Source organism: Bacillus infantis, assembly GCF_020171945.1.
Lineage (GTDB): Bacteria > Bacillota > Bacilli > Bacillales > Cytobacillaceae > Bacillus_AB > Bacillus_AB infantis_A.
This window is the reverse complement of sequence record NZ_JAIVAP010000012.1, coordinates 1-114,994: the sequence shown is the minus strand read 5'-3', so window position 1 is coordinate 114,994 and position 114,994 is coordinate 1. Positions and strand designations below refer to the sequence as shown.

At 45.5% G+C, this 114,994-nt stretch carries 122 protein-coding genes (1 of these 122 cut by a window edge); 36 read left to right on the top strand and 86 right to left on the bottom strand.

All coding sequences use genetic code 11. From position 1 onward, the window contains the following. The 16 genes from murD to LCM00_RS16310 form a co-directional block, all read right to left on the bottom strand. A protein-coding gene (murD, locus tag LCM00_RS16385) for a UDP-N-acetylmuramoyl-L-alanine--D-glutamate ligase (protein ID WP_224904077.1) crosses the window boundary here: on the bottom strand, positions 1–759 show its 5' portion. Its footprint begins 594 nt before the window's first position; only the first 759 of its 1,353 coding nucleotides appear in the window; it begins with the start codon at positions 757–759; its stop codon lies off the left edge, out of view. After that, a complete protein-coding gene (gene mraY, locus LCM00_RS16380; protein ID WP_224904075.1) occupies positions 760–1,734 on the bottom strand; it encodes a phospho-N-acetylmuramoyl-pentapeptide-transferase in 975 nt (324 codons plus the stop codon). Position 1,735: 1 nt separating this feature from the next. After that, the gene (locus LCM00_RS16375; RefSeq protein WP_224904073.1) at positions 1,736–1,882 is read right to left on the bottom strand and encodes a hypothetical protein; all 147 of its coding nucleotides are present in this window, start codon (positions 1,880–1,882) and stop codon (positions 1,736–1,738) included. An 85-nt stretch (positions 1,883–1,967) separates the two neighbouring features. Continuing rightward, entirely contained in the window at positions 1,968–3,428 is a 1,461-nt protein-coding gene (locus tag LCM00_RS16370; RefSeq protein WP_224904071.1) for a UDP-N-acetylmuramoyl-L-alanyl-D-glutamate--2,6-diaminopimelate ligase, read from the bottom strand. 323 nt (positions 3,429–3,751) lie between these two features. Then, positions 3,752–5,668, bottom strand: a complete 1,917-nt coding sequence (locus LCM00_RS16365) for a stage V sporulation protein D (protein ID WP_224904069.1) — start codon at positions 5,666–5,668, stop codon at positions 3,752–3,754. Positions 5,669–5,762: 94 nt separating this feature from the next. Continuing rightward, positions 5,763–8,006, bottom strand: a complete 2,244-nt coding sequence (locus tag LCM00_RS16360; RefSeq protein ID WP_224904067.1) for a penicillin-binding protein — start codon at positions 8,004–8,006, stop codon at positions 5,763–5,765. Beyond that, positions 8,003–8,362, bottom strand: coding sequence for a cell division protein FtsL (gene ftsL / locus LCM00_RS16355; protein WP_224904065.1), 360 nt, complete (start codon positions 8,360–8,362; stop codon positions 8,003–8,005). Before ftsL ends, LCM00_RS16360 begins: the two co-directional genes overlap by 4 nt. Positions 8,363–8,454: 92 nt before the next feature. Next, entirely contained in the window at positions 8,455–9,387 is a 933-nt protein-coding gene (gene rsmH / locus LCM00_RS16350) for a 16S rRNA (cytosine(1402)-N(4))-methyltransferase RsmH (RefSeq protein WP_224904063.1), read from the bottom strand. A 58-nt stretch (positions 9,388–9,445) separates the two neighbouring features. Further along, positions 9,446–9,877, bottom strand: a complete 432-nt coding sequence (gene mraZ / locus LCM00_RS16345; RefSeq protein ID WP_224904061.1) for a division/cell wall cluster transcriptional repressor MraZ — start codon at positions 9,875–9,877, stop codon at positions 9,446–9,448. A gap of 3 nt (positions 9,878–9,880) precedes the next feature. Next, entirely contained in the window at positions 9,881–10,171 is a 291-nt protein-coding gene (locus LCM00_RS16340) for a hypothetical protein (protein WP_224904059.1), read from the bottom strand. 24 nt (positions 10,172–10,195) lie between these two features. Next, positions 10,196–11,830, bottom strand: coding sequence for a bacillithiol biosynthesis cysteine-adding enzyme BshC (bshC, locus tag LCM00_RS16335; RefSeq protein ID WP_224904057.1), 1,635 nt, complete (start codon positions 11,828–11,830; stop codon positions 10,196–10,198). Positions 11,831–11,954: 124 nt separating this feature from the next. Beyond that, positions 11,955–12,350, bottom strand: a complete 396-nt coding sequence (locus LCM00_RS16330) for a DUF3397 domain-containing protein (RefSeq protein WP_224904056.1) — start codon at positions 12,348–12,350, stop codon at positions 11,955–11,957. A gap of 12 nt (positions 12,351–12,362) precedes the next feature. Further along, positions 12,363–13,256 carry a 2-dehydropantoate 2-reductase gene (locus tag LCM00_RS16325; RefSeq protein ID WP_224904055.1) on the bottom strand — a complete coding sequence of 298 codons (894 nt, stop codon included), beginning with the start codon at positions 13,254–13,256 and terminating at the stop codon, positions 12,363–12,365. Between the two features lie 477 nt (positions 13,257–13,733). Continuing rightward, positions 13,734–15,275 carry an acyl-CoA carboxylase subunit beta gene (locus LCM00_RS16320; RefSeq protein WP_224904054.1) on the bottom strand — a complete coding sequence of 514 codons (1,542 nt, stop codon included), beginning with the start codon at positions 15,273–15,275 and terminating at the stop codon, positions 13,734–13,736. Positions 15,276–15,307: 32 nt separating this feature from the next. After that, positions 15,308–15,520: a biotin/lipoyl-containing protein gene (locus LCM00_RS16315; RefSeq protein ID WP_224904053.1), complete on the bottom strand. Its 213-nt coding sequence runs from the start codon at positions 15,518–15,520 to the stop codon at positions 15,308–15,310. Between the two features lie 14 nt (positions 15,521–15,534). After that, positions 15,535–16,878, bottom strand: a complete 1,344-nt coding sequence (locus tag LCM00_RS16310; RefSeq protein WP_224904052.1) for an acetyl-CoA carboxylase biotin carboxylase subunit — start codon at positions 16,876–16,878, stop codon at positions 15,535–15,537. Positions 16,879–17,221: 343 nt separating this feature from the next. Here LCM00_RS16310 and LCM00_RS16305 point away from each other — a divergent pair, with 343 nt between their 5' ends. Continuing rightward, positions 17,222–17,704 carry an N-acetyltransferase gene (locus tag LCM00_RS16305; protein WP_224904051.1) on the top strand — a complete coding sequence of 161 codons (483 nt, stop codon included), beginning with the start codon at positions 17,222–17,224 and terminating at the stop codon, positions 17,702–17,704. Between the two features lie 53 nt (positions 17,705–17,757). Here the strand turns inward: LCM00_RS16305 and LCM00_RS16300 are convergent, their stop codons facing one another. The 4 genes from LCM00_RS16300 to LCM00_RS16285 form a co-directional block, all read right to left on the bottom strand. Then, the gene (locus tag LCM00_RS16300) at positions 17,758–18,354 is read right to left on the bottom strand and encodes an RsfA family transcriptional regulator (protein WP_224904050.1); all 597 of its coding nucleotides are present in this window, start codon (positions 18,352–18,354) and stop codon (positions 17,758–17,760) included. Between the two features lie 77 nt (positions 18,355–18,431). Next, a complete protein-coding gene (locus LCM00_RS16295; RefSeq protein WP_224904116.1) occupies positions 18,432–19,190 on the bottom strand; it encodes an enoyl-CoA hydratase/isomerase family protein in 759 nt (252 codons plus the stop codon). A 136-nt stretch (positions 19,191–19,326) separates the two neighbouring features. Further along, complete coding sequence (gene rpmF / locus LCM00_RS16290) at positions 19,327–19,500, bottom strand: 50S ribosomal protein L32 (protein WP_009791160.1); 174 nt, start codon at positions 19,498–19,500, stop codon at positions 19,327–19,329. Between the two features lie 128 nt (positions 19,501–19,628). Further along, on the bottom strand, positions 19,629–20,150 hold the full coding sequence (locus LCM00_RS16285) for a YceD family protein (protein WP_009791159.1): 522 nt from the start codon (positions 20,148–20,150) through the stop codon (positions 19,629–19,631). A gap of 224 nt (positions 20,151–20,374) precedes the next feature. Here LCM00_RS16285 and LCM00_RS16280 point away from each other — a divergent pair, with 224 nt between their 5' ends. After that, positions 20,375–21,601: a nucleotidyltransferase gene (locus LCM00_RS16280; protein WP_224904049.1), complete on the top strand. Its 1,227-nt coding sequence runs from the start codon at positions 20,375–20,377 to the stop codon at positions 21,599–21,601. Between the two features lie 36 nt (positions 21,602–21,637). On the opposite strand, the gene LCM00_RS16275 is transcribed toward LCM00_RS16280, so the two are convergent. Both LCM00_RS16275 and LCM00_RS16270 read right to left on the bottom strand, forming a co-directional pair. Continuing rightward, on the bottom strand, positions 21,638–22,660 hold the full coding sequence (locus LCM00_RS16275; RefSeq protein WP_224904047.1) for a SepM family pheromone-processing serine protease: 1,023 nt from the start codon (positions 22,658–22,660) through the stop codon (positions 21,638–21,640). Further along, on the bottom strand, positions 22,647–23,447 hold the full coding sequence (locus LCM00_RS16270) for a patatin-like phospholipase family protein (RefSeq protein WP_224904045.1): 801 nt from the start codon (positions 23,445–23,447) through the stop codon (positions 22,647–22,649). The genes LCM00_RS16275 and LCM00_RS16270 overlap by 14 nt, the downstream gene beginning before the upstream one ends. A gap of 330 nt (positions 23,448–23,777) precedes the next feature. Here LCM00_RS16270 and ylbJ point away from each other — a divergent pair, with 330 nt between their 5' ends. Continuing rightward, a complete protein-coding gene (gene ylbJ / locus LCM00_RS16265; protein ID WP_224904043.1) occupies positions 23,778–25,004 on the top strand; it encodes a sporulation integral membrane protein YlbJ in 1,227 nt (408 codons plus the stop codon). Positions 25,005–25,025: 21 nt separating this feature from the next. Here the strand turns inward: ylbJ and coaD are convergent, their stop codons facing one another. The 3 genes from coaD to LCM00_RS16250 all read right to left on the bottom strand — a co-directional run bounded on the left by coaD (position 25,026) and on the right by LCM00_RS16250 (position 28,016). Continuing rightward, on the bottom strand, positions 25,026–25,514 hold the full coding sequence (gene coaD / locus LCM00_RS16260; RefSeq protein WP_224904041.1) for a pantetheine-phosphate adenylyltransferase: 489 nt from the start codon (positions 25,512–25,514) through the stop codon (positions 25,026–25,028). A gap of 2 nt (positions 25,515–25,516) precedes the next feature. Beyond that, positions 25,517–26,086, bottom strand: coding sequence for a 16S rRNA (guanine(966)-N(2))-methyltransferase RsmD (gene rsmD, locus LCM00_RS16255; protein WP_224904039.1), 570 nt, complete (start codon positions 26,084–26,086; stop codon positions 25,517–25,519). Positions 26,087–26,624: 538 nt separating this feature from the next. Beyond that, positions 26,625–28,016 (bottom strand): hypothetical protein, encoded by a 1,392-nt coding sequence (locus tag LCM00_RS16250; RefSeq protein ID WP_224904037.1) that lies wholly within the window; start codon positions 28,014–28,016, stop codon positions 26,625–26,627. 279 nt (positions 28,017–28,295) lie between these two features. On the opposite strand from LCM00_RS16250, the gene LCM00_RS16245 reads away from it, so the two are divergent. Continuing rightward, complete coding sequence (locus LCM00_RS16245) at positions 28,296–28,685, top strand: DUF7147 family protein (protein ID WP_224904035.1); 390 nt, start codon at positions 28,296–28,298, stop codon at positions 28,683–28,685. Positions 28,686–28,815: 130 nt separating this feature from the next. On the opposite strand, the gene LCM00_RS16240 is transcribed toward LCM00_RS16245, so the two are convergent. The 5 genes from LCM00_RS16240 to LCM00_RS16220 all read right to left on the bottom strand — a co-directional run bounded on the left by LCM00_RS16240 (position 28,816) and on the right by LCM00_RS16220 (position 30,932). Next, positions 28,816–29,091: a YlbG family protein gene (locus LCM00_RS16240; RefSeq protein WP_009791147.1), complete on the bottom strand. Its 276-nt coding sequence runs from the start codon at positions 29,089–29,091 to the stop codon at positions 28,816–28,818. A 136-nt stretch (positions 29,092–29,227) separates the two neighbouring features. Continuing rightward, positions 29,228–29,668, bottom strand: a complete 441-nt coding sequence (locus LCM00_RS16235) for a YlbF family regulator (protein WP_224904033.1) — start codon at positions 29,666–29,668, stop codon at positions 29,228–29,230. A 59-nt stretch (positions 29,669–29,727) separates the two neighbouring features. Then, positions 29,728–30,138 (bottom strand): hypothetical protein, encoded by a 411-nt coding sequence (locus LCM00_RS16230; protein WP_224904031.1) that lies wholly within the window; start codon positions 30,136–30,138, stop codon positions 29,728–29,730. A gap of 135 nt (positions 30,139–30,273) precedes the next feature. Then, positions 30,274–30,516 (bottom strand): YlbE-like family protein, encoded by a 243-nt coding sequence (locus LCM00_RS16225; protein ID WP_224904029.1) that lies wholly within the window; start codon positions 30,514–30,516, stop codon positions 30,274–30,276. Between the two features lie 17 nt (positions 30,517–30,533). After that, on the bottom strand, positions 30,534–30,932 hold the full coding sequence (locus tag LCM00_RS16220; protein ID WP_224904027.1) for a YlbD family protein: 399 nt from the start codon (positions 30,930–30,932) through the stop codon (positions 30,534–30,536). A gap of 143 nt (positions 30,933–31,075) precedes the next feature. On the opposite strand from LCM00_RS16220, the gene LCM00_RS16215 reads away from it, so the two are divergent. Both LCM00_RS16215 and LCM00_RS16210 read left to right on the top strand, forming a co-directional pair. Then, entirely contained in the window at positions 31,076–31,561 is a 486-nt protein-coding gene (locus LCM00_RS16215) for a PaaI family thioesterase (RefSeq protein ID WP_224904025.1), read from the top strand. A 10-nt stretch (positions 31,562–31,571) separates the two neighbouring features. Beyond that, the gene (locus tag LCM00_RS16210; protein WP_224904023.1) at positions 31,572–31,931 is read left to right on the top strand and encodes a hypothetical protein; all 360 of its coding nucleotides are present in this window, start codon (positions 31,572–31,574) and stop codon (positions 31,929–31,931) included. 75 nt (positions 31,932–32,006) lie between these two features. On the opposite strand, the gene LCM00_RS16205 is transcribed toward LCM00_RS16210, so the two are convergent. Both LCM00_RS16205 and LCM00_RS16200 read right to left on the bottom strand, forming a co-directional pair. Next, positions 32,007–33,032: a CAP domain-containing protein gene (locus LCM00_RS16205; RefSeq protein WP_404802168.1), complete on the bottom strand. Its 1,026-nt coding sequence runs from the start codon at positions 33,030–33,032 to the stop codon at positions 32,007–32,009. A gap of 488 nt (positions 33,033–33,520) precedes the next feature. After that, a complete protein-coding gene (locus LCM00_RS16200; RefSeq protein WP_224904019.1) occupies positions 33,521–33,952 on the bottom strand; it encodes a CBS domain-containing protein in 432 nt (143 codons plus the stop codon). A 338-nt stretch (positions 33,953–34,290) separates the two neighbouring features. Between LCM00_RS16200 and LCM00_RS16195 the strand changes: the two genes are divergently transcribed. Beyond that, positions 34,291–34,650, top strand: coding sequence for a YugN family protein (locus tag LCM00_RS16195; protein WP_224904017.1), 360 nt, complete (start codon positions 34,291–34,293; stop codon positions 34,648–34,650). 192 nt (positions 34,651–34,842) lie between these two features. Then, positions 34,843–35,901 (top strand): sporulation integral membrane protein YtvI, encoded by a 1,059-nt coding sequence (gene ytvI, locus LCM00_RS16190; protein ID WP_224904015.1) that lies wholly within the window; start codon positions 34,843–34,845, stop codon positions 35,899–35,901. 109 nt (positions 35,902–36,010) lie between these two features. Here the strand turns inward: ytvI and LCM00_RS16185 are convergent, their stop codons facing one another. The 8 genes from LCM00_RS16185 to cyoE all read right to left on the bottom strand — a co-directional run bounded on the left by LCM00_RS16185 (position 36,011) and on the right by cyoE (position 44,038). Further along, positions 36,011–37,216, bottom strand: coding sequence for a GNAT family N-acetyltransferase (locus tag LCM00_RS16185; RefSeq protein WP_224904012.1), 1,206 nt, complete (start codon positions 37,214–37,216; stop codon positions 36,011–36,013). A gap of 109 nt (positions 37,217–37,325) precedes the next feature. After that, positions 37,326–37,793 carry a DUF420 domain-containing protein gene (locus LCM00_RS16180; RefSeq protein ID WP_224904010.1) on the bottom strand — a complete coding sequence of 156 codons (468 nt, stop codon included), beginning with the start codon at positions 37,791–37,793 and terminating at the stop codon, positions 37,326–37,328. A gap of 159 nt (positions 37,794–37,952) precedes the next feature. Further along, the gene (gene ctaG / locus LCM00_RS16175; protein ID WP_224904008.1) at positions 37,953–38,864 is read right to left on the bottom strand and encodes a cytochrome c oxidase assembly factor CtaG; all 912 of its coding nucleotides are present in this window, start codon (positions 38,862–38,864) and stop codon (positions 37,953–37,955) included. Positions 38,865–39,049: 185 nt separating this feature from the next. Next, positions 39,050–39,385, bottom strand: a complete 336-nt coding sequence (ctaF, locus tag LCM00_RS16170) for a cytochrome c oxidase subunit IVB (protein ID WP_035401058.1) — start codon at positions 39,383–39,385, stop codon at positions 39,050–39,052. 4 nt (positions 39,386–39,389) lie between these two features. Then, positions 39,390–40,019, bottom strand: a complete 630-nt coding sequence (locus tag LCM00_RS16165; protein WP_224904006.1) for a cytochrome (ubi)quinol oxidase subunit III — start codon at positions 40,017–40,019, stop codon at positions 39,390–39,392. Continuing rightward, positions 40,019–41,896, bottom strand: coding sequence for a cytochrome c oxidase subunit I (gene ctaD, locus LCM00_RS16160; RefSeq protein ID WP_224904004.1), 1,878 nt, complete (start codon positions 41,894–41,896; stop codon positions 40,019–40,021). The genes LCM00_RS16165 and ctaD overlap by 1 nt, the downstream gene beginning before the upstream one ends. Positions 41,897–41,921: 25 nt before the next feature. Then, positions 41,922–42,989: a cytochrome c oxidase subunit II gene (gene coxB / locus LCM00_RS16155; RefSeq protein WP_224904002.1), complete on the bottom strand. Its 1,068-nt coding sequence runs from the start codon at positions 42,987–42,989 to the stop codon at positions 41,922–41,924. Positions 42,990–43,099: 110 nt separating this feature from the next. After that, positions 43,100–44,038, bottom strand: a complete 939-nt coding sequence (gene cyoE, locus LCM00_RS16150) for a heme o synthase (protein ID WP_224904000.1) — start codon at positions 44,036–44,038, stop codon at positions 43,100–43,102. Between the two features lie 533 nt (positions 44,039–44,571). Here cyoE and LCM00_RS16145 point away from each other — a divergent pair. Beyond that, the gene (locus LCM00_RS16145; RefSeq protein WP_224903998.1) at positions 44,572–45,549 is read left to right on the top strand and encodes a COX15/CtaA family protein; all 978 of its coding nucleotides are present in this window, start codon (positions 44,572–44,574) and stop codon (positions 45,547–45,549) included. 111 nt (positions 45,550–45,660) lie between these two features. On the opposite strand, the gene pyc is transcribed toward LCM00_RS16145, so the two are convergent. The 3 genes from pyc to LCM00_RS16130 form a co-directional block, all read right to left on the bottom strand. Beyond that, a complete protein-coding gene (gene pyc, locus LCM00_RS16140; protein ID WP_224903996.1) occupies positions 45,661–49,101 on the bottom strand; it encodes a pyruvate carboxylase in 3,441 nt (1,146 codons plus the stop codon). A 226-nt stretch (positions 49,102–49,327) separates the two neighbouring features. Then, entirely contained in the window at positions 49,328–50,536 is a 1,209-nt protein-coding gene (locus LCM00_RS16135; protein ID WP_224903994.1) for an FtsW/RodA/SpoVE family cell cycle protein, read from the bottom strand. 223 nt (positions 50,537–50,759) lie between these two features. Next, positions 50,760–51,041 (bottom strand): YlaN family protein, encoded by a 282-nt coding sequence (locus LCM00_RS16130; RefSeq protein WP_094768883.1) that lies wholly within the window; start codon positions 51,039–51,041, stop codon positions 50,760–50,762. A gap of 210 nt (positions 51,042–51,251) precedes the next feature. Between LCM00_RS16130 and LCM00_RS16125 the strand changes: the two genes are divergently transcribed. Further along, a complete protein-coding gene (locus tag LCM00_RS16125; protein ID WP_224903992.1) occupies positions 51,252–51,749 on the top strand; it encodes a molybdopterin-binding protein in 498 nt (165 codons plus the stop codon). A 231-nt stretch (positions 51,750–51,980) separates the two neighbouring features. Here LCM00_RS16125 and LCM00_RS16120 read toward each other — a convergent pair whose 3' ends face one another. Beyond that, positions 51,981–53,309: a PhoH family protein gene (locus LCM00_RS16120; protein ID WP_224903990.1), complete on the bottom strand. Its 1,329-nt coding sequence runs from the start codon at positions 53,307–53,309 to the stop codon at positions 51,981–51,983. A 239-nt stretch (positions 53,310–53,548) separates the two neighbouring features. On the opposite strand from LCM00_RS16120, the gene LCM00_RS16115 reads away from it, so the two are divergent. After that, positions 53,549–54,151, top strand: coding sequence for a YhcN/YlaJ family sporulation lipoprotein (locus LCM00_RS16115; RefSeq protein WP_224903987.1), 603 nt, complete (start codon positions 53,549–53,551; stop codon positions 54,149–54,151). Positions 54,152–54,193: 42 nt separating this feature from the next. On the opposite strand, the gene LCM00_RS16110 is transcribed toward LCM00_RS16115, so the two are convergent. Further along, positions 54,194–54,649: a pyridoxamine 5'-phosphate oxidase family protein gene (locus tag LCM00_RS16110; protein WP_224903985.1), complete on the bottom strand. Its 456-nt coding sequence runs from the start codon at positions 54,647–54,649 to the stop codon at positions 54,194–54,196. A 246-nt stretch (positions 54,650–54,895) separates the two neighbouring features. Between LCM00_RS16110 and LCM00_RS16105 the strand changes: the two genes are divergently transcribed. Then, entirely contained in the window at positions 54,896–55,096 is a 201-nt protein-coding gene (locus tag LCM00_RS16105; RefSeq protein WP_009791115.1) for a YlaI family protein, read from the top strand. Then, positions 55,090–55,533 carry a hypothetical protein gene (locus LCM00_RS16100; RefSeq protein ID WP_224903983.1) on the top strand — a complete coding sequence of 148 codons (444 nt, stop codon included), beginning with the start codon at positions 55,090–55,092 and terminating at the stop codon, positions 55,531–55,533. Before LCM00_RS16105 ends, LCM00_RS16100 begins: the two co-directional genes overlap by 7 nt. 17 nt (positions 55,534–55,550) lie before the next feature. Here the strand turns inward: LCM00_RS16100 and LCM00_RS16095 are convergent, their stop codons facing one another. From LCM00_RS16095 to typA, 3 genes are read right to left on the bottom strand one after another with little or no spacing between them, the layout of a single operon-like run. Continuing rightward, complete coding sequence (locus tag LCM00_RS16095) at positions 55,551–55,838, bottom strand: hypothetical protein (protein WP_224904114.1); 288 nt, start codon at positions 55,836–55,838, stop codon at positions 55,551–55,553. A gap of 23 nt (positions 55,839–55,861) precedes the next feature. Next, positions 55,862–56,173, bottom strand: a complete 312-nt coding sequence (locus tag LCM00_RS16090) for a YlaH-like family protein (protein ID WP_224903981.1) — start codon at positions 56,171–56,173, stop codon at positions 55,862–55,864. 23 nt (positions 56,174–56,196) lie between these two features. After that, positions 56,197–58,035, bottom strand: a complete 1,839-nt coding sequence (gene typA, locus LCM00_RS16085) for a translational GTPase TypA (protein WP_224903979.1) — start codon at positions 58,033–58,035, stop codon at positions 56,197–56,199. Between the two features lie 262 nt (positions 58,036–58,297). Between typA and LCM00_RS16080 the strand changes: the two genes are divergently transcribed. Continuing rightward, entirely contained in the window at positions 58,298–58,483 is a 186-nt protein-coding gene (locus LCM00_RS16080) for a YlaF family protein (RefSeq protein ID WP_224903977.1), read from the top strand. A 214-nt stretch (positions 58,484–58,697) separates the two neighbouring features. Here the strand turns inward: LCM00_RS16080 and LCM00_RS16075 are convergent, their stop codons facing one another. The 3 genes from LCM00_RS16075 to LCM00_RS16065 form a co-directional block, all read right to left on the bottom strand. Next, a complete protein-coding gene (locus LCM00_RS16075) occupies positions 58,698–59,168 on the bottom strand; it encodes a GNAT family N-acetyltransferase (protein ID WP_224903975.1) in 471 nt (156 codons plus the stop codon). Further along, positions 59,155–59,955, bottom strand: coding sequence for an inositol monophosphatase family protein (locus LCM00_RS16070; RefSeq protein ID WP_224903973.1), 801 nt, complete (start codon positions 59,953–59,955; stop codon positions 59,155–59,157). Before LCM00_RS16070 ends, LCM00_RS16075 begins: the two co-directional genes overlap by 14 nt. Before the next feature lie 299 nt (positions 59,956–60,254). Next, positions 60,255–60,449 carry a hypothetical protein gene (locus tag LCM00_RS16065; RefSeq protein WP_224903971.1) on the bottom strand — a complete coding sequence of 65 codons (195 nt, stop codon included), beginning with the start codon at positions 60,447–60,449 and terminating at the stop codon, positions 60,255–60,257. A 193-nt stretch (positions 60,450–60,642) separates the two neighbouring features. On the opposite strand from LCM00_RS16065, the gene LCM00_RS16060 reads away from it, so the two are divergent. Continuing rightward, complete coding sequence (locus LCM00_RS16060) at positions 60,643–61,263, top strand: YktB family protein (protein WP_224903969.1); 621 nt, start codon at positions 60,643–60,645, stop codon at positions 61,261–61,263. Between the two features lie 61 nt (positions 61,264–61,324). Here the strand turns inward: LCM00_RS16060 and LCM00_RS16055 are convergent, their stop codons facing one another. Both LCM00_RS16055 and LCM00_RS16050 read right to left on the bottom strand, forming a co-directional pair. Next, on the bottom strand, positions 61,325–61,597 hold the full coding sequence (locus tag LCM00_RS16055; protein WP_224903967.1) for a UPF0223 family protein: 273 nt from the start codon (positions 61,595–61,597) through the stop codon (positions 61,325–61,327). A 63-nt stretch (positions 61,598–61,660) separates the two neighbouring features. Continuing rightward, positions 61,661–62,626 carry an NAD(P)H-dependent flavin oxidoreductase gene (locus tag LCM00_RS16050; RefSeq protein WP_224903965.1) on the bottom strand — a complete coding sequence of 322 codons (966 nt, stop codon included), beginning with the start codon at positions 62,624–62,626 and terminating at the stop codon, positions 61,661–61,663. A 283-nt stretch (positions 62,627–62,909) separates the two neighbouring features. Between LCM00_RS16050 and LCM00_RS16045 the strand changes: the two genes are divergently transcribed. Beyond that, positions 62,910–64,379, top strand: a complete 1,470-nt coding sequence (locus LCM00_RS16045) for an aminotransferase class I/II-fold pyridoxal phosphate-dependent enzyme (protein WP_224903962.1) — start codon at positions 62,910–62,912, stop codon at positions 64,377–64,379. Positions 64,380–64,678: 299 nt separating this feature from the next. Here the strand turns inward: LCM00_RS16045 and LCM00_RS16040 are convergent, their stop codons facing one another. Further along, positions 64,679–64,801 (bottom strand): GapA-binding peptide SR1P, encoded by a 123-nt coding sequence (locus tag LCM00_RS16040; RefSeq protein ID WP_224903960.1) that lies wholly within the window; start codon positions 64,799–64,801, stop codon positions 64,679–64,681. A 252-nt stretch (positions 64,802–65,053) separates the two neighbouring features. Between LCM00_RS16040 and LCM00_RS16035 the strand changes: the two genes are divergently transcribed. Beyond that, entirely contained in the window at positions 65,054–65,488 is a 435-nt protein-coding gene (locus tag LCM00_RS16035; protein WP_224903958.1) for a DUF1885 family protein, read from the top strand. Positions 65,489–65,548: 60 nt separating this feature from the next. Further along, on the top strand, positions 65,549–65,878 hold the full coding sequence (locus LCM00_RS16030; protein WP_224903956.1) for a hypothetical protein: 330 nt from the start codon (positions 65,549–65,551) through the stop codon (positions 65,876–65,878). A gap of 39 nt (positions 65,879–65,917) precedes the next feature. Here the strand turns inward: LCM00_RS16030 and LCM00_RS16025 are convergent, their stop codons facing one another. Next, positions 65,918–66,787 carry a polysaccharide deacetylase family protein gene (locus LCM00_RS16025; RefSeq protein WP_224903954.1) on the bottom strand — a complete coding sequence of 290 codons (870 nt, stop codon included), beginning with the start codon at positions 66,785–66,787 and terminating at the stop codon, positions 65,918–65,920. Between the two features lie 239 nt (positions 66,788–67,026). Between LCM00_RS16025 and LCM00_RS16020 the strand changes: the two genes are divergently transcribed. Next, positions 67,027–68,559, top strand: a complete 1,533-nt coding sequence (locus LCM00_RS16020; protein ID WP_224903952.1) for a glycine betaine uptake BCCT transporter — start codon at positions 67,027–67,029, stop codon at positions 68,557–68,559. Positions 68,560–68,691: 132 nt separating this feature from the next. Here LCM00_RS16020 and LCM00_RS16015 read toward each other — a convergent pair whose 3' ends face one another. Further along, positions 68,692–68,934 (bottom strand): hypothetical protein, encoded by a 243-nt coding sequence (locus LCM00_RS16015; RefSeq protein WP_094768895.1) that lies wholly within the window; start codon positions 68,932–68,934, stop codon positions 68,692–68,694. Between the two features lie 217 nt (positions 68,935–69,151). Between LCM00_RS16015 and LCM00_RS16010 the strand changes: the two genes are divergently transcribed. Then, the gene (locus LCM00_RS16010) at positions 69,152–69,532 is read left to right on the top strand and encodes a small peptidoglycan-associated lipoprotein (protein ID WP_224903950.1); all 381 of its coding nucleotides are present in this window, start codon (positions 69,152–69,154) and stop codon (positions 69,530–69,532) included. Positions 69,533–69,615: 83 nt separating this feature from the next. Here LCM00_RS16010 and lpdA read toward each other — a convergent pair whose 3' ends face one another. The 5 genes from lpdA to LCM00_RS15985 form a co-directional block, all read right to left on the bottom strand. Further along, the gene (lpdA, locus tag LCM00_RS16005; protein ID WP_224903948.1) at positions 69,616–71,025 is read right to left on the bottom strand and encodes a dihydrolipoyl dehydrogenase; all 1,410 of its coding nucleotides are present in this window, start codon (positions 71,023–71,025) and stop codon (positions 69,616–69,618) included. A 4-nt stretch (positions 71,026–71,029) separates the two neighbouring features. After that, entirely contained in the window at positions 71,030–72,370 is a 1,341-nt protein-coding gene (locus tag LCM00_RS16000; protein ID WP_224903946.1) for a dihydrolipoamide acetyltransferase family protein, read from the bottom strand. An 83-nt stretch (positions 72,371–72,453) separates the two neighbouring features. Continuing rightward, positions 72,454–73,431, bottom strand: coding sequence for an alpha-ketoacid dehydrogenase subunit beta (locus tag LCM00_RS15995; protein WP_148973762.1), 978 nt, complete (start codon positions 73,429–73,431; stop codon positions 72,454–72,456). 3 nt (positions 73,432–73,434) lie between these two features. Further along, complete coding sequence (gene pdhA, locus LCM00_RS15990; protein ID WP_224903944.1) at positions 73,435–74,550, bottom strand: pyruvate dehydrogenase (acetyl-transferring) E1 component subunit alpha; 1,116 nt, start codon at positions 74,548–74,550, stop codon at positions 73,435–73,437. 575 nt (positions 74,551–75,125) lie between these two features. After that, entirely contained in the window at positions 75,126–75,791 is a 666-nt protein-coding gene (locus LCM00_RS15985; protein WP_224903942.1) for a YkyA family protein, read from the bottom strand. 273 nt (positions 75,792–76,064) lie between these two features. On the opposite strand from LCM00_RS15985, the gene LCM00_RS15980 reads away from it, so the two are divergent. After that, positions 76,065–76,199 carry a YjcZ family sporulation protein gene (locus LCM00_RS15980; protein WP_009791087.1) on the top strand — a complete coding sequence of 45 codons (135 nt, stop codon included), beginning with the start codon at positions 76,065–76,067 and terminating at the stop codon, positions 76,197–76,199. Between the two features lie 181 nt (positions 76,200–76,380). Then, a complete protein-coding gene (gene def / locus LCM00_RS15975; protein ID WP_224903940.1) occupies positions 76,381–76,935 on the top strand; it encodes a peptide deformylase in 555 nt (184 codons plus the stop codon). A gap of 46 nt (positions 76,936–76,981) precedes the next feature. Here the strand turns inward: def and LCM00_RS15970 are convergent, their stop codons facing one another. Together LCM00_RS15970 and LCM00_RS15965 are read right to left on the bottom strand one after the other, a co-directional pair. Further along, complete coding sequence (locus tag LCM00_RS15970) at positions 76,982–77,752, bottom strand: Cof-type HAD-IIB family hydrolase (RefSeq protein WP_224903938.1); 771 nt, start codon at positions 77,750–77,752, stop codon at positions 76,982–76,984. Between the two features lie 35 nt (positions 77,753–77,787). Continuing rightward, the gene (locus LCM00_RS15965) at positions 77,788–78,684 is read right to left on the bottom strand and encodes a DMT family transporter (RefSeq protein WP_224903936.1); all 897 of its coding nucleotides are present in this window, start codon (positions 78,682–78,684) and stop codon (positions 77,788–77,790) included. Positions 78,685–79,590: 906 nt separating this feature from the next. Between LCM00_RS15965 and LCM00_RS15960 the strand changes: the two genes are divergently transcribed. Both LCM00_RS15960 and rnjA read left to right on the top strand, forming a co-directional pair. Beyond that, positions 79,591–79,800 (top strand): DNA-dependent RNA polymerase subunit epsilon, encoded by a 210-nt coding sequence (locus LCM00_RS15960; protein WP_148974234.1) that lies wholly within the window; start codon positions 79,591–79,593, stop codon positions 79,798–79,800. Positions 79,801–79,806: 6 nt separating this feature from the next. Beyond that, positions 79,807–81,474 (top strand): ribonuclease J1, encoded by a 1,668-nt coding sequence (rnjA, locus tag LCM00_RS15955; protein WP_224903934.1) that lies wholly within the window; start codon positions 79,807–79,809, stop codon positions 81,472–81,474. A gap of 98 nt (positions 81,475–81,572) precedes the next feature. Here the strand turns inward: rnjA and LCM00_RS15950 are convergent, their stop codons facing one another. From LCM00_RS15950 to LCM00_RS15925, 6 genes are all read right to left on the bottom strand, one after another. Further along, complete coding sequence (locus LCM00_RS15950) at positions 81,573–82,232, bottom strand: potassium channel family protein (protein WP_224903932.1); 660 nt, start codon at positions 82,230–82,232, stop codon at positions 81,573–81,575. A 64-nt stretch (positions 82,233–82,296) separates the two neighbouring features. Further along, a complete protein-coding gene (locus LCM00_RS15945) occupies positions 82,297–83,310 on the bottom strand; it encodes a cytochrome d ubiquinol oxidase subunit II (protein ID WP_224903930.1) in 1,014 nt (337 codons plus the stop codon). A gap of 21 nt (positions 83,311–83,331) precedes the next feature. Beyond that, a complete protein-coding gene (locus tag LCM00_RS15940; RefSeq protein ID WP_224903928.1) occupies positions 83,332–84,678 on the bottom strand; it encodes a cytochrome ubiquinol oxidase subunit I in 1,347 nt (448 codons plus the stop codon). A gap of 231 nt (positions 84,679–84,909) precedes the next feature. Continuing rightward, positions 84,910–85,812, bottom strand: coding sequence for a DUF4349 domain-containing protein (locus tag LCM00_RS15935; RefSeq protein WP_224903926.1), 903 nt, complete (start codon positions 85,810–85,812; stop codon positions 84,910–84,912). A gap of 379 nt (positions 85,813–86,191) precedes the next feature. Beyond that, complete coding sequence (locus LCM00_RS15930; RefSeq protein ID WP_404802167.1) at positions 86,192–88,009, bottom strand: ABC transporter ATP-binding protein; 1,818 nt, start codon at positions 88,007–88,009, stop codon at positions 86,192–86,194. Positions 88,010–88,021: 12 nt separating this feature from the next. Then, positions 88,022–89,776 (bottom strand): ABC transporter ATP-binding protein, encoded by a 1,755-nt coding sequence (locus LCM00_RS15925; protein ID WP_224903922.1) that lies wholly within the window; start codon positions 89,774–89,776, stop codon positions 88,022–88,024. 197 nt (positions 89,777–89,973) lie between these two features. Here LCM00_RS15925 and LCM00_RS15920 point away from each other — a divergent pair, with 197 nt between their 5' ends. After that, positions 89,974–90,858, top strand: coding sequence for a mechanosensitive ion channel family protein (locus LCM00_RS15920; RefSeq protein WP_224903920.1), 885 nt, complete (start codon positions 89,974–89,976; stop codon positions 90,856–90,858). A 92-nt stretch (positions 90,859–90,950) separates the two neighbouring features. On the opposite strand, the gene LCM00_RS15915 is transcribed toward LCM00_RS15920, so the two are convergent. The 3 genes from LCM00_RS15915 to LCM00_RS15905 form a co-directional block, all read right to left on the bottom strand. Then, on the bottom strand, positions 90,951–92,072 hold the full coding sequence (locus LCM00_RS15915) for an N-acetyldiaminopimelate deacetylase (protein ID WP_224903917.1): 1,122 nt from the start codon (positions 92,070–92,072) through the stop codon (positions 90,951–90,953). 96 nt (positions 92,073–92,168) lie between these two features. Next, complete coding sequence (gene dapD, locus LCM00_RS15910) at positions 92,169–92,879, bottom strand: 2,3,4,5-tetrahydropyridine-2,6-dicarboxylate N-acetyltransferase (RefSeq protein ID WP_224903915.1); 711 nt, start codon at positions 92,877–92,879, stop codon at positions 92,169–92,171. A 70-nt stretch (positions 92,880–92,949) separates the two neighbouring features. Then, positions 92,950–93,834 carry a LysR family transcriptional regulator gene (locus tag LCM00_RS15905; protein WP_224903913.1) on the bottom strand — a complete coding sequence of 295 codons (885 nt, stop codon included), beginning with the start codon at positions 93,832–93,834 and terminating at the stop codon, positions 92,950–92,952. A 110-nt stretch (positions 93,835–93,944) separates the two neighbouring features. On the opposite strand from LCM00_RS15905, the gene LCM00_RS15900 reads away from it, so the two are divergent. After that, positions 93,945–94,676 carry a sulfite exporter TauE/SafE family protein gene (locus LCM00_RS15900; protein ID WP_224903911.1) on the top strand — a complete coding sequence of 244 codons (732 nt, stop codon included), beginning with the start codon at positions 93,945–93,947 and terminating at the stop codon, positions 94,674–94,676. 55 nt (positions 94,677–94,731) lie between these two features. Here LCM00_RS15900 and cbpB read toward each other — a convergent pair whose 3' ends face one another. Together cbpB and LCM00_RS15890 are read right to left on the bottom strand one after the other, a co-directional pair. Next, complete coding sequence (gene cbpB / locus LCM00_RS15895) at positions 94,732–95,178, bottom strand: cyclic-di-AMP-binding protein CbpB (RefSeq protein WP_224903909.1); 447 nt, start codon at positions 95,176–95,178, stop codon at positions 94,732–94,734. Positions 95,179–95,501: 323 nt separating this feature from the next. Then, positions 95,502–95,738 (bottom strand): YkuJ family protein, encoded by a 237-nt coding sequence (locus tag LCM00_RS15890; protein WP_224903907.1) that lies wholly within the window; start codon positions 95,736–95,738, stop codon positions 95,502–95,504. A gap of 320 nt (positions 95,739–96,058) precedes the next feature. On the opposite strand from LCM00_RS15890, the gene LCM00_RS15885 reads away from it, so the two are divergent. Next, positions 96,059–97,030, top strand: coding sequence for an MBL fold metallo-hydrolase (locus LCM00_RS15885; protein ID WP_224903905.1), 972 nt, complete (start codon positions 96,059–96,061; stop codon positions 97,028–97,030). A 67-nt stretch (positions 97,031–97,097) separates the two neighbouring features. Next, positions 97,098–97,334 (top strand): glutaredoxin family protein, encoded by a 237-nt coding sequence (locus LCM00_RS15880; protein WP_224903903.1) that lies wholly within the window; start codon positions 97,098–97,100, stop codon positions 97,332–97,334. 32 nt (positions 97,335–97,366) lie between these two features. Here the strand turns inward: LCM00_RS15880 and LCM00_RS15875 are convergent, their stop codons facing one another. The 3 genes from LCM00_RS15875 to LCM00_RS15865 form a co-directional block, all read right to left on the bottom strand. After that, a complete protein-coding gene (locus tag LCM00_RS15875; protein WP_224903901.1) occupies positions 97,367–98,023 on the bottom strand; it encodes a DUF3993 domain-containing protein in 657 nt (218 codons plus the stop codon). A gap of 199 nt (positions 98,024–98,222) precedes the next feature. Next, entirely contained in the window at positions 98,223–98,462 is a 240-nt protein-coding gene (locus LCM00_RS15870; protein ID WP_224903899.1) for a hypothetical protein, read from the bottom strand. A 69-nt stretch (positions 98,463–98,531) separates the two neighbouring features. Beyond that, positions 98,532–99,746: an EAL domain-containing protein gene (locus LCM00_RS15865; protein ID WP_224904111.1), complete on the bottom strand. Its 1,215-nt coding sequence runs from the start codon at positions 99,744–99,746 to the stop codon at positions 98,532–98,534. 196 nt (positions 99,747–99,942) lie between these two features. Between LCM00_RS15865 and LCM00_RS15860 the strand changes: the two genes are divergently transcribed. Continuing rightward, positions 99,943–100,701: a C39 family peptidase gene (locus LCM00_RS15860; protein ID WP_224903897.1), complete on the top strand. Its 759-nt coding sequence runs from the start codon at positions 99,943–99,945 to the stop codon at positions 100,699–100,701. A 40-nt stretch (positions 100,702–100,741) separates the two neighbouring features. Here the strand turns inward: LCM00_RS15860 and fadH are convergent, their stop codons facing one another. Then, entirely contained in the window at positions 100,742–101,503 is a 762-nt protein-coding gene (gene fadH, locus LCM00_RS15855; protein ID WP_224903895.1) for a 2,4-dienoyl-CoA reductase, read from the bottom strand. 234 nt (positions 101,504–101,737) lie between these two features. On the opposite strand from fadH, the gene LCM00_RS15850 reads away from it, so the two are divergent. The 5 genes from LCM00_RS15850 (at position 101,738) to LCM00_RS15830 (ending at position 105,910) form a co-directional block, all read left to right on the top strand. After that, positions 101,738–102,604 (top strand): metallophosphoesterase, encoded by an 867-nt coding sequence (locus LCM00_RS15850; RefSeq protein ID WP_224903893.1) that lies wholly within the window; start codon positions 101,738–101,740, stop codon positions 102,602–102,604. Positions 102,605–102,669: 65 nt separating this feature from the next. After that, positions 102,670–103,182, top strand: a complete 513-nt coding sequence (locus LCM00_RS15845) for a L,D-transpeptidase family protein (protein ID WP_224903891.1) — start codon at positions 102,670–102,672, stop codon at positions 103,180–103,182. Between the two features lie 203 nt (positions 103,183–103,385). Then, entirely contained in the window at positions 103,386–104,006 is a 621-nt protein-coding gene (locus tag LCM00_RS15840; RefSeq protein WP_224904109.1) for a helix-turn-helix transcriptional regulator, read from the top strand. Then, positions 104,007–105,284, top strand: coding sequence for an MFS transporter (locus tag LCM00_RS15835; RefSeq protein ID WP_224903889.1), 1,278 nt, complete (start codon positions 104,007–104,009; stop codon positions 105,282–105,284). It abuts the gene before it with no gap. A gap of 161 nt (positions 105,285–105,445) precedes the next feature. Further along, complete coding sequence (locus LCM00_RS15830; RefSeq protein WP_224903887.1) at positions 105,446–105,910, top strand: YkyB family protein; 465 nt, start codon at positions 105,446–105,448, stop codon at positions 105,908–105,910. A 378-nt stretch (positions 105,911–106,288) separates the two neighbouring features. Here LCM00_RS15830 and LCM00_RS15825 read toward each other — a convergent pair whose 3' ends face one another. After that, the gene (locus LCM00_RS15825; RefSeq protein ID WP_224903886.1) at positions 106,289–107,194 is read right to left on the bottom strand and encodes a chemotaxis protein; all 906 of its coding nucleotides are present in this window, start codon (positions 107,192–107,194) and stop codon (positions 106,289–106,291) included. Between the two features lie 93 nt (positions 107,195–107,287). Beyond that, the gene (locus LCM00_RS15820) at positions 107,288–108,625 is read right to left on the bottom strand and encodes an MFS transporter (RefSeq protein WP_224904107.1); all 1,338 of its coding nucleotides are present in this window, start codon (positions 108,623–108,625) and stop codon (positions 107,288–107,290) included. Positions 108,626–108,897: 272 nt separating this feature from the next. On the opposite strand from LCM00_RS15820, the gene LCM00_RS15815 reads away from it, so the two are divergent. Then, on the top strand, positions 108,898–109,494 hold the full coding sequence (locus LCM00_RS15815; protein WP_224903884.1) for a TetR/AcrR family transcriptional regulator: 597 nt from the start codon (positions 108,898–108,900) through the stop codon (positions 109,492–109,494). Positions 109,495–109,529: 35 nt separating this feature from the next. Here LCM00_RS15815 and LCM00_RS15810 read toward each other — a convergent pair whose 3' ends face one another. Further along, positions 109,530–110,000: a DinB family protein gene (locus LCM00_RS15810; protein WP_224903881.1), complete on the bottom strand. Its 471-nt coding sequence runs from the start codon at positions 109,998–110,000 to the stop codon at positions 109,530–109,532. A gap of 123 nt (positions 110,001–110,123) precedes the next feature. Then, the gene (locus tag LCM00_RS15805) at positions 110,124–110,657 is read right to left on the bottom strand and encodes an RDD family protein (protein ID WP_224903879.1); all 534 of its coding nucleotides are present in this window, start codon (positions 110,655–110,657) and stop codon (positions 110,124–110,126) included. A 240-nt stretch (positions 110,658–110,897) separates the two neighbouring features. On the opposite strand from LCM00_RS15805, the gene LCM00_RS15800 reads away from it, so the two are divergent. Then, positions 110,898–112,052, top strand: a complete 1,155-nt coding sequence (locus tag LCM00_RS15800; protein ID WP_224903877.1) for an aminotransferase A — start codon at positions 110,898–110,900, stop codon at positions 112,050–112,052. A 67-nt stretch (positions 112,053–112,119) separates the two neighbouring features. Here LCM00_RS15800 and LCM00_RS15795 read toward each other — a convergent pair whose 3' ends face one another. The 4 genes from LCM00_RS15795 to LCM00_RS15780 form a co-directional block, all read right to left on the bottom strand. Continuing rightward, the gene (locus LCM00_RS15795) at positions 112,120–112,998 is read right to left on the bottom strand and encodes an NAD(P)-dependent oxidoreductase (RefSeq protein ID WP_224904105.1); all 879 of its coding nucleotides are present in this window, start codon (positions 112,996–112,998) and stop codon (positions 112,120–112,122) included. Between the two features lie 184 nt (positions 112,999–113,182). Next, positions 113,183–113,641, bottom strand: coding sequence for a hypothetical protein (locus LCM00_RS15790; protein WP_224903874.1), 459 nt, complete (start codon positions 113,639–113,641; stop codon positions 113,183–113,185). A gap of 121 nt (positions 113,642–113,762) precedes the next feature. Beyond that, entirely contained in the window at positions 113,763–114,545 is a 783-nt protein-coding gene (locus LCM00_RS15785) for an SDR family oxidoreductase (protein WP_224903872.1), read from the bottom strand. A gap of 260 nt (positions 114,546–114,805) precedes the next feature. Beyond that, the coding region (locus tag LCM00_RS15780; protein ID WP_224903858.1) for a hypothetical protein at positions 114,806–114,994 on the bottom strand (189 nt) is incomplete at its 5' end.

Below are 114,994 nucleotides of genomic sequence, written 5' to 3'. Positions count from 1 at the left end.
TGCCCCTTCGTCAAGGACCCTGCTGACAGAGAATGGCACAATCCGGGCACGGCTTTTTCCTGCAATTTGGACGACGGCCTCCTGGTCTGCATTGATAATAAAATAATCTTCTTCTGTCTGGTTTTTTGTAATATTGGCTTTTGCTTCAAAGTAATCATGCCTTGTCCCATGATAATCCAGATGGGCATCATACAGATTTGTAAGAATCGCAATTTTCGGCCTGAAGGCCTCTATGCCCATCAGCTGGAAGGAAGACAGCTCAATGACAATGGTATTGTCGGATTTTGCACCTTCTGCGACACTGGTGGCAACCGTCCCGATATTCCCCGCAATCAATGGCGACTTTCCGCCTGCTTCCAGCATTTCATGGACAAGGGTTGTCGTTGTCGTCTTCCCGTTTGTACCTGTTATCGCGATAAATGGCGCTTCGGAAATCTGATAAGCAAGCTCCACTTCTGTAATGACAGGAATCCCGCGCTCCATGGCCCCCTCTATCATTGGATTATGATATGGGATGCCCGGGTTCTTGACAATGAGTTCAAAACCTTCATCCAGCAGCTCTATCGGATGGTCTCCGCATATAACCTTGATCCCCTGCTCAAGCAAGCCCTGGGCTTCCGGATTTTCAGATAAAGGCTTCATATCGTTCACAGTGACAAATGCCCCCAGCTTGTGCAGCAGGGAAGCTGCACTCACCCCGCTCTTGGCGAGTCCGAGTACAAGAATTTTTTTATGACGGTAATTATCTATCTGTTTCAATTATAACCACACCTCGATATAGATTCCCAGGATTGCAAACAGGAGCCCGACTGTCCAGAAAGTCACTACTACGCGCCATTCCGACCAGCCGACAAGCTCATAATGATGGTGAAGGGGACTCATTTTAAAAATCCTCTTGCCGGTTGTTTTAAAAGATATTACCTGCAGAATAACAGAAAGCGTTTCAATGACAAAAACCCCGCCGATGATGATCAGGATGATCTCAAGCTTCGTCAGGATGGCAACAGTTGCAATCGCCCCCCCAAGGGCAAGCGAACCGGTATCGCCCATGAAAACCTTTGCCGGATGGGCATTGAATACAAGGAATCCCAGGACAGCACCTACAACAGCAACTGAAAAGATCGACACTTCAAATTGGGACTGGTTCCAGGCCAGAACAGCAAAAGCCCCGAACGCGATTGCCGCCGTACCGGAAACAAGTCCGTCCAGCCCGTCCGTCAGATTGACAGCATTTGAAAAGCCGACAAGCCAAAAAATGATGAACAAAGCATAGCCCCAGCCTAAATCAATGGACAGATCTGTAAATGGAATAGAGACCTCTGTTGAGAATTCATTTGTTTGAAAAATAAAATAAAAAATGAGCGATATGATAATCTGGCCCAGCAGCTTTTGCTTAGAAGTAAGGCCAAGATTCCTTTTTAGCGCCACCTTGATGAAGTCATCAAGAAAGCCGAGAAGCCCAAAGCCCAGTGTGACCAACAGGACCATATATATCTCCGCTGTAGGCTCCGCAAACTTGCTGGACATCACCAGGGTTGTCACAGTGACCGAAAGCAGAATCATGATTCCGCCCATTGTCGGCGTACCGGTTTTTTTCTGGTGCGATTGCGGTCCTTCCTCCCGGATGCTCTGGCCGAATTTCAGCCTTCTAAGGAAAGGAATGAAAATGGGAGATAGTAGGACTGTTATTAAAAAACCCATCAGGATTGTCAGAAATATTGCCTGCTCCATCATTTTATTCCCCTCCTTCCTTTAATGGACGCTCATTCATTACTGCAATATCATATGTAGTGAGCCTGTCATTAAGACTTTTATTTTCTATTTTATGGTTATGGGCAGCCATGCCGCATTCGGCACCGCTGGATTGATTATTATTCATCATGATCAAAAGCCTTTCAGTATATCTATTTATTATTTCTTATTGAGCATATTCAGCGGAGCAGCAGCTTTCCCGGCTGCTGCCCTGTTTATCTGTTCAGTATAGCTTCTCTCGCTGCGGTCCTGTCGTCAAAGTCAAATGTCTGCCCGCCAATCTGCTGGTAAGTTTCATGCCCTTTGCCTGCTATGAGAATCACATCTCCTTTGCCGGCAGCACCAACACTGTATGCTATTGCCTCTTTGCGGTCGGCAATCATTGTATAGTTTCCTTCGGGAACGCCTGCAGCCATATCTTTCAGAATTTCGTCCGGATCTTCGCTTCTCGGATTATCCGATGTAAACACCGCATCTGTTGCAAGCCGGCATGCAATTTTAGCCATCAGGGGCCTTTTGGTCCTGTCCCTGTCACCGCCGCAGCCAACTACGACAAAAATCCTGCCTTCAGCAAACTCTTTTACCGTTTCCAATGCATTTTCCAGACTGTCAGGAGTATGTGCATAGTCAACAATCACAGAAAAATCCTGTCCGGCATCCACTGTTTCAAATCTGCCCGGGACACCCTTGACGGTTGAAATGGATTCCAGGATAGCTCCGAGCTCAAGACCGGAAGCCAGGGCTGCACCAACTGCAGCCAGCACATTATACACACTGAATTTGCCGATCAGCTGCATGGCAACAGGGTGCACGCCAAATGGACTGATAAGGTCGAATGTAGTGCCTCTGGCATCCATCCGGATGTGCACAGCACGCAAATCCGCTTCATTGTCGATTCCGTAGGTCAGAATCTGCGCGGCAGTCGATTTCCTGTATTCAGCGCTTGCCGGATCATCGGCATTCAGTACAGCATATTTAGGCTTATTGTGGCAGAATGCACTCCCAAGCTGAGCAAACAGCAAGCCTTTAGCCCTTCTGTATTCGTCCATCGTTTTGTGATAATCCAGATGATCCTGTGTCAGATTTGTAAAAACGGCCACATTGAAATCGCAGCCATGGACGCGCCCCTCATCAAGGGCATGGGAGCTTACTTCCATGACAGCTGCTTCCACCTTCTTTTCGACCATGGAAGCAAAGGTCTTCTGCAATGTAAGGCTTTCCGGCGTCGTATTCTTTGTTTCATGCGTCTCGCCGGCGACTTTTGTATACATCGTCCCGATGAGTCCCGTGATTTTGCCTGAATCAGCCAAAATCTTTTCAATAAGATGGCTAGTCGTCGTTTTCCCGTTTGTACCGGTGATCCCGATCAAATGCAGCTGCTGGCTCGGCTGGCCGTAGAAAGCATCCGACAGAACAGCCATGGCCCTTGCCGTATCCCTGACAATGATTACAGGAACATTCAGCGGAAGCTCCCTCTCAGCCAAAACGGCCGCCGCCCCGTTCCGGACAGCTGTTTCTGCATAATCATGGCCATCAACGGTAAAGCCCTCGATACAGATAAACAGGCTCCCTTTTTTCACTTGCCTGCTATCATTTTCCAAGGATACAATTTCAGGATTATCTCCACCAAATGGTTTAAAAGGATGGAGATAGTTAAGCAGTGTATGTAATTTCAATTGAACCCATTCCTCTCATTCCGCAGGAAAGACAGGCAGTATCAGCCTGCATCATCCCCTGCCGTTTTGCTCAGTCGGCCACGCAGCGGATCTGCAGCCGCATTTTTCATAGCTGTAAAAAGCAGCTGTATGCTTTCCCTAAAGCTCTCAGCCAAAATAATTCCTGCATGGCGACTTATATTTTACATGATTATTCTTGTTTTAGCCATTTAGTAATGAAAATTTAAAGAAAAACTTCCTTTGCCTGAAGCAGATGAGGGAATTCCCTTTTGCTTCTTATCAAAGAAAACGGGCAGCGCTGTCCGGCCGCCCGCATCCTGCTCTTATTTATCATCAAAATACAGCCTGATTGTAGAGCCTTCCTTCAGTTTCACACCAGGCTGGGGAGTTTGCCTGACGACTGTCTCTCCTTCACCGCTCCCGTCGATCTTCAGATTGACAAGCAATTCGCCGAGCTCCTTTTTCGTGATGCCAACTAAATCGGGCACCTCCACCATTGGCGTATCCAGCCATGTCAGTTCTTTTTCAAGCTGATCCTTTCTCGGCTCAACACCCATTGCCCTGAGACTGTCACCCATGATATTCCCGACAATCGGCGCGGCGACAACCCCTCCAAACTGGATCGTGCCCTTAGGATTGTCCACTGCCACATAAACCACAAGCTCAGGATCATCCGCAGGGGCAAAGCCTATAAAGGACACAATATGATTGTTTTCGAGATATCTTCCGTTTTCCGCCTTTTGTGCCGTTCCGGTTTTGCCGCCGACCCTGTATCCATCTACGAACGCTTTTTTTCCGGACCCTTGAGCCACTACGCTTTCAAGTGCAAGGCGTATTTCCTTTGAAGTTTCCTCTGATATGACTTTCCTCTTAGCCTCAGGGGTTTTTCTCATCACGATTTCACCTGAAGCAGGGTCAACCAGTTCTTTTGCTATAAAAGGTGTATACAGCGTCCCGCCATTGACGGCTGCTGATATTGCTGCAACCTGCTGGATCGGCGTGACGGAAACACCCTGTCCGAAAGCAGTGGTCGCCTGCTCGACCGGACCGACATTATCCAGATTGAACAAAATCCCTTTTGATTCACCCTGAAGGTCTATGCCTGTTTTCGTGCCAAAACCAAAGTCTTTAATATATTTGAACAGTGTGTCCTTGCCAAGCCTTTCTCCCAGTTCAACAAATCCCGGGTTGCAGGAATTTTGGACAACTTCCAGGAATGACTGGCTTCCATGCCCGCCTCTTTTCCAGCATCGCAGCCTCGCGCCTCCTACCTCGGTAAAGCCCGGATCATGGAAATGATCTTTCTCAAGGTCTACCTTCCCCTCTTCAAGGGCAGCTGCAAGAGTGATGATTTTAAAAGTGGAACCCGGCTCGTATGAGCTCCAGACCGGCAGGTTCCGGTTGTATATATCCGGCGCAACGTTCCTGAAGTTGGCAGGATCAAAGTCCGGCCTGCTTGACATAGCGAGGACTTCCCCTGTATTTGGATTCATGGCAATGGCTATGATGCCGTCCGGGTTATAGGCCGCCTCTGCAATATCCAGCTCCCTCTCGACAATCGTCTGCACCTTCGAGTCGATCGTCAGCTTCAGGTCCATCCCATCGACCGGCGGTTTATAATCATCCGCCATATCATTCATCCGCTGTCCTTTTGCATTTGCGTAAAATTTGACAGAGCCTTTCTCGCCCTTCAGCTCTTTGTCATAAAAAAGCTCCAGCCCCATCAGCCCCTGGTTATCAATCCCGGCAAATCCGAGCACATGTGATAGATAATTTCCAAAAGGGTAATGCCGTTTGGAGTCCTCGGCGATATAGACCCCAGCCATTCCCTCTGCCCTGATTTCTGTTGCTTTTTCATGGGAAATTTTTCTGCCCTCAGGTATTTTCACACTTGATGCCTGCTTGGTGATCAGCTGAAACGCCTTTTCCTTAGACATATTCAGTATGGCGGCCAGCTTCTCTGCCGTATCATCAGGATCCTTTACCTGCCTTGGAACTACATAGACCGTCGGTGCACTGACATTGGTTGCCAATGCCACACCATTGCGGTCGACAATTTCTCCCCTTTCCGGCTCAAACGGGATGTCCCGGCTCCACAGCTCTTTAGCTTCATCCGTCAGCATGCTGCCGAGGAAAAACTGGACATATCCAAGCCGGATATCAATGATGAAGAAAATAAGTATGCCTGCCAACAAAGCAATGGTCAACCGCTTCCTTACGGTAACATTTGAAACGCGCATGAAAAACGAACCTCCTTCAATTATGGCTCGTTCAACTATATGCTTGTACCAATACAAATAGAACGCACCGCCTAAAGCGGTGCGCCCTTAAATGTTAATCCAATACTTCTTCCTCTTCAGCTTCTTCCCCGCTGACAGCTTCTTCCTTTTCAGCCGCTGACCGGCTGTATTGCTCCAGAGGCGTTTCAAAGTCCACAATCAAGAACTCGCCTTCCTTGACTGGAGACCCAGGGGATAGATTCTGCTTGACTGCAAAGCCGCCGCCTACCGTATTCAGCTTCAGGCCGGCAATTTTAGCTGTCTTCATAACATCCCTCATGGACCAGCCCTGCATATCCGGAACATTCAAAGTCCCGTCCGTTTTAATGACGACCCGTTCACCTTCGAGTATAGAAGCTCCCGGTTCCGGAAGCTGTCCCGTTATTTTGCCGCCCTTCCCGATCACCGCCGGCACAAACCCGGCGCTGGTCAGCTTTTTGGCAGCAACTTCCGCAGAAAGGCCTGCAACATCCGGAACCTCTTTTGCTTCGACCTTCGTCTGCTTTGAAGGTTCTATATTTAAATATTGAAGGCTGTTCTGCATAACCGGCTTGAAGATCTGCGATACAGGCAGAGACCCTTTCACGTAATCATCGATTTGCGGCTGCTGGACTGCCACGTACATGACCAGCTCAGGATCTTCTGCCGGCGCCATGCCCATGAAAGAGAAAACATAGTTCTCAGGCCCGGTCAAATATCCGCCTGATCCCGGAATCTGTGCGGTTCCGGTTTTCCCTGCAACTTTATAGCCTTCCAGATTATATTTTTTATAGCCTGTCCCTTTTTCTGCTGAAACCACTGTTTCAAGTATATCAAGGACTTCCTTCGCCGTTTTTTCGGAAATCGGATTTCCGGCGCTTTCAGGCTTTGTATCCTTGATCACTTCTCCTGTTGATGAATCCACGATTTTGTCAATCACATGGGGCTTCATCATCTGCCCTTTATTCGCAATGGCGGTTGCTGCCTGGATCTGCTGGATCGGCGTGACAGCCGTCCCCTGTCCGAAAGCAGTGTTTGCCTTTTCAATCGGATACTGATAGGCGAATTTAGCACCTGTTTCATTCGGAAGGTCTATTCCGGTAGGATTATCAAACCCAAACCTGGTCAGATACTTTCTGAAAGCATCAAAGCCAAGCTGCTCTTTGGCAATTTTTGCAAAAGCGACATTGGAGGAGCGCTGCACCCCTTCAAGATAGGTGATTGAACCCCATCCCCGTCCATAGTTATGGTCACGGACAGGCCTTGACCCCTTGTCAACCACATATGTCCCTGACTCATACCAGGCATTGGGATTGAATGCCCCTTCTTCTATAGCAGATGCCAGCGTGAAAATCTTCATGGTAGACCCTGGCTCAAAAGATGTCTCGATTGCCTCATTATACCAATCATCCTCAAGGCCTTCCCTTGTCTGCGGGTGGAAGGACGGCCGCTGAGACATAGCCAGAATATCCCCGGTCTTCGGGTCAGCCACAATCGCCACCATTTTCTTCGGATTATATTCCTTCTGGACACTGTTCATGCTGTCTTCCAGGAATGTCTGGATCTTTTTATCAATCGTCAGATAAACATCATTTCCATCCTTGGCCGGTTTTACCTTTTCGTCAGTCCCCGGGAGCAGATATCCCCAGTGATCTTTTTCATAGGTTACCTTCCCATTGATGCCGCTCAGGACGGTATTCAGGCTTTTTTCTATCCCAAGCCTTCCGACTGCCGGCGTTCTGTCCGGCTTATCCTCTTCAGTTTCTTCCGGCTTTTCAACATAGCCCACCAGATGGGATGCAAACATTCCATTTGGGTAGAATCGCTTGATTTCCGGCCGGAAAGAGATTCCCGGAAGCTTCAGGTCCTCGATTTCCCTTTTAAGCGAATTGGATATATTCCTGCCTGCCGTCCCGAACTCCACCTGTTTGGCACCAGGCTTTGAAAGAATCCTCTTAATCTCGGATTCTTCCAGGTCAATTACTGTGGAAAGCTCCCTTGCCGTTTTATCTATGTCCACTACGTGCTTAGGCTTCTTCTTGTTGACAGTCATATCCTTGTCAAGGATGGCAACCAGCGTGAATGAGCTTGCATCCTCTGCCACTACATCGCCGCCCCGGTCATAGATGGTTCCCCTTTTCGCTTCAAGCACACGTTCATTGGTATATTTCTGCTCCGCTTTTGCCGCGAGGGGCTGCCCGCCCGCTTCTCCTGTTATTTGAATTGACACAAATCTGTACAGCAAGACAAAAAAGAGCAGGCTGAATATTACAAATAATATCGCTGCTCCATAATTGATATTTGGCTGTTTCTTCATCATTTATCCTGTACACCTCTGACATTTTCATTGAGTGTCAGACCGAGAGATTTTGCTTTTTCGAAGATGCGCTCGTATGTACTAAGCTCGCTGATTTGCATTTCAAGCTCGCGATTTGATTTTTCCTTGTCCTGAATAGAGGCTTGGATGTCCTGGATATCTTTGTTCATCTCATAAATGGCAGCCTGGTTTGAAATGATGTGAACAGCGCCAAAACAGACAATGGCCCCGAAAACGACACCCATTATTTTTTCGCCGGGCGAGAGCCACAGGTTTTTAATCTTAATCTTCTTCACCTTAACAGCTGTCTTGTGCTGCTGTACTTCCTCCTGCTGCATTTTCCTTGCCAAGTTGCTCATTATATCCCTCCTGTGATCATATGGCCGGACATTGCCAGGCCTTTATTTTATATTGGGGCAAGCTGTTAAGCTTGTCCCCCTTTTCAGTTTGGTTACAGTTTTTCTGCGACCCTCAGCTTTGCGGACCTTGCCCGGTTGTTTTCTTCCAGTTCTTCTTCTGACGGAAGAATAGGCTTCCTTGCAACAAGCTTAAGCACCGGCTTAAATTCGTCTGGAATGATCGGCAGGCCCGGAGGCAGCGGTGGAGTCTCACTCGCTTTCTTGAAAGTCACTTTGCAGATCCTGTCCTCAAGCGAGTGGAAAGTAATGACACTGATCCGGCCGCCTGGCTTCAGAATTTCAATTGCCTGCTCAAGCGACTTCTCAAAAACGCCAAGCTCATCATTGACAGCAATCCTGATTGCCTGAAAAATCCGCTTGGCAGGATGGCCGCCTTTTCTTCTAGCTGGTGCCGGTATAGCTTCTTTTATCAGTTCAACCAGCTGGTAGGTCGTCTCAATCGGCGCTTTCTCCCTGGCCGCTTCAATCTTCCTCGCTATTTGCTTGGAGAACTTTTCCTCTCCATACCGGAAGAAAATCCTGACAAGGTCTTCATACGGCCAATCATTCACCACTTCATAAGCAGACAGGCTTGCATCCTTATCCATCCGCATGTCAAGCGGTGCATCGTGATGATAGCTGAATCCCCGCTCAGGTGTATCTAGCTGCGGTGAAGATACGCCAAGATCGTAGAGCACACCATCCACCTGTGTGACTCCGGCCTTCTCCAGCTCTTCCTTTAAATAAAGGAAATTGCTTTTTATTATAGTGATTTTGTCTCCATATTTACTGAGCTTCAATTGTGCATTTTCAATGGCTGTCTCATCCTGGTCAAAAGCATACAGCTTACCCTGGCTTGACAGCTGTGTCAGAATCAGTTCACTGTGCCCGGCACCGCCCATTGTGCAATCGACATAGACGCCATCCGGCTTAATAGCCAGGCCGGCTACCGTTTCCTCCAGCAAAACTGTTTTATGATCAAACATACTTGTCCACCTTCCAATCGAATCAACGAGGAATTATTATACTAATAAAACATTCCCATTATATATCAAACCCAATCATATTTTCTGCAATTTCAGCAAAAGATTCCTCTGACTCTGCAAAAAAATCTTCCCAAAGATGTTTGCTCCATATTTCGATCCGATTGGAAACGCCTACTATAACACATTCCTTTTCCAGCTTCGCATATTGCATCAGGGGACTGGAAATGTTAATTCTTCCTTGCTTATCGAGTTCACATTCAGATGCACCGGAAAAGAAAAAGCGGGTAAACGCGCGTGCATCCTTCTTTGTCAAGGGCAGCCCTTTCAGCTTGGTTTCAAGCTGCTTCCATTCAGAAAGCGGATAGCCAAACAAACATTGATCAAGCCCGCGTGTCAAAATGAACATATCGCCCAAGTTGTCACGAAACTTGGCAGGCACTATCAAACGGCCTTTTGTATCAACATTATGATGGTATTCGCCCATGAACATGCCCTAAACCCCACTTTCCAACTCAAATGTACCACATTCCCCCACTTTCCTCCACATGTTTTTAATATTCTCCTTGCATTCTGCAAATCCTTCTGGTAAATAATTATTTTTCTCCTTTTTATTTCCTGCGGGAAAGATCCTTCCAGCCCTGGTTTTGGCTAAAAAGGCTGCCGTATCCTTTCTAACGCAGCAATCCCCAACCGGATTGGCAAGGGATGTTGAAACAGATTTCTTTTTAAAAATATGAAAAAAAAAAGGGTTGGGATGTTTCCATCCCAAACCCTTTTCAGGCATATGCGTCATCTGCCGCCCTTATGTTTAAAGCTTTATTAGTTTATGCTTTCCATCAAACTCAAATGGAAGCTCCATTATATCGTCTATAAGGGTAAGACCATGCAAATTCAGATAATAAAGGATATTCCAAATCCGTTCCTGAGGCGACCCTGAAGGCCTTAAGGCAGCTTCAATGCGCCTGTATTTAGAAAGAACGGCTGAATGCCTGTTTTTCAAGCTCTCTTCCGTTTTTGCCTCCATGAAATCCAGCTGCTTCAGCAGAAATGATTCATTTTTTTCAAGCAGGGGCAGCATTCCTCTGTCAGTTTCCTGAAGGCGGCTTTCAATCATCTTATATTGACTGACCAGCTGCTTTTTCGTTTCTCCGAATAGACTTGTCAGCGCCTGGTCCTTTACTCCATCGACAAAAGCTTCCTGTTCTTTGCCTGTTCCATTTTCCAGAACCTTTGTGATTTCCAGGTCCAGATCCTGAATGTCTGAAGCAACAGGCCTTTCCAGCAATGTGATGTTCAGCCTTGGCACAATCGGCGGCATCTCCATGCCGAGATGTTCGAAAGCCTGTTTGAGCTCTGCCCAATAGGCGATCTCCCCCGGGCCGGCAATAAAAGCAAGAACCGGGAAAAGCCGCTCCTGCGTAATTGGCCTTGTCACCACATTATTGCTAAGCTTTTCTGGCGACTCTTTGGCAATCAGGGACAATTCATCAAGAGAAAACTGAATAGCCCCATTCTTGCCTTCAAACAGGCTGAGCTCCTCATTATATTCTAGAAGGACCCTTTCAGAATTGATTTCATCATAGAAAAAAAGGTTTGCTGCATTATCGCCTATTTCGATCGCAGGTTTGAAACCGGCTGCCTCGACTTCCCTCTGCTGCTGCTTCACCGCTTTGGTGATAGAGGAAAACTGGCTCAGCTGTTCGGAGAAAATGCTTTTTTCAAGTTTTCTCAGACGGCTGTCCCCTGAATCGGCAAGCAAAATGCCATATTCCTTAAACAGCTCCATAATCATATATGAAAAAAAGTCGACAAAGGTTTCTGACTGCTCTGCAGCCCGCTGGACAAACTGAAGCAGATCTTTCGTATGCTCTGTTTCTCCATATCCTTCGATCAGGCTTTCTGCCCAGCGGAAACATAGGGCTCGATCCAGCTCGATCATAGACACCATCTTCTTCTCCAGTACCTTGTGCGGGTACACAGCTTTTTCAATCCGCCCGCTGTTCTCCGCAAAGATATGATTGACCTCGTGATAATCATGGTCTTCCCCGGCTATCCAGAACACCGGGACCACAGGAACTCCCAGTTCGGCCTCCTTCTGCTTTGCAAGAACAATTATAGAAATTACTTTATGTATAGTATATAATGGCCCAGTCAATATTCCTGCTTGCTGTCCGCCGACAATTACCACACTATCCTCCGAGCGAAGCTTATCTAATGAAATGCCGGTTTTGTCCGAAGAAGGAAATCTGGACATATACTGCGCGATATAATCGGCAAGCTCTTCTCTGTAAAACTTCCGTCCCTTCAGCTCGTTCAAACGCCTCTGATATTCGCTGGCATCATGATATCGGTAATGGAAAAAACGCTCCACCTCAGGCTCATGAGACGTATAATCTGTCGCAAACCGGCTGGATGCCGGCAGTGAGAGATTTAAAATCTCCATCTAAGTACTTCCTTTCTGGTCAACAATTTTCACTCCTACCTGAGTATAGCATTGTCAGAATTGAAAAGAAAAAAACTTTGCCTGAAAAACATGCTTCAAAAATGACTATCAGAGCATTCCTAGCTTACGGAATAGATAAATAGCCTGAAACGCTTTGAAACACACCTAGGATCAAAAGGACAATATAGGCAGAAAAAAACAAAAGAAAATTGAACCGCCAGAAACCCTTAAAAATCAGCTGGAAATTAATCTCCTGTTTGATCTTCCAATGGATGACTGTGAAAATGACCGCAGCAAACAGCATGAACAGCACTATAATCCATAAATAAGACCGTTCCCAAATAGCCAGGATCAAGAAGTGAACAGAAAGAATAAGAAGAAAGGTACTGCAGTCGAGTGCGATGCGGACTGACTTTTTGTGGCTGCCTGTAATTTGCTTGCTGATGATGAATACAATCAAGTAGCCGAGCAGCGGTACTGTCACAAGTGTTGCGGCAACCGCTGAAAAGAATGATGACATTGTGGATCCCCCCTAGTTTCCAGGCTCCTTCCCCTTGATGCACGAGTAAAATGCATGGACAAGGGGAGCGTGTTTATTTTTTCTATCCGCTTCTCCCAGAATATATCCGAGAATGGCATCCGCTTCTGTTTTTTTCTGGTTCTGCAGGTCTTTTAGCATAGATGAAGTGTTTGCTGATGTTTTCCTGCAGACTGAAACCAAAGCGTCAAAGGCTTCTTCAGGATCTGCCAGCTCCAGCACAGCGGCAATTTCTGCAAAATAGTCCTGCACCAATGTGTAATAATAGGGATTTTCAATCAATTCTCCATTTTTCACCTGAAGGATGCCAGTCAGTGGATTGACTATGCTATTGATGACAAGCTTTTGAAGGAGCATATCCTTGTAATCCTCGCGGACGGCAAAAGGAAAGTCTCCGGAAGTTTCCTGCAGGCATTCAGCTGCTTCTGTTCCTTCTCCTGAGAATACCGCTATGTTCGTTCTTCCGGCTCCTGTGTGCTGAACAGTCCTTGCATCTTTTTTTAATGCCCCATGCTCAACGGCCCCTACTAGGATGGCCTTGGCCCTGAGATCGTGGAGCAGTGACAGATGGCCCATTCCATTCTGGAGAAATAAGAATGCAGGAGATTGTGCCGCCTGAATATCATTTATGACAGAAATAAGGGAATGGACATCGTATTGCTTGACCGCAACAATGGAGAGCTCTTCTTCTCCCTTCCATTCATCGATCAGCAGCACCTGTACATAGGAAATATGTTGCTGACCTTTCGCGATTAATGAAATCCCATATGAAGAGATAAGCTTTTTCTGCTCTGCAGAACGGACATACAGAGTGACTTCATGACCCTTCTGCAAGTATGCTGCAAATAATAATCCAATGGCCCCCCCGCCAATGATTCCTATTTTCATAAAAACTCCTCTATTTTGTAACTTTTAGTAATATTCTATCAGATATAGCCAACTTCCTGTACTCTGCCTGGGACTTTTTCTTTTTTTAATGAAAATGGCCGAGGTAATAGGATGAAATCAGGCAAAAGGCCAGCACGCGCAAAAGGTTTATTAAGTGATTGAAGGAAATTTTGGCGTGGTGAGGAGATGTGGGGCAAAACTACAGAGGTAGAGGGTGCAGCTCCTATCGCTGGGACCTTCTATTTACATTTTTCTTGGCCAGATGGTTCCGGCAGCCTTGACTAAGACCCTCTGTTTTCTTTTTTTTTGATCAGAGAGCTTCAGCGGCCCTCACTGAGACCCTCTGTTTTCTTTTTTTACAAATAGAGGGTCCCAGCCTCTAAACTGGAACCCTCCGCTTCTATATTCCAGCTACAAATTCCAGTCCCTCGAATCCCTGAGATTATCAGGGCTGAGCAAGCCGCTTCCGCTTTTTTATCAAACCGGATAAACTGGATGCTTTCTCACACTGAAGTTCAGTTCTTTTGTTTCATAATAGGAGAATCTCTCGATCAGCTGATCGCGGAGGTCAGAGGCAGCGACAATATCATCTACGATCAGTTCTGAAGCTAGCCTGTAGATATCGATATGTTCTTTGTATTCCTGCTGTTTCTCCTGGACAAAGGCGATTTTTTCTTTTGGATCTTCTATTTCGTTGATTTTGTTGGAATAAACCGCATTAACTGCGGCTTCTGGGCCCATTACCGCAATCTGTGCAGTCGGCAGGGCAATACAGCAGTCAGGTTCGAATGCCGGGCCGGCCATTGCATATAGTCCGGCGCCATATGCTTTCCGCACAATGACCGATATCTTCGGAACAGTTGCCGAGCTCATGGCTGCGATCAGCTTGGCGCCGTGGCGGATGATGCCGGCACGCTCAACCTTTGTGCCAATCATGAAGCCTGGGACATCGGCAAGGAACAGAAGCGGAATATGGAAGGCATCGCAGAGCTGTATGAATTTCGCCGCTTTATCGGCTGAATCAACAAACAGGACACCGCCTTTCACCTTCGGCTGATTGGCAATGATACCGACAGCTCTCCCGCCTATCCGTGCCAGCCCGGTAACAATTTCAGGGGCAAACAGCTTCTTGATTTCAAAGAAACTGCCTTCGTCAATCAGGGCATCAATACATTCATACATATCAAAAGGGGCATTTTGGTTAACCGGGATGATGTCTTCGAGCTGACGGCTCTCTTTGGCTGCGATCCCCTCCAGCAGTTCCGTTTTCTTCTGAAAGTTCGGAGGGAAGTATGGCAGGTACCGTTTGGCATACCCGATCGCCTCTTCCTCACTGTAAGCAAGCACGTCGCCGCAGCCGCTGACAGAACAATGCATACGGGCTCCGCCCATTTCTTCCAGCGTCACTTTTTCCCCAATTACCTTTTCAGCCATCCTTGGGGAGCCTAAATACATGGATGCGTTTTGATCCACCATGATGACGATATCACAGAAAGCAGGGATATATGCCCCGCCTGCAGCAGATGGTCCAAACAGCAGGCAAATCTGCGGGATGACTCCAGATAGCTTGACCTGATTATAAAATATTCGGCCGGCACCGCGGCGGTTAGGAAACATTTCCAGCTGATCTGTGATTCTCGCGCCGGCAGAATCTACCAAATACAATAATGGAACCTTCAGCTTCTCGGCAGTTTCCTGTATCCGGATAATTTTTTCGACCGTCCTTGCCCCCCAGGATCCAGCTTTTACGGTTGAATCATTGGCCATGACACAGACTGTCTGTCCGCCCACTTTTCCAGTGGCGCAAACTACACCGTCAGCCGGGAGGCCTTCTTCCTTGCAATTGGCAAATTTGCCGTCTTCCATATACTCCCCGTCATCAAATAAAAGCTCGAGGCGCTTCCTGACAAACAGCTTATTTTGCGCCTTCAGCTTTTCATGATACTTAGGGGGCCCGCCGGCTTCTGCTGCTGCGGACCTTTCCCTTAATGTTTCGGTCAAAGTGTTGACTGCCTTCATGTTATGCCTCCTCTTTTTCTTTTTGCGGACTGCTATTCCAATACGATCAGAACGTCTCCTTCATTGACAAAATCACCGGCTGAGACTTTTACCTCAGCTACTTTTCCGTCGATATGGCTTTCAACCGGGATTTCCATTTTCATTGACTCCAGCATGATGACTTCCTGGCCGGCCTTGATCTCATCCCCAGGCCCTGCCAATGTGTTCAAAACTGTACCAGCCATTGATGATGTTATTTCTTTCATGTGATTTCCTCCTCTTAATGAACTGCAAATTTCTTTTCCGCCAAAAAGGCAGTTGTATAGTTTCCTTTAATAAAATCTTCGTCATTTAATATTTGCTGAAATAAAGGAGCATTTGTTTTGATCCCCTTGATTTCCAGCTGTGCAAAGAAATCAGAAGCCCTTCTGACCGCTTCTGCCCTTGAACCCCCGAAAATGATGCATTTCGAAATCATCGGATCGTAAAATGGGGTGACCGTGTTGTCCGCGAGATACCCATTATCCATCCGGACTCCCTCCCCTTTTGACCAGGAAAAGCTATCAATTTTCCCTGGAGAAGGCATGAAACTTACAGGATCTTCCGCATAAAGCCTGAACTCGATTGCATGGCCGTTTCTTGCTATTTCATCCTGAAGCAATGGAAGCTTTTCACCCCTTGCCACGAGGATTTGCCATTTCACAAGATCCAGGCCGGTGATCTGCTCGGTTACGGGATGCTCGACCTGGAGCCTTGTATTCATCTCCAGGAAATAGAAGTTCTCTTCTTCATCTACAATGAATTCAACCGTGCCGGCATTTACGTAGCCGACCGCTTCTCCTGCTCTCAGCGCTGTTTCCAGCATCTTCTGCCTTGTCCCCTCAGATATGAACGGGGATGGCGACTCTTCAACTACTTTTTGGTGTCTTCTTTGGATCGAGCAGTCCCTTTCGTACATGTGCACGAGGTTTCCGAATGAATCCCCGAATATTTGGACCTCGACATGCCTGGCATTAGGAATATACTTTTCAACAAATACTTCATCTGTGCCAAAATAAGCTTTTGCACGTGCTTTCGTTGAGTCGTAGGACTTAGCGAGCGCTTGCTCATTTTCACAGCGGATCATTCCGATCCCTCCCCCGCCGCCGCTTGCCTTAAGCATGACAGGATAACCCATTTCATCTGCGAGGCTTATAGCCGCTTCCAGCGTGGCGACACCTTCTCTGCTTCCAGGAACCACCGCGACTCCCGCTTTGGCCATTGTATCCCGGGAAACAATCTTATCCCCCATCAGCTCGATGGTCTCAGGGGCAGGTCCAATGAAAACGATCCCCTCATCAGCTGCAGCGCGGGCAAAAGCCGCGTTTTCTGACAAAAAGCCGTAGCCCGGGTGGATAGCGTCTGCTCCTTCTTCTTTGGCGATGCGCAGTAATTCATCTGCTTTAAGATAAGATCTGCCAACCGGGGGCTCCCCTATCCGGAAAGCCTGATCCGCTTCCTGGACATACGGCATTCCACTATCTGCATCCGAGTAAACAGCAATAGTTTCAATTCCCATTTCACGGCATGTTCTAATAACGCGCGAGGCAATCTCGCCGCGGTTTGCAATCAGTATTTTTCGCACATTCAATCCCCTTTCCTGGCTTAATCCCTGCAATAAAATATATTTCTACAAAGTTCTCCTTTTTCCCTTCTTTTTTTGAAAACGCTTTCTAAATTATTTGAAAATAGCTAATAGCACGCTATTTTTTCGCCTCGCAGGAGAATATTCATCCCAGAACTCCTCATGCTGCCATAAAATTCAACAGCAGTTGCAGCTTGATTATGCAGAATTATTTGTTATTTTGTTATATAATGTAGAAAAGCGCCTTCAAATTTTTGCTCCACGAGGCAGGTTTAATTTTCTATACTGCAGGGCAAAAAAATTCATATGATGTAATGTAACCAGTATGCAAGGGGGAAACAAAATGGAATTTAAAGTAGAAAAATTAAAGGTGAACTATAAAACTCTTGAGGAATTTAAAAGATTCAAAGAATACGGCCTGCAGGAATTATCCATGTTTGAAGATCTTGAAGCCAATATTATTGAAAACGACAGCGAGTCTCCTTTTTACGGGATCTATTTCGGGGATAAGCTGGTTGCCAGAATGAGCCTGTATCGGGAAGCTGCGAAGTTTGACCGGTACTTCAGCCCGCCGCAGGATTATCTTGAACTCTGGAAGCTGGAGGTTCTTCCTGATTACCAGGGCAAGGGCTACGGAACTGCGCTTGTAAACTTTGCGAAAAGCTTCAAGCTTCCTATCAAAACCAATCCCCGCATCAAATCAAAGGATTTCTGGGAGAGGATGGGATTCACTTCTGTTTCGTATGACATAGAAAGGGATCTGGGAGAAAACCCATTGGTATGGATCCCTGCCGGAGCATCTGAACAGACAGCTGAAACCAAATAACAGGGGGCAGACAGCCAGAAAGCGGACATCTAATTGTCCGCTTTTTAATATAATCACTTTTGGTATAGGCTGTGCTTTGTTTTCTGCTGGCGGTCTTCCTCTTTCAGCACCACCATCTTCCTTGCCCTTTCCATTATTTCTGTAAGCGCATCATAGTCTCTCTCCATGACCGAAATTTCCTTCAGCAGCCTTTCGTTTTCTGCAGCCAGGTAAAATACCTGATTCTCCAGTTTCTTGATCTGCTCTCCAGTCTCAGCAGCTGCTGGATGATTGGCTTTGCGGTACAATGCTTCAATATACCCCACAAGAACCTCAAATTCAGGGATTTCAGCCCCGGATACGGCATTTTCCGTGGAGATGCCGCCCTCTGTTTTGGCATGTTCCGGTTCCTGCTTGGCAGTCTGGACTGCTTCCGGCTTTTTCTTCAATTCCTTCCGCTGTTTCTTAGCAAGCTCAATCCCTGATTTATATTGCTTCCTCACATAAGAATTCCATCTGAAACCGCAGGCCGCAGGGGTCCTTGAAAGCTGTTTTCCCACTTCCTCGAAGGCCTGCAGCTGTGTGCCGCCTTCCCGTATATGGCGAAGAACCACTTCAGCAAGCAGCAGATCCTCATCCTGGGTCCAGGCATCTTGCCTTGTTGTCGACATCAGCTATCCCTCCTAGTCTTTTTAAAAGCATATGCTTCTGCTAGAAAAGATAGACTGTTGCATAATAATTAAAATAATTAAGATCGATTTAGAAATTTGTCCACCTGGGCATGATGCTCATCCTTTTCCCACAAAACTGCGCAGCGGCGGACCTCATCGTCAATTCTCTCCAGTATATGGCTATTTTGCCACTTCTCAATCTGCAGCTTTTTGTAGCTTTCAAGCACATTCACATCCAGCTGAAGGATTTTTGACAAAAAGCCCCTGCAGCTTTCGAGCGCATCTTGTTCGCTTAGTCTATGGATGAATCCGAGCTCCAGCAGTTCAGAGCATTCATAAACCGATGCTTCTGCCAGCATTTTTAGAGCATGGGCGGGCAGAAGTTTCTCCATTAGAATAGAGCCTCCGCCCCAGCCTGTGGTAATTGCTAGCTTTCCCTGGATGAATCCCGCCTTTGCACCTGAAGCTGCTATACGGAAATCGCAGGCAGAGGCAAGCTCACATCCTCCTCCGACCGCCGCCCCATTTAAAAAAGCGACTGTCGGTTTTGGCAGGAACAGCAGGTCTTTCATGATTGCCGCCATCCCGGACAGCATTCCAAAAGCCTCCTCCTCTGTCTTCAGGCTGTGGAAGAGCCCTAAATCTCCGCCAGAACAAAAAGCCTGGCCGCCGGCCCCGGTTATCATGAGTGCCTTAACCTCTTTACTGCCCGCCAGATTGACAGCCTCCCTCAGCCCTTCCATTACTTCATAATTGATTGCATTACGGACTTCCGGTCTGTTGATCGTGAATTGAAGCAGTCCATCTTCATGCTGTTCTATCAAATACGGCATCATCATCTTCCTTCACTTTTCTTCCATTATAGGAAGAAGTCCGGCTAAATAGCAATAAAATCGCAGAACAGCCCAGCTTCCAAAAAAAGCCCAAATTAAAAGCACAGGGACATAATCCCTGTGCTTTTAATGGTGAAAATTAGTCGTTAACAACTTCTTTTCCTTTGTATGTTCCGCAAGCCTTGCACACGCGGTGAGCAAGTTTCATCTCACCACAGTTTGGGCATTCTACCATACCAGGCACTTGCAGTTTGAAATGAGTGCGACGTTTTCTTTTCGCAGTTTTAGAAGTTCTTCTAAAAGGTACAGCCATTCTTCCCACCTCCTTAAAGAGTATTAAGAAAGTTATGAAGGCCAGGTATTCGCTGGATTCTTCAAATGCTTCTTGTAGTAGTTCATTAGTCCGGAAATATTCCGGGGATCATAATCCCAGTATTCCTGCTATTCGCCGGAGGGATCATTTTGATCAAAGAAATTCGCAAGCCCAGCAAGCCGGGGGTCAACTTTCTTTTGAAGGTCTTCCTCCTGGATGACTTCCCAGTCCTTGCCGGATTGGGGGGCACCCTCTTCACCGCTGTCCTCGCAAAAAACCTGCATAGGGACTTCAAGCAAAAGGATTTCTTCAATGATCGGCTGAAGATCAATGACATCGCCTTTCACCTGATGGGTTTCCTCTTCGGTTTCATAGTCCAAACCTTTTAAGAGGAATGTTTCAGTTGTTTCAACATTAATTGGATAATGCACATCAACTAACGTACGAGAACAAGGCAGCACCAGATGACCTTTAATGGTTAAATGAAAAGTCACCTTGGACGAATCTATATCCGCCCGGCCAAATATATGAATCGGAGAAACTTCTCTGATCGTCGGGTCGGTCTCCCTGATCCCGCTCACATCCACTGTTTCATCGATCGGATAATCCTTGCTTCGATATTTCTGTAATTGACTTATTGTCCATTTCATACGAATCACCCCAAGGCAACAAAAGTAATTATAGCTTTCATATAATTATTTGTCAATATTTTTTCTTTACACTATAATTTAAGCTAGTTAAACGCAGAATCGGCTTATTTTCCGGGCTTTTTCCGCTTGAAGGAGAAGGCTCATCTACCATTATAGCTTCTGTCACTATAATATAGGTTTATCACAAGCAGCCGATATTAAACCATTATAAGGGGAATGTTCTTATGAAAGCAGTTGGTGTGATCGTTGAGTATAATCCTTTCCATAACGGGCATTTATATCATCTGGAAAAATCGAAGGAAGCAGCAGGCGCAGATGTTGCCATTGCTGTCATGAGCGGAAATTTCCTCCAAAGAGGCGAACCGGCGCTGCTCTCGAAATGGGCACGGGCTGAAATGGCGTTAAAAGCCGGCGCCGACCTCGTCTTTGAGCTTCCCTATAAATTCGCTGTTCAAAATGCCGAAACTTTTGCGGACGGGGCGGTTTCCATTCTTGCTGCCTCAGGATGCAGCTCCCTCTGCTTTGGGAGCGAATCAGGAGACATCAATAAATTCAATTATACCGTCCATTTGCTCGACAAGCATAATGAAGCCTATCAGGAAAGGATCAAGCACCATATAGGAGACGGAAACAGCTATCCTAAAGCATTGTCCCTTGCTTTCAAAGATCTCGGGCTTGGCGAAGATGGTCTGGACCTGTCCAAGCCTAACAATATTCTCGGCTATCAGTACGCCAAGTCGGTCCATTCCCGCCATCAGAAATTGGAGCTCCTGACTGTCGAAAGGAAAAGTGCCGGCTACCATGACGAACACTTCTCATCCGAGACCATTGCGAGTGCAACGAGCATCAGGAAAGCTTTGTTTTCAGAAGGGCAGGAACTGACCGATATCAAATCTTATGTTCCTGGAACAACGCTTGAAATCATGAAAGATTATAAAAAAACCTTCGGTGCCTTCCACAAGTGGGAAATGTACTGGCCCTTCCTCAAGTACCGGCTGCTCCAGATGTCAGCTACTGAACTAAAGGAAATCTATGAAATGGAAGAGGGCCTTGAAAACAGATTCATGCTTTCGGCTATAAAGGCAGGAACCTTCCATGAGTTCATGGAATCCATAAAAACGAAGCGATACACATGGACAAGGCTGCAGCGCGCTTGTGTCCATATACTGACCAATACGAAAAAAGAAGAAATGCTGCCGCAGCCTAAGTCAGCATCCTACCTCCGGCTGCTCGGAATGAGTGAGGAAGGGCGGATATATTTAAACAGGCAAAAAGGAAGCCTGGGCCTGCCTCTCATCTCCAAGCTGTCCTCCATTCCGGAAGAAGCTGTGCGGCAGGATATACGGGCAGCAAGGATCTACGCTTCAGCCCTGCCCCATCCGCAGCGCCAGAAGCTGCTGGATATGGAATACACTCAGCCCCCAATCTACCTGAAGGGAAGCAGGGCGTGACAAATAAGAGCAGGCAGGAATAATCCTGCCTGCTTGTTATTTTGGTTCCAAGCCTGCCAAATAATCTACCGCTTCCTCAAAAGTGTTGATGGGAATGATTTTCATATCTGTCCCGATTTCCTCGGCAGTTTTGGCTGCTTCGCTGTAATTCGATCCGGCTGCCCCATTTTCATTCGGCGCCAGGAAAATTTCTGCACCAGCTTTGTCGGCCGCTACAATTTTCTGCTCTATGCCGCCAATCCTTCCGACCGTTCCATCACCAGAAATGGTTCCTGTTCCCGCAATCTGATAGCCTCTTGTCAAGTCATCCTTGGTCAGCTGATTGTAGATTTCAAGCGAAAACATCAATCCAGCCGACGGTCCGCCTATTTCCTCTGTATTGAGGCTGACTTCCGGATCCACTTTAATCTCCTTGTCATCGACAAGCGATATCCCGATCCCGACTTTATCAGGGTCATCCTTGAAGGCTTTCAGTGAAACCTTTGCTTCTTTGCTCTCTTCGCCTCTTTTGTAGGCAAGCGTGATGGTATCTCCCTCTTTTTTTCCGCTGACATAGGAAATGAATTCTTCAGACGACTTGAATTTCTGATTGTCGACTTGTGTTATCATATCGCCTGCCTTCAGCACTCCGTCAGCAGGCATATCAGGCAGGACATTCATCACATAGACGCCTCTGTACTCATAATCCACCGGGAGGCCCGCCTTTTTATAGGCTACCTCAATGGCTGCTGTTTTTGATGTGTCCATCAGATGCAGCTGGCGGACATTGTATTCTTCATCAGTTTCATCCTCGCGCCTAATTTCCTCGACAGGATAGATTTCCTGGAACTTGCTCACCTTTGCAGTCAGATAGGAGTATATATTGGCCCTGCCCATTCTGACGGTCGTAAGCATGAAGTCCCCTGACTCATCATATCCGCCTTCCACTTCAATTATCGGTTCCAGCTGCTTGGCCATGCCTGGTTTTGTTACATAATAAGGCAGATAATAGAAAAACCCTGCCAGCAAAATCACTGCAGCGATAAAGAAGGAACGGAGGAAGATTTTATTTCTCTTCATCGTCTTCTTGCCCCTTCCAATTTTGAATAGCTTCCTTTATTCTGGGAACTTGCTTCCTTGCTTCCTCTTCCCCAATTCTGATGATATCCTCAATATTGGTGAAAGCTCTGGAGCTGTACATTTCCACATGCGGCCTGATCATGATATCAGAGGCGATCTCCCGGTTCGAAACCAGCTCCATCTGCATAATATCCAGGCTTTGCATGATTACATCGAATATGGATGTAATGTCCGAGCTGGTCTTCACTCTTGACACATCGACAGCTATGATAAGGTCTGCTCCCATTTCTTCGACAACTGACACCGGCACCCTGTCAATGACCCCTCCATCGACCAGGAGCCGGTCTTCCAGTTTTTCGGGAATGAAAATACCGGGTATTGATATGCTGGCTCTGACGGCGTCAGCAATCGGCCCTTTGCTGAAAACAACTTTTTCCCCTAGCATTAGATCAGTTGCAACCACTCTGACAGGGATATCAAGGTCTTCGAGATTTTTGCCATGGGTAAACAATCGAATAAGTTCCTTCACCTTCTTGCCAGCCAGAAACCCCATCTTAGGTACTGTAAAATCAAGATAGTATTTCCTTTTGAAAGCCCCGGCAAGCTTATAGAGCCTGTCAATGTCCAGTCCAGCTCCATAAAAGCAGCCTACAAGCGCTCCCATGCTGCTCCCGGCAATCACATCGACATTGATTCCTTCCTCTTTCAGCACTTTAATGACGCCAAGATGGGCGAACCCCCTGGCTCCCCCTGATCCCAGCGCCAATCCAATCACGGGCTGCCTCATCAGCATCCCCCCTTTTATATAAGACTCATAGCGGGAGATAGTCAAGCATTTGCTTATCTCCGCTCCAAACACAATAAAGCCTGGTTTAATCTTATGGTCTATTTTATCTTTCTATGAGTATATTGGGATATATGGGGACAAGGCGTGCCCGGCTGAAGCCGATTGGGCAAAAGCAAATGGAAAACCCTGTATATTGGCTGAAAAATCTGCTGCGCAGACTCAGGAGGGACGGTTTGCTGTACCACACCCGGTCCGCTGATTATAAATACAGTTTATCACTGTTCCGCATGAGCTGCACAGTTTGTTTACCTGATAAGGGAGGATTTGCCGGTGTTGCGTTCCAAACTAAAAACACTCATATTAGCTTTATCCGTTACTTTAATGGCTGTATCGCTCATATCCTTTCCACAAGAATCAGTGGACGCCTCGATAAGAGGCCTCAATATGTGGTGGGAAATTGTCTTTCCTTCTCTCCTCCCCTTTTTCATTGTATCTGAGATGCTGATCGGATTCGGGGTGGTCAAATTCCTCGGAGTTTTGCTTGAGCCGCTCATGCGGCCGCTTTTCCGCGTTCCGGGCGTCGGCGGGTTTGTCTGGGCGATGGGGATGGCTTCAGGCTATCCTGCCGGGGCAAAACTCACTGCCAGGCTGCGCCAGGAGGACCAGCTGACCAAAACAGAAGCTGAAAGGCTTGTCTCTTTTACAAACTCATCAAATCCCCTGTTTATTTTTGGAGCAGTCTCTGTCGGATTTTTCAACAATGCAAAAATCGGCATCATCCTTGCTCTGGCCCACTATCTTGGAAATATCACTGTCGGCCTGATCATGCGATTCTATGGAAGAAAAGAAGAAATGACCCGTTCAAAGCCAAAAAGGAAAAATTCTCTCAGGGCTGCATTTTCTGCCCTCCATCAGACAAGGATCAATGACAACAGGCCCATCGGAAAGCTGCTCGGCGATGCTGTCATGTCATCAGTGCAGACGCTCCTTATGATCGGAGGCTTCATCATTTTATTTTCGGTTATCAATAAATTGCTCTTTCATCTGCATATCACAGCTTTTGTAGCCGAATTCATAGCAGTCGCCTTCAGCAGCATCAGTCTCCCTTCCGAGCTCAGCATCCCCTTTATCTCAGGGCTGTTTGAAATAACACTGGGAAGCCAGATGACGAGCCAAATTCAGCAGGCCACCCTGATGCAGCAGGTTATTGTAACAAGTCTTGTGCTGGGATTTTCAGGATTCAGTGTACAGGCCCAGGTGGCCAGCATTCTGGCCCAGACAGATATCGGCTTTAAGCCTTTCTTTGCTGCAAGAATCATCCATGGACTTGCGGCAGCTGTGTTCGCCTTTCTTCTGTGGGGGCCAGTATATGAAAGGTTTTATCATACAGATGCCCCTTCCAATGCTTTGCCTGTGGGACTGTTTGGCGGAAATGCCTATTCACAGGCCGCTGCCTTCCTGGCAGAGCATGGACCGCTGATAACGCTCGCAGCTTTGCTTGTCTATATTTTCCTGCTGGGCAGGCAAATTTATGCAGGAGACGCACAAAAAAAATAACCGGCAGCTGCCGGTTATTTTTTAATTCTGCAGATTGAATTTCCCGCTGAGAGCTTTCTGGACAGCCTCTGGCACAAGCTCGGAAATATCTCCGCCGTATTTAGCCACTTCTTTAACGATGCTGGAGCTTAAAAAAGAAAATTGATTGTTTGTCATCATGAAAAATGTTTCTATTTCCTCATTCAATACCCGGTTCATTGAAGTAATCTGCATCTCATACTCAAAATCTGAAACCGCCCTGAGCCCCCTGATAATCGCGCTTGCCCCGACACCTTTTGCGTAGTCAACAAGCAGTCCCTGGAAAGAGTCCACCTTCACATTGGGGAATTCCTTCGTTACTTCACTGATCAGACTGATGCGCTCATCAACAGAAAACAGCGGATTTTTGGATGAGTTATTGAGCAGAACCACATGAATCTGGTCAAACACCTTCGAGGCCCTTTTAATGATATCCAGGTGGCCATATGTAATGGGATCAAAGCTGCCCGGACAAACTGCAATGCTTGCCATTGTCATCCTCCTTCATTACCGTTGCTGTATGTAAAAATTGAAACTGCTATTATTCCATATGTCTCGCTTTTAGTTTTAACAAAATTCCCGGCCGCATCCGGCAGTTCTATATCAGAAGCATGTTCACAAACGATAACTCCCTCTTCTTTCAGGAGGGAATGCCGGCCGATCAGTTCCATCAGCTTCAACAGCTGCTGTTTTTTATAAGGAGGGTCCAGGAAAATATAGTCAAAACAAATTTCCCTTTTAACAATCGCTTTCAATGCCCTTTCAGAATCGTTCCGGTAAACCTCCGCCTTTTCCTCAAGGCCGCAGGCTTCGAGGTTTTCATGGACCGTCTTGATTGCCTTTCCTTCACGGTCAACGAAAATCATGCTTTCGAGCCCCCGGCTTAAAGCTTCAATTCCGAGGCCGCCGCTGCCGGCAAAAAGATCAAGACCGGTTCCGCCATCAAAATACGGCCCAATCATATTAAAGATAGCTTCTTTAACCTTATCGGTGGTTGGCCTTGTTGTATTTCCGGGCACTGCTTTTAAAGAAATGCCTTTACATTCACCCGACACCACTCTCATCATTCATCACCACAATCATTTGACATTTTCCCTTATTTTCTTATTTATCCTAACACAATTCGACCTATGCCGCCAACAGGCTATCTGAAAGCGGATTCATACGAAAGGCGCAAGCGCCTTGCTCATTTAAGGAACGCAGGCTAAGAACGCCACGTCCTGTCTCTGCATTGGGTCATCACGATTTCAATTGATTCTGCCAGCTGAGCGATCAGAATATGCTTAACTGCAAAAAATGTTCCCAAAAGGTGTATAACCATGTTCTTTATGGAAATAATGTAAGTAACAACATCTATTCGAGGGTGTTGTTGCCAACCGCGGAGAAGACTTACGTTTCCCCATAAGTTCTTCCTCCGGTTTCTCCTCTCCCTTTGCCTTCTGTCCCTATGGGATATAGAAGGGCCCTGCAGAAATGCAGGGTTTTTTCTTTTTCTCCATTAGAAGGTCGTGGTGCCTGAGGGACAAAATTAGATCATCATCGTCAAATTCTTAGCTTTTTCATAAACGAACAGATGAAAAAAGCTGGCATCACCAGCTTTTCTCATTTGCCTTTTTCGATTGAGATCCTTTTTTCTTCTTCAGCTACATTTATTTTAAATAGCGCTTCCAGCCAATGCCTGTCCATAAAAAGCTCTGATCCTACTGTTACCAGCGGATTCTCCAGGAGCCCGTAGTCCTCTTCATTGTATATGAAAATATTTTTGTCAAGAAAGAAACGGTAGCTATTATTGCCCGCCCCCTGAAGGAGGATTTCCTTAGCAGAGACCTTTTCAGCTTTGAATCCAAGCAGCCCTGCAGTTTTTATAAAAGGAAAATATGTTTTTCCATTCAGTCCGATTGCTTTCAATCCAGACTCTGTCCCATTTACATCTATTTTACGCTCATCAGCAAAATAAAAAGGAATATAAGGAGCTTTCTCATCTTTGTTCAGGGTAAAATAGCTTGTTTCCTTTCCAAGCTCATTTATAAGAAAGCGATCCAGCTGTTCCGCATTCAAAGAATCCGAATTTTTAACGTAAGAGTAAAAAAGTTCCATTCCTTCTTCACCCAGGACTTCCTTCAGACCTGCCAGAAGACTTTTGGCTTTTTCAGAGCCAGGCTCCTGTGAAAGGGCTGCCGAAGCTGCTAAATCCAGCAGCCAGGTTTCATCAGGAGGTGTCCCGCTGAATTTCTCTTTGAGCGCATGAGACAGAATTTTAGACATCAGCTCGTTTGGATCAGCTCCGGGATTAATAATCATTAGTCCGCTGCCGGCAGCTTCCTTATAGGAACCGGTTTGGATCAAAGTTAAGAACGGCAGATCCGCAATTTTCTCCGCCTTTTCCGCATCTATGGAAAGTCCGTTTTCTTTCTCTGCAGATAAAAAGATAACATGATCGGCTGCCTCCAGAGTATTCAGCTTTTCAGCCTGCCAGAAGATTGCCGGTGCGTCCCCTTCCCGTTCAAACACATAATAATCGATCAGCTCCCCCTGCTTGTACCCTTCTGGACGGCCGCCTGCAGCCCAGGTCCCAGACCTTCTGGAGGAATCTACAATGACAGTGAGTGTCTCATCTATTAGAACATCTGGAATCATGGTCGTCCAATCAGTCAGCAGGAAAGCAGCTGGAGAAGCGCCGACAGGGATGATATATTCGAACGTGAGGCTGCCGTCTTCAGAAAGGAATGTGGACGGATCCTCATCAGACGAGCTGCACCCCTTCCCTTCTATGCCGGGACATTCCCATCTGAACTGCTTTTCTGTCTTGGCAGTCCTGTATTCTTTGCCTTTCGACAGGCCTTTTATAGTCTGTGTAACAAATAATTGATCTTGTTTTGTTTCTATTGTCAGCTCCTGCTGGGCTGTTTCCTTCACCTTAGAAGGCTCTGTCTGTTTGGAGTAGGCATTCCACTGAAAGAACAGCATTGCGCCGATTACAGTCCCTAATGCCAAAAAACTAAGAAACAATCCTTTCCACATGCCGATTCCCCTTCAAAAAATAATTCTTTATTCATACAATAGCAAATGAATCTGACCAGGACTATCCTTTTTTTCACGATTTCATGAAACTTTTATCCTGGTTCCTGATTTACATATCATTTGTTCTTTCTATGGACTTCCACCAAAGGCCGCCGTTTCCAGATTAGAGTGCAGGCTTCTCAAACACTCTGCTAAGTGATAAAGTATCAGGAGATTCATTAAATTTATGCATATAAGCCAGGAGGAATCTATGTGATCCAGCGTTTTATTGAATTGGGAGAAGGTTATTCCGATATATATGAATTACTTGAAATTGTCCGTTCCAATAAGCATCGGCTGCAGCATCTGATTGCATTCCAATCCACTTTTGAAGGGAAAGAGATGACATCGGTCGCCGCAGTGCTCAAACCTGCAGAGACAGGGAAATTCCAGCCTCTGTATATTTGCCGGGAAGGTGTCCCCCATCCTGACACTGCTCCCAATGCCAGATTTCGATTATTTAAGGATTTGGCTGATGAATGCGGAAAGGAAATGATACGTCTGGAAGTAAAGCCTTCCGCACTCTTTGCAGAAAAGGAATTATTCTATCAGTACCTCATCGGCATTCTCAGATTGAACCATTATATACAGCCGCTGCATTAGAATGACAAAAGCGCAGGCGGCGTATATCACTTCCTGCCAGGCAAGAACTCGAGGGCAGGCACCCATTTTGATTGATGCTTCAATATTTCTTTTATAACCCCAAAAAAGGCAGGGATTTCTCCCCGCCTTTTTAAATGCCCATTTTATAATCGTATTCTTTCGCTTTATCCGGCTTCGAATTTTCGAATTCTGTCTTCAGAAACGGTTTATAGGAAGGCTCAGCCTTTTTTACGAATGAATAGGATGATATCTTTTGGATCAATGCCTCAGTATCCTCTATATCGCAATAAATGACCGCATACTTCAGCTTCTTGGAAACATAATGGACATTTCCAAACCGTCTCAGCATTTTTGCCTGCTTAAGAGAATAAAGCCAAACAATGATTCCCTGTCGCTGACCTAGCATATAATTTTCCCCTTCAATTTGGCAGTTTTTTATAGTCTAGCAAACAAAAAGGCATATATCAAGAAAAGCTTATAGACTTATTAGCTGGCCCGGAATAGAAAAAGCCCGGGAGTACAAGCTCCCGGGCCAGGTTGATTTATGCAGAACAGCTGCAGCTTCCGCCAGATCCGCAGCCGCCTCCGCAGCTGGAGTCAAAGAACGGGTTGCCGGTCGGCACCTTTACACTTTCCGAGACAGACTTTCCAATGATGAGACTGACTTCGTCAAGAAGGCTTTGCAGATCAGTTTCAGCCTTTTTGAACTCAGCCAGATGGATGTCCATGTCCATCTCCCTTTTCACTTCCCTGATGCTCATCATCACTGTTTTATAATCAGGATGATATCTTCCGAAGCGCTGCACTTCTTCGTACTGCTCCTTCATTTTTACAAAGGCTTTAATTTTCCTTTGTGTCTCCCTGCTGTTTTTCACTTTATATAAACAAGCGCGGTACTGCTCCGCCGCTTCTGATGTAAGAATCATGGCCGATAATTGGTCAGCTCTCTCAAGCAATTCGATTCTTTCGGTTGTTGCAAGCATGAAAAGCCCACCTCCGATTCATATTCTATCATGAATATGATCATTTGCGAAGTATGTGCTTAAGGAATTTTTACAGTAAATTCCTTTTCCTCCCCCGCAGGCCACCCTTTTGAAACGACTTTCACCTTTATCCTATGGGTTCCGCTTGCGAGTCCTTTGACCGAAAAGGAAGCAGCATGTACTTCCCGTATTTTCTTTCCGTCAGCATACAGCAGGATTTTTCCATGCTGTTCCCCGGCACCTTCCCGAAAAGAAATACCTGTAACAATACAGTCTATGTAAAGGTCACTGCCATGAAGTGTATACTTGACAAAAAGAGGGTTCTCATCTTCCCCCACCCCTGCTGCTGATATGTTTTTGGCCGCCATACCCCCTGTTTCAGAAGCCTTTGCCTCCGGCTCCGGCAAATCTTTGCCGCATCCGGCAGCCAGCATTGCCATTCCCATGAACAAGGCGAATACTTTTTTCATTTCCTGTTCCTCCTTTGCTACTAAGGCTATTTTTAGTCTTTCTTGGAAAGGGGCTGTTTATGAGCAGAAATTTTCAGAGAGATCGCGGATATTTTGTATAATGAAAAAAGCCCTTCTCCCGGGGAGAAGAGCTTACTATGAAGATTGTGAGTTCATTGCCTGAAACATGCTCATCATCATGGAGGCCATCTGGACGCCATTGTTGAACTTCTCTACATGATGCGGAATCGTTCTTTTATAATAGTGCAGTGCGGCAACCTCCAGCGCTTGTATTTCCTGGGGATTTCTGGATAAAGTGCGATACCATTGCGGCTGTTCCCTCATAAATTGCTTCAGTTCTTTTTTCTGATCTAAATAGTCAAGGATATCTCTTCTCATTTCACACCTGCCTTAAATCAATCTTTTCGGAATGAAAAGGGATTAGGCGGTTTTGCCTGGACCTGGCTTTGAGAACCCGGCGTCTGGCTTCCTGTCTGGAATTGGGAGATCACGCCCTGGACCGCAGACAGGGCCTGGCTGAGATTATTAATATATCCTTGCACCTGGCTGGGATCCAATTTTTTGACGGTGCCCATCACTGTGGACATCCAGTCGCTTTTTTTCTCCTCTTCCTTCACTTCTGCCCCAGGAGCCGCTTCCCCCCATCTGGTATCCTCCTCACCGAGAAGGTACCAATCTTCGTATAGATCCTGCCACGTCGACTTTCCATCTCTTACTTCTTTTATAATATGCGGCCTGGATTTTACGAATTCCTTGAATTGCGCAACGGAAGGATGAAGTTTCTTTTCAGTCATAATTCAATCACCTCATCTGATGCATTCGCCTACGTTACCATATGAAAAAGCTTCATGAAATGTGAAAGCTGCCTTTCACAGATGCAAAAAATGCCAATTAAATGATAAGATATGAAGCAGAAAGCATGTGAAAGGTGATATTGATGGATGAGCAGCTAAGGAATTTATTCGAGGCCTGCCTTGAACAGGCCACTGATGAAGACAGGGAGGTTTTGCACACACTTCTTGCTGGAGTGAAGAAGAAGCAGGATAACGTAAACAGCTCCTATATAGGCGGAATCCTGCATATGGACCGGACCATCACAGCGCAGGATTGCAAAGTAACAATGCCCGTCTCCCCCCTCCTGCATAATACACTCGGCATTGTGCATGGCGGGATGACGGCCACTGCGGTTGATTCAGCAATGGGCACCCTTGCCAACTCACTTCTGCCTGAGGGATATGGAGCAGTCACAACACAGCTGAATATCCACTATCTGGCTGTCGGTAAAGGCGAGAACATTATATGTACGGCTGCTCTCAGCCACAAAGGCACAAAGACGATGGTTCTTTCTGCTGATGTATACAGGGACGACGGGCGAAAAATCGCGCAGGCTACCGGCAGCTTCTTTGTTATTGAAAAGAAATAAGGAGGGCTATATGGTCACTGCCATTGTCATCCCTATCATATGCTTATACTTCTTCTGGGTTACGAGGAAGGAAAGGCGGAAATCCGAGGCAGAATGGAGAAACATCGGCACGGTCTCTGAAGAAGCAGTGATTGAAGGGAAAGTCACTGCACTTCACCTTGAAAAACAGCAGTATTATCATCATCTGCATGTTTGGGTACTTGAAATACGGCTTCAGGCTGCAGCAGAGACAATAATAGCCAGAAAACTTCAGGCAGCAGATCAAGACTTCAGGAATCCCGGTTTAAAAGAGGGCGAATATGTTATCTTTTTCGGGAAATGGCAGAAAGATATTTTCATTATAAACCGTTTAATGCTCAGGAATGCCTGATACAGACAGTATCCCTGGAAACAGACTAAAAGATTAAAGAGGCTCCCGGCAGTCCGGAAGCCTCTTTGACTATTTTCATTCTTGCCATTTCTGTATGAAATTCTGAGTATAATGCCTGTCGTACACCCCGACCCCAAGGTGGGTGAAATCCGGGTTAAGCAAGCTCTCCCTGTGGCCTTTGCTATTCAGCCAGCCTTCCACTACTGCGGGAGCATCCACATAGTGTGCGGCGATATTCTCGCCAGCCATCTGATAAAAAACTTCCCCAGCCTCAAGCCTGTCCGACAGCTCGCCGAATTTCTCAGAAGTATGGGAAAATTGTTTGCTTTCAAACATATCCCTGCTATGCTCATAAGCTACTCTTGCTGTAGCTTTGTCCCATTCAAGCACACTCAGTTCATGTCTCGCCCTGATAAAATTGCTGATGTCAAAAATCTGCTTCTCATTGCCTTCTTCAATCAGCCTCTTTTCTGCCTGCTCTGAAGGATCGGCTTCTATCAGGTCCCCCCTGTATACCAGTTCATACGGCCGAAGCTTTACAAGCGTCGGGGCATCCATATACCTGATACTCGACAGCTTGCCTGTAAAACGGTCTATATACAGCTGCGCATAAATTTTTCCCGTTTTGATGAGCGGCCTGGTATTAAGATCGTCTTCAGAAAGTTCAAACCGGTAAGAGCTGCCTTTATATTGAAAATTGATATTAGTATCAATAAATACAGAAGAGTAGATTTCGCTGACCGGCTGACCTATATTAAACGGGCTCACGTCAGCATCGGGCCCTGTGGCAAACAGCGTGACAACTTTTCCATCCGATACACCCGCCTGAACATACCGGCTGGTAGCTTCCTTGTAAATCCACCATTCATAGCCATATTCTGATGGGTCTTTACGTTCCGGGTCGCCAAGCAAGGATTGCAGATCAGAGGCATTTTTTCCAATAAGCGATGACAGTCCCTCCCCAGGGAGCTTTAAGGAAGATTCGTCTATCATATTTTGCCCGCTGAGGGAATTGTCTTCTTTGGGTTTAGTTTCCTCATCACTGATCAGGAGTTCGTCTTTAGGGTCTGATGATATATTAAAATAAAAACTAATGACCAGAAAAATAGATACAATAATTAAAATACGGATTAATTTTAGCAGACTCCAGCCCCCTCCCTGCCTTCTTTTCTATCATTTCTAGCATTATATGCCGCAGTATATAGATTATTATATCATTTTCAACTTTCTTTTTAATAGAATTGAATGATAAATTGCAGTGTATGTTATTAAAATGAAAAAAACAAAAAAGACTGCCTAAGCAGTCCTCAAGTAAATAATTATTTGGTTAAGCTCGGGCAGCAATTAAATTTTGAAACCCCTGATGATTGTAGAGGAAGACACGTAGACTCCTGCGGGACAGCAGCGGAAATGTTGAGACCCCGCAGCGCGTAAGCGCGAGGATGCTCAACTCCGCCCCGCGGAAAGCGAAGTGTCTGGAGCGGAAATCATCAGCCCCATTAAACAAATAAAACTAATCTTGAAAATCAATCGCAATAGATTTTACTTCTGACCTGCTAATAGGTTTTAATCCAAATAAAAATTTTAGTTTATTGTGTTGCTTCATTTTCGTGTTCGGAGATATCTGTGAGGGCTTTTCCGGCCTGGGCGTTGGTGCGGCTGCTGACAGCAAGGTCGCCAAGGGATATGATGCCGGCCAGTTTGCCGTTTTCTACGACAGGAAGCCTCCTGATCTGATGCTCAGCCATGATCCTTGATGCTTCGCTGATATTGGTATCAGGCGAGACTGTAACAAGATCACTGCTCATGATATCCTCGACTTTTGTGGATCCCGGATGCTTCTCAGCCACCCCTCTTATCACGATGTCCCGATCTGTGATCATCCCTACAAGCCTGTCAGCATCCACAATCGGAATGGCGCCGACATCCTGCTCCTTCATTTTCAAAGCTACCTCATACATATTGTCCAGCAGAGTGCAGCAATCTACCTCTTTTGTCATTATGTCGCCAATTTTTTTCATGTTAAGCCCTCCTTGTTTGATTCCTCCTGGCCGCCTCTTTCAGAGGGGCAGACATATCCTTTAAAAGATAGGTTTTCCAGTCAAGGGATAATTATGTACTGCAGAGGCAAAATAAGAACAGCCATAGAGACCGGCATAAATGTGACTGTTTTAAGTTTTCTTCATCTATTCGTTGCAACTTTGACATTTTTCTACTATTATTAAATTTGAGATAAAAGGGTCCCGATTTCATTGCTTATAGTCCCGGGATGCCTTTTTTGAAAGGCTTGGCAGCTGGTTGCCTTTACTTACAGAATTGCTGTCCGGATGGACGGCATTGTTTTTCAGGAGGGACAAAGATGAAGTTCGAAAACACTGGTTTGGAAGAACTGAAAGCAGACCTTACACGTCTTGATGAAGTGATGCTTGAACATGGGTTGGTCCGTGAAGGCCAATGGGATTATGAAAGAGTTACATATGACCGAAAGTTTGAATTAAAAGAAGGCGTTTTCTATCTGCGTGTCTTCGGATATGCAGCTGAAGGGGATATTGGCTCCCATAAAGCCGTTATCCAGCTGATGACACCTCTATTAGGAAAGCATTATTATCCCCATGGAATTGAGTATGGAGAAGGAGAAAGCTTCCCTAAGACACTGGTCAGCCAATGCGAAAAAACCCTTGCAGACATCCAGACCAAAGTTAAAGGGTTTGCATTGTAAGCTGCAAGAACCGCATTACAATGGAAAGCACAGTAAAAGACGCATGGTTCCATGCGTCTTTTTTCCAGATAAAAAAGCGGACAAAATCAGTTGTAGCCCAGCAGTTCTGCGTAATATAATTAACTAATATATCTCAGTTTAAAGAATCAATATCTGAAGCTAACCCTCAGTGATTTGGAAAGGAGTTTCACCTTGTCCGGTTTTTTTACAAAACGTTTTTTCATATGGCTTATTGGGCTTATTTTAATAGGCACGCTTTTCTATTTTATCCTCCCTGTTTCCGTCCCGCTGATTGTTGCTTTTATTACAGCACTCATGCTGGAGCCGCTCGTAAAGCTTCTCCAGGGAAAACTTAACATCAAACGAAGAATTTCCGTTATGATCGTTTTCATTGCTTTTGTACTGTTTATCGGACTGTCCGGATATTTTATTACGACAAAAGTTATAACCGAAGCCATTAAGCTGGTTGAAAATGCTCCGGAATATGTGAATGAAATCAATAATGCATGGCTGGATGCGGAGGAGAAGTTTACCCGTGCTGCTGAGGATCTTCCGAAAGATGTGGTTGATGAAATCAGCAACCAGGTACAAACATTCCTGAATAAAACGAAAAATGAACTGGTTGCCTATGTAAGCATTGATAATGTAAAAGCACTGCTGACCAATATCCCGAATTATCTAGTCAGCTTCCTTGTTTATTTAATTGCATTATTCCTTTTCCTGATCGATCTTCCAAGGCTTCGCCAGGGTGCCTACAACCACTTGACAGAAAAGACAGCAGATAAGGTTTCTTTCATGACATCCCGTCTCTCTTATGTTGTATTGGGCTTTTTCAAGGCACAGTTCCTCGTAAGCCTGATTATCTTTTTTGTGAGCCTTGTCGGGCTTCTTATCATTGCGCCGGATATCGCACTCGTCATGGCGCTTGTCCTTTGGATTATTGATTTCATTCCGATCATCGGCTCCATAGTCATACTCGGTCCCTGGGCGCTGTTTCATTTATTGACGGGCGATGTGGTTCTGGGCACGAAGCTTGCCATCCTTGCAGCTGTCCTGCTCATCATCAGAAGAACCGTAGAGCCAAAAGTGATGGGAACCCATATCGGACTCTCCCCTCTTTCCACTTTGATAGCCATGTATCTCGGTCTTAAGCTCCTCGGCATTCTTGGATTCATCATCGGGCCGCTCATCTTGATTGCTTTCAATTCAGCAAAAGAAGCAGGGCTGATTAAGATGGATTTCAAAGTTTAAACAATAAAACAAGCAGGGATCTTAATTACAAGATCCCTGCTTGTTTTTTTTACTGGCAGCGGCATTGAACCGGCAGCAGTCTCCAAACATATGCCGCCCAAAACCAATGTTAGAAAAAATCATAGAAAAACGCTTTTTGATGCGGCACCATTCTTTCAAATCTGTCAGCATCTTCTGCCGGTCCCGTGATTTCCCCGAGATCGTACAGCTCACTCGGACGCATGTATCCGGTGATAACGGCAGTCAGTGCATTGATGCTCAATTGCAGCCCTCTTTTCGGCGGATGGGTGCAGCTGCCCCCCTCTTTTGGCGCAAAGTATTGAACACCATTGGCAGATAGCTGATAGGTCCCTGTGTTCCAGGGAGCTAATTCGTCTGCAATATGCAAGAACAATGATTGTTCCGGAAATACATTAAATTGATAGTCAGCCAATGCCATCGGAAGATCTACAATCCGTGCCATAAAATAAGGAGTGATCTCCATATGCTGCTTGGGCTGCCTTAGATAATAGGGGAAAGGATCGTGGACCGAAGTAAGCACCTTTACTTTATCAATCATAGAATCATGCTGGCATACAAAGTTCCATAACCCTTTCCGCGCTTCTGCAGTTAATGCAGCTAATTCCTGAATGTCGAGGATGCTTTTTTCAATCTTGTAAAGAATATAGCCTTCCGGCCTCCCTCCATCAGTTTGCCATACCGCAATTTGATAGTCGGAATAAACACTCTGGAGCCACCAGTCCCTGTCCCTGACAAGCATGCCGGAAAACTTGCTGCTGAAACGGTCGTATATCTCTTCTGCTGCAGCATCATGGTTATCTTTGTCAAACCTGGTAATCCTTCCGGAGAGCTGGCCGATCATATGTAAATCTATTTTATTGATTTCAATTTTTTTTTGGTCAGAAACCAATTCCCATCCGTATTTCCTGTAAAAATGAATATTGAAGGGATGGAGAAAGGATATTATCTGCCCATTTTCCTTCATAGCCGACAGAGCCTGGCGCATAAGGCCTGATACATAGCCCCTCCTTCTGTATTCAGGAAAGGTGGCCACCCCTGCTATTCCCCCCATTTTCCATTCTTTGTCCTGGATTTTAACTTTTAAATCGAGTAAATGCAGCTTGGCTGCCAGCTTTCCATCCTCATAGGCTCCATATATTTTATGTTTCCTCATCTTTTCTCTTCTTTTGGGATAATCACTTTCTGGTACATGGTATTGAAAAGCATAACTGGAAAGCCTTATGGCTTCATCAAACGAATCCTCTTGCATCAACTTTATTTCCACTGTCATTGCCTCCATTCTGCTATTATACATTCTATAGAAAGGCTTGCATTTCCTTCATATAGAATCAGAAGATAGTAAAAGGGAGGCACCATCGTTGCTGGAGCCTCCCTTTTGTATTATAACAAGCTGTAAAGCTTTATTAGAATCCCAATATCGCTTTAATGACTGATGTCGTTTCCCCGCCATGGTAGAACACATATAAAAGCAGATAGACAGCGACACCTGTAATAGCCGTAAAAAACCAGATGATGCTTGTTATCGGGCCAAGTTTGCGGTGCTTTTCCAATTTGTTCGTATAGCCGGTCAGCAGTGTTACAATGCCGAACACTGCACCAGTGGTAGCCAGTGTAATATGGAAAATCAAAAATAAAGTATAATAAATTTTTATATCATCCGGCCCTCCGAAGGCAGTATTTCCGATAAAAACCGTCCTGCTCGCATAAATAATGAAGAAGATAAGAGCAAATACTGCCGCAAGCAGCATTGTCTTTTTATGCGCTTCTATCTTCCGCTGTCTGATCTGATACCAGCCGATCGCTACTGTAACAGCGCTCAATACAATGAACGTGGTGCTGATTGTAGGCAAAACAGGCAATGAATAGTTCATAATAACTTCCTCTCTGGACTCATGTTTTACAAATCAATTCTATTAAAACAGCGGTGATTTTTCAATAAACAATCCGCTTCATTCAGCAATGTTCCCTAATTGTTCATAAATCCAGATATCGTTTAATAGAAAAAATCTCCCGGCATGGGAGATTTTTTCCTACTCGGCAACTTGCGGGTCAAGTGCTCTGGAAGCCTTAAGTTCCGCTTCAGTTTCCTGCTGTTCCTTCTTGTACCATTGGAAGAAGACTTGTGCGAGGACAACCCCGTAAACAACTTCCTGGAAAACTTTCATAAGAACGCCGCCAAGCTGCTGGTCATTGAGGGCAGACATACTGTTGAACATTTCCGGACCGCTCAAATTAAGTGAAGCCAGCGTGGCTGACGGAACACAAAGATGCATGGCATCAGCCCAGGCACGCGGATCTGAGAAAGTAGCATAAATAGGTGTGTCTGCAAAAATGATCAGCGCACAAGCTGGTGTAAGAAGAATGCCATCAGCAAAAATATAGCCAACCTTCTTCAGTCCATTCAAGGATTCATATTCCTCAAGTTTATTCACAAGCGGCCACCACATCAGGCCGGCGAGGATGAACAGAAGGATAGAATAGCCGCCATGAAGCCACATGTTCGTCTTGACTGCGTCAAAAATCAATGGAATATGGTAAATGGAGAAAATGCCATTGAACAAAATCAGTGCTATCAGGGGCTTTGTTAAGAACCTGAAGACTTTTTGGATACTTGCCGGTGCCAGTATCTTTCGCCATAGCCATTCCGGGATCCCGGTAATCAAAAGCGGCGGTACAATCAGATATAAAATTGACATCTGAATCATATGTGCGTAGAAAGTGATATGGCTCATCAGATCTACCGGCGAGCCTTTAACAGCGTAGACAAGAATAATTGCTGATGTAAAAAGGATTGCCTGTTTTGCTGAAAGCGGGGTGCTCCCGCTGAATCGCTGCCGATATTTCACTGTCAGCAGGAAATAGACTGCAAGGATTGCCAGCATGACTATAAAGAAATAAGGACTCCAAAGTGCTCTAAAACCGAATATGTCTAGTGTAAGCATCGCTTGCCACCTCTTAAAGTAATATTGTCGCCAGCACTGTCAAATGCATGTACAAAGCCATTATACCGCTGCTGGAGATGAAACTCAATAATACACAGCTCTCTGCAGCCAAACCATGCATAAAGTTCATAGAATCTCCTTATTCATGCAAAAAAAAGAAAATCGGCTAAAAGCCGATTTCTTTTTTACCACCAGATAATTGTCATGAAAGCCAATACTGTAATCGCACCCACGAGCAAGCCGGAATACAGGAACAGTGCAGGAGCTTCATGGCCTTTATGGCTCATATGCATGAAATAGTATAGCTGAAAGATTACCTGCACAACTGCAAGGATCAGGATGAACGGCACGATGAACCATGCCGAAAATTCCTCATAGCCAACAGCAACAAATGCTACAAGCGTAAGGAAGATCATCAGGGCAAAAGTGATGACCTGCATTCTCATTTCCTCTGCACTTTTCTTGCGACGGTATTCAATGTCTACTCTTGGGTTACCTGAGTTCGGTTGTTGATTCGCCATCAGTTTATCCCACCATTCCCATTAAGTATACTACTGTAAAGATAAATACCCAAACAACGTCAATAAAATGCCAGTATAAGCTTGCGACATAGAATTTTGGAGCGTTGTACAGGCTCAATCCCCGCCTTGAGTTGCGGATCAGCAGTGTTGTGATCCACAGGAGACCGAATGCAACGTGTCCTCCATGGAAGCCTACCAATGTATAAAAGGCTGAACCGAAAGCACTGCTTGTGAATGTATGGTGGTATTCATGCACATAGTGATTGAATTCGTAAATTTCAAGTCCAAGGAACCCAGCACCTAGAGCAACGGTGATCCACATCCATAGCTGCATCTTCTTAAAGTTGAAGTTCTTCATATGGTACATTGCATAAACGCTGGTTAATGAACTCGTCAAGAGAAGCATAGTAGCTGCAAAGACGAGCGGCAATTCAAACAGGTCCTTAGCCAGGGCATGTTCTGTTCCCGGAACCTTATCTTTTAAAGCAAGATAGGTTGCGAAGAGAGATGCGAAAAGCACCGTCTCTCCGCCAAGGAAGAACCAGAAGCCGAGAAATTTATTCTTTGCTTCAAGGGTTTGTTTCTCAGGCGATGCAGGCCATGTTTCTACAGTCATTTTTTCTTCTGTATGCATTATGCCTTTACCCCCTTGTCATCATCTTCTTTAAGTAAATCTTCTTTATGGATATGGAAGCCGTGGTCATCCTTGACAGATCTCAGGAACATGGAGCCCAGTGTAATGGCCATGCCGAGGATCAGGACAGGAATGCCCCAATTGTTGCCGTCGTCGCCGTGGTACATTGCACCAAAGGCAGCTACGAACAGGCCAAACGAAATCATGAATGGGATGAAAGATGAATTAGGCATATGGATATCGCCGATCGGCTCTGCAGGCGTCAAAGCGTTCTTGCCTTCCATCTTTTCAAGCCAGTATGCATCCAGACCGCGGACAAGCGGAGTCTGCTTAAAGTTATAGAATGGCGGCGGTGAAGGGATAGCCCACTCCAGTGTGCGCCCGTCTCCCCAAGGGTCATTCCCGACTTTAACATTTTTAACACTTGTCATAATGATATTGATAAGCAAAATCAGCACGGCAACTGCCATGAAGAATGCACCGACTGTACTGATCATATTTCCTGTTTCAAGCCCCTGTCCAGGCAGGAATGTGAATACGCGGCGAGGCATACCCATCAAGCCCAGGAAGTGCTGGATGAAGAATGTCAGATGGAAACCGATCAGGAACAGCCAGAAAGTGATCTTTCCAAGCTTTTCGCTCAACATGGTTCCAAACATTTTTGGCCAGTAGAAATGAAGGCCTGCCAATAGTCCAAGAACAACACCGCCAACGATTACATAGTGGAAGTGGGCTACAACAAAGTAACTGTCATGGAACTGGTAATCGGCTGGAGCAGCTGCGTTCATTACCCCTGTTACCCCGCCGGCAACAAAGGAAGGAATGAAGGCTACAGCATAAAGCATCGGTGTTGTAAATCTGATGCTTCCCCCCCACATTGTAAAGAGCCAGTTGAAAATCTTGATTCCTGTAGGAACAGCGATAGCCATTGTCGCTACAGCAAAGATAGCATTGGCAATTGGCCCGAGCCCTGTTGTGAACATATGGTGAGCCCATACCATGAAGCCAAGGAAACCAATCAATACTGTTGCGAATACCATGGAAGAATATCCGAACAGCCTTTTTCTTGAGAAAGTAGCAAAGATCTCAGAGAAAATACCGAAAGCAGGCAGAATCAGGATATATACTTCAGGGTGTCCGAAAATCCAGAATAAATGCTCCCAGATAACTGTGTTTCCGCCGTTGGCAACATCAAAGAAATTAGAGCCGAACATGCGGTCAAAGATCATTAGGAAAAGACCAACAGTAAGTGCCGGGAAAGCAAACAGAATGAGTGCAGATACTACAAATGTAGACCATGTGAATAATGGCATACGCATATATGTCATGCCAGGGGCACGCATATTGACAATCGTTACAAGGAAGTTAATACCCCCGATAAGGGTACCTGCCCCGGAAATCTGCAGCCCGAGTGCATAGAAGTCTATCCCGTGTCCTTCAGATGCCATAGATAACGATGCGTAAGAAGTCCATCCCGCATCAGGAGCACCGTCTAAAAACCATGATAGGTTTAAGAAGATACCTCCAAAGAAAAACAGCCAGAAACCAAGTGAGTTAAGGAACGGGAACGCTACATCGCGCGCACCGATCTGAAGAGGAACGACTGCGTTCATAAAAGCAAAGATCAATGGCATAGCTGCCAGGAATATCATGGTTGTACCGTGCATTGTCAATATCTCATTGTACAAGCCGGCACTTAAGAAATCATTGTTTGGAACTGCCAGCTGAATACGGATGAACATGGCTTCAAGTCCACCCACTATAAAGAAGAAACCGCCGGCAATTAGATAAAGGATCGCGATCTTCTTATGGTCCACTGTTGTTAGATAGTCCCATAAAGTGGCGCCGAATCCTTTCTTCTGAGCGTAGGTACTCACAAGTTTTACCTCCCTTTCGAACTCGTTACTCCTGAACTTTAAGGCCCATCAGATATTCGGTCAGAGCGTTAAGCTCCTCTTCTGAAAGCTGGCCGTATGTACCAGTCATTTTATTCCCTGGCTTATAAGCTTCAGGATCCTTCAGCCAGTTTTTCAATTCTTTTTCATTGTGATCAAGGATACCGGCAACGCGGTCGCGCTCACCAAAGTTTGCAAGGTTCGGAGCCTGTCTTGCCTGCTCAGGCCTTCCATCCACAGGAGTCACAGCGTGACAGCCGATACAGCTGTTGTTAAAGATCTCCTGACCCTGCTGGGCAACTTCAGACTGCGGCTGAGGCTCTTCTGCATTCTGCATATCCGCAACCCACTGATCAAACTCTTCGCCGGAGATGGCTTTCACTTTGAAGTCCATCAGGGCATGTGAAGGTCCGCAAAGCTCCGCACATTTTCCGTAAAAAAGATCGCCTGCGACATCAGAGCTCTCTTTATCGAACTTCAGATAGAACTTATTGACATTGTCAGTGTTTGTATCCATCTTGCCCCCAACTGCGGGAACCCAGAATGAATGCTTTACATCAGATGCCTTCAGATTAAAGTAAACCTTTTCACCAGTAGGAACGACAAGTTCCTGCCCGGTGATGATCTCCTGGTTCGGATACTCAAATTCCCACCAGTAAAGATTTGCACGGACATTGACAACCAATGCATCCGTTTTTCCTTCTTCGTTCTTTTTCTCCATTGGAGAAACATCCGCAAGCTTAAAGGTCTGCGCTACTGTAGGAACGGTCAGAACAAGAAGCAGAAGAATAGGAATAACTGTCCAGATGATTTCTAATTTGTGACTTCCTTCAACCTGTTTTGGAATCCTTTCGTCTTTGCGGCGAAACTTAAAAATAACAACCAGGAAAAGCACCGTGACAACGACAATTACTCCCACCATAATCGCCGTACTCAGCAGCATTAAGTCATATTGCGTTTTCGCAACTTCCCCGGAAGGCTGAAGCGTGGACAAAAACGGTTCGCCGCACCCGGAAAGAATGAGCGTCAAAATTGCAAACAATGATGCAAGACGCCATTTTGCAAGCCTTTTCATGCTTAATCAAACCCCTCTTTCGTAAAAAATTTCTTTTGTTGTTTGATCAAAAAAAATATGGATAAATCCCCTCCCCCGCTGGTGCGCGGAAGGGAATCTCCTAACAAAGGTTAAATGAGTGTAACGATCACCATTGCCACAAACATAATCGTCAGATATTGAAGCGAGTAAAGAAACATTGCCTTTGCCCACTTAATATCATCCTTGAATTTGTTGGCATAGATCCCAAGGACTATCCAGCCGATATTCAATGCCGAAGCAAGGATCAGGAATGGAAGGCCGAGAGATGTAAGCATCAGCGGCAGAGGCAGAAGCACCGCCAGCCATGCAAAAATATGTTTTTTCGTTGTGCGGAACCCTTTTACAACCGGAAGCATCGGTATGCCTGCTGCCCTGTATTCCTCTGCACGCCTCATGGCAAGTGCATAGAAATGCGGAGGCTGCCAGGCAAACATAACAAGGAACAGCGCCCATGCTATCATGTCCAGGTTTCCGTCGACAGCAGCCCAGCCGATCAGCGGGGGCACAGCTCCGGAAATGCTTCCTACGATTGTGTTGGAAACATATTTCCGCTTAGTCCACATTGTATAGAGGACTACATAGCTAAAGACGCCTATCAATCCAATTACAGCCGCTGCAGGTGATGCAAGAAGCAGCAGCAAGGTTCCCAATGCGATGGTGGATATGCTAAGCAGTGCCACCCTGCCCGGGCTGACCTTTCCAGTAACTGTAGGCCTGTCTTTTGTCCTTTCCATCAAATGGTCGATATCGCGGTCATAGTAATTATTGAATGCACAGGAACCCGCAATGATCAGTGAAGATCCGACCAGTGTATAAAAAACAATATCAAGATTGTTGAAAAAATGCTGATCTGTAAAATGAAGGGCCAGCCACAAACCAGTGAAGGTAGTGATCATGTTTGAATTGATTATACCTACCTTGATAAGCGCCAGGAAATCCTTCCATGCAGTTGTCTCCGGTATATTGGCTTGAAGGCTTCGTTCACTGTTTTCTAAAGCAGCTTCACTGAAAGCCCTTGTGTTTGCCATAACTTCTCCTCCTTTAACCCTTATCACAAATAAAGCTTTTCTACACTACAACTACTATAAGTAATACGATGCTATATTTGCAACAGAAAACGAGGGAATGCTAATTGAAATAGCAGTTATTACTATTCAAATGTCATAAAAAATGTCAAAAGTTTGTGTAGAAAAATAACTATGCCTCTGTATATTAAATCATACTTTGGCGTTTTTTTGTGAATTTTTTTCGAATTAATTATGACTAATTTGTGTCGAGGAGATGACTAACATTGTAACAGGTTACTTTTTTAGCATAATATATAATTGAAGCAATAAGAGGATATTCCCTGTAGTGACACTGACTTGAATGAATAATAGATTATAGCCGGAATATGCTGCCGGGGTGTTGTAAAATCCTCCATAATTGTGTAGTATCGAACAGTCAGCGTTTTCCTGATATGCCACGCTGGCTGGCCCACCTGAACTATTATACCCTATTATTATACAGATTAAGTCTATTATGGCTATTTATGAAATTAATTTAAAAGAAGGTGACATGATTGCGGCGTTTGCTTAAGTGGTTTGCAGTGCTGACAACGATTGGAATGCTGATGGTGCTCCTTGGAGGGGCTCTTGTGACAAAAACAGAATCAGGGATGGGATGCGGGAGATCCTGGCCGCTCTGCCATGGAGAATTCATCCCGAGCAATATAACCCCGGAACTGGTCATCGAGCTTGCACACCGTGTCGTATCCGGCGGTGTCGGCATACTCGTCCTTATACTCTCAATCTGGTCCTGGAAAGCGCTGGGCCATGTGAGGGAAACAAAATTTTTATCACTTGTCTCTTTTTTCTTCCTCGTCCTCCAAGGACTGATCGGCGCTGCTGCAGTTAAATGGGGGCAATCGGATTTTGTCCTGGCTCTTCATTTCGGGATTTCTCTGATATCTTTTGCTTCAGTCCTGCTCCTTACGCTTCTGATTTTTGAGGTGGATAAAAAGTTCCAGGCGGAAAAGCTGGTCCTGGATAAACGGATGCAAAAGCATATCATAGGCATTACGGTTTATTCCTATGCGGTCGTATACAGCGGTGCCCTCGTCAGGCATACCAATGCCAGCCTTGTTTGCCGCGATTGGCCTTTCTGCCTGAATGACAGCATTATGCTGCCGGGCAATATGTATGAATGGATTCAAATGGGACATAGGGCTGCTGCCGGAATTATTTTTCTTTGGGTAGGCTATATCACTATATTGGCCATAAGGCATTACCGCCACCAGAAGGTCGTGTTCTGGGGATGGATCATATCATTTATCCTTGTCTCCCTTCAGGTTGCTTTTGGAGCGATGGTTGTTATATCCCGCCTCAACTTGTTCATTGCGCTTGGACATGCCTTCTTCATCTCATGCCTGTTCGGTGTATTCAGCTATTTTATCCTCCTTACTGCAAGGAGCAAGAAAAATGCCGCAGCACTTGCAAGCGTGCCGCCTGCAGCAGAAAACGAAACCAATGCCGCACACCGGTCTGTTCCTGTTCAATAAGAAACAAGAAACCGGCTATAAAAACTACTTCATTCATAAAAAAGAGGATGGGCACCTCACTGGCTGCCCATCCTCTTTTACTATGTTTTTTCTTGCGGCTCTAAATTTCCTCTATTTCGAAAGCTCGATCAAAAGGTCTCCAGTCTGGATGGCTTCCCCGTTAGAAACATGGATATCACCAACAGTACCGGAGTATGGAGCCTGTACAGTGGTTTCCATCTTCATCGCTTCTGTGATCATCAGATGGTCGCCCTTCTCCACTTTTTCCCCTTTTTCAACAATTACCTTAATAACTGTACCCGGCATTGATGCTGCGATATGATTCTCATTTTTAGGATCAGCCTTCATCTTTGCAGAAGCAGCAATTTTAATGCTTTCATCCTTGATGGATACCTCACGCGGCTGCCCGTTCAATTCAAAGTAAACGATCCTGGTGCCGTCTGCTTGCGGCTGGCCGATGGAGACAAGCTTAACAATCAGCGTTTTTCCGGTTTCAATTTCCACTTCTATTTCTTCTCCAAGCCTCAATCCGTATAAATAGGTTGGCGTATCCAGCACAGAAACATCGCCGAACTGTTCAACAGTGCTGCAGTATTCCATGAACACTTTCGGATAGAGCGCATAGGCAATCGCTTCAAAGCTTGTAACCGGCCTTCCAAGCTCGTGGAAAAGCTTTTCTTTAAGCTTATCGAAATCCACGTCCTCCAAAAGCTCTCCCGGCCTTACAGTAATTGGTTCTTTCCCCTTTAATATGACTTCTTGAAGCTCTTTCGGGAAGCCGCCATATGGCTGGCCAAGAGACCCTTCAAACAGTTCAACTACAGAATCAGGGAAGTCGAGCGAGTGTCCGCGTGTAATGACATCCTCTTCTGTCAATTCATTTTGGACCATATACAAAGCCATATCGCCGACAACCTTCGATGAAGGAGTGACCTTTATGATATCGCCGAACATATGGTTAACCCGGGAATACATTTCCTTGACCAGGTCCCACTTTTCGCCAAGGCCCACCGCTTTTGCCTGCTGCTGCAGGTTGCTGTATTGACCCCCAGGCATTTCATGCTTATATATCTCTGTATGCGGAGACTTCATTCCGGACTCAAAATCCTGGTAATATTTCCGGACATCCTCCCAATAGTGGGACAGCTGCTCCAGAGCTTCAACATTCACTTCAGGCTGGCGTTCCTCTCCTGAAAGAGCATAATACAGGGAGCTTGCGCTTGGCTGTGAAGTCAGGCCGGCCATCGTGCTTAAAGCAACATCCACAATATCCACTCCGGCCTCGATAGCCTTGCTGTAGGTCATGACGCCGTTCCCGCTCGTATCATGCATGTGCAGATGGATAGGAATATCAACGGTTTCTTTAAGCTCGGAGATCAGCGCATATGCTGATTTAGGCTTGAGGAGCCCGGCCATATCTTTGATTGCCAGAATATGCGCTCCCTGGTTCTCCAGCTCCCTTGCCATGGTTTTATAATATTCCAGATCATACTTGGTCCTGGTGCTGTCTGAAATGTCTCCGGTATAGCAGATGGCTGCTTCAGCTATTTTACCGGTATCACGCACCGCCTCTATCGCCACTTCCATCCCTTTGACCCAGTTCAGGCTGTCAAAAATACGGAAAACATCGATTCCTGCGTAAGCAGACTTTTGAACAAACTCCCTGATCACATTATCAGGATAGTTTTTATAGCCTACAGCGTTGGAAGCCCTCAAAAGCATCTGGAAAAGGACATTCGGCATTTTTTCCCTGAGCTTGAGAAGCCTGTCCCAAGGATCCTCTTTTAGGAAACGGTATGCAACATCAAAGGTTGCCCCTCCCCACATTTCATATGAGAACATTTCAGGCAGAAGCTTTGCCGTCGGTTCTGCGATATGCAGAATGTCAGTCGTACGTACCCGCGTGGCCAGCAGGGACTGGTGCGCATCACGGAAGGTGGTGTCAGTTAATAGGACCTTTTCCTGTTCTTTGATCCATTTCACTAGCCCTTCTGGACCCTGGCTGTCCAGGATCTGCTTCGTCCCGTCCTGGTACTCCTGATTATAGCGCAGCTTCGGAACCCTTGGCTTCTCGAAAACCGGCCGCTTCTTTTTCTCTACCCCGGGGAAGCCGTTCACTGTTACATTGCCGATATATGTTAGCATCTTAGTGCCCCGGTCTTTCCGTTTAGGGAATAAAAACAGCTCAGGCGATTTGTCGATGAAAGATGTATCATATTCCCCTGTAATGAACTTCTCGTGCTTGACGACATTTTCAAGGAAAGGGATATTTGTCTTGATTCCGCGGATCCTGAATTCCTGCAGGTTCCTCACCATTTTTGAAGCAGCCTGTTCAAAGGTTAGTGCCCATGTTGACAGCTTGACAAGCAGGGAATCATAGTAAGGGGTTATAACAGCCCCCTGGAAGCCATTGCCTGCATCAAGCCTTACCCCGAAACCGCCTCCGGATCGGTAGGTCATGAGTTTTCCTGTATCAGGCATAAAATTATTCAAAGGATCCTCAGTAGTAACACGTGACTGGATCGCATAGCCATTTATCTTAATATCCTCCTGTGCAGGGATCCCAACTTCCCGGCTATGGAGATCAAATCCTTCTGCGACAAGGATCTGGGTCTGTACAATATCCACTCCTGTCACCATTTCGGTGATCGTATGCTCTACCTGCACGCGCGGATTTACTTCAATGAAGAAAAAGTCATCCCCTGAGGTAAGGAATTCCACTGTCCCGGCGTTCAGGTAATCAACGTTCTTCATCAGCCTTACAGCTGCACCGCAAATCCTTTCACGCATCTCCTCAGAGAGCGAGACGCACGGTGCAACCTCAACCACTTTCTGATGCCGCCGCTGCACTGAGCAGTCCCTTTCGAACAGGTGGATGATGTTCCCGCTTCTGTCGCCGATGATCTGAACCTCGATATGCTTCGGGTTCTCGATGAATTTTTCTACATATACTTCATCGTTTCCAAAGGCCGCCTTCGCTTCTGATTTTGCTCTGTCATATGCCTCTTTTACATCGTCAAGGCTTCTGACAATTCTCATCCCTCTGCCCCCGCCGCCGAGCGAGGCTTTGATGATGATCGGGAACCCATGGTCCTTGCCGAACAAAATGACTTCTTCCAGGCTTTTGACCGGCCCATCACTGCCCGGAATGACAGGGATTTCTGCAAGCATCGCCTGATCTTTGGCCTTTACCTTATCCCCGAACATATCCAGGTGCCTGGATGTAGGACCGATAAAAATAATGCCTTCCTCTTCACATCTTTTAGCAAATTCGATATTTTCTGACAAAAAACCGTAGCCGGGATGTATGGCATCTACATTTCTTGCCTTCGCAATCCCGATGATTCCCTCAATATCCAGATAGGCATCAATCGGCTTTTTGCCTTCGCCGACAAGATACGCCTCATCTGCTTTATACCGGTGATAAGAGCCTGAATCTTCCTTGGAATAAACTGCCACGGTCCGGATGTTCAGCTCGGTGCATGCCCGAAAAACCCGGATTGCGATTTCCCCTCTATTGGCAACCAGTACTTTATTAATTTGTCTGCTCACAAATTCCACCCCATCCATTGTCTTTTTTAGATGCCTTTCCGGTAATTGCAGAAAGGCTTGGCTAATTTGAATTGCTATATGTAAAGACTTCGGCCGCTTCGCAGCAGATATGCTGCAGCAAAGCGGCCAAAGCCTGCAGCCCTGATTTAAGTGCCTGCAGCTTTAAAGCGTTCCTGCATTGAGCTGGAATGTGTAAAAAAACGCAAGGAAAATACGTTCCCTGCGCTTATTTTTTATAAAAATAGGCTCCCCCGGAAACTTTCTGGTTTTGTTCGGCCTGTTTTTCGCTGGCTCTATTTTTATATTTAGATTCATAGTTTACAAACATTGATACGTTTACAAGAATCCCCATCGCAATTGAAAGCTGGAGAAGCGAAGATCCTCCGTAGCTTACGAACGGAAGCGGGACTCCTGTCAAAGGTATCACGCCTGAGATCCCTCCAAGGTTAATGAATGACTGGATGCCTATCATCCCCGCAATGCCGATGGCAAGCAGGCTTCCGAAAGGATCCTTGCATTTCATCCCAATGTACAGTCCCCTCAGAACGATATACCCAAGTGAGAGCAAAACGAAACAAACTCCGAATGCCCCCAGTTCCTCTGCTATGACAGCCATGATGAAGTCTGTGTGCGGTTCTGGCAGATAGCCAAGCTTCTGTACGCTCTGCCCGAGACCGAGCCCTTTTACACCGCCTGCGCCGAGAGCCAGAAAGGAGTTGACAAGATGATACCCCTCATCCTGGGCATCAGCAAAAGGATCCTGAAGAACCTGGATCCTGGCCATTTGTACATCAGAGAAGAGCTTGTCATTCATAATCAGGATAAATGGGAGTGCAATGATAAAGGCAATCAGGCACAGCTTAAATATGTTTTTGTAGCTCATGCCGGAACTCAGGATAATCGTTGCCGATATCAGGAAAATGATTGCCGCTGTCCCAAAATCCGGCTGCACAGCCACAAGCATGCAGACCAGGATCAAATATACCAGAGGGGGGACGACCCCTTTATTGAACTGGTCGATATAGCTCTGTTTCTTTGCATAAACGGCCGATAAGTAAATAATAACAAAAATCTTAACAAACTCTGAAGGCTGGAGACTCAACGGCCCGAGTTTAAACCAGCTTTGCGCATTCCCTGCTACATGGCCGAATACAAACAAAGCCCCTAGGCCGATCAATGAACCGAAAACCATCGGAACAAGGATTTTATTGCTGATAAGCGCCTTATAAGGGAAAAGCGCTGTAAAAATAAATACTAAGGCTGCCCCAAAAAGATAGATCTTCTGTCTTTGATAGAAGTGGTCGCTTTCAAAGCCGTACCTTTGGACGGCCGTTACCATACTTGCACTGTAAATCATAATCAGCCCGAATAATGCCAGCATAACGACGACAGCAATCAATGTGTAATCGTATGATTTTAATATTTTTTTGAACATCCAACCTCTTCCTCATCTTCTGCGTTGTATTACCTATTCTACTATAGAAAGGAGATTCCTGCATTGAAGTAAAGAAATGTTAATTTTAATGTAACATATTAATTCATCAAACATAAGAATTATGTCATACTATTTAAAAAATATGCTCCACTCTTTTCTTTACCGCAGCATGTACAAAAAAACTCAAACCCTTGTGTTAAAAGAAAGTTTGAGTTTTTTACATTTATTTTCTTAATGAAGCTTCATGCAGGATGGAGAGTTCTTTTTCAAGCTCTCCCAGGATGGCTTTGCCTGTCTTTTCCTCGATGAGCCCGAGCCGGACGGCAAAATCTATTTCACGGGATAAACCGAACATCTGCGTATCAAGCACTTCCTCATACAAAGGGCACTGGGGCATTGTCAGATTATCCATCTGCACTTTAATAAGCTTTAATATTTTATCAGCGTCCGCCTTAAGCAAGGCATTGGCTTTTTCTTGATGATCGACTATCAGTTCTGACGCCAACATGGATCCCCCCGTTTCCGAGCGATTATCTATCTATAAATTTTATACTTAAGAAGGCAAAAATGCAAGACATATAAGGGGAAAGCTGCACATGCGGGGATAAATACCAGCCCCTCGCTAATAAGGGCTTCCTGTGTGAGGGTCCCATAGTATCTTTCACAGACAAAAATAGGTATAATTTAAGAAGGTACATACAGGAGGTAGCTAGCTATGGACAATATCATTTTGATAAAAGGAAAAGTGAAATTTGAGATCACACTTGATCCCGGTGTATGGATATTTGATGATCGAAGGGTAGACCTGACAGAATTCTTCCACGCTGATGCCATCAAAAAGGATGAGCTTGAAGAGTATACGAAATCAGTCTCAAAGCATTGGGACAGGGAAATCATGGAGGGTGCTGTCCATCCCCCGACACTGAAAACCGAAAAAAAATTCGAGAAGGAAAAGGTGCTGAACGGTACTTTCGGCATTCCTTTGAAGCCTTTCCTTAAAAATGCCGAACCTGCGGAGGATGCCTCTTCCTTTGTCATCTCTGCCGGTGACGGCGAGGTGGAAATGCCGCTGGAAACTGCTGAAAATCTGATCCTCGGCTATTCCCTGAACGGCAAGCCGCTGAAAGAGGACGGCCCTGTTCACGTCTATTACGGTGACGGAAGCAATAAGGAAAATCCGTTAAAGCACATAAAGCAATTCATCATTCGCTGAATTATCAGCCAGGAGGGGGGAGCCGGGATGCTCCTCCCTCTTCAATTATGCGCTTAAGCTTCACATTCTGCTGTGCGTTAACAGCTCTTGTGCTATAGAAGTATGTTTCAAAAGGGACGTCTGGGCTCTTCTTCCTGATATAGCGGCTCAAGTTTCCCTTTTCTGGTGCCGCAGAAGGATAACCGGGATAATCATACTGCTATGCTGGCTTTAGCTTGCCTGATATGCCTCTTACAAAAGATCAGCCGCCAGTTGTGCCAGGCCAGACCTTTCCCCTTTAATGAGCTTAGTATGTCCTGAGATCTTTTGGTCCTTGAATTTTTCCACCACATAAGTAAGTCCATTATTGAAGGCGTCAAGATACGGATGATCGATCTGTTCCGGATCTCCCATCAGGACAATCTTGCTTCCTTCCCCCACCCGGGTAAGGATTGTTTTTACTTCATGCTTGGTAAGGTTTTGGGCTTCATCTATGATGATGTACTGATCAGGGACGCTTCTCCCCCTTATATATGTGAGCGCCTCGACCTCGATCGACCCCATCCCTGCAAGGATGGCATCAAGCTCGCCCGGTTTCTTGGCATTGAATAGATATTCCAAATTATCGTAAATCGGCTGCATCCACGGCCTTAATTTTTCTTCTTTTTCCCCCGGCAGATAGCCGATATCCTTGCCTACTGGAACGATTGGCCTTGCCACCAGCAGCTTTTTGTATTCTCCAAAATCCTCAGTCTGCATCAGGCCTGCTGCAAGAGCGAGCAGTGTCTTCCCTGTTCCTGCTTTTCCAACCAGCGTCACCAGCGGCACATCCTTGCGGAGAAGGAGTTCAGCGGCCATTGTCTGCTGGACATTGCGCGGTCGGATTCCCCAGATATGGTCTCCGTCAAACACAAGCTTCCTGGCTTTTTTCCCCGCCTGGTCTACAATGCCTATGGCAGACGATGACGTGCCCAGTGCATCTTTCATGATAATGAACTGGTTGGGATAAAAAGGGTGATTGGCTATATCAGCGAGCGGCACCTCCCCTTTCTCATAAAATCTTCCCAAAAGATCGATGCTTACATACACCTCAAGAAAACCCGTATAAATATGGTCATTCTCAACCACCCTGTCACTCAGGAAGTCCTCTGTCTGAAGCCCGATTGCGTCCGCCTTTACCCTCACTAAAGCATCTTTGCTGACAAGTATGACCGGGCGGCCGTTTTCCTTAGTCTCTTCTTCCAGCGAAAGATTCTTTGCGACTGCAAGGATCCGGTTGTCATTTGTTTTTTCAATGAATATTTCCTGCAGTTCATGAAAGGATCGGTGATTCAGTTCAATTCTAAGCCCCCCGCCATTTTCAAGCTGTATCCTTTCATGCAGCTTGCCGGTTTCCCTCAGATTGTCAATCAGCCTCGAAACCTGTCTTGCATTTCTTCCGACCTCGTCCATATATCGTTTCTTAGAGTCAACCTCTTCCAGGACAACTGCCGGGATGACTACTTCATTGTCTTCAAAAGAAAAGATAGAATGCGGGTCCTGCAGCAGGACATTGGTATCCAATACATATATTTTTGTCAATATGATGCCTCCTGCTCCTTGTAGGTCAAACTGAATGTTTCTTTAAGGGCTTATATTTCGCTGTCTTGGGCCTGCCTATCGACTGGCTTGAAGAAGCAATCATAAGCTTTAAGAAACAAGCCTTGGTAAACTATATGTTTTCCTGCATAAAGATAGACGAATTTTTGCAGAATAATCCTTACGAAGAACTTTCCGGGCATGTGGATTCCAGCACCCGGAAAACCTGGACTAAGAATTAAATGGAGGTGCTTAGATTGAAGAAATTGCTTGGATGTTTAGCTGCTGTTTCAATGCTGGCAGGCTGTGCATCGAACAGCCAATCAGCAGATGACGGCAGCCGGGATCTGGTGAATGTTAAAAACAGCACCATAACGAATGACAGCAGGGAATCTGAACAGGAAATCTCAAGGCATCTTGTTGATCTGGCAGAAAGGGTGCCAAATGTCATAGATGCAGCGGCTGTGGTTTTCGCAGGATATGCCATTGTAGGAATTGATGTGGATAAAGACATAGACAGATCTGAAGTGGGTTCCATCAAATATTCTGTTACAGAAAGCCTGCGCAACGACCCTCATGGGGCAAGGGCGCTTGTAGTAGCAGACCCGGATATGAATGCCAGGATCAGGGAAGTCGGACAGGATATTCAAAACGGCCGTCCGATCAAGGGGATACTGAATGAACTCGCAGATATCACGGGGAGAATCATGCCGGAAGTTCCCGGGGATATCACAGATCCCCAGCCAAAGGATGCGACCGAGGAGCCAAAGAATAAGCTTAACGAGGCTGAACGTTCCCAGCTCGAAGATAAGCAGCAGAAGCAATCTAATTACCATAAAGATTAAAGAGATGTTTTTCTGTAAAAAAAAAAGAGCTTAGTCCCGCGACTAAGCTTTTTTCATGGCCTCCATCACCTGCTGATCGAGCCTCTCTGCTGCTGTTTTGTCATACGTTTTATCATATTGGGGATCAGCTGTCATTTTTGATCCATAAAACATGACATCCCTTACTTCACTGATTTTTAGTTCTGCAAGTGCCAGCTTGAGGGGGACAGATTCCATTCTTTCCAGCTTCACTGCCGCTTCTCCCTGGATGGAGTATGTAGATTCATTGGCAATGATATTGATGACGGCATGCCTGTTGCTCTTGATATTTTCAATAATCCTTGATCTGCTGTCAATAGCAAAGCAGATCGTTTCTTCATCCTTTGCCAGGACCCATGATATAGCATTCACATTCGGGCCGCCTGTTTCATGGTCTACTGTTGCGAGAGTAACAAACCGCTCCTGCTGAAGCTCATCGAATAAGGGCTTGATCAGCCTTGGCTCAACTTGATTTGCCATTACTTTCCCCTCCTCTTAGTCCTATAATAGTATGACTTTCCCCAACTTTCAAGAACCCGTTCCCAGATGCTCTGCCCCCGGTGCAATCTAATTCGAAACTCTTGCCAAACTGTACTATAATATAAATAAGCAATATAGATAAGCAGCTTTTCTGTTCGGCTGAAAAATAGGCTGAGGGCTGGCAACGATGACCAGTGCTTCATTCTTCTGATCATTCAACTACTATTAATAAATCGGGGTGTCATTATGAGAGTAAAATGTGTGCTTTGCGATAAGATAGAATCGATTGAAAATGAATCATTCCAGGCAAAACGCCTGCGTAACCGGCCAATCCATACGTATATGTGCAAGCCGTGCGAAGAAAGAATAACGGAAAAGACCAACCAAAGGGCCGCCACAGGCAATTTTAAGCTTTACCGGAGCCGCACGGAAGAAGAGGAATGGTAAAAACCGCCCTTGCCTCCGGGGCAGGAGCAGGCATTTTTTTGGGATTATTCCTAAAGGCCGCTGAAACATTGACCGGCAAGAAAGTGTATGTGCTGCTTCTGAATATCGATTTTATTCCCGTGCTGGGAGATATTCGCTGGAGCGGGGCATCTGAATTCTTTTTTCATCTCCTGTTTTCTCTGCTGTTAAGCTTTTGCCTGATGCTTATTCTGCAGGCCGGAAAATGCCCTACACTGCGGGGATGCTTTATATGGTCGTTTGCCATCACTTTTCCTGCCCTCCTGCTCTATTTTCCACTCTCCCTGCTGGCAGAGCGGCAGGTACCGCTCCCGGGTGACATGATGGCATTCGGTTTATGGACAGCAGGACATATACTCTACAGCATTGTCCTCGCCAGCTTCTTTTGGCTGGGAATAAGAAAAACCCGCTTGCCCTGATGGGAAGCGGGTTTTTCTTATAATGGGAAGTTCGGGTATTTCTCCGGCTCTTCATTGATTTGGTCCAGCATAACATCGATCAGCTCAGCCGGAAAACGGAAGCTTCTTCTTTCATTTTTATCTGTAAAAAAGACAGTGTAAAAATCAGCTTCTTTAACAGCCTCAATCTCAGAAAGCTTTAAGTCCTCAGTCAGAATGGCTTTGAACATTGCTTCCGTATCTGCAGCTGCAGTATCCTCCGGCCGCGCATCACACACAACCTTAATCGTAAGCCAATTATAGATTGAATCCTGCGTAGATTTCATCATATCGACCCGCCTCCCCGCTGCTATATCCCTGCTTCCTGTTTTTTCTGCTGATGCAGCCTGATTTTATAGATGATCAGGATAAGGGCGGCAACCACCAGCCCCTCCCCGATTGGAAGGAAAACTCCCAAAAAGGTGAGGACCGTACAGCCCAGAATCAAAAACAAATAGATAACAGCTGACTTAGCCAGCGGGAGCTTTTTGGCGAATCCGAGTTTGAATACGACTACACATAAAAGAATGATGGTTATATAAAGCAGCCACATGCCCAGCTCGGGATTCTCGTCCACTTTATATAACGCAGCGAAAAAAGACAGGCGTTCAGCAACATTCATATTGCTCTCCTCCTTATAAAGCCTTAGTTCGTTTCAGCGTATTTCTTCTTTTTAGCAATCCGTTCGCGTTCGTTCTTATCCAGAATTTTCTTGCGGAGGCGGATGGATTCCGGAGTCACTTCGCAGTACTCATCATCATTCAGATATTCAAGCGCTTCTTCAAGCGTCATGATCCGCGGCTTCTTCATAGTGGCAGTCTGGTCTTTATTGGCAGAACGGATATTGGTAGCCTGTTTTACTTTCGTGATATTGACAGTGATGTCATTCTCACGAGTATGTTCTCCAACGATCATGCCTTCATAGATTTCTGTTCCGGCTTCCAGGAAGATGATTCCTCTGTCTTCAACTTGCATGATTCCGTAGGTAGAGGCTTTTCCGCTTTCCATGGATACAAGAACACCCTGGCGCCTTCCGCCGACCTGGCCCTGTGCCATTGGCTGATAGCTGTCAAAGGAATGGTTAATGATTCCATATCCGCGTGTAAGCGTCAGGAATTCTGTTGTATAGCCGATCAGGCCGCGCGCAGGAACGTTAAAGATCAGGCGGACCTGGCCGCTGCCGTTATTGATCATATCAAGCATTTCGCCTTTGCGGGCACCGATTGATTCCATAATTGAACCAGTATGCTCCTCAGGAACATCGATCTGGACGCGCTCAACAGGCTCGCATCTTACGCCGTCGATTACTTTTACGATGACCTCTGGCTTTGATACCTGAAGTTCATAGCCTTCACGTCTCATATTTTCAATCAGGATGGATAGATGAAGCTCACCGCGCCCTGACACGACCCACGCATCCGGTGATTCAGTGTTCTCAACCCGAAGACTTACATCTGTCTGAAGCTGGGCACGAAGCCTTTCTTCAATTTTACGTGATGTAACAAATTTGCCTTCTCTTCCTGCGAATGGACTGTTATTGACCAGGAATGTCATCTGCAGTGTGGGCTCGTCGATGCGGAGGACAGGAAGGGCTTCCTGATGCTCAACAGGTGTAACGGTTTCCCCTACATTGATATCTTCCATTCCGGAAACGGCGATCAGGTCGCCTGCCTTCGCTTCCTGGATTTCCTGGCGCTTCAGACCGAAGAAGCCAAATATTTTGCTTACACGGAATTGTTTTACACTTCCGTCAAGCTTCATGAGTGCAACCTGCTGGCCAACCTGCATGGTTCCGCGGAAAACACGGCCGATTCCGATTCTTCCGACATAGTCGTTATAGTCAAGAAGGGCAACCTGGAATTGAAGGTGTTCTTCACTGTTATCAACCGGTGCAGGAATATGGTCTACAATCGCATCATAAAGGGACTGCATGTTTTCATCCTGCTTTTCAGGATTTGTACTTGCTGTTCCATTGATGGCAGATGCATAAATGACAGGGAACTCAAGCTGTTCTTCATTGGCATCAAGCTCGATGAACAGGTCAATGACTTCGTCGATTACTTCAGCGGGACGTGCAAAGTCACGGTCAATTTTGTTGACAACAACAATTGGAGTCAGATTCTGTTCAAGCGCTTTTTTCAATACAAAGCGCGTCTGCGGCATACAGCCTTCATATGCGTCGACAACAAGCAGAACACCGTCAACCATTTTCATGATACGCTCAACCTCGCCGCCAAAGTCAGCGTGGCCCGGTGTATCGAGGATATTGATCCTTGTATCTTTGTACTGGATGGCTGTATTTTTAGCCAGGATGGTAATTCCGCGCTCTCTTTCAAGGTCATTGGAATCCATCGCACGTTCTTCCACATGCTCATTAGTCCGGAAAGTTCCTGACTGCTTCAGCAGCTGGTCAACAAGTGTTGTTTTTCCGTGGTCAACGTGGGCAATAATCGCGATATTGCGAAGATCTTCTCTGATTTTCAAAAAATTCACTCCTAGCTATATTCTAAGCTAATTTATTTTAAAGCTTTATAAACAATCACAACTAAAACATTATACCATAATGACAGTGGTAAACTAAAAGTTTTTTGTGTAAAATATATTTTAAAGAAAAGAACACATATCTACACTATACCTTAAGACTGGGCTTCATATACATTTTCATTGTTCAATCCTGGGCTTGCGTATATTTTAAGTGACTCTTCAGATGCCTGGTTCCGGTTAAACTTTTGGGAGGTGGATTCTTTTGAAAAACATTAAGTGGCCTTTATTATTCTTTGCCGTGGCAGCCGCAGCCTGCATCATGGGTGTCGGCATATCGATTGCCGAGAAAAGCGTATTCGGCGTATTGGCCTGCATTGCAGCCCTTGTGCTTGTGATGGGCTTCGGGTTTAAAACAAAGAAGAAAATGCGCGAAAACGGGTTATTATAAACATAGAACCAGCGAAGAAGCCGGCCCATTGGGGAGCCGGCTTCTTTTTTAAAGGATAAGAAAGTATTTTTCTGAAGTTGGCTACCGTCTAACAGCGCCTGCCCCCTCGAGGTCACAGGAAGCTGGCCATGACGCTGCCGCATGGGGTGGCGCCCTTAGTCTGTGTTCCTTTTAGGACGGCCAGGGGGCTTGCGTTTTCTTAGTCTGATGCACTTCATGCCTGAAGAGGCCTCAGTAAAAGGAGGTGCTCTTTGCCTCCTTCATCTTTTTCGGACTTATACTGCTCAAAGCCGCTCTCCGAAAGAAACTCCACCCAGCCGTATTCACTCGCAGGAACAGCGGCAAATACTGCTTTATGCTCTGCAGACAATTCTTCCGCAATTGCCGAGATGATCCCGCGGCCAATGCCTGCCCCCCTTCTGTCCGGATCAACGAGGAGAGTCCCGATCCAAGGCTTGTGGTTTGAAGGGGCCCTTGTTACGTGGAAGGTAATACCCGCCCTTTCACCATCCTTTTCCCACACTCTCCATTCTCCATTTAGTTCCGAATATTCCTCTATATATTCCTCAATACCTCTCCCCTGTGTCTCATGCACCATCCATTCTGCTGAATGGTCAGCCAGTAATTGAAAAAAAGCATAGTCACCGGCTGAAAGGCTCCTTGAGCTGATCTCACCAGCTGCCATTATGCAAATAGTCCCTCAGGATCTTTTCATGCAGGCCAGGCTTGCAGATGAAAACTGAGCTTTGCTCTAACAGGTTCAGGTCTTCCCCTTTAAGGGTAGTGGCTTTGCCTCCCAATTCGGTTATGAGGATATTTCCTCCAGCGAAGTCCCAAGGGGCCAGCCTCAGTGAAATATATGCATCGATGCGGCCTGTTGCAACATAGGCCATTTCAATAGCGGCAGAACCGTATGAACGGGTGCCTCTCACATCCCTGACAAGCGGAGCCAGCAGGCTGGGGTCGATCCGTTTGTTTTCAGTGACCCAGGTCGCATTCAGCCCTATGATTGCATCCTGGACACTTGCTTCTTTAAGTCTAGGAATTTGCATATCGTCCAGATAGGCGCCTTTTCCCTGGAAAGCATGATAAAGCTCATCATGGACCACATCGTAAATAAGGCCGATTTTTCCAACCCCATCTTCATATATCCCGATTGAAATGGCGAAATTCCTTTGCTGATGAACAAAATTCATCGTTCCATCAATCGGGTCAATGATCCATACTACTCCATCCAGATCCTCTATTTTGTCGCCAAATCCTTCTTCGCCAAAAATGCGGTGCTCAGGATATGTATCATTGATTTTTTTAATAAAGAACTGCTCGGTGGCCTGGTCGATGTCAGTCACAAGATCATTGCGGTTGGATTTCGTTTCAATGGTCAGCGTTTTCTTAAAAGAATCCTTGATCCGCTTCCCGGCTTCTTTAACCCATTCTTTTGCTTTTTCATCAATATGATCCCAGTTCATCATTTCTCTTTCCTCCGTAAAGGCCGGGCTCCAGCTGACTGCCCCCAGGGGCCCGGCCGTATATTAATGATAAGATTATCGGAAATGCAGGAACTTCTCAAGCATAGCGTCCCCCCGCACCACTCTATTAAGCAATATCATTCTTTTTTCCCTTCCGGAAAAATATTAAACGGACTCCAGCCATATTCCCGGGAGCCCGTTTTTATTTCCTATAGATGTATTCAGTTGACCATTCTGACATTTTTTCTCCTTTTTAAATGGAACTTTATATATATATTCGAATAATTGCCGGAGCCTTTCACTTACAGAGCTTTAAGCCTAACCAGCTCTTCACGTATCCTTTCGAGCTTTTGTTTTGATCTGATTTTGACACTCTCATTATTTTCGCCCATTGCTTCAAAAAGCGTCGCCAGTTCATAATCCATTTCAAGCCTCAGTACGGCGGTTCTTTCCTTTTCACCGGCTTTTTTCTTCACAGAATTCATCAATTGTTTCATGAATCTTGCACCCCTTCCGATTTTGGTTGAATTTTCAGATATCTTTTTTATTATAATATGAGGGCCTCAAAGCAGTTGCAACAAAATTGTGCAGATACCCATTGTCTGTAAATAAATAGGTCCGAAGCTGTTCATTTCCTCTTTTCCCTGCCCTGTGCTACAATGTTGCCAAAATCAGCAGGAGGTTATACATATGCCATTCAGCGGCTTTTCCAACGCAGACTTCGATGTTTTTAAAATAGATGGACTGGAAGAAAGAATGGATAGTTTAAAAGAAAATATCCGTCCAAAGCTTGAAGAGCTGGGCAGCTATTTTGCACCGGGCTTATCAGCTCTTACAGGAGATGAAATGCATCCCCATGTTGCCAAGCATGCCAGAAGGACAATCAATCCGCCAAATGATACCTGGGTTGCCTTTGCGGCTAATCCAAGAGGATATAAAATGCTCCCCCATTTTCAGATCGGATTATGGGAAAGCCATGTATTCATTTGGTTTGCCACCATTTACGAAGCGCCCAACAAAAAGGAACTCGGGGCCGCATTAAAGAAAAACTTAAGCGAAATTTACAGCAGCATCCCCGGCAGCTATGTATGGTCAGGAGATCACACAAAGCCTGGCGCCGTTTCTCACAATTCCCTGGACAAGGAAGACCTTGAGGCCATGTTCGACCGCCTGGAAAACGTTAAAAAGGCGGAAATCCTCTGCGGTGTCAACATACCGCGTGAAGAAGCCATCAAGCTCAGCTCTGAGGAATTCCTGCAGAAAGCTGATTCTGTATTTAAAAATCTATTACCCCTATACAAAATGGCATAAACAGCTCCAGACGCCCAAACTGCCAAAAGAACCTGCATCTGATCGATGCAGGTTCTTTTGTTCACTTCATTTTAACTTTATCTCCGGCTTTTGCCTTTTTGGCTGCTTTGACGGAACGGTATGGCGAATACCCGCTTGTCTCTTCAAATTCGCTGCAGACTGTCTTTTCCTGAGCCTTGCCTGGTACAATCTCTTTAAAGCGGCGGTAGGAATCCATAAGGATCTCCCTGTCGACCCCTTTTTCATAAGCGGCTTCAACGCTTTCAAAGAACTTTATCACGTCTACAATTTCTTCTGTCGACCAATCCGGGTCGATTGGATACTGATATTCCAAAGATGTTCACTCCTCTTCAAGCATCTTAGCTGATTTTAACCAGTACAAGAAAATTTTGCAATTCTAGTCCCAGTCTGCCCATGAGCGCCGGATATCTTCTGCTTCTTTGATTATCCTGCTGACAAGATCTCCCGCTGAAGGAATATCCCTGATCAGGCCCATCACCTGCCCTGCCCAGGCAAATCCTTCATCTTCAGAGCCATTATGGATATAGCGCTTGTTTGCCTGCCCGCTTATATAATCCTTCAGTTCTTCATAACTTCCATTATTCCTTTCAATTTCCAAAATCCTATTTGCCCATGAATTGGCAATGACCCTCGCCGGTGCCCCGATCGAACGTTTAATGACGAGTGTGTCGTTTTCCGAGCCCCCGACAAGCTTTTCTTTATACAGCTTTGAAGCATGCACGCATTCCTCTGTTGCCACAAATCTAGTGCCCATTTCAATTCCTTCCGCACCAAGGCTCAAGGCAGCCATCAGGCCCCTTCCGTCGCCAATCCCGCCAGAGGCGATCACAGGAATCGACACAGCATCTGAAACCTGGGGAACAAGCACCATCGTTCCGGTATCTGTCCTTCCAAGATGCCCTCCCCCTTCCTGCCCGACAACCATTACGGCATCCGCGCCAAGTTCCTCTGCTTTAACAGCCTGCCTTCTTGCCGCCACAAGCACAAGCTTTTTGACATCCGACCCCTTCAGCATTTCAAAAATCGGGGCAGGATTCCCGCCCGTCATGGAGATGACAGGGACACCCTCCTGAAGCGCTGCTTCGAGGAAGTCTTCAAATGGCCTGCCGTGCTGCCCGATGGCAAAATTGACGCCAAAAGGCCTTTCCGTTATTTTCTTGACCTTTCTGATTTCCTTCTTAAGCTCCTCCGGTGAAGGCAGCGACATGGCCGTTATCTGACCCAGCCCGCCTGCATTGGAAACAGCTCCGGCAAGCTCAGAATATGCAAGATGGGCAAGGCCTCCCTGAATGATCGGGTACTGTATCTCCAATAATTCCGTTACTCTTGTCTGCCATTTCATTTACGTCTCTCCTTTTCCTTCTCGATTCTACTTCAAATAATTCGGGACAGCTGCTGAAAATTCCTTTTTTAACAGGCAGGAAACTGGAAATTGGCTGTTTGGGCGGCCGGCGAATAGCCAACCGGATTTGATCGAATGCTACAAAAAAGGCATATGTTCAGCCGCTCTCCAAATTTGCCTGCTGATACCGGCTAGAATCGCTTTGCATCCATATGCTTTAATGCTATAATTCATTTGTTTTATAAGTATATTAACGACATTGATTAAAGAGGTGTGGGAATAGTTGCTACAATCTGAAACACCGTTATTCAGCGGTTTACTGGCACATGCAAAAAAGAACCCTATTCAGTTTCATATACCCGGCCATAAAAAAGGGGCGGGAATTGACCCTGAGTTCCGTGAATTCATTGGGGATAATGCCCTGTCAATCGACTTGATCAACATCGGCCCCCTTGATGATCTCCACCAGCCAAAAGGAATCATCAAGCAGGCGCAGGATCTGGCTGCAGAAGCATTTGGTGCAGACCATACATTCTTTTCAGTTCAGGGAACCAGCGGAGCGATCATGACGATGGTCATGGCAGTCTGCGGCCCTGGAGACAAAATCATCGTCCCAAGAAATGTTCATAAATCTGTTATGTCGGCTATTGTATTCTCCGGTGCGACCCCCATTTTCATCCACCCGGAGGTTGATGAAAACCTGGGAATATCGCATGGAATCACCACAGATTCTGTAGAAAAGGCGCTTAGCCAGCATCCGGATGCTAAAGGTGTGCTGGTCATCAACCCTACTTATTTCGGCATATCAGCAAACCTGAAGGAGATTGTCGAAATCGCTCATTCCTATGAAGTGCCGGTCCTTGTGGATGAGGCACATGGCGTTCACATTCATTTTCATGAAGGCCTGCCGATGTCAGCGATGCAGGCGGGCGCAGATATGGCCGCTACCAGTGTCCATAAATTAGGCGGATCGATGACGCAAAGTTCCATTCTAAATGTCAAAGGAAATCTTGTTTCCCCTAAGCGCGTCCAGTCGATTCTAAGCATGCTGACAACGACTTCCACTTCCTATCTGCTCCTTGCGTCTCTTGATGTTGCAAGAAGAAGGCTCGCAACAGAGGGGAAAGAGCTGATTGAGCGGACTATAGACCTGGCCCAGTATATCAGGAAAGAAATCAATGGGATTGACCGCCTCTACTGTGTCGGTGAAGAAATCCTTGAAACCAGGGCGGCTTATGACTATGATCCGACCAAGCTGATCATCTCTGTGAAGGAACTGAATGTAACTGGATATGATGTAGAAAAATGGCTCCGCGAGAAGTTTAATATCGAGGTCGAGCTATCGGATTTATATAACATCCTCTGCATCATTACGCCAGGAGATACGAAACAAGAGGCAGATGCCCTTCTTGCGGCACTCAGGGAATTATCTGCAGGCGGCCTTCAAGAAACCGAACGCAAAGATGCAAAGGTCATGCTGCCTAATATACCGGTGCTTTCATTAACGCCCCGGGATGCTTTTTATGCTGAAACTGAACTTGTCCCTTTTGACGAATCTGAAGGGCGCATTATTGCAGAATTTATTATGGTCTACCCTCCTGGAATCCCCATCTTCATTCCAGGGGAAATCATCACGAAAGACAATCTCGTCTATATTAAAACAAATATGGAGGCAGGACTGCCTGTCCAGGGACCAGAGGACTATGACTTTAAATTCCTGCGTGTGATAAAAGAGCATAAAGCGATCAGGTAAGAATATTAAACAAAAGCGCAGGCGCCTTGATCACCCCTTAAGGAACGCAGACTAAAAACGCCACGTCCTGTGGCAACGTCTGCATGACCAGCTTACTGGGGGCCTCAAGACGAACCTCCCGGAAAGGCGTTCTTTGCCATTTTGGGAGGTTTGGCTTGTGACCTCGGCGCAGCTGATGGACGTGGATCAAGAATTGATAATAATCCACAAGGCTTACTAATTATAAATTCCTAAACAGTAAAAAAGAAAGCATGCATTTTTTGCATGCTTTCTTCTATAAGAACAATCTTAATGCAGATTTAATTGCTTTTCTCTTTTTGTCCGCCTTTTCTGCAGCTGCATTTTGCATACAGAACCGTTACCTTTTCATCTTCAAAGTGATCGATTGTTGAATTGCAATCCTGACATACAATTGTGCCCATCTTTTCAATCCCCTTTTTCGCTGAATTTGGTTTTGAAAGCGTTTCATTTTATCTAAATCAATAATAATATAACATTATTAAAATTTCAAGCCTAAATTGTATGACACATTTTGCGTGATATTGCCTATTTTTATTCCTTTTTCGTGAGAGGAAAGAATAATTGCCTAACAATATCTCCTGAAAGGTTACAGCACTCCCCAAAAATGATAAAATAAAATCGAAATATTCTGCTTTTTAAAAGGAGGATCCTTCATGTCAAGCAGTGCTTACATAAAATTGGTAAAAACAGCACGACAGGAAACAATTACACTCGAGGAGGTAAAAGATTTACTTGAATATTATAAGTCAATAACAGCAAAAACCGGCGATCAGGTTGACTGGGGATACAGCAGAGCAGCCTTTCCTTATGAAATAAAGGAACATGCACAAGGAGACGGAAAATGGTTCTGGCTGAAATCTGTGGATGACCGTTATAATACGATACTAATAGGAGTAGGTACAGAAACTGTACAGGATGCTGATCGTACAGACCGGATTCAGTCCTATATACAGCTTACCTTGCCGGAAAATGCTGCAATGGGCGACAAAAGCAAAGCAAATGAGTTCTGCAGATTTTTAGCAAAAAAACTCCAGGCTGAACTGCAGCTGTTCAACGGCAGAATTATGTACTTTAACGGGCGAAAATAATAAGGTATGATAATATAGGTTCGTTGAATGAAAGTTTTCAGGTATTAAGGAGTTGTCAGCTTGAAGAAAAGAGTGCTAATCATTACGATAGTCAGTCTGGCTTTTACTTTTGTGTCCCCTTTCATTTTTGATGCGAGGCTGGAAGACAAGCCGGATTCATTAACACAGAATCTTCTATTCGGGGGTCCTTTCCCTTTTGCCGAGCAGACCAGCTACCTGCCAGAGCAGGCGGATGCATATCCGGTGGTTATACAATTTGAATCTCCGCTGGAAAAAGAAACAAACTACAAGCTAACGCCCCTCGTGTTGACAGAGCTGAGTTATTTTCTGCTCTTTTTCGCAGTCACTACTATAATAACCAGATTATTTAAAGGGAATGAAAGAAGATAAAGAGAAAGAGCGGCACTCGGATGCCGCTCTTTTTCTGCTTTATAAAGCTGTTTGGATTCTTTCAGGATCGACCATTTCATAACCTTTTGCCTGCAGTCCTTTTACAATGCCTTCCAGCGCCGCATTTGTCCAATCTCTGTCATGCATCAGCAGATTGGCCCCGTCGGTCAGATAAGGGGAATTGACCATAATGTCCGTCAAAGCCTCTTTGTTCTGGTAGTCCTTTTCCCAATCATATCCATATGTCCAGTTCATGAGCTCCATTCCTTCCGCTGCAGCAGCCTCCCTGCTTGCATCGGTATTTATTCCAAAAGGAGCCCTAAAAAACCGCGGTTTTTCCCCGATGATTTCCTCTACACGTTTATTTAATTTCAGCACTTCTTCCTTTTGCTGTGCCGGGGAAATTTCCTTTAAGTTGCTGTGGCTGTATGTATGGTTCCCTATTGGAAAGCCAAGATTATGTATCTCTTTCAATTTTTCTTCTTCCTCCGGGGTATCCAGAAAATGCCCGTTCACAAAAAATATGGCTTTAACACCGAGCCGGTGCAGCGTTTTGGCCATCTCTACGGCATGTTTATCAGGCGCATCGTCAATGGTAAGGAGCACCACTTTTTTGTTCGCATCTGCCAGCGGCTCAATGGTCCAGTTATTTTCATTGATGCGGTATAATGGCTCTTTATCCTCAGTTTCAGCCGGCTGTTCCTCCTGAGAACCGGTTTCCTCTGCTTCTGAATCACTTGCTTCTTCAATTTCAGCAGCTTTTTCTGCATTGGTGCTTCCTTCATCTTTGGCCGTTTCAACGGTATCTTTAGGTTCTTCTCCCTTATCTTCGCCTGCTTCTCCGCCTGCACCGCATGCAGAAAGCAACATGACAGACAGTACCATGCTGGCAGTTTTTTTATACATCATTACCCCTCCAATAAGCATTATGCTTTTTATTATACTTATAAAATGTTAATATAGAAAATGGTTTGTAACTGGTAGACAATCGAAATAACTCCCCCTTTTTATCCGTAATGTATTTCTATCTGCTGTTTTCCCTAAACCACTGTTTCCACACTATACTATTTTCTAAACATAAAACTGCAGCCCATTCATTAGTAATGGCTGAGCCTGCATATGTGTATGATTTGATTTGGAGGGATTGGATGAAGAAACTGACACCAGTTTTTTGGGTATCAGTTATCGTAACTGTATTATTTATTATCTGGGGGCTTATTCCAAAAGGAATATTGCCGAATGCAAATTTAGACGTTGTCACACAAAATGTTCAAGGATTCATCCTTGAGAAATTTGGCTGGTTTTATATGCTGTCAGCCTCAATCTTTTTGATTTTTGCGGTTATACTTATTTTCACTAAGTATGGAAACATTCGTTTAGGGAAAGATAATGAGCAGCCCGAATTCGGTTATTTAACCTGGTTTGCGATGCTGTTCAGTGCAGGAATGGGGATAGGCCTTGTATTCTGGGGATCTGCAGAGCCTATGTATCATTATTTCGATCCGCCATTCGGCGACGGAGAAACGCCGGATTCAGCCAGAACAGCCATGAGATACTCCTTTTTCCACTGGGGACTCCATCCTTGGGCCATCTATGCAGTGATAGCCCTCGCTTTGGCTTACTTCCAGTTCAGGAAAGGGGCTCCTGGAGTCATCAGCTCCGTTCTTCGCCCCATCTTTGGGGATAAAGTCGACGGTTTGCTTGGCATCCTGATTAATTTTATCGCAGTATTTGCAACGGTCTTCGGTGTAGCCACTTCACTGGGACTCGGAGCCATTCAAATCAGCGGCGGCCTGTCACACGTGTTCAGCGGCATCAGCAACGGCATAGGGACACAGATGATCATTATAGCCGTTGTCACGGTTTTATTTATGCTATCGGCCCAGACAGGTCTTAATAAAGGCATCAAATACTTGAGTAATCTTAATATCATCCTGGCTATACTTCTGCTGTTATTCATGCTGTTTGTAGGGCCGACCAATTTTATTATGGATCTATTCACCACTACCATCGGTTCTTACTTGCAGAATCTGCCTTCCATGAGCTTCAGGCTCAGCCCGTTTGATCAGGAACTGACATGGTTCCAGGATTGGACTATTTTCTATTGGGCATGGTGGATTGCCTGGGCTCCATTTGTGGGAACCTTCATTGCCCGGATTTCAAAAGGCAGGACCATCAGGGAGTTTGTCATCGGCGTCCTTGCTGTACCAACATTATTCGGTGCATTATGGTTTTCAGTATTCGGAGGGACTGGTATTTTCCTCGAATTCTTTGAAAATACGCCAATCATGGATACGATGAACGAGAACGGCATGGAGATCGCTTTATTTGCAGTCTTTGAAAATTTCCCGTTATCAATAGTGCTGTCTTTGCTTGCCATCTTCCTTATCAGCACTTTTTTCATCACTTCAGCAGACTCGGCAACCTTTGTGCTTGGCATGCAAACGACGAACGGAAGCTTGAACCCGCCGAATAAAGTGAAGTTTGTATGGGGAATCATTCAATCTGCATCTGCAGCCATACTTCTGTGGACAGGCGGCCTTGAAGCACTTCAGCGTGCGTCAATCATTGCGGCCCTGCCATTTACAGTCATTATGCTCCTGATTGTCATATCGCTGATGAAAGCCTTGAAAGAAGAAAACGTCAGCGGCAAAAAAGAAAAACAGCAAAAGTCGGCATAATAAAAAAAAGCTTCGGGATAGTTTATCCCGAAGCTTTTTTAGGTTGTTGTTTTTTATATAGATTTGTTGTCATTCAGTGTACGTAGTTCTCTTGAAGAGCGGCTATAGATTATCTGCTTCCAGCTGATATTCTCAATAATGAATAAATGCCAGAGCCGCCTGAAAGGAACCGTACAGCCCCAGTGACAGCATAGTGACCATAAAGGTTCGTTTCGGTGATTTTATGATGAAATTACCCAGAATAACAGCAAGATAAAAAAATACAAAAAACATAAGGACATTATAAACTGGATGGTCATGCTTTGAAAGCCACTCCAGAAAAGTATAGCCGCTCCATATGATCAGCTGGATCATGATCACCGAATAAGTCTTCATATAAACACCGCCAATTGCAATATATATTCCCTTCATATGTTTGCTTGTAATCCAGGCTTATATGTATTATATGTACCACTCTTGCCGGGTATTTTTCAATTTTGTAACAATTGGGTGACAAGCGAAGATATTACTATTTATTATGTTAGAATATGGGCTATTATGACGAAATTATTTACAGCTTTTAACACAATGAAAGAAGAAAAGGTGAGCATAAATGAAGAGATTCCGTTTTTTGCTGTTAGCTTCTTTTATGATTTTGACCGCTTCCTGCAGCAAGACGAAAGCTGCCGATGATTTAATGCTTGATAGCTCGCAAAAGCAGGTGATTTTCTTTACAGATGAATCTGACTATCAGAATGAAGCACCGTATTATGATGCGATCATAGAATTAAGAAAAGAATTTCCGGATGAAATGAAGAAAATGAAAGTCATGACTGCTGCCAAGGCGAAAAAATATTATAATACTTTTGAAATTAAAGGGTGTCCGGCCATTTTGGTTATGCACCAGAATAGGATTACAGCAAAAGTGAATGGCGATGTTTCTAAAGATAAAATCATTGAACCGCTGTCTAAAGCACTTGGCACTGGCACATAAAAAAGACCTTCCCTCTTGCGAGGAAAGGTCTTTTTCTATTAGAGACAAGAGGCTTGTCATGCAAGCAGCTCCCGCTTCACTCATTACTTAATGATGTGAATTGGGCTGCCAAGTGCTACTTCAGCTGCTTCCATAGTGATTTCGCCAAGTGTTGGGTGAGCATGGATAGTCATGGCTAAATCTTCAGCAGTCATGCCTGCTTCAATGGCAAGGCCAAGTTCAGCAATCATGTCAGATGCATTAGCACCAGCAATTTGCGCACCGATGACAAGGTCATCTTCTTTGCGTGTAATCAGCTTCACGAAACCGTCAGTGCTGTTTAAAGCAAGGGCACGGCCATTTGCTGCAAACGGGAACTTGGCAGCATTGACTGCAATTCCTTCTTCTTTAGCCTGCTGCTCAGTGTAACCCACTGAAGCCAGTTCAGGATCAGAGAATACAACTGCAGGGATTCCAAGATAGTCGATCTCAGAATTGTGGCCAGCGATTGCTTCAGCTGCGATTTTACCTTCATAAGAAGCTTTGTGAGCCAATGGAGGTCCTTCAACAATGTCGCCGATAGCGTAGATATTGCTTACGCTTGTACGGCACTGCTTGTCAATCTTGATGATGCCGCGGTCTGACATTTCAACGCCAGCCTGCTCAAGGCCCAGCTCATCAGTATTTGGACGGCGTCCAACCATTACGAAGACATAATCAGCTTCAACAGATTTTTCTTCGCCCTTTACTTCATACTTGACTGTTACACCGCTGTCAGTTTCTTCAACACCTTTTGCAAGTGCATTAGTGATGATTTCAGCGCCTTTTTTCTTCAGGTTCTTTTTAACCAGTGAAGACATTTGCTTTTCAAATCCGTTCAGGATCTCATCAGTTCCTTCAAGGATTGTCACTTCAGTACCAAAGTTAGCGTAAGCTCCGCCAAGCTCAGTTCCGATGTAGCCGCCGCCGATGACAACGATCTTCTCAGGGACTTCTTCAAGAGCCAGTGCGCCAGTTGAATCAAGCACACGCTTTGAATATTTGAATGCAGGCAGTTCGATTGGGCGTGAACCTGTCGCAACGATTGCATTCTTGAATGTGTAAGTCTGGGAGGACTTCTCATCCATAACTTTTAAAGTATTGGCGTCAACGAAGAAAGCTTCTCCGCGTGCAATCTCTACCTTGTTTCCTTTAAGAAGGCCTTCAACACCGCCTGTCAGCTTCTTGACGACTCCGGCTTTCCATTCCTGTACCTTTGTGAAATCAACTTTCACATTTTCCGCTGAAATGCCCATATCTTCTGAATGCTTGGCATGTTCATAGCGGTGTCCAGCAGAAATCAAAGCCTTTGAAGGGATACAGCCGACATTCAGGCAGACGCCTCCAAGAGTTCCTCTTTCAACGATTGTTACTTTTTGTCCAAGCTGTGCTGCGCGGATAGCGGCAACATAGCCTCCAGGACCTGCACCGATTACTATAGTATCTGTTTCAATAGGGAAATCTCCAACTACCATTTAATTACGCCTCCATTAACAATAGTTCTGGATCGTTGAGCAAACGCTTGATGTGGTTTAATGCATTTTGTGCTGTTGCGCCATCGATGATTCTGTGGTCAAAGCTTAAAGAAAGTGCAAGAACTGGTGCTGCAACGATTTCTCCATCTTTCACAACAGGCTTTTCAGCGATGCGGCCAATTCCCAGGATCGCTACTTCAGGATGATTGATGACAGGTGTAAACCATTGTCCGCCCGCAGAGCCGATATTGGTAATTGTGCAAGAAGCGCCTTTCATTTCATCCGCAGCAAGCTTGCCGTCACGGGCTTTGCCTGCCAGGCTGTTGATTTCATCAGAGATGGCAAATGTAGATTTGCGGTCTGCATCCTTCACGACAGGAACAAGCAGGCCTTTCTCTGTATCAGCAGCAATTCCGATGTTGTAGTAATGCTTGTGGATGATTTCGCCAGCAGCATCGTCAATTGACGTGTTGAGCGCCGGGAATTCACGCAATGCACTTGTCAATGCCTTCACCACATAAGGCAGGAATGTAAGCTTGATGCCTTTGTTTGCTGCAACTTCCTTGAATTTCTTACGGTGTGCTACCAGTTTTGTTACATCGATTTCATCCATTAATGTAACATGCGGTGCAGTCTGCTTGGAATTAACCATAGCTTTTGCAATCGCTTTGCGGATTCCGCTCATTTTCTCGCGGGTTTCCGGATATTGGCCTTGAGGAGCTGCTGCCGCTGCCGCTGGTGCCGCTGCTTCTTCCTTAGCTGCCTCTGCCTGTGGTGCTTCCTGAGCAGGTGCCTGAGAGCCTCCGTTCAAGAATGATTCAATATCTTCCTTCAGCACACGTCCGTTTTTACCGCTGCCTGCTACCTGGCGGATATCAACGCCTTTGTCGCGTGCAAACTTGCGCACTGATGGCATAGCGATAATTCTGCGGTCAGGATCAACATCCGGCTGGGAAATAACTGTGCCTTTGCCGGCGTCTTCCTGTCCAGGAGCTTCTTCCTTCTTCACATCCTGGCCAGCTTCCATTGTTGATTGAACCTGTGCTTCCGTTTTTTCTGCCGGCGCTTCATCACCGTGTTCACCTTTAAATTGTAAATCCTCATACCCCGGTGCGTCAAAAGATACGAGCACTTGACCGACAGTAGCAACTGTTCCTTCGCTGATGTGGACCTCTTCAACAGTCCCTTCAACTGGAGATGGAATTTCTACTACTGATTTATCGTTTTGCACTTCGCACAATACGTCATCTTCTTGAACTTTATCGCCTGGTTTAATAAACCATTTTACGATTTCACCTTCGTGGATACCTTCACCGATATCAGGCAATCTGAATTGGAATGACAATGGGTTCACCTTCCTGTTAGTAAATTGAGTGATGATGCAGGAAAGGGAGAAAAACTGCCCTCTCCCATTAAAAAATTGTTCTATTAGAAAGTAAGTACTTTTTTAGCTGTTTCCAGTACATCTTTGTAGTTTGGCAGCCAGATTGTTTCTGCTTGTGAGAAAGCATAAACAGTATCAGGAGCTGCTACGCGAAGAACTGGAGCTTCCAGGCTGAGAATCGCTCTTTCATTGATTTCTGCAACAACCTGTGCAGCTACGCCTGCCTGCTTTTGCGCTTCCTGGACCACAATGGCACGGCCTGTTTTCTCTACAGAGGCAATGATTGTTTCAAGGTCCAGCGGTGCGATTGTACGAAGGTCTACTACTTCTACTGAATAGCCTTCTTTTTCAAGTTCTTCTGCTGCTTTCAATGATTCATGAACCATTGCTCCGTATGTGATGATGGAAAGGTCTGAACCTTCGCGCTTCACATCAGCCTTGCCAAGAGGAATTGTGTATTCTTCTTCAGGCACCTCTTCACGGAATGCACGGTAGAGCTTAAGATGCTCAAGGAAAATAACCGGATCATTGTCACGGATAGATGAAATAAGAAGTCCTTTTGCATCGTAAGGAGTTGACGGCACAACCACCTTTAAACCTGGTGATTGAGTCATCAGCCCTTCAAGGCTGTCAGAGTGAAGTTCCGGAGTATGCACTCCGCCCCCGAAAGGAGAACGCACCGTGACAGGAGAATTGTATCTGCCGCCTGAACGGTAGCGCATACGCGCCATTTGGCCAGCGATTGAGTCCATTACTTCAAACACAAATCCGAAGAATTGGATTTCCGGCACTGGACGGAAGCCTTGAAGGCCAAGACCAATTGCTAAACCGCCAATTCCAGATTCAGCAAGTGGAGTATCGAATACGCGGTCTTCGCCGAACTCTTTCTGAAGACCTTCCGTAGCACGGAATACACCGCCGTTAACGCCTACGTCTTCACCGAACACAAGTACGTTCGGATCATTGCGCATTTCTGTGCGCAACGCATCGGTGATTGCCTGGATCATTGTCATTTGCGCCATCGCTTACTTCGACTCCTTTGCTTGGTAAATTTCATATTGTTCTTTAAGGTTACGAGGCATTTCTTCATACATGTTCTCCATGAAGTCTGTTACTTTCTGCTTCGGATAACCGTCAGCTTTCTTGATTGCTTCTTTGATATCTTCTTTAGCCTGGTCGATCACTTCGTTTTCCTTTTCTTCGTTCCAAACGCCCTTGTTTTCAAGGAATTTGCGGAAGCGGACTAAAGGATCCTTCTTTTCCCATTCGTTGTCAAGGTCCGTTGTACGGTAGCGAGTTGGATCATCGCCAGCCATTGTATGCGGGCCATAGCGGTATGTCATCGTTTCAATTAGAGTCGGGCCTTCGCCGTTTACTGCTCGCTTGCGGGCATCGCTGACTGCTGCATATACAGCAAGCGGATCCATTCCGTCTACCTGAATTCCAGGGATGCCTGCCGCAACTGCTTTTTGAGCTACAGTTTTAGCCGCTGATTGCTTTTCTACCGGAGTGGAAATCGCAAAGCGGTTGTTTTGCACAACAAAGATTGCTGGAGCCTTAAATGCTCCTGCAAAGTTAAGACCTTCGTAGAAATCACCTTGTGAAGCTCCGCCGTCGCCAGTGTATGTAATAGCAACTGAACCGGCACCGCGCTTCTTCATCCCAAGAGCCACACCTGCAGCCTGGATGATCTGAGCACCGATGATGATTTGAGGTGAGATAGTGTTCACACCTTCTGGCATCTGGTTTCCGTGGAAATGACCGCGTGAGAACAAGAATGCTTGATACAGCGGCAGGCCATGCCAGATCATTTGAGGCACATCGCGGTATCCAGGAAGGATGAAGTCTTCCTTTTCAAGAGCGAACTGTGAAGCAAGCTGGGAAGCTTCCTGTCCTGCTGTCGGCGCATAGAATCCAAGGCGCCCCTGTCTGTTTAGAGAGATGGAGCGCTGATCAAGAATACGAGTGTATACCATGCGGCGCATCAATTCCTGAAGCTGCTCATCGCTTAATTCAGGCATTGCCGCTTCATTTACGACTTCGCCTTCTTCATTCAATATTTGAAACATTTCAAACTGCTCTTCTACCGCCTCAAGCGCTTTAGTAGCATCCAATTGTGCTTTCTTCGTTTTAGAAGCCATCTTTGTCACCCTTTCCTTTCATTAAAAAGACATTATTTTAAGAGATAAATACACAAAGCTTAGAATACCCAAAATGAATTCATCTTAGAAATCTGCTTTTGTTTTTTCCCTATTAAATTTAGCCGTACATGCAAAAAAACTGTCCGGCTCATCCTTTGACAGCTGCAAAACATAGTTTTACTTAGTTTTCCACAGATGCCTCCGGAAAAAACGTCTATTCTGATATTTCTTTACAATCATTTTCTGTATCATTGAATACTATATGACTCACTGATACAAGCAATGAAATCACCTTACTCATTTTATTATAAGAAATCCGTAACAGTCAATTATTTAAACCTATTTTCCTAAAAATATTTCGAGTGTTTTAAAAAACTGTATCAATAACTCCCTATGAACTGTACTATAAAAAAGAAGCCTTTTGTCAGGATGTGTTATAACAAGAGAAGAATTATTTAGGAAGAATTATTTTAAAAAAATACTTTATATTCAACACAAAAAGCCTTTCGGCATCCTTTGACCGAAAGGCTTCTTGAATATAATACTGTGAACAGGCTGTGCCTCAATGTTTTTGTTTACTTGCCGGCAACCTCTACTCCAGCCTGCTTATAGAAGGAAATTTTTATTTCATTATACTTTTTTGTCAGCTCATTAAATTCTTTATTATGTACCATCAGCTGATCATAAGATTGATTGATCTTTTCAATCTGGGCTTCCAGCTGCTCCATTGTAAGACCTTCTTTCTTGAAGAGCGAGTACAGCTCTTTGTCAAGTTCAAGGCCATTCTTATATTCACTGTACAGTTCATCGTGGACGCTGTAACGGTCCATCATCACTTTGTACAGTTCCTCTGCACTTTCTTTTGCTTCCTTATCTTCAATGTCAGGGATGATGTCCTCTAGGGGTGCAAATTCCTGTTTGGAGGAATCAATGCTCTCCTGCTCTTTATTCATGAGCTCTTCCCTCTTCCCCACGGCCTCAAGGGCTTCGTCTGACAGCTTTTTGATTTGGTCAAATTCCTTCATGCCCAGCGCAATGATTTGATCATAAAGCTCTTTTTCCTGCTTTTCCAGTTTCACAAGCGGATCCTGCTGCTTCTCAAACCCTTCTTCTGCTTCTGCAGTTTTCTCGAGTATGCTGTAGGCTTTTTCGCCTGGTGTCTCCTTGTCCATGCATCCCCCGAGCACAAACAAACTTAAAAATAATACAGCCAGTACTTTTTTCTTTCTGATAATAGACATCATTAAACCCCCTAAATGGAAAATAGCTGTTGCAAATAAGCTGCAATTAGGCATGGTACAAGGTTTTTCATAAATCTTACGAAAAAGCTTGTCCAGCCATTTGATTAGACTTCAGCAGGATAATGCCATAAAGATACATATTCTTAATTCTTTTCATTTATGACTGGGCAGCGGCCTACACCATTTTTTCCTTCTTTCATAGGCTATAGTAAATCGTCCATAAAACTTATAAATATGTAGGGGACGATACTTTATTTCAGGGAGGTTATCCTTATGTATGGTTATGGTGGATACGGTTACGGCTGCGGCTACCCTGTAGGCGGAGCTGGCTACGGAAGAGGATTTGCTTTAATTGTCGTTCTCTTCATTCTTCTTATTATTGTAGGCTGTTCCTGCTGGAAATTCTAATACAAGCCGAAAAGGTGCTTCTACAGAGCACCTTTTCTTTATTAACTTTTTCCTTTATGTCTGTTAGACTATTGACGTACATACAGCTCCCTGAACTTTAATCAATTACCCGCCAGCATAGCGGTTAAACATATTATAATAAATTTCTGCCGAAAAAGGCATGCACAGGAGTGGATTTTTAATGATAACAGTGGCGGATATTATCCGGGATGGCCACCCATCCCTCAGGAAAACGGCAGAAGAGGTGCCGATGCCCCCTTCTATGGAGGATAAGCAGACTCTTGCCGACATGATGGAATATGTAAGGAACAGCCAAAATCCTGCCCTGGCTGAAAAGTATGGGCTTAGGCCTGGAATAGGGCTGGCAGCCCCGCAGATCGACTGCCTCAAAAGAATGATTGCCGTCCATGTTACTGACACAGATGGAAAGCTGTACAGCTTTGCGCTTTTCAACCCGAAAATCATCAGCCATTCGGTCGAGAAAGCTTATTTAACTTCCGGAGAAGGCTGCCTCTCAGTCGATCAGCCTTTACCGGGATTTGTCCCGCGCTTTGCAAGGATAACCCTCAAAGCCTTCGACATAGACGGCAGAGAAGTGAAACTCAGGCTGAGAGGCCTTCCGGCAATCGTATTTCAGCATGAAATCGATCATTTGAACGGAGTCATGTTCTACGACCATATCAATAAGGAAAACCCGTTTGAAATAATCAAGGATGCCATCCCTATTGAAAGGTGACCCTATAAAGGTGAAGCAGGCCCTTTTGCCTGCTTCTTTTTTCTGTTTATATTAAACCAAGCTTTTTCAAACCGTTCCAGATTCCGTCTTCCCCAACATCTGAGGTGATGTGGTCTGCATGGCGCTTCACTTCTTCTTCAGCATTGCCCATGGCCACTCCCGTGCCGACCGCCTGGAGCATTTCAATGTCATTCAATCCGTCTCCAAAGGCGTACACATCCTCAATTGCAAAGCCGAGGCGGCTGATCATTTTCTTTATGCCCTCTGCTTTTGAGCCTCCGGCAGGAAGGACATCAACGGAATAAGGGTGCCATCTGATGAAGTGGAATTTCCCGTATCCGTCGCGATACTCCTGTTCCAGACTGTCATCCATAAAAATAAGGGACTGGTAGATTTCCCGCCCATTATAAAAGCTTTCATCCTGATCAGGATGCGGGAACTTAAGCGTGCCAAGGCTTTCCTCAATGTGAGGATGGTGCGGTACACTTGATTTCATAGTTGATTCGTTCATGAAAACGAGCGGATGCCCATTCCTTCTCCCATGCTCCAAAAGCCTTTCCAGCTCTTCTGTGTCTAAAGGGTTGGCATAGATCGGTTCGTTTTCGAATACAACGTACTGGCCATTGAAGCTGACATAAGAATCAATGCCCAGCTCTTCCCGGAGGCTTTCATACATGAAAGGAGCACGGCCAGTCGCGATTGCCGTAAATACGCCTTTTTCCTGAAGAAGCCCGATTGCTTCCTTCGTTTTTACCGGCAGTTTTTTGCCGTGGTCCAGCAGTGTTCCATCAATATCAAAAAAAACTATTTTCTTCATTCTTTACTTCCTTTCCATTTGCATGAACTGCATTCCTAAGCAGCCAGGTCTCGTTTCTTTTCCCGCTTGACTTTATAGGAGGATATATATATCCCCAGAAAAATTACAGCAAGGCCAACAGCCATCCCTGGCTTGATGTGCTCGCCAAGGAGAAAATACCCCCATGCGATTGCGGATACCGGGACGATATAGGTGACGAGGGAGGCAAACTCCGGGCTTCCCTTCTGTACAAGGAAATAGTATAGCAGATAGGCAGCGCCTGAGCCCAGGGCGCCGAGCACAAACAGAGAACCCAGCCTTTCCGGCGCAAAAAGAAGCGGGATGGCTGACGGAGATGCAATCCCTGTATACAGACCGCTTGCCAGGGCTGCTGATGTAAGCGTAAAAAGGGAAATCTGAAGGACGGAAACACCCTCAAGATGTTTTTTGGACAGATGGGTCCCTAATCCATAGCAGAATGCTGCCATAGACATGAATACAATTCCTGCCGTATTCCCTTCTGCCAAATCACCAGTCCGGAAACCGCTGAGAATAAAAATGCCGAAAAATCCGATCAATATTCCGGCCCATTGGCTTTTCCGTAGCTTTGAACCGAAGAAAAGCCACCCTATGATAATCGTCCAGATCGGTGTAGTGGCATTTATGACGGAGGCCATACTCGATGAAATAGCCGTCTCGCTTTTAGAAATAAAATACCAGGGAAGCGCATTATTAATGAGCCCGACCAGGAACAGCATCCTGAAAGGCAGGCGTTTCCACTGAATCTTTTCTCTTTTAATAAAGCTGATCCCCCACAATACTGCTGCACCAAATAGGCACCTGCCAAAGACAACTGCCTCCGGGCCTAAGTCATGGAGCAGAATTTTAATAAAAAGAAATGATGTACCCCAAATCAGGCTCAAGCCGATCAGCGCACTATAAAGCTTACCCATTTGTCCACTCTTCTTTCCAGAATAACTTTCACTCTGTTAAAAGCTAACCCTTGAAATGCTAATTGTCAATCCAGCATATTTAACATTATTCCATGATTATCCATGAGATTTTTGGCCATTTCATCATATAATAGAAGAAAAGGCGGCTTTCCTAATGCCCCCTAAAAAAACGGTTGTGTTCGGCAGCAGTGATTGTAATCCTTTACATTGGACAAGGTTGCGTTAAAATAGGAAGTAAGGAGATGATCCACTATGTTAAAGAAGCTGCGCAAAAAGCTCCTAAAACAGTGGAAAGACATGCTTCGGAAAAAATCAATCGCATAAACCCAGAGCCCTTCAAACTTGCGAAGGGCTCCTTCTTTAAGGTAAATTGTATAGAGGTTACATAGAAATGCGGAAAAGCCTTGGTCAGCCCCGACAAGCATAAGACAAGCAGGACGGAAGGTTGTTCTTTAACCTTCTGGCCTGATTGGCTTATGACTCGAGGGGCTAGGCTTTGGAGCTGGACAATGAGAAAAGCGGAGGCGACTGTTCCAATAAGGAACGCAGGCTAAGAACGCCACGTCCTGTGGCAACGCCTGCATGACCCACTTCCTGTGGGCCTCAAGCATAAGGCGCTTTGGAATTGAAGGCGTTCTTTGCCTTCGGTTCCAAAGTGACTTATGACTCGAGCACCCAGGAGCCGGAGCTGGACAAGTAGAAATGCGGAAAAGCCATCCAACTGCTGAAGGAAGCAGTTGGATGGACAGTGTAAATTGACAAACTAAAATCCTTGAGGGGCGTTCGTTAAACCCCGGAAATATAAGGAAAAACTATGCTTTCTGTTCTTTTAAAAGAAAAAACATGAAAAACATGTTATTTTTTTATATAATAGAAAAAGTTATATCGGATTAAGGAGCGATTTAGATGATTTTTAAAGTTTATTACCAGGAATCCATTAAAGAAGTACCAGTGAGGGAAAAAACGAAGACCGTTTATGTTGATGGAGATTCCCCGAAAGATGTACGTACAAAGCTGGCGGACAAACACTATAACATTGAAATCGTAGTCCCAGTTGAAGGCGATTACCTGGAATATGAAAAAAGAAACGAAGACTTTAAAGTATTGGAGAACTGATAATTTATGAAATTTGTTAAGAACGATCAAACAGCTGTATTTGCCCTTGGAGGACTTGGGGAAATCGGCAAAAACACTTATGCAGTCCAGTTCCAGGATGAAATCATCCTGATTGATGCTGGCATTAAATTCCCTGAGGATGAGCTTCTGGGAATTGATTATGTAATTCCTGATTATACCTATTTAGTAAAAAATGAAGACAAAATCAAAGGCCTCTTCATTACGCACGGGCATGAAGACCATATCGGCGGCATTCCATATCTATTAAGACAGGTGAATATTCCTGTGTACGGCGGAAAGCTGGCCCTTGGCCTTCTTCGCAATAAGCTGGAAGAGCATGGTCTTTTGAGAAGGACAAGAATGATTGAGATCAAGGAAGATGACATCATTAAATTCCGAAAAACGTCTGTCACTTTCTTCAGGACTACACACAGCATCCCTGATTCATACGGAGTCGTAGTGAAAACACCGCCTGGCCAGGTAGTCCATACTGGGGATTTCAAGTTCGACTTCACGCCTGTGGGCGAACCTGCGAACCTTACAAAAATGGCTGAGATCGGCAAGGATGGAGTACTTTGCCTCCTCTCTGACAGCACAAACAGTGAAATCCCTAACTTTACTATGTCTGAACGCCGTGTCGGCGAAAGCATTCACGATATTTTCCGCAAAGTGGATGGAAGGATCATTTTTGCGACATTCGCTTCAAATATCCACCGCCTTCAGCAGGTAATCGAGGCTGCTGTGACCAATGGCAGAAAAGTGGCTGTTTTTGGCCGGAGCATGGAAGCCGCAATCAACATCGGTCGGGAGCTTGGCTATATAAGCGCTCCTAAGGAAGTATTTATAGACGCGCAGCAGATCAACCGGCTCCCTGCCAACCAGGTTACCATCTTGTGCACAGGAAGCCAGGGAGAGCCTATGGCAGCCCTGTCACGGATCGCTAATGGAACACACCGCCAGATCCAGATCAACCCTGGTGATACAGTAGTGTTCTCATCTTCTCCTATCCCGGGAAATACCATCAGTGTCAGCAGAACAATTAACATGCTCTCCCGTGCAGGTGCAGAAGTCATTCACGGTCCGCTGAATGACATCCATACTTCCGGACATGGCGGCCAGCAGGAGCAAAAGCTGATGCTTCGCCTTATAAAGCCGAAATTCTTCATGCCGATCCACGGCGAGTACAGAATGCAGAAAATGCACTCCAAACTCGCGATTGATTGCGGCATCCCTGAAGAAAACTGTTTTATAATGGATAACGGAGAAGTTCTCGCCCTGAGTGAAGATACCGCACAGGTGGCAGGTAAAATCCCTTCAGGTTCTGTTTATATCGACGGAAGCGGTGTAGGCGACATTGGGAATATCGTTCTCAGGGACCGCAGGATCCTCTCTGAGGAAGGCCTGGTCGTTGTTGTGGTCAGCATCAACATGAAAGACTTTAAGATTTCCGCAGGTCCTGATATCATTTCCCGCGGTTTCGTGTACATGCGTGAATCAGGCGACTTGATCAGCGATGCCCAGTCCTTGATTTCTAAGCATCTGAACAAAGTCATGGAAAGAAAAACGACACAATGGTCTGAAATTAAAAATGAAATTACCGACACCCTGTCTCCTTTCCTTTATGAAAAAACAAAACGCCGTCCAATGATCCTTCCAATCATTATGGAAGTGTAATCATTCATATTAAAAAGCACTCACACATCTGTGAGTGCTTTTTTCCATTTCGGTTGCAATCCGCAGGCAGCTTCCGTTTCCGCAGGTCCTGCCCGGGCTTAAGCCATCAGCTTCTTCTCAAAGCGGTTGATATCGACATCGGCTCCAATAACGATAAGGATATCGTCTTCCCGGATCACTTCATTCGCCTGCGGGGATACGATGATTTCATTTCTTCTTTTTATCGCAACAATATTGATTCCGTACTTGGCACGGACATCCAAATCGATGATCGAATTTCCGCCAAGCTTATCGCTTGCCACAATTTCCACGATGCTGTGTTCATCTGAAAGTTCAAGATAATCCAAAACATTGTTGGAAACAATATTATGGGCAATCCTTCTTCCCATATCCCTTTCAGGGTGGACAACATGGTCCGCTCCAATTTTCCGAAGGACTTTCTCATGATAATCGTTCTGCGCTTTGACGGTAATCTTGTTCACGCCGATTTCCTTCAGGATCAAAGTTGTAAGAATGCTGGCCTGAATGTTATCGCCAATGGCGACAATGACATGATCAAAATTCCTGATGCCCAGACTTTTAAGAACATTCTCATCGGTGGTATCCCCGACAACGGCATGAGAAGCAATCAGAGCAAATTCGTTTACCCTGTCTTCATCATTATCGATGGCCATTACTTCCATGCCTTCTTCTGCAAGCGCCCTGCAGATACTCCCTCCAAAGCGGCCTAATCCTATTACGGCAAATTCTTTTTTCACGGAAATTCCTCCAGCAGTTTCAAAGTTCCTCTTTATACTATCATAGCTTATCTCTTAGTAGCATTCACTTTTCACCCTTAACATAATCGGCGTTGAACAGGAACAGCCTCATCAAAAGAATCAGTGACGGAATGAGGAGCAGCAGCCCTGCTATAAATGCCGCAACCAGCGCCATCCCCATTTCAGGATTTGTATAGCCTGAATAGATCGTTATGAACGGGTCAAGGATGTAAGGGAGATGGGAAGCCCCATATCCGAAAAAAGCGAAAAAGAATTGAAGCATAACCAGGATAAAACTGGTTCCAAATCTCTTTTTCTTATAAACCAGCAGCACAGCGGCCAGAAAACAGAGAAGCGATAAACCAAACATCCACCAAATCTCTAAAGCATTATTGAAATGGCGCTCATTATGCTCCCTTAAAGAAGCAAAGACAAGGAAGCTGGCAAGGATGGTCGGCGGACTCCAGAACAGGGCAAATGTCCTCAGCAGATCCCTTGCCGGAGTGTCTCCTGCCCTGTCTGCATAATAAGTAAGAAATACTGCACTGATAAAGAGCACCGATACGATGGCAAGGATGACGACAGACCAGGAATAAGGGGAGCTCACAAGCTCTCCGGCAAGGAAAATGACCTTATTCCCCTGTTCTTCAATAAATCCCCCTTCAGAAATCGTCAATGCCGTCGACAATGCTGCTGGTATCAGCAGGCCTGTGGCGCCATAAAGGAATAAATAAAATGAATTGTCCTTTGATCCATAATTCCCGAATGCATAGAACGAACCTCTGATGGCAAGGAGGATCAGGGCGATGCTTCCTGGTATCAATAAAGCAGTTCCATAATAATAAGCTGCATCCGGAAAAAAGCCGACCAGTCCGACAAAGAAAAAAACAAAAAAGACATTAGTCACTTCCCATACAGGAGATAGATATCTGCTGATAATGTGGCTGATTACATGCTCCTTCCCTGTCACCCTTCCATAATAGGCAAAAAAGCCGGCACCAAAATCGATTGATGCCACAATAACATATCCGTAGAGAAACACCCAGAGAACCGTTATTCCCAGGATTTCAATGCTCATGTCCTCCCACCCCTTTCCAATTTATTGGCCTATGCCCGGGGAATCCGGGAAACGGTCATCAAATTCTGCCTGAGCCGGTTTATTCCTGAACATTTTAAGTAGCACAGTGACAGTGATGATCCCCAGTACAATGTACAGAGCTAAAAACATCAAGAAGGTCACACCCACATTATCTGCCTGTGTAGCCCCTTCGGCCACCTTCATATAGCCTCTTAATATCCAGGGCTGCCTGCCGACCTCTGCATAAATCCAGCCGAATTCGATGGCGAGCATGGATAGAGGCCCCGAGCAGACAATGAGGAACAGCAGCCACTTTTTCATGGGATTTGCCTTTTTCCAATATGACAGAAAGACAAACAGCGCAGAAATGCCTAGAGCAAAGAAGCCGATTGAAACCATCGAATCAAACAGATAGTGGATCCAGAGCGGAGGCCGCTCATCTTCCGGAAATTCATTCAAGCCAATCACTTCTGTATCAAAGGAGCTGCCTGCAAGAAAGCTCAGCGCCTTTGGGATGCGGATTTCATTCCTTATTTCATTGTTTTCATCAATCGTCCCAAAGACGATCAAATCAGCGCCTTTTTCTGTTTCAAAATGCCATTCAGCTGCAGCCAATTTTTCCGGCTGCTCTTCTGCAAGGAATTTTGCTGAAATATCCCCTGCAATGGCTGTTGCCAGGGAAAAAATCAGACCACAAATCATTGTTAGTTTCAGTGCTTTACGGTGATACTCAGACCCCCTGCCCCTCAAAATGGCAAAGGCAGCGAGGCTCGCCAGTATGAAAGCAGCTGTCATATAAGACGATGTAAGTACATGCAGAACCTTTGAAGGGGTTGCCGGATTGAACATAGCAGCGAGCGGTTCGATCTCCGTGATCGTCCTTCCCTCAAGCTTGAATCCCTGCGGAGTGTTCATAAATGCATTAACCGTTGTAATGAAGAACGCAGAAGCAGAAGAGCCGATTATGACGGGAATTGAAAGCAGCCAATGATGGAGCGGCTTTTTGAACCGGTCCCATGTATAAAGGTAGATGCCCAGGAAAATGGCTTCAAAAAAGAAAGCAAAGGTTTCCATGAAGAGCGGCAGGCTGATTACATGGCCTGCAATCTGCATAAAGCTCGGCCATAAAAGAGAAAGCTGTAAGCCGATGCAGGTACCGGTTACAACCCCTACCGCCACTGTGATGGTGAAGCCCCTTGCCCATCTGCGCGCCAGGAGGATATAATGATCATCCTTTTTCCTGATCCCGATGAATTCAGCTGCCGATATCAGCACAGGCACACCCACGCCAATGGTGGCAAAAATAATATGAAAAGCAAGAGTTAAAGAAGTGAGCATCCTGCTCAATGTGACACTATCCAATTCCATCTTTCAGCCTCCAGACTATCTATATTTTCCTTCTTACTCCTTTGGCTCAATAAGAGCGATTTCGTTCGTATATGTATGTCGATAACCCTGAGCTGCTTCAGACTGTCTTTTACCCTAATTCATATGTTTGCAATCTTATATGGATGTAAAGAAAGCCTTAAAATATCCCAGCTGCCTGCTGTGAGCTAAAAAAGAAAAAGCCGGGATGTTTCCATCCCGGCGCGCTTCAGCTTATCTGTCCTTTTTAGATCTATATTTCCTGTACGCTAAAAAGATAATAACTCCAGTAATTCCAAGGAGAATAAGCACAGGAAGGTTTCCGGCAAAGAACACAAACAGTCCGGAAAATGCTGAAAGAAGGAAGCTGAGACTTGCTGTAAACTGTTCTTTCGTCCTGTCCCAGGTATTCAAATCTGTTTTATCGATTGAAGGTGCCCGCTCCTCGTAAAGACTGACCGTTACAGTCGAAAAATCAGTCTGGTTTTTCAAATAGTTGATTCTGCCGGCCAGCTGCTCGATTTCCTCCTGAATTCCGGCAAGATCCTGTGATATTTTTAGCAGATCTTCAGTTTTTTTTGCTTTTTCCATAAAAGAGATCAGCCGCTCTTCAACAACTCTCTTGGACCGCAGGCGGGACTCCAAATCCACATATTCTTCTGTCACATCCTGGCCGCTTACATGTCTGTTGTCCACTTTTGAGGCTGTACCTTCTGCATCATTCAAAAATTGATTAAAGTTCTTCTGGGGGATTCTGATCACCAATGTACCGCTAAGCTGCCGGCCCTCATCCCGGTAACTGCTGGATTCCACAATAAACCCGCCGTATTGGGCCGCTTTTGCCTCCAGTGCGGTTTGTGCTTTCATGAAGTCCTTTACCTTAAGATCCAATTCCGCGTTGTAAATAACCATCCTTTCAACTGACGTACTTTGATCCGTCCCCTTTGCTTCCTCCCCGCCGCTGCTGATCTCTGAATCGGCATCCTGTTCAGCTGACTCAGCGGCAGACTCTGCTTCTTTATACGAACTCTCGGATTTGCCTGCTGAATCGGATGATTGTTCACTGCTTTCTCCGCTGCTGCAGCCAAACAGAATCAAAGAACTAAAAAATATTAAAAATACCATTTTCCACTTCATATAAATCCCCCTTGAAATCGGCTCTTTTATTAGCAGACGCAAAGATTGCAGAAAAGTTACATTTCTATGAAGAATATTACAAGAAAAGAAAAAGCCACCAGACGGTGACTTCTTTTCTAACATGCTTTTCTTTCTGTCCAGCTCCAGCGGCTAGAGCCTCGAGTCATAAGCCACGCCAGAATTAAAGGCAAAGTACGCCTTTTATTCTGCCGCGTCTTATGCTTGTCGGCTCTGGGCAAGCCGCCTCCGCTTTTCTCATTGTCCAGCTCCAAAGCCTAGCCCCTCGAGTCATAAGCCAATCAGGCCAGAAGGTTAAAGAACAGCCTTCCGTCCTGCTCGTCTTATGCTTGTCGGGGCTGATCAAGGCTTTTCCGCATTTCTATATAGCATCCAGCATTGTAAATTGTGCTTTTACCAGCTGGAAGTATTGGCCTTTTTGGTCCATGAGCTCTTCGTGGCTTCCTTCTTCAAGGATGCTGCCATGGTCGAGTACGAAGATTTTGTCGGCGTCGCGTATGGTTGACAATCTGTGGGCAATGATGATGGCCGTCCTTCCCTTTAGAAGTGTTTTAAGGGCTTCCTGGATCCTCATTTCTGTTTCTGTATCAATGCTGGCAGTTGCTTCATCAAGAATCAGGATGCGCGGATCGGCCAGAAGCGCCCTGGCAAAGGATAGAAGCTGCCTTTCTCCGACAGAAAGGATATTTCCCCTTTCCTCAACCTCTGTATCATAGCCTTTAGGAAGATTGCGGATGAAATCAGCTGCACCTACTGCTTCGGCAGCCCGGATTACTTCTTCTTCGGAAGCATCCGGCCTTCCGAACCGTATATTCTCTCCAATGGTTCCGGAAAAGATGAAAGTATCCTGAAGCACTACGCTGATTTTTGAACGCAGGCTCTTTAATGAAACTTCTCTCAAATTATGCCCGTCAATCAGGACAGCCCCATCGGTAGGATCATAGAAACGGCTTATCAGATTTGCGATAGTTGTTTTTCCTGAACCGGTGTGGCCGACCAGGGCAGCAGTCTGGCCTGCTTTTATTTCCAGATTGATTTTATTTAATGCTGTTCGCTTGGAATCATAGGAAAATTCTGCATCCTTAAATTGAATATGCCCCTTCATATCCTCCAGGACAATTGCATTTTCGGATTCTGACACAATCGGTTTTTCATCAAGAAATTCGAAGATTCGCTCTGATGAGGCCATTCCCATAAGAAGCTGGTTATAGACCATTCCCAGCCTTGAAATCGGCTCCCAAAACATACCTAGGTAAAAGGCGAAAGATACGAATACACCGATGGTGATGCTCCCATTTTGGATCAAGTGGGCTCCGTACCAGATAAGTGCTGCCGTACCGAAAGCATTGGTCAATTCTACAAGCGGCCTGAACATAGCATTTTTTTGTGAAGCCTGCCTCCAGCTTTCGAAATTCTCGTTGTTTACACCATCAAAGAACATCATATTTTCTTTTTCCTGTGTAAATGCCTGGGTAACCCTTATTCCCTGAAGGCTTTCATTCAAATGGGAGTTGAGCATCGACTGCTTCAGCCTCACCGTCTGCCAGGACCTCCTGATATTCCTGCGCAGGCTCGTTGAGATAAAAAACATGATCGGCAGAATGACCATGATCGCCAATGTCAGCTGCGGACTTAACGAGAACAGGATGACAAAAATGCCGCAAAGCAATATAAGGTCCATTAGAAGGTTAATGACACCGTTTGTAAACAGCTCCTGAAGGGAATTGATATCATTCATGATCCTCACCAGGATGGATCCTGCAGACCGCTGATCAAAGAAACGGTGCGACAGCGTCTGGACATGGGTGAATAAATGCTTCCTCAGATCATAGATGACATTCTGGCCAAGGGCATTCATCCATTTGATCCTGAAAATATTAGCTATATAAGAGCTCGTATACAAGGCAGCAATGATAATGACGAGGGCAGTGAGCAGCCCTGTGTCTTTGTCCTTCAGTGCCTTATCTAATGTATAAACCCCTATCAGTATAGGTATTATCAGTCTGACTGCAGTCGTGATCAAAACCATCAGGACCGATAAAGGGAGCAGTTTCTTGCGGTACGGCTTCATGTAGCTGAACAGCCGGAACATCTGCTTCCAGTTAAACGGTTTTTCAATGACATCATCTGTTGTGTAATGGAATCTTTTCAATACTGTTTCTTTTGCTGTCTCCTTCACGCTCACCCCTCCTTAGCTTATTTGAGATTGGAGGACCTTTTGGTGGTCCTTGTATTGAATGTCGTAGATCCGCTGATACGGACCGTTATTTTTCAGCAGGTCTTCATGGCGGCCCCTTTCAGCAATGCGGCCGTCTTTAAAAACAAGGATTTCGTCAGCGTGCTTCAAGGAAGAAATCCTGTGAGCGATAATGAAGGTCGTCCTCCCCTTCATTACTTCCTTTAATGCCTGCTGGATATTGAATTCGGTAGTCATATCCACTGCAGAGGTGGCATCATCCAGGATAAGGATTCCGGGGTCAGTGCAGATCGCCCTGGCAATGGCTATCCTCTGTTTCTGGCCGCCGGAGAGTCCCATGCCTCTTTCCCCAAGCATGGTATCATACCCTTCAGGCAGCTCCAGGATGAATTCATGCGCCTGTGCCCTTTTCGCAGCATCCACGATTTCTTCCATGGAAGCTTCAGGTCTTCCGTATGAAATATTTGCTTTAATGGATGAAGAAAACAGGAAAGATTCCTGAAGGACAAAACCTATCCCGCTCCTCAGGGCTTCAAGCGAATAGTCCCTGACATTCTTCCCATCAATCAGCACTTCCCCGGACGATGCTTCGTAAAAGCGTGTCATCAGCTGGGTTACGCTTGTTTTCCCTGATCCAGTTGCACCGATGAGTCCGATTGTCTTGCCTGGGTGCGCCTTGAATGAAACCTCATGCAGCGCCTCTTTATCTTCTTCTGTATATTGCAGTGAAACAGATTTGAAATCTACCTCTCCACGGATTCTATCAGGGGCGGCAGCATTGGCAGCCTCTTTGATTTCATTCTCCGCTTCCAGGATCTCCAGCAGCCTCTCCCCTGAAGCCTTTGCCTGGGAGAATAGATTAATGACAAACCCGAGGTTCATAATCGGCCACATTATATACCATACAAGACTGTAGAATGCTACAAGCTCCCCTGGCTGCAGCGATCCGTCTATTACCAGATATCCGCCATAAGAAAGCAGGAGAACAACACTTATATTTCCCAGGAACTCCATTAGCGGAAAATATTTTGCCCAAATATCGGAAGTGAATAGATAATTATCTTTATAGTTTTCATTGGACCGGTTGAACTTCCCTATTTCAAAATCTTCCCTTGAGAGAGATTTCACCGTATTGATGCCGCTGATATTTTCCTGCACCTTCGTATTCAGCTTTCCAAACGACTTCCGGATATCCCTGAAGGCAGGATGGACAGCTTTATCAAATTTGAAGGTTACCACAGCAAGAAACGGCAGGGTTGCCAGTGTCACTAATGTAAGCGGCACAGAGTAATAAAACATAACTGAGAAACTGATGCCGATAAGCAGGATGAACCGGATCAGCTCTGAAAACCCAAAGGACAGGAAAAACCTGAACCCCTCGACATCTGCGGTCAGCCTCGACATGATATCCCCTGTTTTTGCATTATCGTAATACTTAAATGGAAGGTACTGCAGTTTTTCATAAAGCGAGTTTCTCAGTTTATATACGGATGTGATGCCAAATAAATCTCCAGTATATTGGTGAATATAAGTTGCAATTCCTTTAACGAACATGATCCCGATGAAGCCGAACGCTAAATAGGGAATCCATTCATATTTCCCTCCCAGCACTACCTCATCAATTGTCAGCTGCAGAATCATCGGATATACCACCGTGATGCCTGTCACAGCCAGCAGGAATACCATCGACCAAATAAAATATTTCTTATAGGGCCAGTAATATTCCTTGAGTTTCTTAAATATTTCCAATTCCATTTCCCCCTCTCTTGTTGTTAGAAATTGAAAAATAAAAGACCGTAATATTAAATATAACGGTTATCGAAATAATTATCTATAGTTTTCAATCTGAATTTTCCAGTTTTTTTGATTATTTAAAATCCTCTTTTCGCGGCTGCAGGAAAGGGGATTTCTTGTTCAGCCCTCTGTATGTTTGTTAGAATGAAAAAATGCATACATATGAAAGGATTGATATTTTGAATTTTAGAGAAGCTGAAGAGTATTTTGGAAATATTGATTGGGGGGCCCTCGCTTTCTCGGCAGGGGCAGCCATTTTAAAGCTTGCTGCCATCTTCATCATTTTTTTGATTGTAAGAGCTGCAGGGGGCAGGCTTATTTCAAAGAGCTTTGACACTTTTGAAACTCGGGAGAATATTTCTTCGGCACGTGCTCAAACGCTCAAAAGCCTGACAAGCAATGTTTTTTCTTATGTACTGATCTTTATTGTTACGGTCACCGTCCTCCAGATTTTTGGAATCCAGGCAACCGCTATCCTGGCCGGTGCCGGTGTTGTCGGACTGGCTATCGGTTTCGGGGCCCAGGGCCTTGTGAGTGATGTGGTTACAGGCTTCTTCCTGCTTCTTGAGAAGCAGATAGATGTAGGGGATTATGTCACAGCTGCGAGCTTTTCCGGCATTGTCGAGCAAGTCGGCCTGCGTACAACGCAAATCAGGGGCTTTGACGGAACACTGCATTTTGTACCCAACAGGGAGATTACAAGCCTGAGCAACCATTCCCGCGGAAACATGAGAGCGCTTGTGGATATCGGCATTTCCTATGATGATGATATTGATAAAGCAATCATGGTTCTTCAGGAAGCATGCGACAAGGTAAAGGCGGGGAATGAGGCAATCATGGAAGGCCCAAATGTCATTGGCATACAGTCCCTTGGCTCCTCGGACGTGGTTCTCCGCATCATAGCAAAAACGCAGAATATGGAGCAGTGGGGTGTTGAACGGGAATTGCGGAAAGCGCTGAAAGAAGCGCTCGACAGCAACGGCATTGAAATCCCGTATCCGCATCAGGTTTATATTGAAAAAAACGGCAATAATTGAAATAGGCGGGGCCAATGTTCATCGCGCTGCTTAGTCTTACAAAATAAAAGGATGATCCTCACGGGGATCATCCTTTCATCTTTCTTCCATCTTCATTGATTACCTTTATACTCCAGGTAGGCTGTCATATAAGAGATTGCTTTTTCGATTGCCTCTTCCTTTGGCTGCAGCTTGGAATGGTGCAGTCCGAATTCAGAATCTGTACCCAGCCAGAACATGAACCCTGGAATCTCGCTCAGCATATAGCCGAAGTCCTCGCCTGTCATCGCTTCCCTGCATTCAATCACTTCTGCTTCTGTCCCTGTACGCATAAAGTCCATGAACTCCCTTGTAAGCACCTCATCATTATATACCTGGTGATACATGGCTCCATAATCTATATGTGCTTCACATTCAAAGCCGGCTTCAGTTCCTTTGATCAGTGCCTCAATCCTCTTCTTCACCCTGCCCATCGCTTCCACAGAAAGAGTCCTGATTGTCCCCTCAAGCCTTGCTTTCTCCGCAATGATATTCTGGACAGTCCCTCCGGTAATTTTCCCGATCGTAATGACCGCACCGTCCAGAGGATCAACATTTCTTGATATGATGGATTGAAGCTGGGTTACCAGTGAACATGCTGCCACAATCATGTCATTTGTTTTATGAGGATACGCAGCATGCCCTCCTTTGCCCTTTAGATCGATAAAAAGCTCTGATGTATTGGCAAAGAGAAGCCCTTCTTTCAAAGCAACCGAACCGGCCGGGTACTCTGGAGCGATATGGAGTGCTGTAATCATATCCGGGCGCCACTCTTTCATAATCTCTGATTTCAGCATTGGCTCCGCACCGCCAGGGCCCTCCTCAGCAGGCTGGAAAATAAACAAAAGATCATCCTTGATGGGGTTCCCGGTAAAATGGGCAATGAGCCCAAGTGCTATGCTCATGTGGAAATCATGGCCGCAGGCATGCATGCGGCCCTCATGCCGGGATGAGAATTCAAAGCCAGTTTCCTCAGTGATCGGAAGGCCGTCGATATCAGCTCTATAGCCGATCATCTTGCCCGGCATTGTCCCGTTCAGTTTCACAAAAATGCCTGTTTTCCACGTTTTGATTTCCATTTTAGTCTGGTCAAGAGTGCCCAGGTAATCAAGCAGATATTGCTGTGTTTTGAACTCTTTATATCCCAGCTCCGGAATCTGATGCAGATCCCTTCTGACCTGAATGAACTGATTCATGTGATCTCTCTCCTTTAAAGGTGAAAATCCTGCATTCGTAAAGGTACAAAAAAGGACCGGCCTCCCTTTTGGAAGGCACGGTCCTCTATCCTGCCTTTACAGCTGGCGAAGCTCCTGCTTGATTTCAGTCTTTGATTTTGTCTTTTCGTCAATTTCTTTGATGACGCGTGCCGGAGTACCAGCCACAACTGTGTATGGAGGAACATCATCGATAACAATGGCGCCTGCTGCAACAACAGCACCCTTGCCTACTGTAACGCCCTCAAGAACGACTGCATTTGCTCCGATGACCACGTCATCTTCAACGATAACCGGCTTGGCTGAAGGCGGCTCGATGACGCCTGCAAGAACAGAGCCCGCTCCGATGTGGCAGTTCTTCCCGACAGTGGCACGGCCGCCAAGGACCACATTCATATCGATCATTGTGCCTTCTCCGACAACAGCACCGATATTGATGGAAGCACCCATCATGATTACAGCGTTGTCCCCGATTTCAACCTGATCCCTGATGATGGCACCCGGCTCGATCCTTGCCTTGATGTTTTTCATATCAAGCAATGGGATAGCGGAATTGCGGCGGTCATTTTCCACAACATAGTCTTCAATGCGTGAAGCATTTGTTTCAAGCGCCTGGCTGATTTCAGCCCACTCTCCAAACACCACTGCTGTATTGCCGGTTAAGAAGGTTTTAGCGGACGGACCGAAATCCAATCCTTCCAAATCACCCTTTACGTATAATTTAACCGGTGTTGATTTTGTGCTATTTTGTATGAATGAAATAATCTCATTTGCGTCCATCATTTTCATGTGTCAGGCCTCCTATGTATGTAACTAGCATTACTTTAACAAACAAAAGCACCGAAAACAAGAAAAAAACCTAATTTCCCCCCTCTTCTACATGCTCTTTTATCAAATCCGCAAATGCCCTTACCTGCTTCAGCTGGAAAGCAGATTCATAGCCCAGCAGCCAGGTATCTCGCATAATCGGCTCATTGTCCTCATCCAATAAAGGAATCTTAAATATATCCTTTTCTGCACCATTAAGGGTGATTGCAGGAAGGATGGCATAGCCGATGCCATTGAAGGCCATTTGTTTGCATGTTTCAATCTGATCCACAACAACAGTCCGTTTAGGCGGAGTCTTGAATTGCCTCATCCACCAGTCCTGTATTTCCTGATAATAATTAGAGTCGCTTTTGAACTGGATGAATGGGCGGTCTGTTTCAAGCACCTGCTCCGGCCGGGTGATTTCCTTGTCAACAAGGTAGAGGCTGTCCTTGAAGAGATGGATTTTGACTCCCTTCCAGTCCGGCGTTCCGCGGATGATGCCGATATGCACCTGATCCTCATACAGAGATTTGGAAATTTCGCTGCTCCAGCCTGTCATAAGAGATATTTTGGCCTGCGGGTACCTGCTGATATACTTTTTCAGGACCTGGGGAAGCCAGTTCTGCCCGACGATTGAAGCAACTGCCAGCTTTAAAGTCCCATGCACCTCTGAGTTAAGCGCACCGATGGATTCCTTGACCTTCTCTTCCCTGGCAATTACATCATTGGCAAACTTGATCACCAGTTCGCCGGCAGGTGTCAGGGTAAGACCCTTCTGAGAACGCACAAACAATTTGGTCTCCCATTCTTTTTCAATCGACTGCAGCCTTTGCGACAGGGCCGGCTGAGAGACAAACAGCCGTTCCGCCGCCTTTCTCATATTCATTTCCTGGGCCAGGACCGATAATAGATGAAATTCAGAAAGTGCTGACATGTAATCTTCCCCTTATTCGCTTGATAACTTTTTCTTATATTATATCTTAAATTTTTTCGATTTTCATAATGAGCAAGAAATGAATACACTGAAAACGAAGGAGGGATGAAGTGGAATCCACGATTTTGATACTTATAGGATTTTTGTCTGCTTTTATCGGAACACTTGCCGGGAGCGGCGGACTTATCGGAATGCCCTCCATGCTCCTGCTCGGCATACCCGTCCACAGTGCGGTTGCGGCGGCTAAATTTTCGAATATCTTCAGTTCTTTATCCAGCTTCATCTATTTGCTGCGGAAAAGGGAGATCAGTTTGAAAGACAGCATACAAACTTTGCCTTTCGGACTTGCAGGAGGAGCCACAGGGGCACTCCTGGCTAACAGCATCCCCGAAAAAGCCATGACGATGCTTGCTGTTTCCCTGCTGGTTTTTGCCCTTGTCATTACGATGCTGAAGAAGCCGGAGGAAACCGGCAGTGAGACAGGCATCACACCGCGAATTTTTCCATCCATCTATTTCATAGGGGCATATGACGGACTGTTTGGGCCCGGCCAGGGAACGCTCCTTATGTATACCTTTCTAAATAAAGGATTCCACTATATCAGAGCAGTGGCTTTCAGCCGATTCCAGACATTCATCAGCTGCTTTGCGTCGTTCACTGTCTATCTTGGAGCAGGCAGCTTCCAGATCGAGCCTTCCCTCTGTCTGCTGACAGGGTCCCTGCTCGGTGCCCATCTCGCTGTCAGGGCAGCAGGTAAAATCAACCCCAGTTATCTGAAGAGATTGCTTCATGGCATTACCATTCTCCTGATTATCCAGCTGTCAGCAGGACTGCTGCAATGAAACAGCGAAATTCTTCTTCATAAATAAAAAACAGCCCCAAAGGGAGCTGCTAAAATCATTTCCTGTTCAGTCTGCGTACATGCTTATTCAGCCGGTCAAGGAGTGCTCTCCTTGTTAAAATCCCCTCAAAGAAGCCGTCATCATTTTCAATGCAAACAAAGGGATGATCAACCAAAAGCTCAATTGCCAGCTTCATATCCGAATCTGCTTTTAGGCGGGGAATGTTTTGGTTCATGCATTCCTCCACGCGTTTTTCCTCCAATATTTCAAACTCGATCCTTTCGATCCCAAGGATCGAATCCATAATGGAAGGAGTGCTTATGAGGCCGTGGAGCTTATAGCGGGGATCCAGTACAGGAATGGCTGTATAACCGCTTTTTGTCAGCACCAGCACAGCATGTTCAAGGGTATTGCCAATCTGTACATGCGCTACCCTTTCAGAAGGGATCATAAGGTCCCTGATGCTTATTTCCAGATATTCACCACTGTGAAGACTTATCATAGCCGAAACTCCTCAAATGAAAGTGTTTACTTTTTCATTTTATCATATTTTTTCGGCGCTGGCCTTCTTACCCTTTGCTGGTGGGGATATCTTTTACGGTAAAACGGCATTTTGGGCATCTATAAATAACATTCTGGTTGGACTGTGCTGTTAATACTCGTTCCATGCTATCTTCATCATGGCATTTTGGGCATTCAACTGTCGGAAACATGGCTTCACCCCTTTTTATCTTTAGGATTTGCTGATTTTCGAAGTTTATCCTGATTGCATAGGCATGGAAAATGCAAAAAAGGAACCTCGACGGTTCCTTTAAAGGGATTGCATTATTGGATGAGATCAAAGATTTCAATTGTAATCATATCCATATTGTCAAACTGGTATCTTTTTGGCTTTTCTTTGTCGTTATATACTTCCAGCTCGTATGTCTCTGTTTTTGGATGATAAGTAACCTGGCATTTTCTGTCGCCATTCACCTCAAAAAAACGCTGGGCGGGTTCCCCGCTGCTTGACTGTTCCTGTAAATTCTTTAAACGTGTTAATATACCTTGAAGCTGTGACATGCTCCCTCTCCTTTCGAACAAAACCAAATCAAATATATGCCGCCATTATATATGAAGGACATTGGAAACATAATTCCAATCGGCAGCATTGGCGGAGCTGCTCCATCCTTAAGCCGGCGAACCTGCAAACGGGAAAGCTCCGTTCCTTTTCCTTCATACAAACCTTCATCTTGCTCTTAGGTTTCACTTTCAGCATGTTTCTATCCTAAAGAATTAAAATCAGAATATTCGAACCGTAATTCTTTACATGCCAATATTAACAGCATAAAATAATGACATGCTTTGTACAAGCAAAAGCTTCGGAAAAGGACGTGATTTTTTTGCAAAAGCCGGCAAAGTTAGCCGAAAAACTTTTTTTAGTCGATGATTACGACCTGAATATGGAAGAGCGGACAGGAACTTACATATTGGCTGAAGACAGCCTCGCCCTCATTGAAACCTCTGCAAGCCCTTCAGTTGCGAGAATCCTCGCCGGGCTTGAAGCACTAAACCTCTCAGCCGAAGATGTAAAATATATCATCCTCACGCATATTCATCTTGATCATGCCGGGGGGGCTGGACTTTTGCTTAAATCATGCCCGCAAGCAAAAGTGATCGTACACCCAAAGGGAGCAAAACATCTGGCAAACCCTTCCCGTCTGATTGCAGGAGCAAAAGCCGTATATGGCAATCAATTTGAAGCTTTGTTTGACCCGATACTCCCAGTTCCGCCAGACAGGCTCGAAGCAATGGAGGATGGAAGTGAGCTGAAGCTGAGCGATAAATGCACACTAGCCTTTTTTGATACTCCAGGCCATGCAAACCATCACTTCAGCGTCTATTATCCCCCTGAAAACGGGATGTTTACGGGCGACACTGCCGGCATCTTTTACCCCCAGCTTTATAGGGAGGGCGTTGAATTTTATTTGCCTTCTACTTCGCCAAATCAATTCAGTCCTGAGAAGATGCTGGCTTCCCTCTCTTTGTATGAATCAAAAAAACTGGACTGCCTTTTCTTCGGACATTTTGGCATATCGCGAAATCCTGCAGAAGCCTATTTCCAGGTCAGAAGCTGGCTTGAAATCTTCATTGAAGAAGCTGAAACATCATTTTACAGCGCTTCATCATCTAATGAAGCACCAGGCCTCATAGCCTCCCGCCTCAAAAAGAGGGTAACTGCCCATTTAAGCCAAAAGGGCATTGCGGAGGACCATCCTATATACAGCCTGCTGTCACTTGATTTAGAAGTATCAGCGATGGGGCTCGCGGACTATTTGGCAAAAAGGGACAAAAAAACGGGAAATCTTCGGTAGATGGCAGGATAGCTTTCATAAAAATATGTTATATTCAATGTGCAAGTAAATAAAGGAGCAGATTCAATTGAAACAAATTATCCTATATTCCCAGCCAGACTGCCCGCCATGCGAAATTTCCAAGCGATTCCTCCACGAATACGGCTTTGCATATGAGGTGAAGGATATCAGCAAGGACAAGAAAGCCAGGGATGAATTAACCAAAAGATATAATTCCTACTCCACCCCCACCTTTGTGATCGATCAAACTGTCATAACTGGTTTTGACCTGGAAAAATTGAAAGCAGAGCTGAATATCGATTAGTTAAAGGGCAGGCTGCAGGCCTGCTCTTTTCTTTATGCCTCCATCAGCAGCAGCCCTTCACCGCCGTTCAGAGAAAGGCCGGGCACCTGCAAGCCGCTCCCGGCCATCGGTTTAAGGTTGTCTGCTTCCCTGGAGAAGCCGGCCCTGTCATTGTATCCTTTATAAACTAAATCAGAAGTAGCACTTGATAATATATTCCTCGGTGCCTCATCATAAAGCCATTCTGCCACTTTCCAGCCTGAATCAGTCTTTTCGATCCTGATTCCTTCATAATGTCCTGGATAGGCAGCCGGTCCTTCGTTCATGCCAGGAAAATATTCAAATACTAAAATTTTTTCAGAATCAATGATCACTTTCGTCTCCTCCGTAAACTCAAAGAACGGTATATAATACAAACCAAAGTCAGTTCCGTAAATAATATTCCCTTCCCCTTCCTCAGACAGGTTCTCCTGCAGAAAAAGGCTTGCATAGCTGTCTGTAAAATAAGGGTCAAGAACAGCTTCTATTTCTTCCAGTGATCTTGGCTCTTCACTCAGAGATGTCTGCGCCTCAAAAGCACTTTCCAGGAACTCCAGCACCTCTCCCCTGTTTTCCAGAACATGGTCTTCAGCAGCTTTTGCTCCTGCCATAGGCAGCATAACGGCCAGGATTACCGCGGCCAACAGGATATTAGCCCATTTTATATACACAAATCTCCCTCCTCATTGATTTATTTGTCATAAGCCGGCAAATTAAAAAAGCGGAAAAAATCTTTAGTGCCAATTCTTTTATGTAATAAAGAAATTACCCGATATTGAGGAAGGACTAACAGTTTTCCATGAATTTTACCTGTGCATATATTGGAAATAAAAAATAGAGACTGCCTGAACGGCAGTCCCTAATTATCAGCTACCAGCTGACTGTAGTTGTATAGTAGGCAATAAAGATGACTAAAAGAATGAAGCAGATGGCATATGTCAGTATGACCGGATTGCGGATGTATGGATGATCCTGCACCAGCCGCGAAATACTTGAATCCATATCTCCCTTCACCGCTCTCTGATTTCGTGCGACGGACATCGTATAAAATAGGCCGGTCAGCAGGATGCCTGCAGCGATGATCAGAAGAATGGTCATAAAAGCGCTCATTAGAATTCCCCCCGGGAAAGTAGTATTCCTAATGTACCACTTACCCTTAGGGACTATACAGGAAAAATCTTATAGCAGGCCTTCCTGGTCATACAAAAAAGAATAAGCAATATCTATGAAAAGGTAATCCTTCGAATGTAAAGGGAAAGAAAAAGTCCTGATGGTTTCCCCTGTTTCAATATCACTGTACAGATCAGACAGGATCCCTTTCTGGTCATTTCTCATCCTTACTATATTTTCAAGGAAATATGGGCGCCAGCTCCAGTTCTTCCTGTGATACTCCCGCTGGATGATCCAGTCCTCACCCTTTTTGAAGATATTCGGAGACTGCTGGAAGCCTTCCATATCACATACGTACATCCTGAAAGCAACTCCATCCATTTCCCCGGACAATGCCAGCAGGAGCTCTTCATAATCCTGGATTTTTTTGTATTTGGACAAAAGCTCCTGGATTTTAGTTTGAAATTCTCCAGCAGCTGCATGGATCTTTTCCAGCTTCTTTGTTTCATGGAGGATAAAACGATGAAATTCTGTTTTCAGCTTTTCCTTCAGGTAATCTTTTTCGATCAAAGCGGCCTGAGGTTTGGCCAAATAAAATCCCTGATAGTATCTTCCTCCATTTTTCCAGGCGAATTGCAGCTGGTAGACCATTTCAATATTTTCAAACAGGAGGGTCGCCCCGATTCTTCTTGCCAGGAGGGAAAGAGAATACAGAATATCGCGATAGGAAGCAGCTGACGCATTTGACCGGAGGCCCTTGAGGTCTGCTTTTATGATATCAGGAGAAAGCTGGCCGATCCTGTCAAGCCTGCTGCTGTCATGTCCCATATTGTCAACGGCTATCTTGATGCCGTACGTCCTGTAATAATTAAGGAGGTGGTCGAGGTGTTCAAGATCTCCCTTGTAATTTCTTTCAGTAATCTCGAGTACAATTCTTTCGGTGCTGATGCCTTTATCCTGATATTGCAAAAGGAGCTGCAGGAAGTGCTCTCCGGAATCGTGCATAAGCAGACCGGCGTCCCGGTTGATGAAAATGAGTTCTTCCCCTTGCCTGCCGGCAAAATGGTCAAGTGCTTTCATTAGGACCACATTATCCACTTCAAGCCTGTATTCTTCTGGGATGCTGTCATCCAGAAAAAACGGGCCAAGGCTTTCGGCAGAAGCGCCAGCAGCAAACCTTCCCAATACCTCATAACCGATAACCTTATGTTCATCAGCACTGAATATGGCCTGGAAATGCGGTATAACACGGTCAAGTTCTGTTAATATATCCAATGCATCCATCGCTTTTCCCCGCCTTTCATATATATTATTGGAGCCTGCCAAACAGGATGGAAAAAGCATCCCCCAAGAGGCATAGGACCATATTGAAAACCAGCCGGAATATCTATGGCCAGCTTTGATAAAAATAAAAACTGGAGCCGTTTCTTGATCTGGCATGGCCTGTTTTCGGAACGCCGGACAGAAGGAAGGGCCTGCCTTGAAAAATATGTATATGATCATCTTGATGCTTCCGCTGCTGGGCTGCAGCAGCCACTTCGATAAACAGGAGTCTGCAATAAGGAGCCAGTCTGCGGGTGAAATTCAAGCAACCCGGTCAGCAGGCAAGGAGACTGCCGGCCAGCCTGGATCTGCTTCCGGCAGAGAGAAGGTTATATTGGATGTTCCGCTGATAAAGCAGAATCCTGAGCTGAAATATGGCTGTGAAGTGACGAGCCTTGCCATGATGCTCCAATACGCAGGAGTCAAGGCTGATAAAATGGACCTTTATCACAAAATAAAAAAAGATCCTGATCCAATTATAAAATCAAACAGGGATATTGTTCAATGGGGAAATCCTGCACACGGGTTTGTCGGGGACATGACCGGAAAGCAAGCCGGCTATGCAGCCTTTGATAAACCGATCTTTGAACTGGCGCTTCATTACCTTCCTGGCAGGACAGTGAACCTGACAGGGAAGTCCTTTGAAGACATCCTTTCCCATGTAGGAAAAGGATACCCTGCAGTAGTCTGGACAACAGGTGATTACAGGCTGCCTGACAGATGGGAATCATGGTCACATAATGGAGAAACAATCAAGACTCCGCTTGATTTGCATGCAGTAACCCTTGTTGGCTATGACCGTAAGGCTGTTTACGTTAACGATCCGCTGTCAGGAAAAAAGCAAGTACGCATCGAAAAAGAAAGATTTAAATCCTCCTGGCTTGCATTAAAATCAAGGGCAATAAGCTATAAATAAGAAACAACAGCGGCCGTTTGGCCGCTGTTGTCATGCACATTCAGAAAGGATGCTGGTTGAGCCATTGGCCTCCATCCATTGAAATGCATTCACCATTAATATAGGCGGCATGTTCAGAAAAAAGGAAAAACGCAAGCTCGGCAATTTCCTCCGGCTTTCCAAGCCGCCCTAAAGGGACACTGTTCAAGGTTCTTCTTGCTGCTTCCTCTGACTCCCAAAGCTTATCTGCACCGCCAGTCCTTTCTATGGGCCCGGGTGCAATCGCGTTAACCCGGATGCCATACTTCCTGCCCCACTCAACAGCGAGCGTCCTTGTCATGGAAAGGACTCCTGCCTTAGCAGCCGCCGAGTGGATCACCCCCGGTCCGGCATCCCAGGCATAAGTAGCCACCATGTTAATGATGCTTCCTTTAATGCCTTTTTCAATCCAATACTTCCCGATTTCACTGCTGCAGTAGAATGTTCCATTCAGCACGATATTAATGACGGAATTCCACCCATTGGCACTCAAGCTCTCTGCCGGGCAAATGAAGTTTCCTGCAGCATTGTTGACAAGAAAATCAATGCTGCCAAAGGTATCATGTGCTTTTTGCGCCATCGCTTTAACATGCTCAGGCTCCCTGACGTCCATTTGAAAAGGAAGCACTGCTCCTTTCGTTTCGATCTCCTTTTTAGCTTCCTCCAGCTTTTCCATATTGCGGCCGGTGATCATCACATTAGCTCCTGCTTCCGAGAATCTTTTAGCCATATATTTACCCATCCCGCTAGAACCGCCGGTCACGATGACTGTTTTGCCTTCCATTATAATCCCCCTTAAAATGAATGGTCGTTCATTATTCTATTTTAACACATTAAGAGAATTTTCTAATATTTTTTGAAATAAAATTATTATTAGAAAAAGATTTGGGTTAAATACCAATAATTTTCTTCAATGTCAGCTTGTTCTTCTCTATGCTGCGAATTGCCGCCTTCTTTTCCTTGCTCTTGTCTGATAGTATAAATACGTATATTCATATATAGATAGGCTGGTAGATATATGACCAAAAAAATATCACGAAGATCATTTTTGAAAACAGCTGCCGGATCTCTTTTAACAGCATTGGCGGCAGGTTCTGGAAGCTATTACTATGCACGTGAGATTGAACCGAAGTTACTGGAAACGGCTGTTCATAGAATAACAGATCCAACCATCCCGCAAGCCTTCAATAATTTCAGGGCCGTCCAGTTCAGCGACACCCATATAGGCTTCCAGTACACGCTCGGCCAGCTTGAAAAACTCGCCGGCAAAATAAACAGTCTGGAGCCGGATATCATCCTTTTTACCGGGGACCTGATGGATGAGCCCAATAAATTTATGCAGGCAGAACAGATTGTCTCACTCCTCAAGCAGCTGAATGCCCCTTTCGGCAAATTTGCTGTCTACGGCAACCATGACCATGGAGGATACGGATCCGATATATATAAAAATATCATTGAAAAAAGCGGCTTTAAGCTCCTGCTCAATGAATCACATCAGGTAAAGCTTGGAGATAGCAGCATTTATATAGCCGGAGTTGATGATGCCATGCTCGGAAGGCCTGATTTGAAAAGAACGGCAGAAAGCATTCCGGAAGGACACTATAGCATCCTCCTGTCACACGCTCCCGACCTGGCGGACAAGGCATATGAAAATTACTTCCACTTCCAGCTGAGCGGCCACAGCCACGGCGGTCAGGTTAAGATTCCGTTTTTCGGTGCACTGGTCACCCCGCCTTATGGACAAAAATATTATGAAGGCTTTTATACAATCGGAGAAAAGAACCCTTTGACTCTTTATGTTAATCGAGGGCTCGGCACTACGAGGCTTCCATTCAGATTCCTGTCCAAACCTGAGCTTACGCTTTTTACTTTCCATTCCTCCTGAGCAGACAGCTCTGTTCAGGAGGAAAAATACAGCTGCAGGAGCATATACTGTAATAAACCCTGTGAATGGAGTGGCTGCTTATCTACCATACAGTAAAGCAAGGTGAAACCCTGGCAGGCATCTCAATGGACTACCGCCGCCCGATTGCCCAGTTATTGGCTGCAAACCCGCAAATCAGCAATCCAAATCTTATTTATCAAGGGCAAAAAGTGATGATTCCCGGACTTCCTGAGCCTTCTTCAATTCCATATTCGATCAGCATTACGTTATCCTCCCGCCGCTTGTCTCTCTTTAAAAATAGAATCCTGCAAAAAAGCTATCCTGTCGGCATCGGCAGGATGCTTACCCAAACACCGCCCGGCGATTATGTAATCGTTAACCGCGAACCCAATCCTGGCGGGCCTTTTGGGCTCATGTGGCTCTCTTTATCAAAAGCAGGCTACGGAATACACGGAACCAATAATCCCGCCTCCATCGGCAAGCAGGTTTCCAAAGGCTGTGTGCGCATGTATAACCAGGATGTGCTGGAACTTGCCGGAATTGTACCAAATGGAACAAGGGTTATGATCAGAAATTGAAAGAACCCCATTCTGCTTAAGATTGCAGGATGGGGTTTTCCATTTTGATCGGGAATATTGGCTGCCCGTATTTTTTCTATTTATCCTTTCAGCCTGGCAAATTATCAAGCAAATCAAAAAAATATAGAATGCCTATTGTGATTTTCTTCCGCTCGATGTATCATATTGATATATCAAAATGATACATCAATATGATATATGGAGTGATTCTATTGTCAACTGAACACAGCTTACTTGCAGTTCTAAGCTTTTGGCCCAGCTCAGGCTATGATATTAAATCAGAATTTGAACATAAAGCTGCCGGCCTTTATTGGGGCATGAGCTATGGAAGCATTTATCCGAAGCTGAAAAAGCTGGAGGAAGAGGGCTATGTATTTTCAATGGAAAAAGAGGAAAACGGACGGAATAAAAAGCTGTATGAACTGACGGAAAAAGGCTGGCAGGAGTTTGAAGAGTGGCTGTGCACCCCGCCTGCATACCCGGCCATCAAAGATGAACTGTTCATGAAAATGAGCACCTGGCACAAGGATATGGATACCCGCCATTTAATCAGCCATCTCGAAAAAAGAAGACGCGAATCCGAAGATATCCTCGGTTTTGTGAAAGAATGGCCAAGGAACGGAATTTCCTATATCAGCAGTATAGGCATGCTGACGATACGCTATGCAGAGATGCGGCTGGAGACAGAACTGAGATGGATAGACGAGAGCATATCGATATTAAAAGCCGGAGAACTGCCGGAAGGCCAGGACCCAACCGGTGCAGAGAAAAAATTGCTGGCCAGGCGCAGGGATTCGCTTGGACTGAAATCGGAGGAAGAATAAATGAAAAACGGCATTTTCTCCCCTTTAAAAGATAAAGCCTTCCGTTCCCTTTTCGGGGCGCAGATCTTTTCTGATTTAGGTAATTGGCTCGATCTCGTAGCATTGCAGGTCATTGTTGTCTATTACTGGGGGCTTGGCGAATCTGCCATTGCAGCCGTTATCATCACTCTTGGAGTTCCCTGGGTACTGATCGGTCCGTTTGCAAGTGTGTTTGTTGACAGGCTGCCTAAGAAAGCTTTGATGATGGTTTGTATGTTCTGCAAAATTTTATTCGTCGCAGGCCTTTTCTGGTCGCCTAATCTGTATGTGCTGCTATTGTTTGTCTTTTTAAAAGGAACTGCAGCTGCTCTTTATGACCCGGCAAGGCAAAGCATGATCCGTGCCATTGTGGCAGAAGATAAGCTGCCGGAGGCTGTCACACTGAGCCAGCTGTCAGTGAACACCATGAAAATTGCCGGCCCAGCACTTGGCGGCCTTCTGATGGCACTATTCGGAACGAAGAGCCCCTTTATTTTTGAAGCGGCCGGTTTCCTGGTCAGCATTCTCTTTTTAGCCTCCCTCCCTGCATTTAAAGGAGTGCCTGCAGAAGAGGAAGCGGCCGAAAAGACCGGGAATGAAAAGGGTGCAGGATATTGGAAAGATTTTGCCTCTGGCATTAAGCATATCGCCAACACAAGACTCTTGAAAATTTCCATCCTTTTGTCTTCTGTGGCTTTCTTCATCATTTTCCTATATGATGGACTGTTTATTTTTGTTGCAAAAAATCTCGGCTTTACGCAAGAAAGTTTCACCTTCCTGATCAGTGCCGTCGGCCTGGGGAGTGTTGCCGGATCACTGGCACTCGGGAAATGGACTTTCTGGAAAAAAGGCCCGATCCATTTAATGTCTGCTTCGGCATGCTTCAGCGGACTTTTTATTATCCTGGTCGGATTGGGCAGCTTCGGCATCCTTAACTTCCCTCAAATTGTCTGGCTTGCAGGCGCCTTCCTGCTCGGCTTCTTCGGAGCAGGAGAAGCCGTGCCATATGGTTATGTGCTTCAGTCCGAAACACCGCAGAATATGATGGGCAGGGTATCAGCGGCAGCTATGGGCCTGCAGACCTTCTCCATGCTGATCGCCCCTGCTGCCGGAGCACTTCTGGCCAAATTATGGGGGGTATCTTATGTTATGGCAGGTGCCGGAAGCGCCACCTGCCTTATGGGAGCCATAGTGCTGCTTTACGTTCTGAGGAAGCTGAAAACATCAGCTCCGGAGAAAGCAATCAGCCAATCACTCTGATAAAAACGATATATCATAATCTTTCCAAAAACCAGAAGGAAGAGGTATAATGAATATATCTCTTCCTCTGGCAGATTTATGGAAGACATGACTTTTAATCTGCGGAAAAAGCTGGTACAATGTTTTCTATTATGTTTAACAATTAGAAAGGAGCCAAAACATTGAATTCGGACAAGAGTCAGCCCCCCCGGTTGCATCCAACGGTTGAAAACCTCTCTCAAGCCATCTTCACTGTGAACCGCCATGCGAAAACAGCAACAAACCCTAAATTTTTATATAAACTGAAGCATGAAGCAATCCTGAAGCTGATCAAAAACGGAGATGCCCGTAAAATCGGCCTTCACTTTTCCGGGAACCCAAGATACAGCCAGCAGCAATCAGACGTCCTGGTGGAGTGCGGAAGCTATACCTTCCACATCCCTCCTGCCAAAAAGGATTTTGAAGACCTTCCCCATCTCGGGAAGCTTGATTCCTTTGTGCGCAATCCTAAAACCCGGCTTCCCCTCGGACAAGCGAAAAAGCTCCTTTCTTCTTATACAGGACTAAAGGAAGAATCGGAAAACCAGCATGATAAACAGAAGAAATACCAAAAACCAGTATTTAAGAAACTGGGAGAAAGCTATTAAGAAAAGCGGAGGCGGCTTGCCCAGAGCCGACAAGCATAAGACGCGGCAGAATAAAAGGCGTTCTTTGCCTTTAATTCTGCCGTGGCTTATGACTCGAGGCTCTAGCCGCCGGAGCTGGACAGATAGAAAAGCGGAGGCGGCTTGCCCAGATAAAGGAACGCAGGCTAAATACGCCACATCCTGTGGCAACGCCTGCATGACCCACACCCTGTGGGCCCAGCATAAGACGCGGCAGAATAAAAGGCGTTCTTTGCCTTTAATTCTGCCGTGGCTTATGACTCGAGGGGGCTAGCGCCTATTTGAGGATCAAAGACTATAATGAGCCGCTTCCCGCGCAAACAAAAAAAGACATCCGCAGATGTCTTTTTTTGTTTGCCATCATAATGCATGCTTATCGATCAATAATACAAGCTCAGCAATTTCCGGCTTGCTCACCTGGGCGTCTGCCCCTACCATTTGCCCTTTGTGGCGCAGATCATCGGTAATCAGCGAGGAGAAGATAATGACAGGCAGCTCCCCGAAGGACTGGCTTGATTTAATCCGCTTCGTCAAATGATGGCCGTCCATCTGCGGCATCTCTATATCCGTTATGACCAGCTGAACTTCTTCTTTGAGATTCTTGCCTTCCTCTTCCAGCTTCTGAAGATATTCGAGTACATCCCGCCCGTTTTCAAAGAATTCCACGTACTGAAAGCCTGCTTCCGCAAGGGTATCGTGCAGGAGCTTCCGGAGAAGGGGAGAATCTTCTGCAACAATAAGCTTCTTGGTGCTGCGCTCCCTTTCACCAAGCTTTTGCACCATTTGGACATTGATTCCTGATTCAGGGTTGATATCAACTACGATTCTTTCAAAGTCGAGCAATAATACCATGCCGCCATTTATCTTAACGACCCCGATGATCTGGCTCTCAGCTCCCTGATATAGCTCTGACGGCTTCTCGATTTTATCCCATGATATCCGATGGATCTGGGTAACATTCCGGACATGGAATACAACCTTCTGCTGGTTGAATTCTGCCACAATATATTTATCGGTTTCCGGACTCCCGCCCGCGGCAAGCCCGAGAGTCTCCGCTACATTGATGACTGGAAGAACCTCTCCGCGCAGCTCAATGATTCCCTCTACATTTTTGTGCGAACGGGGAATCTGCACAACAGGAAGAGGATTGATAATTTCCTTCACCTTGATGACGTTTATTCCGAACTTATTGCCGCCAACTGTAAACTCGACGATTTCAAGTTCATTCGTTCCGCTTTCTAGCAAAATACCGTTGTTAGATTCCATATTAATCTCCTGCCCTCTTCAAAAAAACTGGTCTCTTCATTTATATCGGCAGGAACCCGTCTCAGTTTAATAAGGCAGCCTTAAATCCAGATATCAGTCCTGCTGCACCTCATCCGGCTGCTGGATTCTTGAATGGACAACAAGGCCGATGATGGTAAGGATCATGAGGGATCCAAGTGCCATTCGGCTGGCAATATCGCCCCAATCCGCAAAAATGAGCGTGATGCTTCCGTAAAGGAGAGGGCCGATGATGGACGAAACCTTCCCGGAAAAGGCAAACAGCCCGAAAAACTGCCCCCTTTTGTGCTCGGGTGTCAGCTCAACAATATACGTCCTGGTTGTCACCCACATTGCTCCCAGGGAAACGCCAAACATGCTTCCTGCTGCCCAGAACATCGCTTCGTTGACAGCAAAAGTGGCTATGATAAGGGCTGCCATAAGCAATATGCCAACATATCTGACAGCCTTGTTCGCCCCCTTAGCTTTCGTGATATAACCGAAAATAAATGAGCCGATGATGCTTGATAAGGTGGACACCAGATAAAGAAGGATGAATTGGCCTGTGGAAAAGCCAATGATTGCTTTTGCATAGATTGCCATCATGGCGATTGTTGTGGCTATCGCATCATTTAAAAAGAAATAAGCAATCATAAAAGTAAAGACCGGCTTATACAGCTTCATCTCTTTGAAGGTTTGATAGATTTCCCTGTAGCCGGACAAAAAAGATTCTTTCTTTAATTTAGCCGCAGGCTTGGGATTATCTTTTACAAAGAAGAAAAGCGGCAGTGAAAATATAAGGAATAAGATCCCGGTCGGAATGAAGGCTTCATGAAAATTGTCATCTCCTATAAAAGGATAGACAGTGAGCCCTACTAATGTACCGATATATCCGACAGCAACCCCAAAGCCGGAAATTAGGGGAATATTCTCTTTGGTCCCTATATCTGTAATCATAGAATCATAGAAAACCAGGCTGGAATGGAAAAAGAACTTGGCTATCACAAAGGACACCACCACGAGCGCCAGGGACATCGGGAGCCCGAATATGGTACTGTCCATGCTGCTTCCTGCAAAAAGCCCCATCAGGATGATGGCCGCCACGGAAATGAGTGTAAATATGACAATGTATTTCTTCTTTCTTCCGGTCCTGTCGATCATGACACCGAACAGCGGTGAAAATAAAACTAAAAAGAAACTTGCTACTGCGTTCGAATAAGAGATAAAAGTGCTGGCAATCTGATCGAGCACCTCGCTCGTCCCGACCACTTCATCCAGATAAAACGGGAAAAAAATAGTATTGATATTGGATGAAAATATCGTATTGGCAAAATCGTATAAAGCCCATGATATAACAGGAAGTGTGAAATACAGCTTCCAAGGGCTTATGCCGCTTCCTGCCTTAGCTGTCTGCTTCTTTTCCAGTGCAGGCATCCTTACAACCCCTTTTTTTCTTTTTTCATATTCTCTTTTTCTTTCCAGTTTCATTGTATACCTGCTTGACCTGCTGGTAAACAGGCTGCAGAGCCCCTTTCTCTTTCATCCCCCTCTCCCCATCCATCATATATTCAATCTCTTAGTACAAAATACCTTTCTTTTTACAATTAATTTACAAAGAAGTACGCTTCATATAAATTTAAGTTTTTCAATAATTATTCAGGACGATTATGGTATAATGACAGGAATTAATTCAAAGGTGGGGAACGATGAGGAGGAAGGAACAAAAAGAACAGACAAAACAGCTTTTATTTGACAGTGCGATCGAGCTATTCAAAAAGCAGGGCTTTCAAAATACGACCGTTCAGCAAATCAGCAATCATGCCGGTGTAGCCAAAGGTACATTCTTTAATTATTTCACATCCAAAGAAGCGGCGCTGCACGCAATCGGATCTCATCAAATAGCTATGCTCAAGGATTTTAAATCAGAATACGAATCCTGTACAAGCACCGAGGCGGCATTTATGGCGCTCTTCAGCAAAATGGCAGCAGTCAATGAAGAATACGGCCCAAATCTGCTTTTATCTATTTTTCATATTATGACGGTCCAGAAAGACTTTCAGCATTCCGAACTTAAAATGACCGGATTTTTCAAGGATTTCCTGGCCAGCATGATTAAGGAGGGCCAGGAATCCAACGAGTTTTCCAGTTCCATAGATGCGGATCCTTTTGCACAGATGATTGTGAACTCTTTCTTCGGAACCCTTTTTCACTGGGTCCATCATTATGAGCAGGAATCACTGGAAGAACTGATGGCCAGTATGGCGGGGCTTTACCTTTTTAGATTGAAGAGCTCTCATTATTAGCATAGCGGCTGATCTCTTTTGGCTATTGGGAGGACTCAGCCGCGGCGGGAATTCAAGAACTGCTCCACCTGCTCTTTATGATGCAAATCATGTTCAGCAAAGTCCATGAAATATTCTCTTGCCGAAATTTTATTGCCGCCAATGAAGAATTCCTTATCCAGGTCGCTGTCATCCAGGCCTTCAAGCAATTGAATGATCCTGGCCCTCGTTTCGGCAAACTGGCGCAGAATTTCCTCTTTGGCGGCCCCGCTTAGGGCGTAAACCTCTGCTTCATCATTGATTTTCTGAAAATCCGGGAAATTGGGCAGCTTAGCCCCTTCTGCAAAGTACGGAAATCTTTCGGTCAAGGAAAACTGATCCCAGAACAGCATATGGCTGATAATAGCAGCCGGCGGCCATTTACCCTCGGCTGTCGGCGCAAGCCATGCCTCATCACCCGCTTCTTTCAGAGAATGAACCCATTCTGAAATCCTTTCATTATGTTCAATCAAATCTTGTTTCTTCAACTGAGATGCACCTCCTCTTACTAGTTAATACATTCAGCGTCTTCCTTATAAAATCCTTTATTACCTATAAAAAAAGGCAGCCGCAATTGCTTGCGGCCCCTTTTTCCCCCAGCATTATTTTTCTCAGTTTCTTACAACAACCGTGCCGGCAATCATATCATGCAGAGCCTGCTTTCTTTCCGTAAAGGCGGCCAAAATAAAGCCGATCAGCAGGATGCCTGATAAAAAAGCCATAGCAAAATATCTGCCAAGCGCTCTCCAGAATGAAATCCTGTTTCCGCGAAGATCAGTCACTTTCAAGCCAACGAGCTTCTTGCCGATGGTGGCCTGCCATTTAGATGCATGCAAACCTGCATAATAGGCTACCGCAATTACTGTACTGATAAGTAAAGTCAGCAGTAAAGCTCCAATGTAGCGGCCGAAAAAGTCCATGGCCTCAGCTTCTGTCATCTCTCCGGAATCCAGATATGCCGGATCAGAGAAGGAAGACATGACTGCATCCGAGGTGCCAAGAAAAGCAGCAAAGATGATAGTTGTTATAATGCCGATTGGAATCCCCACTATGATACCGTCAATCAGGTAGGCCCCGAATCTGAGCCAAAAACCCCCATACTCCTTTTGTTCTGGATAGTTTTGTTTTTCAAATGCTGCCTCCACCAAAATACCTCCCTTACCATTATCAATTCCATGTTAAAGGTTTCCCTGCCGATATTCAATAGCTGATTCATCCTTAAATAAACCATAATTGGAATATCAAACCACCAACTTTTACCCCAAAACTCATCTTGCGAAACAGCCTGCATGGTTACAATTCGTTAAATCTGATAAAATATTGCTATTGAATAGCACAGCTGGGCATCATCTTCTCTCCAGCACTTTCTGTAGGAGGTACATATTTTGGAACATTTGATAAATAAAAGCGTGCAACAAATTGAAATATCGGGCATCAGGAGATTCTTCAATATGGTGGCAGGGACAAAGGACATGATTTCCCTCACAATTGGACAGCCTGATTTCCCTACTCCCCTTCATGTCAGGGATGCTGCAAAAAAAGCGATTGACAGCGGCTTTACATCCTACACCCATAATGCCGGTGATATTAGGCTAAGAGAAGCGGCTGCCTCTTTTGTCCGGCAAAAATACAAGATGGAATATAATGCAGAAAATGAAGTGATTGTTACAACAGGCGCCAGCGAAGCAATCGACATTGCGTTCCGCACCATTCTTGAGGAAGGAGCCGAAGTCATCCTGCCAGGGCCGGTCTATCCAGGGTACGAGCCGATTATAAAGCTGTGCGGTGCAGTACCGGTATATGCCGATATAAGGGAAAGCCGGTTCCGATTTACTGCAGATGTCATCCGCAGGCATCTCAGCCCGAAGACCCGCTGCATCGTTTTGCCTTACCCCTCCAACCCGACCGGCGTCAGCCTTACGGATGAAGAATTAGCAGAAATAGCGGCCCTTGTAAAAGGCAGGGATATCTTTATCCTGGCCGACGAAATATACAGCGAGCTGAACTATGGCAGGCCTCATACATCAATTTCTTCCCTGCTGCGGGAGCAGACGATCGTCATTAATGGGCTTTCTAAATCACACTCGATGACAGGCTGGAGAATCGGCCTGCTGTTTGCGCCGGAATCAATAGCGAAGCATATCCTGAAGGTGCATCAGTATAATGTCACCTGCGCTTCTTCCATCTCCCAGATGGCGGCGCTGGAGGCTCTGACAGAGGGTATCGATGATGCTGTTCCTATGAGGGAAGAGTACCTGTCTAGAAGGGATTATGTGTACGGCCGCCTGGAAAACATGGGGCTTGACGTTGTCAAGCCGGACGGTGCCTTCTACTTTTTCGTTAAAATTCCGGAAAAAAATATCACTTCTTTTGATTTTTGCCTGAAGCTTGTAAACGATGTAAAAGTCGCTTTCGTTCCTGGGAGTTCTTTTTCGGAATTCGGAGAAGGTTATTTCCGCCTTTCCTTTGCCTATTCGCCGGATACGCTGAAAGAAGGGCTGGACAGGCTTGAAGCCTATCTTGGCAGGCTGGACAGGTAGAACTGCAGTAAACCCGCAGTCCAATGACTGCGGGTTTCCTGTTTGATCCTGCCTAAACTGGAATTTTTTATTTTTTCCAATGCTTGTAAAGGGCCTGTGTCCCGCTGTCTTCTTCTCCTTTTTCAGCAAGCTCCCTGTAAAGCGTTTCTGAGAGAGCAAGACCGGGAGTATCCATGCCCATTTGCCTTGCTTCTTCAAGGGCGATATTCATATCTTTCAGAAAATGCTTTATGTAAAATCCCGGCTCGAAGTCTCCTGCAATCATTCTTGGGGCCAGATTGGACAACGACCAGCTGCCGGCTGCCCCTGCTGAAATGCTTTTCAGCACTGTCTCTGGATCCAGCCCTGCCTTTTCTGCATATACAATCGCTTCACTGACGCCGATCATATTGGATGCGATGGCAATTTGATTGCACATCTTCGTGTGCTGGCCCGCTCCAGCCGGTCCCTGGTGTACGATATTGCTTCCAAGCACCTCCAGCAAAGGAAGCAGAGTGTCAAAGTCTTCCTTTTCTCCGCCTGCCATGATGGACAGCCTGCCTTCCTTCGCACCTATATCGCCGCCCGAAACAGGTGCATCAATGGCTTTGAGTCCCTTCTGACGGGCAGCTTCAAAGATTTCTTTGGCTAGAGTGGGAGTAGATGTTGTCATATCAATCAAATAAGAATGTTTTTTCCCATTTGCAATCAAGCCTTCTTCCCCAAGATAAATCTCTTCTACGTCCTTCGGGTAGCCGACGATCGTAATGATGATATCAGAAGCTTCGGCTATCTTCCGGGGGGAATCTGCCCATTGGGCTCCCAGATCCAAAAGCTCTTCGGCCTTGGACTTTGTTCTCGTATACACAGCCAGTGAATAGCCTGCCGCTATCAGGTTCTTAGCCATGCTCTTCCCCATGACCCCTGTACCAATGAAGCCGATGGTTGTGTTTTCAGGTGATACCATTTCCATTCCCCTCTCTGCTTATGTCTGCATCTAGATTGTAGCATATCGGCAATAGATCAGCTTTCCTCAAGTCCTGCTGCTGCCGCTCTCTGACAAAATGACAAAAGACCAGGCAGCTGCTGCCTGGTCTATCCCCAATTTTATGCACGTACAGCTCTTTACCCGCTCAGCAGGAAAGCAAACCTTAAAACTGGGTTGAAAAGTTGGTCAGATAAGCTTCCGCAATGACTTTTTGATCATTATACACTTCGACCGATACAGCCTGATCGCTTGAGATCATCTGTTCAATGTCAGAGGAGAGCAAATCTTGCTGAAGAGGGATAGGATCCATATAAACCATTTTCTCTCCGCCATTTTCTTCAGCTTCCATATACTGTCCATCATATACAGAATCTGCGCCGTAAATAATTTCTTTTGTCCCGAGCGCTCTTGCAAGCCTTTGATTATGTATTAATACCTTTACCTTGAACAGCTCTTCCCCGCTTAAGATCTGGCTGTTAAGCTTAAAGCGGAACTGAAGCTCATTCTGGTTCGTCAAATAAGCTTCTGCATGCCTGTTTACAATCGCCTTTTCGTCTGCAGGCATGCAGCCTGGCAAGATGGCAGCAGACAATAGGAAGAGGAGCGGCACTAATAATTTCATAACACACCTCCTTGCCATTACCATTTCCTATAGTCTGTTATCTTAAACGCCAATTTCCAAAAAGGGAAAATTTTACTATTGCCTCCCATAGAAAAAGCCGGGATTTCTCCCGGCTTTTTCTTCAGATGGATTTAACCATGCCCCCATCCACAAGGAAGGAGCTTCCTGTCATGTAGGTATTTGCATCCGAGGCCAGAAAAACAGCAACCTTTGCAAACTCTTCGGGTGTTCCGTAGCGATTGAGCGGGATGGATTTTTTTGATTTCTCCTTCATCTCCTCAGGGGAGACACCCGCTTTTTCCCCATTCACCTGATCCAGATGCTTTACCCTGTCCGTGTCGATCCTCCCCGGTGCCAGTGTATTCACAAGAATGCCGTATGGAGCAAATTCCTGGGCCAGAGTCTTTGAGAGCCCGACTATCCCTGTCCTGAATGTATTGGACAGCACCAGTCCCGGAATCGGCTCTTTAATGGAGGAAGAAGCGATATTAATGATTTTTCCGCCGTTTTTCTTCAGATAAGGCAGTGCTTCCCTTATATTACGCACATATGAGAGCAGGTTAAGCTCGAATGACTGGAACCATTGTTCATCTGAAAGAGTTTCAAAAGAGCCTGATGGAGGGCCTCCGGCATTATTGACCAGGATATCGATTCCTCCAAAACGTTCAGCTGCAGCTTTTACCATATTTTTAATATCGTTTTCTGAAGTGACGTCTGCGCGAATGAACTCCACCTCACCGCCAAGATTCTCAAGCTCTGATTTAACTTTCCTCAGCTTTGCCTCGTCCCTGCTTGCCAGCATAACATTCGCGCCTTCTTTTAGAAGCGCCTCTGCAATCGCCTTTCCAAGTCCCTGGCTTGAAGCAGCGACAAGCGCCGTTTTCCCTTTTAGATTCAATTCCATTACTCAGCCTCCTGTACATTTAGTTATAGCAACATTATACAGAATATACAGGCAAATTACACAGATGGTGCATCAGGCTCAATGGAGGACCCTGCTTAAAAACGGGCTTTGTGAAATATACAGTTCATTCCTCTGTTTTTCTTTCGTTTGGGAATATCTATCTTCAGTAAAAAAGCTGATGATCATGCTAATCATTTTTATCAGCATCCTTCCGTTTCTTATGTTTTTATTATAAAAACCTGGAAACGGATCAGTAACAATCAAGAGAATGGATTTTGCTCCTCCTCTGGTCTGAATGCTTTCTTCTCCTTACGGCGGAGCTTTATGGACAATCGAGTAGGAGGAACGTCACCGTGCCGACCTCTCACAGCACCGTACGTACCGTTCGGTATACGGCGCCTCGAAAGTTTTATGAAATGATTATTTGTAATGATTTCAAGCCTAGCTGT

Excerpts from the sequence above, each read along its gene's own strand:
- LCM00_RS15980 (WP_009791087.1), top strand. The coding sequence starts at position 76,065 with ATGTATGGTTATGGTGGATACGGTTACGGCTGCGGCTACCCTGTAGGC.
- LCM00_RS15790 (WP_224903874.1), bottom strand. The coding sequence starts at position 113,641 with ATGAAATTATTAGTGCCGCTCCTCTTCCTATTGTCTGCTGCCATCTTG.
- LCM00_RS15815 (WP_224903884.1), top strand. The coding sequence starts at position 108,898 with ATGAGGAGGAAGGAACAAAAAGAACAGACAAAACAGCTTTTATTTGAC.
- LCM00_RS16295 (WP_224904116.1), bottom strand. The coding sequence starts at position 19,190 with ATGATGCCGTATTTGATAGAACAGCATGAAGATGGACTGCTTCAATTC.
- pdhA (WP_224903944.1), bottom strand. The coding sequence starts at position 74,550 with ATGGCTTCTAAAACGAAGAAAGCACAATTGGATGCTACTAAAGCGCTT.
- LCM00_RS15985 (WP_224903942.1), bottom strand. The coding sequence starts at position 75,791 with ATGTCTATTATCAGAAAGAAAAAAGTACTGGCTGTATTATTTTTAAGT.
- LCM00_RS16015 (WP_094768895.1), bottom strand. The coding sequence starts at position 68,934 with ATGAAGACTTATTCGGTGATCATGATCCAGCTGATCATATGGAGCGGC.
- fadH (WP_224903895.1), bottom strand. The coding sequence starts at position 101,503 with ATGGAAGGCAAAACAGTCATCGTGACCGGCGGTTCTAGCGGGATGGGT.
- LCM00_RS15960 (WP_148974234.1), top strand. The coding sequence starts at position 79,591 with ATGATTTTTAAAGTTTATTACCAGGAATCCATTAAAGAAGTACCAGTG.
- LCM00_RS16070 (WP_224903973.1), bottom strand. The coding sequence starts at position 59,955 with ATGATGAACTGGGATCATATTGATGAAAAAGCAAAAGAATGGGTTAAA.
- coaD (WP_224904041.1), bottom strand. The coding sequence starts at position 25,514 with ATGGCAAGCATTGCAGTTTGTCCGGGCAGCTTTGATCCCATTACATAT.
- LCM00_RS16195 (WP_224904017.1), top strand. The coding sequence starts at position 34,291 with ATGAAGTTCGAAAACACTGGTTTGGAAGAACTGAAAGCAGACCTTACA.
- LCM00_RS16100 (WP_224903983.1), top strand. The coding sequence starts at position 55,090 with ATGGTAAAAACCGCCCTTGCCTCCGGGGCAGGAGCAGGCATTTTTTTG.
- LCM00_RS15845 (WP_224903891.1), top strand. The coding sequence starts at position 102,670 with ATGGAGTGGCTGCTTATCTACCATACAGTAAAGCAAGGTGAAACCCTG.
- LCM00_RS16215 (WP_224904025.1), top strand. The coding sequence starts at position 31,076 with ATGGATGAGCAGCTAAGGAATTTATTCGAGGCCTGCCTTGAACAGGCC.
- LCM00_RS16095 (WP_224904114.1), bottom strand. The coding sequence starts at position 55,838 with ATGAAATCTACGCAGGATTCAATCTATAATTGGCTTACGATTAAGGTT.
- cbpB (WP_224903909.1), bottom strand. The coding sequence starts at position 95,178 with ATGATAAGTCTTCACAGTGGTGAATATCTGGAAATAAGCATCAGGGAC.
- LCM00_RS15785 (WP_224903872.1), bottom strand. The coding sequence starts at position 114,545 with ATGGAATTGAATCTAAAAGGGAAAACGGCGCTTGTCGCTGCTTCAAGC.
- LCM00_RS16135 (WP_224903994.1), bottom strand. The coding sequence starts at position 50,536 with ATGTTCAAAAAAATATTAAAATCATACGATTACACATTGATTGCTGTC.
- LCM00_RS15920 (WP_224903920.1), top strand. The coding sequence starts at position 89,974 with ATGCATACATATGAAAGGATTGATATTTTGAATTTTAGAGAAGCTGAA.
- rsmD (WP_224904039.1), bottom strand. The coding sequence starts at position 26,086 with ATGAGAGTGGTGTCGGGTGAATGTAAAGGCATTTCTTTAAAAGCAGTG.
- LCM00_RS16050 (WP_224903965.1), bottom strand. The coding sequence starts at position 62,626 with ATGAAATGGCAGACAAGAGTAACGGAATTATTGGAGATACAGTACCCG.
- LCM00_RS16010 (WP_224903950.1), top strand. The coding sequence starts at position 69,152 with ATGAAGAGATTCCGTTTTTTGCTGTTAGCTTCTTTTATGATTTTGACC.
- mraY (WP_224904075.1), bottom strand. The coding sequence starts at position 1,734 with ATGATGGAGCAGGCAATATTTCTGACAATCCTGATGGGTTTTTTAATA.
- LCM00_RS15835 (WP_224903889.1), top strand. The coding sequence starts at position 104,007 with ATGAAAAACGGCATTTTCTCCCCTTTAAAAGATAAAGCCTTCCGTTCC.
- bshC (WP_224904057.1), bottom strand. The coding sequence starts at position 11,830 with ATGGAGATTTTAAATCTCTCACTGCCGGCATCCAGCCGGTTTGCGACA.
- LCM00_RS15970 (WP_224903938.1), bottom strand. The coding sequence starts at position 77,752 with ATGAAGAAAATAGTTTTTTTTGATATTGATGGAACACTGCTGGACCAC.
- LCM00_RS15865 (WP_224904111.1), bottom strand. The coding sequence starts at position 99,746 with ATGGATGCATTGGATATATTAACAGAACTTGACCGTGTTATACCGCAT.
- LCM00_RS16325 (WP_224904055.1), bottom strand. The coding sequence starts at position 13,256 with ATGAAAATAGGAATCATTGGCGGGGGGGCCATTGGATTATTATTTGCA.
- LCM00_RS15915 (WP_224903917.1), bottom strand. The coding sequence starts at position 92,072 with ATGAATCAGTTCATTCAGGTCAGAAGGGATCTGCATCAGATTCCGGAG.
- LCM00_RS16230 (WP_224904031.1), bottom strand. The coding sequence starts at position 30,138 with ATGAAAAAAGTATTCGCCTTGTTCATGGGAATGGCAATGCTGGCTGCC.
- LCM00_RS15945 (WP_224903930.1), bottom strand. The coding sequence starts at position 83,310 with ATGAGCATTGAAATCCTGGGAATAACGGTTCTCTGGGTGTTTCTCTAC.
- ctaG (WP_224904008.1), bottom strand. The coding sequence starts at position 38,864 with ATGCTTACACTAGACATATTCGGTTTTAGAGCACTTTGGAGTCCTTAT.
- LCM00_RS16330 (WP_224904056.1), bottom strand. The coding sequence starts at position 12,350 with ATGTCATCATTCTTTTCAGCGGTTGCCGCAACACTTGTGACAGTACCG.
- LCM00_RS16040 (WP_224903960.1), bottom strand. The coding sequence starts at position 64,801 with ATGGGCACAATTGTATGTCAGGATTGCAATTCAACAATCGATCACTTT.
- def (WP_224903940.1), top strand. The coding sequence starts at position 76,381 with ATGATAACAGTGGCGGATATTATCCGGGATGGCCACCCATCCCTCAGG.
- LCM00_RS15965 (WP_224903936.1), bottom strand. The coding sequence starts at position 78,684 with ATGGGTAAGCTTTATAGTGCGCTGATCGGCTTGAGCCTGATTTGGGGT.
- dapD (WP_224903915.1), bottom strand. The coding sequence starts at position 92,879 with ATGAAAATGATGGACGCAAATGAGATTATTTCATTCATACAAAATAGC.
- LCM00_RS15940 (WP_224903928.1), bottom strand. The coding sequence starts at position 84,678 with ATGGAATTGGATAGTGTCACATTGAGCAGGATGCTCACTTCTTTAACT.
- LCM00_RS16115 (WP_224903987.1), top strand. The coding sequence starts at position 53,549 with ATGGAGGTGCTTAGATTGAAGAAATTGCTTGGATGTTTAGCTGCTGTT.
- LCM00_RS16320 (WP_224904054.1), bottom strand. The coding sequence starts at position 15,275 with ATGAAGGCAGTCAACACTTTGACCGAAACATTAAGGGAAAGGTCCGCA.
- LCM00_RS16360 (WP_224904067.1), bottom strand. The coding sequence starts at position 8,006 with ATGATGAAGAAACAGCCAAATATCAATTATGGAGCAGCGATATTATTT.
- LCM00_RS16185 (WP_224904012.1), bottom strand. The coding sequence starts at position 37,216 with ATGTATAATAGCAGAATGGAGGCAATGACAGTGGAAATAAAGTTGATG.
- LCM00_RS16220 (WP_224904027.1), bottom strand. The coding sequence starts at position 30,932 with ATGACTGAAAAGAAACTTCATCCTTCCGTTGCGCAATTCAAGGAATTC.
- LCM00_RS16305 (WP_224904051.1), top strand. The coding sequence starts at position 17,222 with ATGGAATTTAAAGTAGAAAAATTAAAGGTGAACTATAAAACTCTTGAG.
- coxB (WP_224904002.1), bottom strand. The coding sequence starts at position 42,989 with ATGAAAAGGCTTGCAAAATGGCGTCTTGCATCATTGTTTGCAATTTTG.
- LCM00_RS16275 (WP_224904047.1), bottom strand. The coding sequence starts at position 22,660 with ATGAAGAGAAATAAAATCTTCCTCCGTTCCTTCTTTATCGCTGCAGTG.
- LCM00_RS15995 (WP_148973762.1), bottom strand. The coding sequence starts at position 73,431 with ATGGCGCAAATGACAATGATCCAGGCAATCACCGATGCGTTGCGCACA.
- LCM00_RS16180 (WP_224904010.1), bottom strand. The coding sequence starts at position 37,793 with ATGAACTATTCATTGCCTGTTTTGCCTACAATCAGCACCACGTTCATT.
- cyoE (WP_224904000.1), bottom strand. The coding sequence starts at position 44,038 with ATGGCAAACACAAGGGCTTTCAGTGAAGCTGCTTTAGAAAACAGTGAA.
- rnjA (WP_224903934.1), top strand. The coding sequence starts at position 79,807 with ATGAAATTTGTTAAGAACGATCAAACAGCTGTATTTGCCCTTGGAGGA.
- LCM00_RS16300 (WP_224904050.1), bottom strand. The coding sequence starts at position 18,354 with ATGTCGACAACAAGGCAAGATGCCTGGACCCAGGATGAGGATCTGCTG.
- ctaF (WP_035401058.1), bottom strand. The coding sequence starts at position 39,385 with ATGGCGAATCAACAACCGAACTCAGGTAACCCAAGAGTAGACATTGAA.
- mraZ (WP_224904061.1), bottom strand. The coding sequence starts at position 9,877 with ATGTTCATGGGCGAATACCATCATAATGTTGATACAAAAGGCCGTTTG.
- LCM00_RS15870 (WP_224903899.1), bottom strand. The coding sequence starts at position 98,462 with ATGAGCGCTTTTATGACCATTCTTCTGATCATCGCTGCAGGCATCCTG.
- LCM00_RS16060 (WP_224903969.1), top strand. The coding sequence starts at position 60,643 with ATGCCATTCAGCGGCTTTTCCAACGCAGACTTCGATGTTTTTAAAATA.
- LCM00_RS16065 (WP_224903971.1), bottom strand. The coding sequence starts at position 60,449 with ATGAAACAATTGATGAATTCTGTGAAGAAAAAAGCCGGTGAAAAGGAA.
- LCM00_RS16280 (WP_224904049.1), top strand. The coding sequence starts at position 20,375 with ATGAAAGCAGTTGGTGTGATCGTTGAGTATAATCCTTTCCATAACGGG.
- LCM00_RS16075 (WP_224903975.1), bottom strand. The coding sequence starts at position 59,168 with ATGGCAGCTGGTGAGATCAGCTCAAGGAGCCTTTCAGCCGGTGACTAT.
- LCM00_RS15850 (WP_224903893.1), top strand. The coding sequence starts at position 101,738 with ATGACCAAAAAAATATCACGAAGATCATTTTTGAAAACAGCTGCCGGA.
- LCM00_RS15795 (WP_224904105.1), bottom strand. The coding sequence starts at position 112,998 with ATGGTATCACCTGAAAACACAACCATCGGCTTCATTGGTACAGGGGTC.
- LCM00_RS16240 (WP_009791147.1), bottom strand. The coding sequence starts at position 29,091 with ATGCTAGGTCAGCGACAGGGAATCATTGTTTGGCTTTATTCTCTTAAG.
- LCM00_RS16285 (WP_009791159.1), bottom strand. The coding sequence starts at position 20,150 with ATGAAATGGACAATAAGTCAATTACAGAAATATCGAAGCAAGGATTAT.
- LCM00_RS15905 (WP_224903913.1), bottom strand. The coding sequence starts at position 93,834 with ATGTCAGCACTTTCTGAATTTCATCTATTATCGGTCCTGGCCCAGGAA.
- LCM00_RS16165 (WP_224904006.1), bottom strand. The coding sequence starts at position 40,019 with ATGCATACAGAAGAAAAAATGACTGTAGAAACATGGCCTGCATCGCCT.
- rpmF (WP_009791160.1), bottom strand. The coding sequence starts at position 19,500 with ATGGCTGTACCTTTTAGAAGAACTTCTAAAACTGCGAAAAGAAAACGT.
- LCM00_RS16035 (WP_224903958.1), top strand. The coding sequence starts at position 65,054 with ATGTCAAGCAGTGCTTACATAAAATTGGTAAAAACAGCACGACAGGAA.
- LCM00_RS16340 (WP_224904059.1), bottom strand. The coding sequence starts at position 10,171 with ATGCCTGAAAAGGGTTTGGGATGGAAACATCCCAACCCTTTTTTTTTT.
- LCM00_RS16020 (WP_224903952.1), top strand. The coding sequence starts at position 67,027 with ATGAAGAAACTGACACCAGTTTTTTGGGTATCAGTTATCGTAACTGTA.
- LCM00_RS16225 (WP_224904029.1), bottom strand. The coding sequence starts at position 30,516 with ATGAGAAGAGATATCCTTGACTATTTAGATCAGAAAAAAGAACTGAAG.
- LCM00_RS16090 (WP_224903981.1), bottom strand. The coding sequence starts at position 56,173 with ATGAATGTTGCTGAACGCCTGTCTTTTTTCGCTGCGTTATATAAAGTG.
- LCM00_RS16125 (WP_224903992.1), top strand. The coding sequence starts at position 51,252 with ATGGACAATATCATTTTGATAAAAGGAAAAGTGAAATTTGAGATCACA.
- LCM00_RS15935 (WP_224903926.1), bottom strand. The coding sequence starts at position 85,812 with ATGAAGTGGAAAATGGTATTTTTAATATTTTTTAGTTCTTTGATTCTG.
- LCM00_RS16375 (WP_224904073.1), bottom strand. The coding sequence starts at position 1,882 with ATGATGAATAATAATCAATCCAGCGGTGCCGAATGCGGCATGGCTGCC.
- rsmH (WP_224904063.1), bottom strand. The coding sequence starts at position 9,387 with ATGTTTGATCATAAAACAGTTTTGCTGGAGGAAACGGTAGCCGGCCTG.
- LCM00_RS16235 (WP_224904033.1), bottom strand. The coding sequence starts at position 29,668 with ATGCTTGCAACAACCGAAAGAATCGAATTGCTTGAGAGAGCTGACCAA.
- lpdA (WP_224903948.1), bottom strand. The coding sequence starts at position 71,025 with ATGGTAGTTGGAGATTTCCCTATTGAAACAGATACTATAGTAATCGGT.
- LCM00_RS15890 (WP_224903907.1), bottom strand. The coding sequence starts at position 95,738 with ATGTCACAGCTTCAAGGTATATTAACACGTTTAAAGAATTTACAGGAA.
- LCM00_RS16365 (WP_224904069.1), bottom strand. The coding sequence starts at position 5,668 with ATGCGCGTTTCAAATGTTACCGTAAGGAAGCGGTTGACCATTGCTTTG.
- LCM00_RS16105 (WP_009791115.1), top strand. The coding sequence starts at position 54,896 with ATGAGAGTAAAATGTGTGCTTTGCGATAAGATAGAATCGATTGAAAAT.
- LCM00_RS15820 (WP_224904107.1), bottom strand. The coding sequence starts at position 108,625 with ATGCCTGCACTGGAAAAGAAGCAGACAGCTAAGGCAGGAAGCGGCATA.
- LCM00_RS16210 (WP_224904023.1), top strand. The coding sequence starts at position 31,572 with ATGGTCACTGCCATTGTCATCCCTATCATATGCTTATACTTCTTCTGG.
- LCM00_RS15825 (WP_224903886.1), bottom strand. The coding sequence starts at position 107,194 with ATGGAATCTAACAACGGTATTTTGCTAGAAAGCGGAACGAATGAACTT.
- LCM00_RS16025 (WP_224903954.1), bottom strand. The coding sequence starts at position 66,787 with ATGATGTATAAAAAAACTGCCAGCATGGTACTGTCTGTCATGTTGCTT.
- ftsL (WP_224904065.1), bottom strand. The coding sequence starts at position 8,362 with ATGAGCAACTTGGCAAGGAAAATGCAGCAGGAGGAAGTACAGCAGCAC.
- LCM00_RS16200 (WP_224904019.1), bottom strand. The coding sequence starts at position 33,952 with ATGAAAAAAATTGGCGACATAATGACAAAAGAGGTAGATTGCTGCACT.
- LCM00_RS16270 (WP_224904045.1), bottom strand. The coding sequence starts at position 23,447 with ATGAGGCAGCCCGTGATTGGATTGGCGCTGGGATCAGGGGGAGCCAGG.
- LCM00_RS16110 (WP_224903985.1), bottom strand. The coding sequence starts at position 54,649 with ATGGCAAATCAAGTTGAGCCAAGGCTGATCAAGCCCTTATTCGATGAG.
- LCM00_RS16315 (WP_224904053.1), bottom strand. The coding sequence starts at position 15,520 with ATGAAAGAAATAACATCATCAATGGCTGGTACAGTTTTGAACACATTG.